The organism is Pseudomonas sp. MHK4 (assembly GCF_054600775.1).
This window is the reverse complement of record NZ_BAAIAK010000004.1, coordinates 56331-169268: the sequence shown is the minus strand read 5'-3', so window position 1 is coordinate 169268 and position 112938 is coordinate 56331. Positions and strand designations below refer to the sequence as shown.

At 59.3% G+C, this 112938-nt stretch carries 109 protein-coding genes, 2 tRNA genes and 1 pseudogene (1 of these 112 cut by a window edge); 68 read left to right on the top strand and 44 right to left on the bottom strand.

Translation table 11 applies throughout. The annotated features are described in order from the left end of the window. The first annotated feature begins 75 nt into the window (after nucleotides 1–75). Both glnL and ntrC read left to right on the top strand, forming a co-directional pair. Nucleotides 76–1161 carry a nitrogen regulation protein NR(II) gene (glnL, locus tag ACYP2Q_RS12705; protein WP_274075159.1) on the top strand — a complete coding sequence of 362 codons (1086 nt, stop codon included), beginning with the start codon at nucleotides 76–78 and terminating at the stop codon, nucleotides 1159–1161. After that, nucleotides 1158–2594: a nitrogen regulation protein NR(I) gene (gene ntrC, locus ACYP2Q_RS12700; protein ID WP_274075158.1), complete on the top strand. Its 1437-nt coding sequence runs from the start codon at nucleotides 1158–1160 to the stop codon at nucleotides 2592–2594. Before glnL ends, ntrC begins: the two co-directional genes overlap by 4 nt. 512 nt (nucleotides 2595–3106) lie before the next feature. Here ntrC and ACYP2Q_RS12695 read toward each other — a convergent pair. Next, nucleotides 3107–3547 carry a hypothetical protein gene (locus ACYP2Q_RS12695; protein WP_459730771.1) on the bottom strand — a complete coding sequence of 147 codons (441 nt, stop codon included), beginning with the start codon at nucleotides 3545–3547 and terminating at the stop codon, nucleotides 3107–3109. Between ACYP2Q_RS12695 and ACYP2Q_RS12690 the strand changes: the two genes are divergently transcribed. Further along, nucleotides 3546–4001, top strand: a complete 456-nt coding sequence (locus ACYP2Q_RS12690) for a tRNA (cytidine(34)-2'-O)-methyltransferase (RefSeq protein ID WP_459730770.1) — start codon at nucleotides 3546–3548, stop codon at nucleotides 3999–4001. The genes ACYP2Q_RS12695 and ACYP2Q_RS12690 overlap by 2 nt on opposite strands. Before the next feature lie 186 nt (nucleotides 4002–4187). Here the strand turns inward: ACYP2Q_RS12690 and secB are convergent, their stop codons facing one another. From secB to ACYP2Q_RS12675, 3 genes are read right to left on the bottom strand one after another with little or no spacing between them, the layout of a single operon-like run. After that, nucleotides 4188–4673 carry a protein-export chaperone SecB gene (secB, locus tag ACYP2Q_RS12685; RefSeq protein ID WP_459730769.1) on the bottom strand — a complete coding sequence of 162 codons (486 nt, stop codon included), beginning with the start codon at nucleotides 4671–4673 and terminating at the stop codon, nucleotides 4188–4190. A gap of 42 nt (nucleotides 4674–4715) precedes the next feature. Continuing rightward, nucleotides 4716–4970: a glutaredoxin 3 gene (gene grxC / locus ACYP2Q_RS12680; protein WP_008058538.1), complete on the bottom strand. Its 255-nt coding sequence runs from the start codon at nucleotides 4968–4970 to the stop codon at nucleotides 4716–4718. Nucleotide 4971: 1 nt separating this feature from the next. After that, entirely contained in the window at nucleotides 4972–5385 is a 414-nt protein-coding gene (locus tag ACYP2Q_RS12675) for a rhodanese-like domain-containing protein (protein ID WP_180203871.1), read from the bottom strand. 153 nt (nucleotides 5386–5538) lie between these two features. Between ACYP2Q_RS12675 and gpmI the strand changes: the two genes are divergently transcribed. From gpmI to ACYP2Q_RS12655, 4 genes are all read left to right on the top strand, one after another. After that, entirely contained in the window at nucleotides 5539–7068 is a 1530-nt protein-coding gene (gene gpmI, locus ACYP2Q_RS12670) for a 2,3-bisphosphoglycerate-independent phosphoglycerate mutase (RefSeq protein WP_459730768.1), read from the top strand. A gap of 226 nt (nucleotides 7069–7294) precedes the next feature. After that, entirely contained in the window at nucleotides 7295–8590 is a 1296-nt protein-coding gene (locus ACYP2Q_RS12665) for a murein hydrolase activator EnvC family protein (protein ID WP_459730767.1), read from the top strand. Between the two features lie 34 nt (nucleotides 8591–8624). Continuing rightward, a complete protein-coding gene (locus ACYP2Q_RS12660; RefSeq protein WP_459730766.1) occupies nucleotides 8625–9944 on the top strand; it encodes a S41 family peptidase in 1320 nt (439 codons plus the stop codon). Nucleotide 9945: 1 nt separating this feature from the next. After that, on the top strand, nucleotides 9946–10713 hold the full coding sequence (locus ACYP2Q_RS12655) for a divergent polysaccharide deacetylase family protein (protein WP_459730765.1): 768 nt from the start codon (nucleotides 9946–9948) through the stop codon (nucleotides 10711–10713). A gap of 54 nt (nucleotides 10714–10767) precedes the next feature. Here the strand turns inward: ACYP2Q_RS12655 and ACYP2Q_RS12650 are convergent, their stop codons facing one another. The 7 genes from ACYP2Q_RS12650 to ACYP2Q_RS12620 form a co-directional block, all read right to left on the bottom strand. Further along, the gene (locus ACYP2Q_RS12650) at nucleotides 10768–11523 is read right to left on the bottom strand and encodes a substrate-binding periplasmic protein (RefSeq protein ID WP_459730764.1); all 756 of its coding nucleotides are present in this window, start codon (nucleotides 11521–11523) and stop codon (nucleotides 10768–10770) included. A gap of 78 nt (nucleotides 11524–11601) precedes the next feature. Beyond that, nucleotides 11602–12372 carry an imidazole glycerol phosphate synthase subunit HisF gene (gene hisF, locus ACYP2Q_RS12645; RefSeq protein WP_007897430.1) on the bottom strand — a complete coding sequence of 257 codons (771 nt, stop codon included), beginning with the start codon at nucleotides 12370–12372 and terminating at the stop codon, nucleotides 11602–11604. A 9-nt stretch (nucleotides 12373–12381) separates the two neighbouring features. Beyond that, the gene (gene hisA, locus ACYP2Q_RS12640) at nucleotides 12382–13119 is read right to left on the bottom strand and encodes a 1-(5-phosphoribosyl)-5-[(5-phosphoribosylamino)methylideneamino]imidazole-4-carboxamide isomerase (protein WP_007972753.1); all 738 of its coding nucleotides are present in this window, start codon (nucleotides 13117–13119) and stop codon (nucleotides 12382–12384) included. A gap of 42 nt (nucleotides 13120–13161) precedes the next feature. Then, nucleotides 13162–13419: a DUF2164 domain-containing protein gene (locus ACYP2Q_RS12635; protein WP_095077943.1), complete on the bottom strand. Its 258-nt coding sequence runs from the start codon at nucleotides 13417–13419 to the stop codon at nucleotides 13162–13164. Next, nucleotides 13420–14058, bottom strand: coding sequence for an imidazole glycerol phosphate synthase subunit HisH (hisH, locus tag ACYP2Q_RS12630; protein ID WP_077186145.1), 639 nt, complete (start codon nucleotides 14056–14058; stop codon nucleotides 13420–13422). Beyond that, complete coding sequence (gene hisB, locus ACYP2Q_RS12625) at nucleotides 14058–14651, bottom strand: imidazoleglycerol-phosphate dehydratase HisB (protein WP_007939452.1); 594 nt, start codon at nucleotides 14649–14651, stop codon at nucleotides 14058–14060. Before hisB ends, hisH begins: the two co-directional genes overlap by 1 nt. A gap of 259 nt (nucleotides 14652–14910) precedes the next feature. Beyond that, nucleotides 14911–16575: an OFA family MFS transporter gene (locus tag ACYP2Q_RS12620; protein WP_459730763.1), complete on the bottom strand. Its 1665-nt coding sequence runs from the start codon at nucleotides 16573–16575 to the stop codon at nucleotides 14911–14913. Between the two features lie 399 nt (nucleotides 16576–16974). Between ACYP2Q_RS12620 and ACYP2Q_RS12615 the strand changes: the two genes are divergently transcribed. The 4 genes from ACYP2Q_RS12615 (at nucleotide 16975) to ACYP2Q_RS12600 (ending at nucleotide 20712) form a co-directional block, all read left to right on the top strand. After that, on the top strand, nucleotides 16975–19200 hold the full coding sequence (locus ACYP2Q_RS12615; RefSeq protein WP_459730762.1) for an AsmA family protein: 2226 nt from the start codon (nucleotides 16975–16977) through the stop codon (nucleotides 19198–19200). Beyond that, complete coding sequence (gene mutY / locus ACYP2Q_RS12610) at nucleotides 19197–20264, top strand: A/G-specific adenine glycosylase (RefSeq protein ID WP_459730761.1); 1068 nt, start codon at nucleotides 19197–19199, stop codon at nucleotides 20262–20264. The genes ACYP2Q_RS12615 and mutY overlap by 4 nt, the downstream gene beginning before the upstream one ends. Further along, on the top strand, nucleotides 20261–20533 hold the full coding sequence (locus ACYP2Q_RS12605) for an oxidative damage protection protein (RefSeq protein WP_083367290.1): 273 nt from the start codon (nucleotides 20261–20263) through the stop codon (nucleotides 20531–20533). The genes mutY and ACYP2Q_RS12605 overlap by 4 nt, the downstream gene beginning before the upstream one ends. Nucleotides 20534–20636: 103 nt before the next feature. Beyond that, nucleotides 20637–20712, top strand: a tRNA-Phe gene (locus tag ACYP2Q_RS12600). A gap of 139 nt (nucleotides 20713–20851) precedes the next feature. Here ACYP2Q_RS12600 and ACYP2Q_RS12595 read toward each other — a convergent pair. The 4 genes from ACYP2Q_RS12595 to ACYP2Q_RS12580 all read right to left on the bottom strand — a co-directional run bounded on the left by ACYP2Q_RS12595 (nucleotide 20852) and on the right by ACYP2Q_RS12580 (nucleotide 26412). Further along, on the bottom strand, nucleotides 20852–22231 hold the full coding sequence (locus ACYP2Q_RS12595; RefSeq protein ID WP_459730760.1) for an APC family permease: 1380 nt from the start codon (nucleotides 22229–22231) through the stop codon (nucleotides 20852–20854). Between the two features lie 184 nt (nucleotides 22232–22415). Beyond that, complete coding sequence (locus tag ACYP2Q_RS12590) at nucleotides 22416–23798, bottom strand: aspartate aminotransferase family protein (RefSeq protein WP_459730759.1); 1383 nt, start codon at nucleotides 23796–23798, stop codon at nucleotides 22416–22418. Between the two features lie 48 nt (nucleotides 23799–23846). Beyond that, nucleotides 23847–24644, bottom strand: coding sequence for a helix-turn-helix transcriptional regulator (locus ACYP2Q_RS12585; RefSeq protein WP_459730758.1), 798 nt, complete (start codon nucleotides 24642–24644; stop codon nucleotides 23847–23849). A gap of 277 nt (nucleotides 24645–24921) precedes the next feature. Beyond that, nucleotides 24922–26412 (bottom strand): aldehyde dehydrogenase, encoded by a 1491-nt coding sequence (locus ACYP2Q_RS12580; protein ID WP_459730757.1) that lies wholly within the window; start codon nucleotides 26410–26412, stop codon nucleotides 24922–24924. Nucleotides 26413–26780: 368 nt separating this feature from the next. Between ACYP2Q_RS12580 and ACYP2Q_RS12575 the strand changes: the two genes are divergently transcribed. Then, a complete protein-coding gene (locus ACYP2Q_RS12575) occupies nucleotides 26781–27206 on the top strand; it encodes a hypothetical protein (RefSeq protein WP_459731038.1) in 426 nt (141 codons plus the stop codon). A gap of 145 nt (nucleotides 27207–27351) precedes the next feature. Here ACYP2Q_RS12575 and ACYP2Q_RS12570 read toward each other — a convergent pair whose 3' ends face one another. After that, nucleotides 27352–27801, bottom strand: coding sequence for a carboxypeptidase regulatory-like domain-containing protein (locus ACYP2Q_RS12570; protein ID WP_459730756.1), 450 nt, complete (start codon nucleotides 27799–27801; stop codon nucleotides 27352–27354). A 239-nt stretch (nucleotides 27802–28040) separates the two neighbouring features. On the opposite strand from ACYP2Q_RS12570, the gene ACYP2Q_RS12565 reads away from it, so the two are divergent. The 4 genes from ACYP2Q_RS12565 to ACYP2Q_RS12550 all read left to right on the top strand — a co-directional run bounded on the left by ACYP2Q_RS12565 (nucleotide 28041) and on the right by ACYP2Q_RS12550 (nucleotide 30831). Beyond that, complete coding sequence (locus tag ACYP2Q_RS12565) at nucleotides 28041–28892, top strand: PDDEXK nuclease domain-containing protein (RefSeq protein WP_459730755.1); 852 nt, start codon at nucleotides 28041–28043, stop codon at nucleotides 28890–28892. A 62-nt stretch (nucleotides 28893–28954) separates the two neighbouring features. Continuing rightward, entirely contained in the window at nucleotides 28955–29917 is a 963-nt protein-coding gene (locus tag ACYP2Q_RS12560; protein ID WP_459730754.1) for an alpha/beta hydrolase family protein, read from the top strand. Nucleotides 29918–29955: 38 nt separating this feature from the next. Then, on the top strand, nucleotides 29956–30372 hold the full coding sequence (locus ACYP2Q_RS12555) for a hypothetical protein (RefSeq protein ID WP_459730753.1): 417 nt from the start codon (nucleotides 29956–29958) through the stop codon (nucleotides 30370–30372). Between the two features lie 6 nt (nucleotides 30373–30378). Then, nucleotides 30379–30831 (top strand): hypothetical protein, encoded by a 453-nt coding sequence (locus tag ACYP2Q_RS12550; protein WP_459730752.1) that lies wholly within the window; start codon nucleotides 30379–30381, stop codon nucleotides 30829–30831. Between the two features lie 71 nt (nucleotides 30832–30902). Here the strand turns inward: ACYP2Q_RS12550 and gabP are convergent, their stop codons facing one another. Continuing rightward, nucleotides 30903–32294 carry a GABA permease gene (gabP, locus tag ACYP2Q_RS12545; protein ID WP_459730751.1) on the bottom strand — a complete coding sequence of 464 codons (1392 nt, stop codon included), beginning with the start codon at nucleotides 32292–32294 and terminating at the stop codon, nucleotides 30903–30905. Nucleotides 32295–32857: 563 nt separating this feature from the next. Between gabP and ACYP2Q_RS12540 the strand changes: the two genes are divergently transcribed. From ACYP2Q_RS12540 to ACYP2Q_RS12490, 11 genes are all read left to right on the top strand, one after another. Then, nucleotides 32858–33631, top strand: coding sequence for an ABC transporter ATP-binding protein (locus ACYP2Q_RS12540; RefSeq protein WP_007972784.1), 774 nt, complete (start codon nucleotides 32858–32860; stop codon nucleotides 33629–33631). A gap of 13 nt (nucleotides 33632–33644) precedes the next feature. Then, nucleotides 33645–34391, top strand: coding sequence for an ABC transporter substrate-binding protein (locus tag ACYP2Q_RS12535; RefSeq protein ID WP_046815301.1), 747 nt, complete (start codon nucleotides 33645–33647; stop codon nucleotides 34389–34391). A gap of 72 nt (nucleotides 34392–34463) precedes the next feature. Further along, nucleotides 34464–35159 (top strand): ABC transporter permease, encoded by a 696-nt coding sequence (locus ACYP2Q_RS12530; RefSeq protein WP_046815302.1) that lies wholly within the window; start codon nucleotides 34464–34466, stop codon nucleotides 35157–35159. After that, nucleotides 35156–35845 (top strand): ABC transporter permease, encoded by a 690-nt coding sequence (locus ACYP2Q_RS12525; protein ID WP_459730749.1) that lies wholly within the window; start codon nucleotides 35156–35158, stop codon nucleotides 35843–35845. The genes ACYP2Q_RS12530 and ACYP2Q_RS12525 overlap by 4 nt, the downstream gene beginning before the upstream one ends. Beyond that, nucleotides 35826–37055, top strand: a complete 1230-nt coding sequence (locus ACYP2Q_RS12520; RefSeq protein ID WP_459730748.1) for a methyltransferase — start codon at nucleotides 35826–35828, stop codon at nucleotides 37053–37055. Before ACYP2Q_RS12525 ends, ACYP2Q_RS12520 begins: the two co-directional genes overlap by 20 nt. Nucleotides 37056–37450: 395 nt before the next feature. Further along, nucleotides 37451–37526: transfer RNA gene (locus ACYP2Q_RS12515), tRNA-Thr, on the top strand. A 266-nt stretch (nucleotides 37527–37792) separates the two neighbouring features. Next, nucleotides 37793–38014 (top strand): hypothetical protein, encoded by a 222-nt coding sequence (locus ACYP2Q_RS12510; RefSeq protein ID WP_459730747.1) that lies wholly within the window; start codon nucleotides 37793–37795, stop codon nucleotides 38012–38014. Beyond that, nucleotides 38011–39546: an OmpA family protein gene (locus tag ACYP2Q_RS12505; RefSeq protein ID WP_459730746.1), complete on the top strand. Its 1536-nt coding sequence runs from the start codon at nucleotides 38011–38013 to the stop codon at nucleotides 39544–39546. Before ACYP2Q_RS12510 ends, ACYP2Q_RS12505 begins: the two co-directional genes overlap by 4 nt. 18 nt (nucleotides 39547–39564) lie before the next feature. Further along, nucleotides 39565–41367 carry a hypothetical protein gene (locus tag ACYP2Q_RS12500; protein WP_459730745.1) on the top strand — a complete coding sequence of 601 codons (1803 nt, stop codon included), beginning with the start codon at nucleotides 39565–39567 and terminating at the stop codon, nucleotides 41365–41367. Beyond that, nucleotides 41367–42200: a hypothetical protein gene (locus ACYP2Q_RS12495; RefSeq protein ID WP_459730744.1), complete on the top strand. Its 834-nt coding sequence runs from the start codon at nucleotides 41367–41369 to the stop codon at nucleotides 42198–42200. The genes ACYP2Q_RS12500 and ACYP2Q_RS12495 overlap by 1 nt, the downstream gene beginning before the upstream one ends. A gap of 194 nt (nucleotides 42201–42394) precedes the next feature. Beyond that, nucleotides 42395–43300 (top strand): hypothetical protein, encoded by a 906-nt coding sequence (locus ACYP2Q_RS12490; RefSeq protein WP_459730743.1) that lies wholly within the window; start codon nucleotides 42395–42397, stop codon nucleotides 43298–43300. 79 nt (nucleotides 43301–43379) lie between these two features. Here the strand turns inward: ACYP2Q_RS12490 and ACYP2Q_RS12485 are convergent, their stop codons facing one another. The 3 genes from ACYP2Q_RS12485 to ACYP2Q_RS12475 are packed head-to-tail and all read right to left on the bottom strand — an operon-like array spanning nucleotide 43380 to nucleotide 44994. Then, on the bottom strand, nucleotides 43380–44090 hold the full coding sequence (locus ACYP2Q_RS12485) for an SDR family NAD(P)-dependent oxidoreductase (protein WP_459730742.1): 711 nt from the start codon (nucleotides 44088–44090) through the stop codon (nucleotides 43380–43382). Nucleotides 44091–44134: 44 nt separating this feature from the next. Then, nucleotides 44135–44779, bottom strand: coding sequence for a DsbA family oxidoreductase (locus tag ACYP2Q_RS12480; protein ID WP_459730741.1), 645 nt, complete (start codon nucleotides 44777–44779; stop codon nucleotides 44135–44137). Then, a complete protein-coding gene (locus tag ACYP2Q_RS12475) occupies nucleotides 44776–44994 on the bottom strand; it encodes a tautomerase family protein (RefSeq protein WP_274075115.1) in 219 nt (72 codons plus the stop codon). The genes ACYP2Q_RS12480 and ACYP2Q_RS12475 overlap by 4 nt, the downstream gene beginning before the upstream one ends. 576 nt (nucleotides 44995–45570) lie before the next feature. Between ACYP2Q_RS12475 and ACYP2Q_RS12470 the strand changes: the two genes are divergently transcribed. The 3 genes from ACYP2Q_RS12470 to ACYP2Q_RS12460 are packed head-to-tail and all read left to right on the top strand — an operon-like array spanning nucleotide 45571 to nucleotide 48163. Continuing rightward, the gene (locus ACYP2Q_RS12470; RefSeq protein ID WP_459730740.1) at nucleotides 45571–46248 is read left to right on the top strand and encodes a hypothetical protein; all 678 of its coding nucleotides are present in this window, start codon (nucleotides 45571–45573) and stop codon (nucleotides 46246–46248) included. Then, on the top strand, nucleotides 46245–47102 hold the full coding sequence (locus ACYP2Q_RS12465) for an ImmA/IrrE family metallo-endopeptidase (protein ID WP_459730739.1): 858 nt from the start codon (nucleotides 46245–46247) through the stop codon (nucleotides 47100–47102). The genes ACYP2Q_RS12470 and ACYP2Q_RS12465 overlap by 4 nt, the downstream gene beginning before the upstream one ends. Further along, entirely contained in the window at nucleotides 47099–48163 is a 1065-nt protein-coding gene (locus ACYP2Q_RS12460; protein ID WP_459730738.1) for a beta family protein, read from the top strand. The genes ACYP2Q_RS12465 and ACYP2Q_RS12460 overlap by 4 nt, the downstream gene beginning before the upstream one ends. Here ACYP2Q_RS12460 and ACYP2Q_RS12455 read toward each other — a convergent pair. Both ACYP2Q_RS12455 and ACYP2Q_RS12450 read right to left on the bottom strand, forming a co-directional pair. Continuing rightward, complete coding sequence (locus ACYP2Q_RS12455) at nucleotides 48149–48706, bottom strand: sce7726 family protein (protein WP_459730737.1); 558 nt, start codon at nucleotides 48704–48706, stop codon at nucleotides 48149–48151. The genes ACYP2Q_RS12460 and ACYP2Q_RS12455 overlap by 15 nt on opposite strands. Before the next feature lie 113 nt (nucleotides 48707–48819). Then, complete coding sequence (locus ACYP2Q_RS12450; RefSeq protein WP_459730736.1) at nucleotides 48820–49104, bottom strand: helix-turn-helix domain-containing protein; 285 nt, start codon at nucleotides 49102–49104, stop codon at nucleotides 48820–48822. Nucleotides 49105–49883: 779 nt separating this feature from the next. On the opposite strand from ACYP2Q_RS12450, the gene ACYP2Q_RS12445 reads away from it, so the two are divergent. After that, nucleotides 49884–50165: a DUF3077 domain-containing protein gene (locus tag ACYP2Q_RS12445; RefSeq protein ID WP_459730735.1), complete on the top strand. Its 282-nt coding sequence runs from the start codon at nucleotides 49884–49886 to the stop codon at nucleotides 50163–50165. Nucleotides 50166–50222: 57 nt separating this feature from the next. On the opposite strand, the gene fic is transcribed toward ACYP2Q_RS12445, so the two are convergent. Together fic and ACYP2Q_RS12435 are read right to left on the bottom strand one after the other, a co-directional pair. Beyond that, complete coding sequence (gene fic, locus ACYP2Q_RS12440) at nucleotides 50223–51347, bottom strand: protein adenylyltransferase Fic (RefSeq protein WP_459730734.1); 1125 nt, start codon at nucleotides 51345–51347, stop codon at nucleotides 50223–50225. A 271-nt stretch (nucleotides 51348–51618) separates the two neighbouring features. Further along, nucleotides 51619–52905: an OprD family porin gene (locus tag ACYP2Q_RS12435; RefSeq protein ID WP_459730733.1), complete on the bottom strand. Its 1287-nt coding sequence runs from the start codon at nucleotides 52903–52905 to the stop codon at nucleotides 51619–51621. A gap of 456 nt (nucleotides 52906–53361) precedes the next feature. On the opposite strand from ACYP2Q_RS12435, the pseudogene ACYP2Q_RS12430 reads away from it, so the two are divergent. Further along, a pseudogene (locus tag ACYP2Q_RS12430) lies at nucleotides 53362–53958 on the top strand (TonB-dependent receptor); the annotation flags it as partial. Nucleotides 53959–54155: 197 nt separating this feature from the next. Here ACYP2Q_RS12430 and ACYP2Q_RS12425 read toward each other — a convergent pair. The 4 genes from ACYP2Q_RS12425 to ACYP2Q_RS12410 form a co-directional block, all read right to left on the bottom strand. Next, nucleotides 54156–54368 carry a hypothetical protein gene (locus tag ACYP2Q_RS12425; protein ID WP_459730732.1) on the bottom strand — a complete coding sequence of 71 codons (213 nt, stop codon included), beginning with the start codon at nucleotides 54366–54368 and terminating at the stop codon, nucleotides 54156–54158. A gap of 244 nt (nucleotides 54369–54612) precedes the next feature. Further along, nucleotides 54613–55719 carry an agmatine deiminase gene (gene aguA / locus ACYP2Q_RS12420; RefSeq protein ID WP_459730731.1) on the bottom strand — a complete coding sequence of 369 codons (1107 nt, stop codon included), beginning with the start codon at nucleotides 55717–55719 and terminating at the stop codon, nucleotides 54613–54615. A 5-nt stretch (nucleotides 55720–55724) separates the two neighbouring features. Then, nucleotides 55725–56603 (bottom strand): N-carbamoylputrescine amidase, encoded by an 879-nt coding sequence (gene aguB, locus ACYP2Q_RS12415; RefSeq protein ID WP_459730730.1) that lies wholly within the window; start codon nucleotides 56601–56603, stop codon nucleotides 55725–55727. A gap of 265 nt (nucleotides 56604–56868) precedes the next feature. Further along, nucleotides 56869–59781 carry an aminotransferase gene (locus tag ACYP2Q_RS12410; RefSeq protein WP_459730729.1) on the bottom strand — a complete coding sequence of 971 codons (2913 nt, stop codon included), beginning with the start codon at nucleotides 59779–59781 and terminating at the stop codon, nucleotides 56869–56871. Nucleotides 59782–59970: 189 nt separating this feature from the next. On the opposite strand from ACYP2Q_RS12410, the gene rfbC reads away from it, so the two are divergent. From rfbC to ACYP2Q_RS12390, 4 genes are all read left to right on the top strand, one after another. Further along, entirely contained in the window at nucleotides 59971–60516 is a 546-nt protein-coding gene (gene rfbC / locus ACYP2Q_RS12405) for a dTDP-4-dehydrorhamnose 3,5-epimerase (RefSeq protein WP_459730728.1), read from the top strand. Between the two features lie 104 nt (nucleotides 60517–60620). Beyond that, nucleotides 60621–62429 carry a sensor histidine kinase gene (locus ACYP2Q_RS12400; protein ID WP_408599488.1) on the top strand — a complete coding sequence of 603 codons (1809 nt, stop codon included), beginning with the start codon at nucleotides 60621–60623 and terminating at the stop codon, nucleotides 62427–62429. Next, nucleotides 62426–63820 carry a sigma-54-dependent transcriptional regulator gene (locus tag ACYP2Q_RS12395; protein ID WP_459730727.1) on the top strand — a complete coding sequence of 465 codons (1395 nt, stop codon included), beginning with the start codon at nucleotides 62426–62428 and terminating at the stop codon, nucleotides 63818–63820. Before ACYP2Q_RS12400 ends, ACYP2Q_RS12395 begins: the two co-directional genes overlap by 4 nt. 40 nt (nucleotides 63821–63860) lie before the next feature. Continuing rightward, nucleotides 63861–64316, top strand: a complete 456-nt coding sequence (locus tag ACYP2Q_RS12390) for a YiiD C-terminal domain-containing protein (RefSeq protein ID WP_459730725.1) — start codon at nucleotides 63861–63863, stop codon at nucleotides 64314–64316. A gap of 11 nt (nucleotides 64317–64327) precedes the next feature. On the opposite strand, the gene cysQ is transcribed toward ACYP2Q_RS12390, so the two are convergent. Continuing rightward, complete coding sequence (cysQ, locus tag ACYP2Q_RS12385) at nucleotides 64328–65155, bottom strand: 3'(2'),5'-bisphosphate nucleotidase CysQ (RefSeq protein ID WP_459730724.1); 828 nt, start codon at nucleotides 65153–65155, stop codon at nucleotides 64328–64330. Then, on the bottom strand, nucleotides 65152–65718 hold the full coding sequence (nudE, locus tag ACYP2Q_RS12380) for an ADP compounds hydrolase NudE (RefSeq protein WP_459730723.1): 567 nt from the start codon (nucleotides 65716–65718) through the stop codon (nucleotides 65152–65154). The genes cysQ and nudE overlap by 4 nt, the downstream gene beginning before the upstream one ends. A gap of 88 nt (nucleotides 65719–65806) precedes the next feature. On the opposite strand from nudE, the gene yrfG reads away from it, so the two are divergent. Continuing rightward, nucleotides 65807–66469: a GMP/IMP nucleotidase gene (yrfG, locus tag ACYP2Q_RS12375; RefSeq protein ID WP_459730722.1), complete on the top strand. Its 663-nt coding sequence runs from the start codon at nucleotides 65807–65809 to the stop codon at nucleotides 66467–66469. A 120-nt stretch (nucleotides 66470–66589) separates the two neighbouring features. Here the strand turns inward: yrfG and lysM are convergent, their stop codons facing one another. Next, nucleotides 66590–67039: a peptidoglycan-binding protein LysM gene (lysM, locus tag ACYP2Q_RS12370; RefSeq protein WP_438661610.1), complete on the bottom strand. Its 450-nt coding sequence runs from the start codon at nucleotides 67037–67039 to the stop codon at nucleotides 66590–66592. Nucleotides 67040–67168: 129 nt separating this feature from the next. Between lysM and ACYP2Q_RS12365 the strand changes: the two genes are divergently transcribed. The 4 genes from ACYP2Q_RS12365 (at nucleotide 67169) to ACYP2Q_RS12350 (ending at nucleotide 72131) form a co-directional block, all read left to right on the top strand. Further along, nucleotides 67169–68056 (top strand): LysR family transcriptional regulator, encoded by an 888-nt coding sequence (locus tag ACYP2Q_RS12365; RefSeq protein ID WP_459730721.1) that lies wholly within the window; start codon nucleotides 67169–67171, stop codon nucleotides 68054–68056. 93 nt (nucleotides 68057–68149) lie between these two features. Then, nucleotides 68150–68989: a formate dehydrogenase accessory sulfurtransferase FdhD gene (gene fdhD, locus ACYP2Q_RS12360; protein ID WP_459730720.1), complete on the top strand. Its 840-nt coding sequence runs from the start codon at nucleotides 68150–68152 to the stop codon at nucleotides 68987–68989. Beyond that, nucleotides 68986–71334: an FdhF/YdeP family oxidoreductase gene (locus ACYP2Q_RS12355; RefSeq protein ID WP_459730719.1), complete on the top strand. Its 2349-nt coding sequence runs from the start codon at nucleotides 68986–68988 to the stop codon at nucleotides 71332–71334. The genes fdhD and ACYP2Q_RS12355 overlap by 4 nt, the downstream gene beginning before the upstream one ends. 302 nt (nucleotides 71335–71636) lie before the next feature. Continuing rightward, on the top strand, nucleotides 71637–72131 hold the full coding sequence (locus ACYP2Q_RS12350) for a glycine zipper domain-containing protein (RefSeq protein ID WP_459730718.1): 495 nt from the start codon (nucleotides 71637–71639) through the stop codon (nucleotides 72129–72131). A gap of 66 nt (nucleotides 72132–72197) precedes the next feature. On the opposite strand, the gene ACYP2Q_RS12345 is transcribed toward ACYP2Q_RS12350, so the two are convergent. The 3 genes from ACYP2Q_RS12345 to ACYP2Q_RS12335 form a co-directional block, all read right to left on the bottom strand. Beyond that, nucleotides 72198–72617, bottom strand: a complete 420-nt coding sequence (locus ACYP2Q_RS12345; RefSeq protein WP_459730717.1) for an acyl-CoA thioesterase — start codon at nucleotides 72615–72617, stop codon at nucleotides 72198–72200. A gap of 76 nt (nucleotides 72618–72693) precedes the next feature. Further along, complete coding sequence (locus ACYP2Q_RS12340; protein WP_459730716.1) at nucleotides 72694–73920, bottom strand: 3-hydroxyacyl-CoA dehydrogenase; 1227 nt, start codon at nucleotides 73918–73920, stop codon at nucleotides 72694–72696. A 114-nt stretch (nucleotides 73921–74034) separates the two neighbouring features. Next, the gene (locus ACYP2Q_RS12335) at nucleotides 74035–75963 is read right to left on the bottom strand and encodes a RecQ family ATP-dependent DNA helicase (protein ID WP_459730715.1); all 1929 of its coding nucleotides are present in this window, start codon (nucleotides 75961–75963) and stop codon (nucleotides 74035–74037) included. 344 nt (nucleotides 75964–76307) lie between these two features. On the opposite strand from ACYP2Q_RS12335, the gene ACYP2Q_RS12330 reads away from it, so the two are divergent. From ACYP2Q_RS12330 to ACYP2Q_RS12320, 3 genes are all read left to right on the top strand, one after another. Continuing rightward, entirely contained in the window at nucleotides 76308–76598 is a 291-nt protein-coding gene (locus ACYP2Q_RS12330; RefSeq protein ID WP_459730714.1) for a hypothetical protein, read from the top strand. A 166-nt stretch (nucleotides 76599–76764) separates the two neighbouring features. Beyond that, a complete protein-coding gene (locus tag ACYP2Q_RS12325; protein ID WP_459730713.1) occupies nucleotides 76765–77118 on the top strand; it encodes a DUF1493 family protein in 354 nt (117 codons plus the stop codon). A gap of 42 nt (nucleotides 77119–77160) precedes the next feature. After that, nucleotides 77161–78015 (top strand): EamA family transporter, encoded by an 855-nt coding sequence (locus ACYP2Q_RS12320; protein WP_459731037.1) that lies wholly within the window; start codon nucleotides 77161–77163, stop codon nucleotides 78013–78015. A 60-nt stretch (nucleotides 78016–78075) separates the two neighbouring features. Here the strand turns inward: ACYP2Q_RS12320 and ACYP2Q_RS12315 are convergent, their stop codons facing one another. The 3 genes from ACYP2Q_RS12315 to ACYP2Q_RS12305 all read right to left on the bottom strand — a co-directional run bounded on the left by ACYP2Q_RS12315 (nucleotide 78076) and on the right by ACYP2Q_RS12305 (nucleotide 81314). Beyond that, nucleotides 78076–79617, bottom strand: coding sequence for a phosphoenolpyruvate carboxykinase (locus ACYP2Q_RS12315; protein WP_459730712.1), 1542 nt, complete (start codon nucleotides 79615–79617; stop codon nucleotides 78076–78078). A 179-nt stretch (nucleotides 79618–79796) separates the two neighbouring features. Further along, a complete protein-coding gene (gene hslO / locus ACYP2Q_RS12310) occupies nucleotides 79797–80699 on the bottom strand; it encodes an Hsp33 family molecular chaperone HslO (RefSeq protein ID WP_459730711.1) in 903 nt (300 codons plus the stop codon). Nucleotides 80700–80909: 210 nt separating this feature from the next. After that, nucleotides 80910–81314, bottom strand: a complete 405-nt coding sequence (locus tag ACYP2Q_RS12305; protein WP_274075090.1) for an RNA-binding S4 domain-containing protein — start codon at nucleotides 81312–81314, stop codon at nucleotides 80910–80912. A gap of 215 nt (nucleotides 81315–81529) precedes the next feature. Between ACYP2Q_RS12305 and rimB the strand changes: the two genes are divergently transcribed. Continuing rightward, entirely contained in the window at nucleotides 81530–82009 is a 480-nt protein-coding gene (gene rimB / locus ACYP2Q_RS12300) for a retropepsin-like aspartic endopeptidase RimB (RefSeq protein WP_459730710.1), read from the top strand. After that, nucleotides 82006–82911, top strand: a complete 906-nt coding sequence (gene rimK, locus ACYP2Q_RS12295) for a 30S ribosomal protein S6--L-glutamate ligase (RefSeq protein ID WP_020795792.1) — start codon at nucleotides 82006–82008, stop codon at nucleotides 82909–82911. Before rimB ends, rimK begins: the two co-directional genes overlap by 4 nt. Before the next feature lie 153 nt (nucleotides 82912–83064). On the opposite strand, the gene ACYP2Q_RS12290 is transcribed toward rimK, so the two are convergent. Together ACYP2Q_RS12290 and ompR are read right to left on the bottom strand one after the other, a co-directional pair. After that, complete coding sequence (locus ACYP2Q_RS12290; protein WP_459730709.1) at nucleotides 83065–84378, bottom strand: ATP-binding protein; 1314 nt, start codon at nucleotides 84376–84378, stop codon at nucleotides 83065–83067. Nucleotides 84379–84494: 116 nt separating this feature from the next. Beyond that, nucleotides 84495–85235 (bottom strand): osmolarity response regulator transcription factor OmpR, encoded by a 741-nt coding sequence (gene ompR / locus ACYP2Q_RS12285; RefSeq protein ID WP_020795794.1) that lies wholly within the window; start codon nucleotides 85233–85235, stop codon nucleotides 84495–84497. A 360-nt stretch (nucleotides 85236–85595) separates the two neighbouring features. Here ompR and ACYP2Q_RS12280 point away from each other — a divergent pair, with 360 nt between their 5' ends. The 7 genes from ACYP2Q_RS12280 (at nucleotide 85596) to tauD (ending at nucleotide 93952) form a co-directional block, all read left to right on the top strand. Next, entirely contained in the window at nucleotides 85596–87920 is a 2325-nt protein-coding gene (locus ACYP2Q_RS12280) for a Tex family protein (RefSeq protein ID WP_459730708.1), read from the top strand. After that, a complete protein-coding gene (locus ACYP2Q_RS12275) occupies nucleotides 87920–88303 on the top strand; it encodes a PaaI family thioesterase (RefSeq protein ID WP_459730707.1) in 384 nt (127 codons plus the stop codon). Before ACYP2Q_RS12280 ends, ACYP2Q_RS12275 begins: the two co-directional genes overlap by 1 nt. A gap of 254 nt (nucleotides 88304–88557) precedes the next feature. Further along, complete coding sequence (gshA, locus tag ACYP2Q_RS12270; protein WP_459730706.1) at nucleotides 88558–90141, top strand: glutamate--cysteine ligase; 1584 nt, start codon at nucleotides 88558–88560, stop codon at nucleotides 90139–90141. Between the two features lie 219 nt (nucleotides 90142–90360). Next, nucleotides 90361–91338, top strand: a complete 978-nt coding sequence (gene tauA, locus ACYP2Q_RS12265; protein WP_459730705.1) for a taurine ABC transporter substrate-binding protein — start codon at nucleotides 90361–90363, stop codon at nucleotides 91336–91338. A gap of 16 nt (nucleotides 91339–91354) precedes the next feature. Next, a complete protein-coding gene (tauB, locus tag ACYP2Q_RS12260) occupies nucleotides 91355–92149 on the top strand; it encodes a taurine ABC transporter ATP-binding subunit (protein ID WP_459730704.1) in 795 nt (264 codons plus the stop codon). Then, the gene (gene tauC, locus ACYP2Q_RS12255) at nucleotides 92146–92979 is read left to right on the top strand and encodes a taurine ABC transporter permease TauC (RefSeq protein ID WP_459730702.1); all 834 of its coding nucleotides are present in this window, start codon (nucleotides 92146–92148) and stop codon (nucleotides 92977–92979) included. Before tauB ends, tauC begins: the two co-directional genes overlap by 4 nt. A gap of 130 nt (nucleotides 92980–93109) precedes the next feature. Then, complete coding sequence (gene tauD, locus ACYP2Q_RS12250) at nucleotides 93110–93952, top strand: taurine dioxygenase (protein WP_459730701.1); 843 nt, start codon at nucleotides 93110–93112, stop codon at nucleotides 93950–93952. A 126-nt stretch (nucleotides 93953–94078) separates the two neighbouring features. Here the strand turns inward: tauD and ACYP2Q_RS12245 are convergent, their stop codons facing one another. From ACYP2Q_RS12245 to ACYP2Q_RS12235, 3 genes are all read right to left on the bottom strand, one after another. Further along, on the bottom strand, nucleotides 94079–94543 hold the full coding sequence (locus ACYP2Q_RS12245) for a type II toxin-antitoxin system HicB family antitoxin (RefSeq protein ID WP_459730699.1): 465 nt from the start codon (nucleotides 94541–94543) through the stop codon (nucleotides 94079–94081). Further along, nucleotides 94540–94722: a type II toxin-antitoxin system HicA family toxin gene (locus ACYP2Q_RS12240; protein ID WP_459730698.1), complete on the bottom strand. Its 183-nt coding sequence runs from the start codon at nucleotides 94720–94722 to the stop codon at nucleotides 94540–94542. The genes ACYP2Q_RS12245 and ACYP2Q_RS12240 overlap by 4 nt, the downstream gene beginning before the upstream one ends. A 129-nt stretch (nucleotides 94723–94851) precedes the next feature. Further along, nucleotides 94852–95742 carry a LysR family transcriptional regulator gene (locus ACYP2Q_RS12235; protein WP_459730697.1) on the bottom strand — a complete coding sequence of 297 codons (891 nt, stop codon included), beginning with the start codon at nucleotides 95740–95742 and terminating at the stop codon, nucleotides 94852–94854. Nucleotides 95743–95860: 118 nt separating this feature from the next. Here ACYP2Q_RS12235 and ACYP2Q_RS12230 point away from each other — a divergent pair, with 118 nt between their 5' ends. Both ACYP2Q_RS12230 and ACYP2Q_RS12225 read left to right on the top strand, forming a co-directional pair. Further along, complete coding sequence (locus tag ACYP2Q_RS12230; RefSeq protein WP_459730695.1) at nucleotides 95861–96601, top strand: SDR family oxidoreductase; 741 nt, start codon at nucleotides 95861–95863, stop codon at nucleotides 96599–96601. Between the two features lie 107 nt (nucleotides 96602–96708). Further along, nucleotides 96709–96969, top strand: coding sequence for a hypothetical protein (locus ACYP2Q_RS12225; RefSeq protein WP_459730694.1), 261 nt, complete (start codon nucleotides 96709–96711; stop codon nucleotides 96967–96969). A 6-nt stretch (nucleotides 96970–96975) separates the two neighbouring features. On the opposite strand, the gene betT is transcribed toward ACYP2Q_RS12225, so the two are convergent. Continuing rightward, nucleotides 96976–98931, bottom strand: coding sequence for a choline transporter BetT (gene betT, locus ACYP2Q_RS12220; RefSeq protein WP_406591438.1), 1956 nt, complete (start codon nucleotides 98929–98931; stop codon nucleotides 96976–96978). Nucleotides 98932–99248: 317 nt separating this feature from the next. Next, nucleotides 99249–100175 carry a serine O-acetyltransferase EpsC gene (epsC, locus tag ACYP2Q_RS12215; protein ID WP_459730693.1) on the bottom strand — a complete coding sequence of 309 codons (927 nt, stop codon included), beginning with the start codon at nucleotides 100173–100175 and terminating at the stop codon, nucleotides 99249–99251. Between the two features lie 190 nt (nucleotides 100176–100365). On the opposite strand from epsC, the gene ACYP2Q_RS12210 reads away from it, so the two are divergent. The 13 genes from ACYP2Q_RS12210 to ACYP2Q_RS12150 form a co-directional block, all read left to right on the top strand. Then, nucleotides 100366–101358, top strand: a complete 993-nt coding sequence (locus ACYP2Q_RS12210; protein ID WP_459730692.1) for a D-cysteine desulfhydrase — start codon at nucleotides 100366–100368, stop codon at nucleotides 101356–101358. Nucleotides 101359–101626: 268 nt separating this feature from the next. Beyond that, nucleotides 101627–102427, top strand: a complete 801-nt coding sequence (gene tcyJ / locus ACYP2Q_RS12205) for a cystine ABC transporter substrate-binding protein (RefSeq protein WP_459730691.1) — start codon at nucleotides 101627–101629, stop codon at nucleotides 102425–102427. Beyond that, nucleotides 102427–103092: a cystine ABC transporter permease gene (tcyL, locus tag ACYP2Q_RS12200; protein ID WP_459730689.1), complete on the top strand. Its 666-nt coding sequence runs from the start codon at nucleotides 102427–102429 to the stop codon at nucleotides 103090–103092. The genes tcyJ and tcyL overlap by 1 nt, the downstream gene beginning before the upstream one ends. A 4-nt stretch (nucleotides 103093–103096) precedes the next feature. Further along, complete coding sequence (gene tcyN, locus ACYP2Q_RS12195; RefSeq protein WP_459730688.1) at nucleotides 103097–103852, top strand: L-cystine ABC transporter ATP-binding protein TcyN; 756 nt, start codon at nucleotides 103097–103099, stop codon at nucleotides 103850–103852. Nucleotides 103853–104305: 453 nt separating this feature from the next. Beyond that, a complete protein-coding gene (locus tag ACYP2Q_RS12190) occupies nucleotides 104306–105052 on the top strand; it encodes a hypothetical protein (protein WP_459730687.1) in 747 nt (248 codons plus the stop codon). Nucleotides 105053–105335: 283 nt separating this feature from the next. After that, on the top strand, nucleotides 105336–106577 hold the full coding sequence (locus ACYP2Q_RS12185) for an SfnB family sulfur acquisition oxidoreductase (RefSeq protein WP_459730686.1): 1242 nt from the start codon (nucleotides 105336–105338) through the stop codon (nucleotides 106575–106577). 23 nt (nucleotides 106578–106600) lie between these two features. Continuing rightward, entirely contained in the window at nucleotides 106601–107794 is a 1194-nt protein-coding gene (locus ACYP2Q_RS12180; protein ID WP_459730685.1) for an SfnB family sulfur acquisition oxidoreductase, read from the top strand. Further along, nucleotides 107794–109152: an LLM class flavin-dependent oxidoreductase gene (locus tag ACYP2Q_RS12175; RefSeq protein WP_459730684.1), complete on the top strand. Its 1359-nt coding sequence runs from the start codon at nucleotides 107794–107796 to the stop codon at nucleotides 109150–109152. The genes ACYP2Q_RS12180 and ACYP2Q_RS12175 overlap by 1 nt, the downstream gene beginning before the upstream one ends. Before the next feature lie 128 nt (nucleotides 109153–109280). Further along, nucleotides 109281–110090 (top strand): MetQ/NlpA family ABC transporter substrate-binding protein, encoded by an 810-nt coding sequence (locus tag ACYP2Q_RS12170; protein ID WP_459730683.1) that lies wholly within the window; start codon nucleotides 109281–109283, stop codon nucleotides 110088–110090. Between the two features lie 2 nt (nucleotides 110091–110092). After that, complete coding sequence (locus ACYP2Q_RS12165) at nucleotides 110093–111214, top strand: methionine ABC transporter ATP-binding protein (protein ID WP_459730682.1); 1122 nt, start codon at nucleotides 110093–110095, stop codon at nucleotides 111212–111214. Next, nucleotides 111204–111848: a methionine ABC transporter permease gene (locus ACYP2Q_RS12160; protein WP_459730680.1), complete on the top strand. Its 645-nt coding sequence runs from the start codon at nucleotides 111204–111206 to the stop codon at nucleotides 111846–111848. The genes ACYP2Q_RS12165 and ACYP2Q_RS12160 overlap by 11 nt, the downstream gene beginning before the upstream one ends. 355 nt (nucleotides 111849–112203) lie before the next feature. Next, entirely contained in the window at nucleotides 112204–112560 is a 357-nt protein-coding gene (locus tag ACYP2Q_RS12155; RefSeq protein ID WP_459730679.1) for a DUF6124 family protein, read from the top strand. A 150-nt stretch (nucleotides 112561–112710) separates the two neighbouring features. After that, on the top strand, nucleotides 112711–112938 hold the 5' portion of the coding sequence (locus ACYP2Q_RS12150; protein ID WP_459730678.1) for a class I SAM-dependent methyltransferase. 402 nt of this gene lie beyond the right edge of the window; only the first 228 of its 630 coding nucleotides appear in the window; it begins with the start codon at nucleotides 112711–112713; its stop codon lies off the right edge, out of view.

Here is a 112938-nt window from a genome sequence, read left to right as displayed (position 1 = left end):
CTTGGTTTGGTTTTTGCATTTTCCTCGCATCAGCGCTTTATTCATGCGCGCGCCCTGCTCCAAAAGAGGTCCTGAATGACCATCAGTGACGCACTGCATCGCTTGCTTCTCGACAACCTGACCACCGCCACCATCCTGCTCAACGCCGAATTGCGCCTTGAGTACATGAACCCCGCGGCGGAAATGCTCCTGGCCATCAGCGGCCAGCGCAGCCATGGGCAGTTCATCAGCGAGCTGTTCACCGAATCTACCGAGGCGCTCAATTCGTTGCGCCAGGCGGTGCAACAGGCGCATCCGTTCACCAAGCGCGAAGCCATGCTCACCGCCCTCACCGGCCAGACCCTGACGGTCGATTACGCGGTAACGCCGATCCTGAGCAATGGCGACACCCTGCTCCTGCTCGAAGTCCATCCCCGCGACCGCTTGCTGCGCATCACCAAGGAAGAGGCGCAGCTGTCGAAGCAGGAAACCAGCAAGATGCTGGTGCGTGGCCTGGCCCATGAAATCAAGAATCCCCTGGGCGGTATTCGCGGCGCGGCGCAGCTACTGGCCCGCGAGCTGCCGGAAGAAAGCCTGCGCGACTACACCAATGTCATCATTGAAGAGGCCGACCGCCTGCGCAACCTGGTCGACCGCATGCTCGGCTCGAACAAACTGCCATCGCTGGCCATGTGCAACATTCATGAAGTGCTGGAGCGCGTCTGCCATCTGGTCGAGGCCGAGAGCCAGGGCTGCATCACTCTGGTGCGCGACTACGACCCGAGCATTCCAGACGTCCTGATCGACCGTGAACAGATGATCCAGGCCGTGCTGAATATCGTGCGCAATGCGATGCAGGCCATCAGCAGCCAGAACGAGCTGCGCCTGGGCCGCATCACCCTGCGCACCCGCGCCATGCGCCAGTTCACCATTGGCCACGTGCGCCATCGCCTGGTGACCAAGATCGAAATCATCGACAACGGTCCGGGCATTCCTGCGGATCTTCAGGAAACCATCTTCTTCCCCATGGTCAGCGGCCGTCCGGACGGTACCGGGCTGGGCCTGGCCATTACCCAGAACATCATCAGCCAGCACCAGGGCCTGATCGAATGTGACAGCCACCCCGGCCACACCACCTTCTCGATCTTTCTGCCACTGGAACAAGGAGCCACATCGACATGAGCCGTAGTGAAACCGTGTGGATCGTCGATGACGACCGTTCTATCCGTTGGGTCCTCGAAAAAGCCTTGCAGCAGGAAGGCATGACCACGCAAAGCTTCGACAGCGCCGATGGCGTGATGAGCCGCCTGGCGCGCCAGCAGCCGGACGTGATCATCTCCGACATCCGCATGCCCGGTGCCAGCGGCCTGGACCTCCTGGCGCGGATTCGCGAGCAACACCCACGGCTGCCAGTGATCATCATGACCGCGCACTCCGATCTGGACAGCGCTGTCGCGTCCTATCAGGGTGGTGCATTCGAGTACCTGCCCAAGCCATTCGATGTCGACGAGGCGGTGTCCTTGGTCAAGCGTGCCAACCAGCACGCCCAGGAACAGCAAGGCCTGGAAGTCCCGGTTGCACTGACCCGAACCCCGGAAATCATCGGCGAAGCGCCGGCGATGCAGGAAGTGTTTCGCGCCATCGGGCGCTTGAGCCACTCCAACATCACTGTGCTGATCAACGGCGAATCCGGTACCGGTAAAGAGCTGGTGGCCCACGCCCTGCACCGCCACAGCCCGCGGGCCGCTTCGCCGTTCATCGCACTGAACATGGCGGCAATTCCCAAGGACTTGATGGAATCCGAGCTGTTCGGTCATGAAAAAGGCGCGTTCACCGGCGCCGCCAACCTGCGTCGCGGGCGTTTCGAGCAGGCCGATGGCGGCACGCTGTTCCTCGATGAAATCGGCGACATGCCGGCCGACACCCAGACTCGCTTGCTGCGGGTCCTGGCCGATGGCGAGTTCTACCGCGTCGGTGGTCACGTGCCGGTTAAAGTCGATGTACGGATCATTGCCGCCACGCACCAGAACCTGGAAACCCTGGTGCATGCCGGGAAATTTCGTGAGGACTTGTTCCATCGCCTCAACGTGATCCGCATCCATATCCCGCGCCTGTCGGATCGTCGCGAAGACATCCCGACCCTGGCCAAGCATTTCCTCAGCCGCGCCGCCCAGGAGCTGGCCGTCGAGCCGAAGCTGCTGAAAAGCGAAACCGAGGAATACCTGAAGAACCTGCCGTGGCCGGGCAACGTGCGCCAGCTGGAGAACACCTGTCGCTGGATCACCGTGATGGCTTCGGGTCGCGAGGTGCATATCGGCGACCTGCCACCGGAGCTGCTGAGCCTTCCGCAGGATTCGGCGCCGGTGACCAACTGGGAACAGGCGCTGCGCCAATGGGCCGACCAGGCCCTGGCTCGCGGTCAGTCCAGCCTGCTGGACAGTGCGGTGCCGACTTTCGAGCGGATCATGATCGAAACCGCCCTCAAGCACACCGCCGGTCGCCGCCGCGATGCCGCCGTGTTGCTGGGTTGGGGGCGTAATACCCTGACTCGCAAGATCAAGGAGCTGGGGATGAAGGTTGATGGTGGGGATGATGATGAGGGGGATGAGGGCTAAGGTTGGCTTAAGAACCTAGGCGTCAGCGAAAAGATCGCAGCCTGCGGCAGCTCCTACAAGAGCTGCCGAAGGCTGCGATTTTTTTTGCCTTTCAAACACCCGAGTGCACCGCACCAATGCACCGTGACCCGCAATCGCGCACCGCGACTGATCGCAAATACCGCCTGCGCTCGCAATCGAACCCCTATCGAAAAAACACGAAAGCCCCGGATTCCGGGGCTTTCGGCGTCTGCAGACGACTTTCTGTTTCAACTTGTTAAAACCTGGCACGCCCCCTGCAATAGTCTCATCAGTGATTCAGATCACTACCCAGTTTCGGGGACCTTGGTACAGGCAGGCCGGGGATTCCCCTCTTTACACCGGGCTCACACCGCACAAGCGACGAGCCCCCAGTTTTGGGGTCCTTGGTACAGGCAGGCCGGGGATTCCTTCTTTACACCGGGTTCAGACGCCATGCGCGAACCCTCCCGTTTTGGGGACCTTGGTACAGGCAGGCCGGGGATTCCCCTCTTTTATTGCTCCCGGAGATGGATCTCCAGTCGCCAGCGGTCATCGACCTCGCTACCGCCCCACTCACCCTGCAGGGGTCGGGCCGCCACCAGCGTCAGCAACAATCCCCCATCACTTTTACGCACGCGCCAGTTCACGTCCTTGTCATGGAGCTTGAGCTGGCCTTTCTGCGTCGTGCCATCAGCCTCGAACAGCAGCGCAACGCTACCATCGACGATCTCGCCGTGGGTCTTGGGTTCGTTGTTGAACCACACCACCAGCCCGTCGCCAGTCACCTCGACCTGCTGCAATTGACTGGGGTCGGGAGTGGTCAGGCGACCGATCATCAGCCCCACCATGACCCCGACAATTGCCAGTGAAGCCATCACACGCGGGAATAGTTTCGAACGAGGGTCGGCTTGCGGCGTAGAATGCCGCTCATCTTTACCTTCGGAGCCGTGCATGTTTCACGTCATCCTTTTCCAACCAGAAATTCCGCCGAACACCGGCAACGTTATCAGGCTGTGCGCCAACAGTGGCTGCCACCTGCATTTGATCGAACCGCTGGGCTTCGAGATGGACGACAAGCGCCTGCGCCGGGCCGGCCTCGATTACCACGAGTATGCCACCCTGCAACGCCACGCAGACCTGGCCAGCTGCCTGGAAAGCCTCGGTCATCCAAGGGTGTTTGCCTTTACCACCAAGGGCTCGCGACCGTTTCATGACGCCAGTTTCGAACCGGGCGACGCATTCCTGTTCGGCCCGGAAAGCCGTGGCTTGCCCGCCGAGGTGCTCGACGCCCTGCCAGGCGAACAACGCCTGCGCCTGCCGATGCGGGAAGGCTGCCGCAGCCTGAACCTGTCCAACACTGTCGCAGTCGCCGTTTACGAAGCCTGGCGCCAGAACGGCTTCAAATAGCACCGCTGTCCTTGTAGGAGCTGGCTTGTCGGGTCGCCGCATCGCAGCGAAAGCGTTGTATTAGCCAGCACAAAGACTAAACGTGATGGCCCCTTCGCTGGCAAGCCAGCTCCTACAGGTTTCGTTTGCTCCATGAAAAAAGCGCCTCTGAATAGGCGCTTTTTTCATGGAGCAAACGAAGCTCTTTTATTGCACGGTCGGAGCGTCGCCTGTCGCCTGCATGCGTTGCAGCTCTTGCGCGTACAGCGCGTCGAAGTTCACCGGAGCCAGCATCAGGGCCGGGAACGAGCCGCGGGTCACCAGGCTGTCCAGCGCTTCGCGAGCGTACGGGAACAGGATGTTCGGGCAGAATGCGCCCAGGGTGTGGCTCATCGAAGCGTCGTCCAGATTCTTGATCAGGAAGATACCGGCCTGTTGCACTTCGGCAATGAACGCCACTTCTTCACCGTTCTTCACGGTGACCGACAGGGTCAGCACGACTTCGTGGAAGTCGCCTTCCAGCGCCTTTTGACGGGTATTGAGATCCAGACCGACGCTCGGCTCCCACTGCTGGCGGAAGATCGCCGGGCTTTTCGGGGCTTCGAAGGACAAGTCACGTACGTAGATGCGCTGCAAGGAGAATTGCGGTGCGGTTACTTCTTCGCTGGCTGCAGTGTTCTGTTGGTCAGTCATCTCAGATCCTTTCTGATCTTGGGCTTTTATAGGGTATGGAATTCAGGCCTTGAGCAGCGCGTCGAGCTTGCCGGCGCGCTCCAGGGCGAACAAATCATCACAACCGCCAACGTGGGTGCTGCCGATCCAGATCTGCGGCACGGACGTACGTCCGGCTTTCTGAGCCATTGCGGCGCGCACCTGCGGCTTGCCATCGACCTTGATCTCTTCGAAGGCCACGCCTTTGTTCTCGAGCAGGTACTTGGCTCGGGAGCAATAAGGGCAGTAATCGCTGGAATAGACGACGACGTTGCTCATATCACTTCACCAGCGGCAGATTGTCGGCTTTCCAGCTGGAAACACCACCGGACAGCTTGGCGGCGGTAAAACCTGCCTTCACCAGCTCGCGAGCGTGGGTGCCGGCCGTCTGGCCCATGGCGTCGACCAGGATGATGGTCTTGGCCTTGTGCTTTTCCAGCTCGCCGACGCGTGCGGCAAGCTTGTCGTGGGGAATGTTCAACGCGCCTACAATGTGACCGGCAGCGAAGTCCTTGGTTGGACGAATATCGATCACCACGCCGGCGTCCTTGTTGACCAGGCCGGTCAGTTCGCCAGTGCTCAGGCTACGACCGCCGCCCTGCATCTGGTAGGCAATCAGCAACGCCAGCAGTACGACGAAGATACCGACGAGGATGTAGTGGTTAGTGGCAAATTCAATCAGGTGAGCAACCATCGAAGGAGGTTCCAGGGCGTTAAAATGTCGGCCAGTATACACAGCCACTATGGTGGGCCAAACCCCGTCCGGCGGTGACGTGGCCGGAACTTCGCTTTAAACTGCCACTCCCTTTTCCATCGCCCTCTTTTAATTCAGCCACGAGCGGACTCCATGACTACCACGCCTAAACCTTTGGTCCTGATTATTCTCGACGGCTTCGGTCACAGTGAGAGCCCTGAATCCAACGCCATCTTTGCGGCGAAGAAGCCTGTACTGGACCGTTTGTGGGCCACCGTGCCCAACGGCCTGATTTCGGGCAGCGGCATGGACGTCGGCCTGCCGGACGGCCAGATGGGCAACTCCGAAGTCGGCCACATGAACCTCGGCGCCGGCCGCGTGGTTTATCAGGACTTCACCCGCGTGACCAAATCGATCCGCGACGGCGAGTTCTTCGAGAACCCGACCATCTGCGCCGCCGTGGACAAAGCCGTCGCCGCCGGTAAAGCCGTGCACTTCATGGGCCTGCTGTCCGATGGCGGGGTGCACAGCCACCAGGATCACCTGGTCGCCATGGCCGAACTGGCCGCCAAGCGCGGCGCTGAAAAAATCTACCTGCACGCCTTCCTCGACGGCCGCGATACCCCGCCGAAAAGCGCACAATCGTCGATCGAACTGCTGGATGCCACCTTCCAGGCCCTGGGCAAAGGCCGGATCGCCAGCCTCATCGGCCGTTACTTCGCCATGGATCGCGACAACCGTTGGGACCGTGTGTCCCAGGCCTACAACCTGATCGCCGACGGCCATGGCGAATTCAACGCCGCCACTGCCCAGGAAGGCCTGCAAGCCGCGTACGCGCGTGGCGAGAGCGACGAGTTCGTCAAAGCCACCTCCATTGGTGAGCCGGTGAAAGTCGAAGACGGTGACGCCGTGGTGTTCATGAACTTCCGCGCCGACCGCGCCCGCGAACTGACCCGCGTATTCGTCGAAGACGATTTCAAGGAATTCGAGCGTGCCCGTCAGCCAAAACTGGCCGGTTTCGTCATGCTGACCCAATACGCCGCCAGCATTCCCGCACCTTCGGCCTTCGCCGCCGGCAGCCTGGAAAACGTACTTGGCGACTACCTGGCGAAAAACGGCAAGACCCAGCTGCGGATCGCCGAAACCGAAAAATACGCCCACGTGACTTTCTTCTTCTCTGGCGGTCGTGAAGAACCGTTCCCGGGCGAAGAGCGCATCCTGATCCCGTCGCCGAAAGTCGCCACCTACGACCTGCAGCCAGAGATGAGCGCCCCGCAAGTCACCGACCGCATCGTCGACGCCATCGAAAACCAGCGTTACGACGTGATCGTGGTCAACTATGCCAACGGCGACATGGTCGGCCACAGTGGCGTGTTTGAAGCGGCGGTCAAGGCCGTGGAATGCCTGGACCAGTGCGTCGGCCGCATCGTCGAAGCGCTGGAAAAAGTCGGCGGCGAAGCCCTGATCACCGCGGACCACGGCAACGTCGAGCAAATGTCCGACGAGACCACCGGTCAGGCGCACACCGCGCACACCACCGAGCCTGTGCCGTTCATCTATGTCGGCAAGCGCGACCTGAAGGTCCGCGAAGGCGGCGTACTGGCAGATGTGGCACCGACCATGCTGAAACTGCTGGGCCTGGAACAACCGGCTGAAATGACTGGCACCTCGATTCTGGTGTAATTCATTTTCAAACACCGAACCCTCTGTAGGAGCAAGCTTGCTCGCGATAGCAATCTGACAGCCAACATCACTGTTGAATGTTAAGAAGTCATCGCGAGCAAGCTTGCTCCTACAAGGCCTTGCGGTGTTTTTCGGGCCAGTTATCACACAGTCCCAATTGGGCATTTTTTTTGCTGCGCTTGGCGGGCATACTAGGACGTCCCTTTCCCTGGTGTCGCCCGCCTCTATGCTCCGCGTCCTGATAGCCCTTGCCCTGACTTGCCTGCTCCAACCGGCCTTCGCCGACGAGCGCGCGCAAACCCAGCAACAGTTGGACGCCACGCGTCAGGACATTGCCGAGCTGAAAAAGCTGCTGGGCAAGCTGCAGCAAGAAAAGTCCGGCGTGCAAAAAGACCTCAAGGGCACCGAGACCGAGATGGGCAAGCTCGAGAAGCAGGTCGACGCCCTGCAAAAAGAGCTGCAGAAAAGCGAATCCGAGTTGCAGCGACTCGATGCGGAGAAAAAAAAACTCCAGAGCGCGCGCACTGAACAGCAGCGACTGATCGCCATCCAGGCCCGCGCGGCCTATCAGAACGGCCGTCAGGAGTACCTGAAACTGCTGCTCAACCAGCAGAACCCCGAGAAGTTCGCCCGCACGCTCACCTATTACGACTACCTGAGCCAGGCCCGCCTGGAGCAGCTGAAGAATTTCAACGAAACCCTGCGCCAGCTGGCCAATGTCGAAAAAGACATCGGCTTGCAGCAAGCGCAATTGCTGGTGCAGCAGAGCAGCCTCGAAACCCAGCGTGGCGAACTCGAGAAGGTTCGCCAGGAGCGTCAGCAAGTCCTGGCCAAGCTCAATGACGATGTGAAGGCTCGCGACCAGAAACTGGCAGCCCGCGAGCAGGATCAGGCAGACCTGTCTAAAGTCCTTAAAACCATTGAAGAAACCCTGGCCCGCCAGGCTCGTGAGGCAGAAGAGGCGCGACAAAAAGCGCTGATTGCCCAGCAGGAAGCCGAAAAAAAGCGTTTACGTGAGGCCCAGGCGCAGGCAGATGCCAGCGATGACGCCCCACGCAAACCCGTTAAATCGACCCCCGGTGCACTGGTTTCAAGTTCAGGCGAAACTTTTGGCGGCGCATTTGCGTCTACCCGCGGCAAACTTCCGTGGCCAGTCGATGGTCGACTGTTGGCACGCTTCGGTGAAAGCCGTGGCGACGATGCCCGGACCAAGTGGGACGGCGTGATGATCGGCGCTTCCGCCGGCAGCACGGTGCACGCGGTGCATGGCGGTCGCGTGGTGTTCGCCGACTGGTTGCGCGGTGCCGGGTTGCTGGTGATTCTCGACCACGGCAACGGTTTTTTGAGTCTTTATGGTCACAACCAGACATTGCTCAAGTCTGCGGGTGACGTGGTAAAAGCCGGTGAATCCATCTCCACTGTCGGTAACAGTGGCGGGCAGGACACACCGGCGCTGTATTTTGCGATTCGTCAGCAGGGTCACCCGAGTGATCCGGCGCAATGGTGCCGCGCGCAAGGATAGGCGCTGAGTCACCTACATTAGGAGTTCGTTCGACATGCTGCATTTGTCCCGCCTTACCTCGCTGGCCCTGGCGATCGCCCTGGTGATCGGCGCGCCTCTGGCGTTTGCCGCTCAACCGGCCCCGGCAGTCGCGCCTGCGGGCACTGCCGCGACCACCAAGGCGCCATTGCCGCTGGAAGAGTTGCGCACCTTTGCCGAGGTCATGGATCGGATCAAGGCCGCGTATGTCGAACCGGTAGACGACAAGACCCTGCTGGAAAACGCGATCAAGGGCATGCTCAGCAACCTTGACCCGCACTCAGCCTACCTGGGCCCTGAAGACTTCGCTGAACTGCAGGAAAGCACCAGCGGCGAGTTCGGCGGCCTGGGCATCGAAGTCGGCGCCGAGGACGGATTCATCAAAGTGGTGTCGCCGATCGATGACACGCCGGCCTCCAAGGCTGGCATCCAGGCGGGCGACTTCATCGTCAAGATCAACGGCCAGCCCACCCGCGGCCAGACCATGACCGAAGCCGTGGACAAGATGCGCGGCAAGATCGGCCAGAAAATCACCCTGACGCTCGTACGCGACGGTGGCACGCCGTTCGATGTAACCCTGGCCCGCGCCATTATTCAGGTGAAGAGCGTGAAGAGCCAACTGCTCGAGTCCGGCTACGGCTACATCCGCATCACCCAGTTCCAGGTCAAGACCGGCGAAGAAGTGTCCAAGGCCCTGGCCAAGATGCGCAAAGACAACGGCAAGAAACTCAACGGCATCATCCTCGACTTGCGCAACAACCCGGGCGGCGTTCTGCAGGCGGCGGTGGAAGTGGTCGACCACTTCATCACCAAGGGCCTGATCGTCTACACCAAGGGCCGCATCGCCAACTCCGAGCTGCGCTTCTCCGCCACCGGCAAGGACGAAAGCGAAGCCGTGCCAATGGTCACGCTGATCAACGGGGGCAGCGCCTCGGCCTCGGAAATCGTCGCCGGCGCTCTGCAAGACCAGAAACGCGCGGTGATCATGGGTACGCCGAGTTTCGGTAAAGGCTCGGTGCAAACCGTGCTGCCACTGAACAACGAGCGCGCCCTGAAGATCACCACCGCGCTGTACTACACGCCTAACGGCCGCTCGATCCAGGCCCAGGGCATCATCCCGGACATCGAAGTGCGCAAGGCCAAGATCACCAACGAGCAAGACGGCGACTACTTCAAGGAAGCCGACCTGCAGGGCCACCTGGGCAATGGCAACGGCGGCGCCGACAAGCCGAGCAGTTCCGGCGGCAAGGCCAAGCCGATGCCGCAGGACGACGATTACCAGCTGGCCCAGGCACTGAGCCTACTCAAAGGGCTGAGCATCACGTCCGGCCGCTGAGATGCTTCTGCGGTTAGCCCTGGGGCTGGTGTGTTGCCTGGCGGGCGTTGCTCATGCAGCGCCCGCTCCTCAAAAGGCCTATATCACCCTGATCATCGATGACCTGGGGCAGAGCCTGCCCCGGGATCGCCAGGTGCTGGCCCTGCCGGGGCCCGTGACGACGGCGATCATGCCCGACACCCCCCACGCCACCGAATTCGCCCGCGAAGCCCATCGCGCCGGCAAGATCGTCATCCTGCACATGCCCATGGACCCGGCCACCGGGCCCTTTGCCTGGCACCCCGACTTGCCCATCGACGAGCTCGAGAAACGCCTGAACGCAGCCCTTAAGGTCGTGCCCTACACCGCCGGCATCAATAACCATATGGGCAGCCGCATGACCGCCCAACGACCGGCCATGGCCTGGCTGATGGCTGACTTGCAGCGTCGCCACAAGCTCTTCCTGGATAGCCGCACCAGCGCACAAACGGTGGCCGCTGCCGAGGCGCAGAAAATTGGATTGGCGAGCGTCTCGCGTGATGTGTTTCTGGATGATGAGCGCACTGAAGCGGCAATTCTCACCCAATTGCAGACAGCGATCAGCCTGGCTCACAAGCAGGGATCAGCGGTGATGATCGGGCATCCGTATCCGCAGACACTGGCGGTGCTGGAGCGCGAGCTGCCGAAGCTGAAGGCCCAGGGGATCGAGTGGATTGATATCAAGCAGATGATCAGCGTGCGCGGCAATCGCGCAATGGCCGGCCATGGCAAGGACGGAGTTTACCGCTGAAAAGATCGCAGCCTGCGGCAGCTCCTGCAACAGGTTGCGATCTTTTGATCGACCTTACAGATACTGCGCCATGATCTCGTCCACCTTGCCTTCCTTGCGCATCTGGTCCAACGCCGCCTGCAGCTTGGCCACCGTTTCGTCCGACACGTCCTTGTTCAACGCCAGATAGAGCTCGGCGCTGTTGAAGCGCAGGACCGTCTTGAGCCCGCTCACGCCTTCCAGGCGAGCCAGGTAGCGCCCGGCCGGATCGCCGGTGGCCCACAGGTCGATCTGGCCGTTGACCAGCTTTTTCGCGTTGTCCTGGTCGCGCAGTACCACAACCGGTTTCAAGCCTTGCTTGGCCAGCGTCATGGCAATGGCGTCGCCCTTGTACGCGCCAATCCTGTACTTTCGCGCGTCTTCCAATGTCTCGAGGGAGATTTTGCTGTCGGCCTTGGCCAGCATGATCCAGTCATCCGGACCGATCGGCCCGACCCACTTGAAGAGCCGTTCGCGGTCCGGCAAACGCGCCATCACGAATGCACCGTAACCGGGGTTTTCCAGTGCCAGCTTGTAGACCCGGTCCCAAGGAAAACGCAGGGTCAGGCTATAGCTGATGTCGGCGCGCTTGAAAATCTCGCGGACGATGTCCACGGCGATGCCATTGATGTTCTCGTCCTGAGCGAAGTTCTTGCCGTTCTTGGCCATGTTGTACGGCGGGAAGTTTTCCGTCAGCAAGACCAGGTCCGTGGCGGAGCTGTCGGCGGCACGCGCACCATTGATGAGCAACAAGGAAGCGCTGGCGAGGACAAGAAGAATGGTTTTAAACATGTCTGGCTACCGAAATCCATGGCGTACTCAAGAGTGCCCTGAGCCCGCCATGATGTCCACTGGCCTGCACCGGTTTGTTCAGCGCATCACAATCCCGCGGTGAGCCATATACGCCTTGGCTTCCTGCACGGTGTACTCGCCGAAGTGGAAAATGCTCGCCGCCAACACTGCACTGGCGTGGCCTTCGAGAATGCCGTCGGCCAGGTGCTGCAGGTTGCCGACTCCACCGGAAGCGATCACCGGAATGCCCAATGCATCGCTGATGGCGCGGGTGACGCCCAGGTCGAAGCCGTTTTTCATACCGTCCTGGTCCATGCTGGTCAGCAGGATCTCACCGGCCCCCAGGCCTTCCATCTTCTTCGCCCACTCAACGGCGTCGAGGCCGGTTGGCTTGCGGCCGCCGTGGGTGAAGATCTCCCAGCGCGGGGTTTCGCCAGGTCCCGAGACCTTCTTCGCATCGATCGCGACCACGATGCATTGCGAACCGAAGTGCTGCGCTGCTTCACCGACGAATTCCGGATTGAACACGGCAGCGGTGTTGATCGAGACCTTGTCCGCACCGGCATTGAGCAGGTTGCGAATGTCCTGCACGGTACGCACGCCACCGCCCACGGTCAGCGGAATGAACACCTGGCTGGCCATGCGCTCGACGGTATGCAGCGTGGTATCGCGGCCGTCGACGCTGGCGGTGATGTCGAGAAAGGTAATCTCGTCGGCACCCTGCTCGTCGTAGCGACGAGCGATCTCAACAGGATCGCCCGCATCGCGGATGTTCTCGAACTTCACACCTTTGACGACCCGGCCGTTGTCCACGTCCAGGCAAGGGATGATGCGTTTGGCCAGCGCCATGGTCAGTCCTCAGCCTTTGTACGAATCGCAGAAAGCTTGCGCTTCAGCGACGTCGAGGGTGCCTTCGTAGATCGCGCGGCCGGTAATGGCGCCGATGATGCCTGGCGCCTTGGCATCGAGCAGCGTCTTGATGTCACCCAGGTTGTGGATACCGCCGGAAGCAATCACCGGGATCTTTGTTGCAGCAGCCAGTGCCGCAGTGAACGGAACGTTGCAGCCCTGCATCATGCCGTCTTTGGCGATGTCGGTATAAACGATCGCGGACACGCCATCAGCCTCGAACTGTTTAGCCAGGTCGATAACTTGAATGGTGCTGATTTCAGCCCAGCCGTCGGTGGCGACGAAGCCGTCTTTGGCGTCGAGACCAACGATCACCTTGCCCGGAAACGCGCGGCAGGCTTCGGCAACGAAGGCCGGATCTTTCACGGCCTTGGTGCCGATGATCACGTAGCTCACACCCGCTTTCACGTAGTGCTCGATGGTTTCCAGGGAGCGGATACCGCCACCGATCTGGATCGGCAGGTTCGGGTAGCGCTTGGCAATCGCCGTAACCACTTCGCCGTTGACCGGCTGGCCTTCGAACGCACCGTTCAGGTCGACCAGATGCAGACGACGGCAACCGCCCTCCACCCACTTGGCAGCCATGCTCACCGGGTCATCGGAGAACACTGTGGAATCTTCCATGCGGCCCTGGCGCAGACGAACACAGGCACCGTCTTTAAGATCGATAGCGGGAATAATCAGCATCTGGCAAACCTTCAAATTCGAATGTTCAGCTTGGCTCGGAAATCAGTTTTTCTCGAGCGCCCACAGGTCGCTTTCGATGCTTTCGAACCTCTCCTTGAGGTGCGTCTGCACATCGAAAATCGCCCTGTTGTAATAGTGCGGAGCAATTTCACGGGTAAACAGCTCAAGAATCTCGGCCGCCTCGAATGAACCGAGGTCGAGCTCGAAGCGATCTTCCATGAAACGCTTGATCTTGCGATTGGCCTCGCTCTCCTGCTCGGGAGTGAGGGTCAGAATCGGCGGCTTCTTCTTGACGGCCATTTACCAGCGACCGTCCCACGCGGCGAAGTTCTGCAGCAACTGCAGGCCATGGGTATGGCTTTTCTCCGGGTGGAACTGCACGGCGAAACGCGAGCCTTCGGCCAGCGCTGCGGCAAAATCGACACCGTAGTGACCGCCACCGACCACCTGCCGGGCATTGCCGGCGGCAATGTAGTAGCTGTGCACAAAGTAGAAACGTGCCAGGTCCGGAATGTCATGCCACAGCGGATGACTGACCTTCTGCTTCACTTCGTTCCAGCCCATGTGCGGGACTTTCAGGTGCTCGCCATCCTCGACCAGATCCTTGCCGAAGAACTTCACCTGGCCTGGGAACAGGCCGATGCAGTCGACGCCATCGTTCTCTTCACTGCGCTCGAGCAAGGCTTGCATGCCGACGCAGATGCCGAGGAACGGACGATCCTGGCTGACTTCACGCACCAACGAATCGAATCCCAGGCGACGGATCTCCGCCATGCAATCGCGAATCGCGCCAACGCCGGGGAAAACCACCCGGTCGGCTTCGCGAATCACGTTGGCATCGCTGGTGATCAGGACCTTGCCGGCACCGACGTGCTCGAGGGCCTTGGCCACCGAGTGCAGGTTGCCCATGCCGTAATCGATAACCGCGACTGTCTGCATTACAGGACGCCCTTGGTCGAAGGCATTTGCCCGGCCATGCGGTCATCGAGCTCCACAGCCATGCGCAGGGCGCGGCCGAAAGCCTTGAACACGGTTTCGATCTGGTGGTGGGTGTTGTGACCACGCAGGTTGTCGATGTGCAAGGTGACGTTGGCGTGGTTGACGAAGCCCTGGAAGAATTCCTGGAACAGGTCAACGTCGAAGCCGCCGACGGTGGCACGGGTGTACGGAACATGCATCTGCAGGCCTGGGCGGCCGGAGAAGTCGATCACCACGCGCGACAGCGCTTCATCGAGCGGCACGTAGGCGTGGCCGTAGCGACGGATGCCTTTCTTGTCGCCGATGGCTTTGGTGAATGCCTGGCCCAGGGTGATACCGACGTCTTCCACGGTGTGGTGGTCATCGATATGCAGGTCGCCTTTGCTGACGATATCCAGGTCGATCAGCCCGTGACGGGCGATCTGGTCCAGCATGTGCTCAAGAAAAGGTACACCGATATCAAATCGGGCCTTTCCGGTGCCATCCAGGTTGATCGAGGCTTTGATCTGGGTTTCCAGAGTGTCGCGCTCGACTGACGCCATACGTTCGGCCATCACCAGCTCCGCAAAATCATTGGGCGAAAAAGGCAACCATTATAGGGGCGCGGGCGCGAAACAGAAACACGAGAGGTGATATCGCTGACGGATAGAATCCCCAGTCGTCGGGGATAGACATGTCCATACAAGCCGGCATTCATTGCGAGCGCACGACTTTCGACCCTTTGTAGGAGCGGGCTTGCCAGCGATGGCGGTGTATCTGACAGACCGCGTCGCATTGATCGCCAGCAAGCCGGTTCCTACAGAGGGTTTGGCGTTAGTGGAAGAGTACTGCCGTCTTCTGCAGCGTCACCCAGACACCCCACGCCAACGGAATACCCACCACCAGCCAGGCAGCAATCGCCAGAGGCTTGGTACCCGCGGCCGCTTTCCACTCCAGCGACGTGCTGGCGTCAGCCCCTTTGTCGTGACCCAGCGCCTGTTCGGCAGCCAGTTCCGCGTCGGTCATGAAGTACTTGTCGGCCACCGGACGAACCAGCAGGTTGCACAGGAAACCCAGCACCAGCAGGCCCGCGAGGATGTACAGGGTGATGTCATAAGCCGCGGCACGTTCAACACCGATGCTCAGCTGATACTCACGCAGGTAGTTCACCAGCACCGGCCCCAATACACCCGCAGCAGCCCAGGCCGTCAGCAGACGGCCATGAATCGCGCCGACCATTTGCGTACCGAACAGGTCCGCGAGATACGCCGGAACAGTCGCAAAACCACCGCCGTACATCGACAGGATGATGCAGAACGCCGCCACGAACAGCGCAACGTTGCCCAGATGACCGAGGTTAGGGATCAACGCATACAGCCCGAAGCCCAGGGCGAAGAACACGAAATAGGTGTTTTTACGGCCCAGGTAATCCGAGAACGATGCCCAGAAGAACCGGCCACCGATGTTGAACAGGCTCAGCAGCCCGGTGAAACCGGCGGCGATCGCCGCAATCGACGCCAGTTGCGAGGCATCCAGCTGGCCAAATGCCAAGTCGTTGCCCAGCAACTTGCCGCCGAACACCTCCTGCAACAGGGGCGAAGCCATGCCGAGGATGCCGATGCCCGCGGATACGTTCAGGCACAGCACCAGCCATACCAGGCGGAATTGTGGCGTTTTCCACGCCACATTCACGTGCACGTGACGGTGGGTGATCATCGCGTTCGAGGCTTTTTTCGCAGGCGCCGTCCAGCCTTCAGGTTTCCAGCCGGTAGGCGGTACACGATAGGACAGCGCGCCACCGATCATGAACACGAAATAGATCGCCGCCATGACCAGGAAGCTCTGCCACACGCCGACGCTGGTCGGCGAGGCAAAATGGCCCATCAACGCCGCCGCCAGTGGCGCACCAACCATCGCGCCCCCGCCAAAGCCCATGATCGCCATGCCGGTCGCCATGCCGCGCTTGTCCGGGAACCACTTGATCAGGGTCGACACCGGTGAGATGTAACCCAGGCCCAGGCCAATACCGCCAATGACCCCGGAGCCGATCCACATCAACCAGATCTGGTGGGTATAGACCCCCAGCGCGGAAATCAGCAGCCCGCCGCACCAGCACAACGCCGAGACGACACCCGCCTTGCGTGGCCCGGCGTGTTCCAGCCAGCCACCCCAGATGGCTGCCGAGCAACCCAGGAAGATGAAGAACAGGGTGTAGATCCAGCCGAGCATCGAAATCGGCCAGTCGCATTGCGAAGAAAAGACCTGGGCGATGAAGCTCATGTCCGGCGCACAAGCTACTGGCGCGGTAATGCCCAGCGCCTTGGACAGCGGCAACCAGAATACCGAGAAGCCATAGGCCATGCCGATGCACAGGTGGATGGCCAGCGCGGCCGGTGGCACCAGCCAGCGGTTGAAACCGGGCCTGGCGATGATGCGTTCCTTGGAGAGGAACGCGGGCTGGCCGGCTTGCAGGCCGTCCGCCGTGATGCTCGTGGTCATTGTGTATCCCCCAATTATTATTTAGGTTCGCCAGCCACTCTTCGCCCTCAGCCTTAATGCACGCAGACATGACCGTTTTTTGGGAAAAGCTCGTTTTCTGTGCGACATCTTGCCGCGGAGGGACGGACGAACGGGTGAAGAGTAGCATTTGCCAGCGAACGAAAAACCAAACTGACATCACGTTTTCGCTGTTGTCCGTTTTCGTACCACTGAAGGAACCTCCCTTCCGAGCATTGTCGAACGGCTAACAACTTCTTCGGTACCGCGCCGATTTTGTAGGAAAAATTACTTTTCGCCTGGATGCTCGACGCTCTGTCTCGTGATCTGCCCGGTCACTTGCGTCGGAGCGCTATACTCCCCGGCTAAATTTCGAATTCGACTAACTACAAGGACTCGCCCATGAAAGCGTTCGGCAAAATCCTGGGTCTGGTACTTCTCGGGCTGTTGCTGATCGTAGTGGCGCTGGGCTTCGCCCTGACCCACCTCTTCGATCCCAACGACTACAAAGACGAGATACGCCAGATAGCCCGCGACAAGGCCCACATCGAGCTGACGCTCAATGGCGATATCGGCTGGAGCCTGTTCCCGTGGCTGGGCCTGGAACTGCACGATGCGGCGGTGGCCACCCTGGCCAAGCCCGCCGATCCGTTCGCCGACCTGCAGATGCTCGGCCTGTCGGTCCGCGTGCTGCCGTTGCTGCGCCGTGAGGTGCAGATGAGCGATGTGCGCGTCGAAGGCTTGAACCTGCGCCTGAACCGCGACAAGGATGGCCACGGCAACTGGGAAGACATCGGCAAGGTGCCCAAGCCTGCAACCACGACCACGCCTGCCGAAAACACCGGCGAACCCGAGTCGCCAACCACCGCCCAGGCGGAGAAACCGGCCCAGCCCATTCGCCTGGACATCGACAGCCTGACCGTCAACAACGCCCGCGTTGAATACAGCGACGAAAAAACCGGCAAGCAATTCAGCGCCGAAAGCATCCAGCTCAGTACCGGCCCGGTGCACGACTCCACCAATATCCCGGTCAAGCTCACGGCATTCCTGGGCACCAACCAGCCGGTCCTGCGGGTGCGCACCGAGCTCAGCGGTGAGTTGCGCTTCGAGCGCGCACTGCAGCGCTACAAGCTCGAAGACATGAAGCTGTCCGGCGAAGTCGCCGGCGATCCGCTGCAAGGCAAGACCATGACCTTCGCCGCCCAGGGGCAGTTGCTGCTGGACAAGGCCGCCAACGTTGCCGAATGGACCGGGATCAAGGTCTCCGCCAACCAACTGCGAGCTCTGGGTGAGCTGAAGGTCAATGACCTGGACAAGACCCCACAGGTCAGCGGTGGACTGTCGATTGCCCAGTTCGACCTGGCGAAATTCGTCGACAGCATCGGCCAGAAACTCCCGGCCATGGCCGAAGGCAGCCTGAGCAAGGTCGAAGTGGCCACGCGCCTGGCCGGTTCGCCTTCCAGCCTCACACTGGATGACCTCAACCTGAAAGTCGACGACAGCACCTTCACTGGTCGCATCGCCGTCGAGGACTTTGCCAAGCAATCCCTGCGCGCAACCCTCAAGGCTGACACCTTTAACGTCGACCGTTACCTGCCGCCGAAGTCGGCCGAGGCCAACAGCGCCAAGCAAGTGCGCCAGGCCGAAGTCGCCAGCACCGAAGCCGATGCCATGGCCGGGGCCGGCAGTACGCCGCTGCCGCAATCGCCGACCAAAGAGGCATGGAGCAACGAACGCCTGCTGCCGGTGGAGCGCCTGGCCAAGCTGGATGTAGACGCCGACCTGACCTTCGGCCAATTGACCCTGGAAAAACTGCCGATCAAGAACGCCGTACTCAAGGCCAACGGCCAGGGCGGACTGTTGACGCTGACGAGCCTGCGCGGCGACCTGTACGAGGGCAACTTCGACGCCAAAGGCACCCTCGATGTGCGCCAGCAGGCACCGGTGTTGAACATGCAGACGCAGATCAGCCGGGTTCCTGCGGAAAAAATCCTCGAAAGCCAGGGCAAGGAACCACCGGTCAAGGGCCTGGTAACGCTCAACAGCACCCTTACCGGTAGCGGCAACAGCCAGAAAGCGCTGATCGAAACCCTCAACGGCAACGCCAGTTTCGTTATCAACAATGGCGTGCTGCTCAATGCCAACCTCGAACAGCAGTTGTGCAAAGGCATCGCCACGCTCAACCGCAAAACCCTCAGCGGCGAGCCGCGGGGCAAGGACACACCGTTCCAGGAACTCAAGGGCAACCTGACCTTGCGCAACGGCGTCGCGAGCAACCCGGACCTGAAAGTGCGCATCCCGGGCATGACCGTCAATGGCGACGGCGATGTCGACCTGCGGGTCCTGGGCATGGATTACCGCGTGGGCATCATCGTCGAAGGCGACAAGAGCGACATGCCGGACCCGGCTTGCCAGGTGGGCGAGAAATTTGTCGGCATCCAGTGGCCATTGCGTTGCCGCGGCCCGCTGGAGCTTGGCGCCAAGGCCTGCCGCCTGGATAACGAACGCATGGGCCAGGTCGCGAGCAAACTCGCGGGCGAGCGCATCAGCGAAAAAATCGACGAGAAACTGGGCGACAAGGTCAGCCCGGAACTCAAGGACGCACTCAAGGGGCTGTTCAAGCGATGAGAGCCGAGCAGTTTTCATCGGCGGTACTGGCCTGGTTCGACCGCCACGGCCGTCACGACTTGCCCTGGCAACAGGGCATTACCCCGTATCGGGTGTGGGTCTCGGAAATCATGTTGCAGCAAACCCAGGTCAGCACCGTGCTGAATTACTTCGACCGGTTCATGGCGTCGCTGCCGACGGTCGAAGCCCTGGCGGCGGCGCCCGAGGACGAAGTGCTGCACCTGTGGACGGGCCTTGGGTACTACACCCGCGCGCGCAATCTGCAGAAGACCGCGAAAATCGTCGTCGAGCAGTACGGCGGTGAATTTCCCCGGGACGTGGAAAAACTCACCGACCTGCCCGGCATCGGCCTGTCCACGGCCGGCGCGATCGCCAGCATCAGCATGGGCCTGCGCGCGCCCATCCTTGATGGCAACGTCAAACGCGTGCTGGCGCGCTTTACTGCACAAGAGGGCTACCCGGGCGAACCGAAGGTCGCCAAACAGCTTTGGGCGAACGCTGAGCGTTTTACGCCGCACGACCGGGTCAACGCCTACACCCAGGCAATGATGGACCTGGGCGCCACGCTCTGCACCCGCAGCAAGCCGAGCTGCCTGCTCTGCCCGCTGCAAAAGGGTTGTGAAGCGCACATGCTCGGCCTGGAAACCCGCTACCCGATCCCCAAGCCACGCAAAGCCATCCCGCAGAAACGCACGCTGATGCCGATGCTCGCCAATGCCGAAGGTGCGATCCTGCTTTACCGTCGCCCCTCCACGGGCCTGTGGGGCGGTTTATGGAGCCTGCCGGAACTCGATGACCTCGACGACCTGCAACACCTCGCCTCGCAGCACTCGCTGGCGCTGGGCAACCAGCAGGCACTGCCTAGCCTGGTGCACACCTTCAGCCATTTCCAGTTAGCCATCGAACCCTGGCTGGTCCAGGTCCAGGAGGCCGGCCATCACGTGGCCGAGGCCGACTGGCTCTGGTATAACCTCGCCACCCCGCCGCGCCTGGGCCTTGCCGCCCCGGTCAAGACCTTGCTCGAACGCGCGGCCGTCGTATTGAACGCAGGAGAGTCGTCATGACCCGCACCATCATGTGCCGCAAGTACAAAGAACAATTGCCCGCCCTGGAGCGCGCTCCATTCCCGGGCGCCAAGGGCCAGGACATTTTTGACCACGTCTCGGCCAAGGCCTGGGCCGACTGGCAAAAACACCAGACCCTGCTGATCAACGAAAAGCGCCTGAACATGATGAACGCCGAAGACCGCAAATATCTTCAGGGCGAGATGGACAAGTACTTCTCCGGCGAGGAATACGCCAAGGCCGAAGGCTACGTTCCGCCTGCGGAGTAAGCCCTTGAAATCGGGGGTCGGATCGTAAGCGACGGTAATAATTAAATATTTTTTGATAACTTGCTTGACGACCCCCTGAAAAACCAGTTTAATGCGCCCCGTTGCCCAGATAGCTCAGTCGGTAGAGCAGGGGATTGAAAATCCCCGTGTCGGCGGTTCGATTCCGTCTCTGGGCACCACCTTTCGTTTTCAGGTGATGCCACGCACACCTGAAAGCACACAAAAAACCCGCCTGGTGCGGGTTTTTTGCTTTCTGTGGTTTGCTCCGTTGCAAGCCCCTCGTGAAAGCCTGGTCGGCGATCACGAGGGGCGGTCCGATCACTGCGCCATCTGCAACTCCGGCAGCTTCATCCGGAACCCCCGCGTAACGCCCATCAAACAAAGCAGCCCCAACCCCATCCAGCACAGTCCGATCATGAACGACATGCTGGACAGGCTGGTCCACAGCCAGAGGGTGCTGAGGAACCCCAGGGCCGGCACTGCGCCGTACATCAGACAGTTGCGGGTACCGCGCAGCTTCTGGTCGACCAGGTAATGCTTGATGACCGCCAGGTTCACCGCCGAGAACGCGAACAGCGCGCCAAAGCTGATCATGTTGGCCACGGTATCCAGGGTGATGAACAGGGCAATCAGCGAGAACAGGCTGACCAGCATGATCGCGGTGGCCGGTACCCGCTTCTTCGAGACCAGCCTGCCTAATACTCGGGGCAGTGCACCATCGCGGCCCATGGCGAACAGCACCCGGGAGACGCTGGCCTGGGAAACCATCGCCGAGGCAAAACAACCGGCCACATAGGTAGCGGTAAAGGCGGTCCCCAGCAGTTCACCCCCCACGCGACGCATCACGTCCAGCGACGCCGAGTCTGGGTCGGCAAAGGTGTTCCATTCGGGATAGACCATCTGGGCGAAATACGAAACGACGAGAAACAGCAAGCCACCGATCAGGCTCACCACCATGATAGCGAGGGGGATGAGACGCCGTGGGTTGGGTGTCTCCTCGGCCATGGTCGACACGGCGTCGAAGCCGAGAAAGGACAGGCAGAGCACCGCCGCGCCGGTCATGATCAGCGGGACGCTGAAGCCCTCGTGGTGGAAGGGTGCGAGCAGTGAAACCGGCTTTGCCTGATCCGCCAGGTTGTGGATCGACAACGCAACGAACACCACGATGAAGACCAACTGGACAACCACAAGCAACAGATTGACCCGGGTGATGGACTCGATGCCGATCAGGTTGAGGAAGGTTACCAGGGCAATGGAGCCGAGCACCCACACCGCAGCGGGAACCGCGGGGAAGTATTCGGACATGTAGATGCCGATCAGCAGATAACTGAGCAGCGGCAGGAAGATATAGTCCAGCAACAAGGTCCAGCCGGCCATGAAGCCAAAGTAGCTGCCGAAAGCCTTGCGTGTATAGGAGTACACCGAACCCGAATACGGATGCGCCTGAACCATGCGTCCGTAGCTGTAAGCGGTCAGCAGCATGGCGGCGAGGGTCAGCAGGTAGGCGGTGGGCAAGTGGCCCTTGGTCATCTGGGTCACCAGGCCATAGGTGGTGAACACCGCCAGTGGGACCATGTACGCCAGGCCGAAGAGGACCAGGGCGGTAAGCCCCAGGGATTGTCGAAACCTGCCAGGCGAAGCCGATTCCGACGGTGAGTGATGGGAAGGAGTATCGGCCACGCTTGTTATTGTATTCATTGCTGACTCCTGAAAATTTGAATGCAGGACGCTGCGGTATCCGAAGAACGGATACCGTGAGTGAATGATCTGCTGAAGGGTGGGCCGCCCGATGTCGGGCAGCCTCTTGTTCAATCGATATGCACACAGGGTGATGCGACTCTATCGATCACAGTCCTGGGCATGGATTGGCTCATGGATAGCTTCAGAGCTTTCCCGCGATCCGTGCAGTGCGATCTACCGCGATGCGGGTCTTTTCAACCAGCTCGTCCAGCTCGAAGCGCGTTGCCACGAGTGCCGGCGCCATGATCATGCGGCCCAGGGTCGAGCGAATGATCACGCCCTCTTCGAAACCAAAGGTGCGGCACTGCCAGGCCAGGTCGTTTTCGTTGGCGAAGCGTTTGCGCGTAGCCTTGTCCTCGGCGAACTGCAAGGCTGCGAGGAGGCCCGTGCCCTGGATCTCGCCGATCATCGGGTGGTTGCCAAACACCTCGCGCAGAATCTGCTGCAAGTACGGCCCGGTATCCTCCTTCACCTGGCGAACGATGCCTTCATCACGCAGTGCCTTGAGGTTGGCGAGCGCCACCGCGGCCGCGACCGGGTGTCCGGAATAGGTCAGGCCGTGGGCGAAGACGCCGCCCTCTTCCACCAGCGCATCGGCAATGCGCTTGCCCAGCACCAGGCCACCCATCGGCACGTAACCGGAGGTCAGACCCTTGGCGATCGACAGGGTATCCGGCTCGAAACCGAAATACTGGTGGGCGAACCACTCGCCCGTGCGACCAAAGCCACCGATCACTTCATCGGCACACAGCAGCACATCGTATTGTCGGCAGATGCGCTGGATTTCCGGCCAGTAGCTCTCAGGCGGGAAGATCATGCCGCCAGCGCCCTGGAAGGGCTCTGCGATAAAACCCGCGACATTTTCGGCGCCCAGTTCAAGAATCTTCTCTTCCAGTTGCAAGGCACAGCGACGACCGAACTCGGCCGGAGTCAGCTCGCCGCCCTGGGCATACCAGTAAGGCTCATCGATATGCGCGATGTCCGGAATCAGGCCGCCCATCTCGTGCATGAACTTCATCCCGCCCAGCGCAGTGGCCGCCAGGGTCGAGCCGTGATAACCGTTCCAGCGCCCGATCATGATCTTCTTCTGCGGCTTGCCGACGACCTGCCAGTAACGGCGAACGGTACGGATCAGCACCTCGTTCGCTTCGGAGCCGGAGTTTGTGTAGATGACGTGGCTGTAGTGGTCCGGCAGGAGACTGAACAGCAGCTCGGACAGCTCGATCACCGCTGGGTGGGTGGTGTGGAAGAACATGTTGTAGTACGGCAACTGGTTCATCTGCGCAGCCGCCGCGGCGGTCAAGTCCTTGCGACCATAGCCGAGCTGGGTGCACCACAGGCCCGACATGCCGTCCAGGTAACGCTTGTCGTCGTTGTCCCAGAGATACAGGCCCTCGCCGCGGACCATCACTCGAGGACCTTCGGCATTCAGCGCCTTTTGATCCACAAACGCATGGATGTGGTGGGCGGCATCGGACTTCTGATAATCCTCAGTCTGGCGTTTCGGTTCGAAGGGTGCATTCATGGCTTTTTTCTCTTTTGTTGGTAGTCACGCGAGGGTTAGCAAGTCCGCTCAGCGGGTCTTGCTCATGTAGCTTTCAAGAGGGTCTTTGCTGAGCACGCCCTGGGCTTCGGCCAACGAATCGATAAACAGCGAAAACAGCTCCGATTGCGTACCGATGTCGAGCTTGCAGTAGACGTTTTTGCGGTGAGACTTGATGGTGTCCTCCGATACCCCGAGGCGCTCGGCCAGGGAGCGGGTCGAATGACCACGCAGGATCAGTTGGGCGATTCGGCATTCGCGCTCGGTCAGAATCGACGAACCGAAGTTGTTCAGTGCCGAGTGGATGCGCTGCTCCAACTGGTTTTCGAAACGGGCGCCGCGCGTGTCCAGGCCGACAAAATGCTTGCCCAGCAAGGTCAGGACCCAAGGTGCAATGCACTTGAACTGCTGCGTCGTAGCGGCGTCGAGCTTTTCCGTGAACGCCAGTGAAACCGCCAGGCTCAGCCCGGGAGCAGACTGCAGGATGTAGTTCAACTCATCCTGCAGGTGCGAGTGCCGATAGAACGACTGGTAGTACTCGCTGAGTTCGAAGTGGTCGGGAGCGACGTCAGCGAGGTCGTAGCAACCGGAGCTGACGCCTTCAACACAGGCACCGTAGAACGGATCGAGCAGATAGAACCCCGACAGGTACTGGCGCACATTGCCTTGCGGCAGCCAGGGGCCGTCCAACTCGAACAGCGCGCTGGGCATACCGCCATGCGGATACAGGTACAGCGTCGTCGCCTGAATGGGCCAGATGCATCCCAGGGTTTCGAACAGCGTCGCGGCGAATCCCGGTTGACCGATACTCTCGGTCACCTTGGCCATCTGTTCGAACCATTGCGCAGAAAAAAACCGATCGTTTTCCACTTCAAAGACTCGCCAAAAGAACGGTTGGGAGCGACACGAGGTTACGGGTGCCGGGGTTGAAATGATGTTCCCACGCCCGGAAAACTGCCGATATCACCCCTTAGGGTGAGTCGACCAAAGGGCACTGGATGACCGCCCCAGCTGCCTGGCAAGCAGAAAAAGCACGCCACCCCGGGGAGTGCGTGCAGATGGGTTTTCCCTGCCACGCCTTGCGACGTGGCCGAGGGAAGCGCTCTTAACGAAGCTGGAACCAGGTGGTTTTAAGTTGCGTGTACTTGTCGAACGAATGGAGGGAAAGATCGCGCCCGAAACCGGACTGCTTGCCGCCACCAAATGGAATGGCGACATCCAGTGCATCCATGGTGTTGACCGAGACAGTCCCGGCCTTCAAGGCCCGGGCCACACGATGAGCGCGGTTCAGGTCATCGCTCCAGACTGAAGCGGCGAGACCGTAGATGCTGTCGTTGGCCAGCTGAATCGCCTCTTCTTCAGTGTCGAAGGCACTGATGGCCAGCACTGGACCGAAAACCTCGTCACGCGCCAGGCTCATGTTTCTATCCACGCCAGCAAAAATTGTCGGCTGGATGAAGTTCGAAGAGCCATTGATCGTCAGGCTTTCACCGCCTGCCAGGAGTTTCGCGCCTTCTCCACGCGCCTGCTCGATCGCCTTCATGATGCGGGCGGCTTGCTCGCTATCGACGATCGCACCGGCCCGGCTTTCAGGGTCCAGCGGATCACCGGGCATCCAGGTCCGAGCCTTGGCGATCAGGCGATCGACGAACTCATCGTAGATAGACCGTTGCACGTAGAGCCGGGAATTGGCCGAGCAGACCTCGCCCTGGTTGAAGAAAATGCCGAACGCGGCTTTTTCCGCGGCCAGATCCAGGTCCTGGCAGTCTTCGAAGACCAGGTTCGGGCTCTTGCCGCCGCACTCCAGCCAGACCTGCTTGAGGTTGGACTGTGCCGAGTACTGCATGAAGTACTTGCCGACCTGGGTCGAGCCGGTGAACACCAGGCAGTCCACATCAGGATGCAATCCCAGGGCCTTGCCGGCGCTTTCGCCCAGCCCCGGGACAACATTCAGTACCCCTTCCGGCATGCCGGCCTCGAGCGCGAGTTGACCCAGGCGCAAGGCAGAAAATGGCGACTGCTCGGCGGGTTTGAGGACCACGCTGTTACCCGCGGCCAATGCCGGCGCGAGCTTCCAGGCCGCCATGTCCAGGGGGAAATTCCAAGGCACCACGGCGGCCACCACTCCCAGGGCCTCGCGGGTGATGGTGGCGAGCGCATTGCGCGCGGTCGGCGCGACCTGGTCGTAGAGCTTGTCCAGGGCCTCACCGTACCAGGCGAACACATGGGCCGCGCCAGGCACATCGATGTTGTAGGCATCCATGACCGGCTTGCCCATGCTCAACGAGTCGAGCAGGGCCAGCTCCTCGCGGTTGGCCAGGAGCAGTTCGGAGAGCCGGATCAGGATTTTCTTGCGTTCCACCGGGGCCATGCGGGCCCACGGCCCCTCTTCGAACGCCCGGCGAGCCGAGCGTACGGCAAGGTTCACTTCGTCCTCGCCACAGGCGGTGACACAGGCCAGCAGCTGGTTGGTCGCCGGATTGATCACCTCGAAAGTCGCACCTGAAGCGCACGCGACCTGCTGCCCTGCGATCAAGGCATTCTGAATGAATGTTTGCCGGGCAGCCCGCTGCTGCCAGTAGTTGAGATCGAGCACACGCTACTCCCATGCCGACCGCTGAAACGGTCAGTTATTATTGGTTTCGCTGGATCATGCTCGACTCCGGCGGCGAGGAAAAATAGTAAAAATATGCTCGGTTCCCAAGAAAAAGCTCGGTAGGGTCGAGGGTCTGAACCAGTAGGCAGGATTGCGCTTTTTATGACCGGGATTTAACAAATTCACCGCCACCGAAGTTTCCTACACCTATCAGGCACCTTTTCCCGCCACTTGTGCCAACTGCTCATACAGCGCTTTAGGATCCCTCTCATAGATGGCAAAAGCTTCCCCAGTGAAAATACGGCAGCAGCACATCTGCCTGCATGCATTCACGTTTAAACGTAAGGAAGCAGCTATTGAACACGCTTATGAAGTTCCTCGCCCTCTCGACAATCATTGCCACCGCCAGCGGCTGCGTCAGTTACAACAACAGCCAGCCGTCCTCGCCAATCGACAGCACCGTCAAAGCCGACCTGAAAGCGGACATCGCTGTCGGTGACGCGATCTCCGGCCAGTCTTCGGTCAACGTCCTGTTCGGTTTCCTCAAATTTGGCGGCGACTCGCAATTTGCCGACGGCGTCAGCTATGGCGGCCAGAGCGGTGGCTTGAGCGGCCTTGGCCTGGACCCGGTCAGCGCGGTCAAATCGGCGGCGGCCTACAAAGCGGTCAAATCTTCCGGCGCCGACCTGATCGTCGCCCCTCGCTATGAAGTGAACGAAGAAAACTACTTCATCTTCAAGAAAGTATCCGTCACCGTAAAAGGCAACAAAGGCAATATCCGCAGCATCCGCTAACGCATCCCCCAGGTGTTTGTTCAGCAAACCATCCATCGCACGCCGGCAAACCGAAAACTCTAGCGCGCGATGTTCCGCAAACAGCAGTGAAAGCTGTTGTTTGCGGATTTGAACGCTGACGAAATCGTCTCCCGCCTACACTCGGCTAGACATCACCATTCCAGTGAAATACCAGATTGCGCGCGGTTCCCGTGCCAACATCCGTGGTATCACGCCGCTGTTCACCAGAACGGGTCGCAACCACCGTGTACTTGCCAGGAGGCAGCTGGACGTAAACCAGCGGACCCGCTTGAGTCAGGGTCAACACGCTCTGTCCCTGCGCGTTATGAATGACTACATCGACGTCCGGAATGTATTTGTTCTCGACGCCGACAGAGAACGTCATATGCAGGTTGTAACCGGTGGTTTGCTGGATCGCTTTCGCCTCATCCTCACCGATACCGCCAGACAGGTAGGTAATTCCGTTTTGTTCCTGCCGTTGAACCTGCACGCCCGAATTGTCGATCGGCTCGAGGCTGGCGGCGTGCGGTGCAATCGGAAACATCAACACACCGATGGCGACAAAGGGCAGGAACAGTGACTTCACAGATTTCATGATGACGACTCCCGGGCTCCATGGAACCCAATCGTTACTCAATTTTGATTTCCGGCGCCGTCGTCGTGTTCTAGAACGATTTGTACTTGGAGCCACTACGAAACGTACTACGTGAATCGCTCCGTCACCCTTCACGCCTATCAGTCCGGTCCTTCGGTCTTTTCAGCTGCGCCCTGCAGCATCGACCCATGCTCTCTTGCCATTCTCTTCTGCCTGTTCAGCTTATTGCGGAAGACTCCATGAGCGCCCTCGTACCCGATGACACACAAGACCCACCAATCACCTCACTGCTTGGCAATCTTGGTGAGCTGATCCGCCAGGCACGACAGAAGGTGTTGCGCGCGGTTGATACCATTCAAGTGCAAAGCTGCTGGCAAATCGGTCGGCATATTGTCGAATTCGAGCAGGAAGGAGCCCGGCGGGCGGGGTATGGAAAACAATTGCTTTCGACCTTGGCCAAGGTACTTACAGCGGAATTCGGCAAGGGCTTCGACGCCTCCAACCTTCGGTATATGCGCCTGTTCTACCAAGCGTTCCCAATGTGTGACGCACTGCGTCACGAATTGAGCTGGACCCACTACCGCAGGCTGCTAAGAGTCGACAACGAAAACGCCCGCCTCTGGTACATGAACGAGTCTGCCACCCAAAACTGGTCAAGCCGAGCGCTGGAGCGCCAGATCAATACCCTGTACTACGAACGTCTTTTGGCGAGCCGCGATCGCTGCCCCGTCATTCAGGAAGCAACCACCAATATTCAGCAAATGAAGGCCAGCCCTCGGGACTTCATCCGCGATCCGGTTGTGCTGGAATTCCTTGGCCTGCCCAGTGCCGGCAGGCTTCAGGAAAGCGAGATCGAACAGGCTCTGATCGAACAGTTGCAGGATTTCCTGGGAGAAGAAGACGGCCCCACTGTCGGCATCATTCTCTGCGCGCAAAAGGATGAGTCCGTAGTGCGCTACTCAGTGCTGGAGGGCAACGAACAATTATTTGCCAGCAAATACCAACTGGTACTGCCGAGCGAGGAAGAGTTACGCGCGGAACTGGATCGAGAGCGGGCAGTGCTTGAAGAGCGACTTCATCAGGAACCGTGATGGATTGTTCATACGCGGCGTGAAGACTATTGTTGTCAGCTACCCGCAAAGGTCCGACGCCAATGAATGTGCAGGACATGGCATCCCTCGCCCCCACTCAAATCGAGCTGCCGTTAACGACTGGCGCTTCGGGCGAACCGTTCAAGCAACCCGCCGCCGACGGTTTCGTCCTTGGCGGCTTCACCTGGCGGCATGCGGAGCCGGACGCTTCCCGAGCAGTCGTCATCATCAACGCCGCCACATCGGTGCGCTGCCGACACTACTCGCGCTTCGCCGATTACCTGTTTGCCAACGGCTTTGATGTCATCACCTACGACTACCGCGGCATCGGCGAATCACGGCCCGCATCGATGAAAGGACTGAAGGCGTCCTGGTCCGACTGGGGGGCCCTGGACTTCGAGGCGATGCTCAAGCGCGCACAGCGTGAGTTTCCAGGTCAGCCGATCGATGTGGTCGGTCACAGCTTTGGTGGCTGTGCAGCGGGGCTGGGAGCGTCCGGACAGCTAATACGTCGCCTGGTGACGGTCGGCGCGCAATTCGCTTACTGGCGCGACTATGAACCCGCTCATCGCTGGCGGATGTTTGGCAAGTGGCATGTGGTGATGCCGCTGGTGACGATGCTCTGCGGCTACTTTCCCGGCAAACGCCTCGGCTGGCTGGAAGACACGCCAGCCGGTGTAGTGCGCGACTGGAGCACGCCCACCGCGCGTTACGAGAAGCGTCCCAGCGGCCAGGACATCCATGTCAGGCACTTCGCCGCCGTCAGCGCGAAAACCCTGGCGATCAGCCTCAGCGACGATCCCTACGGCACAATCCCGGCCATCGAACGCCTGCTCGGCTACTTCACCGCCAGCACCAACACTCACTTGCGCATTACCCCCGAAGACATCGGCGAACAGGAAGTTGGACATTTCGCCTTTTTTCGCAGCGCATACCAAGCCACACTATGGCCCATTGCACTGTCATGGCTGCAAAACGGCGAGCTGGCCCCCGACACACCCGGGCGGACAGTGCCTCGCAGCTAAGTCACCTGCCCTTTTCAACGAATTACGGAACGACGCCCATGGCTTCCGCCAACAAGCAACACAAACGCGCCTCCCGCGCCAAGGCCAAGGCCAAGCAGAACCGCACCCAGCGGGCTGCTGCGCCGGTGGAGCTGGACCCGAACGACGATCGCATCGACTTCGAGTCGGTGGACCTGACCGAACTGTTCAAGAAAATGATCGACGCCGAGAAGCTCAGCCAGCAAGCCATGTGCGCGGCCTTCCTCGAAGACCCGTTGCTGGAACTGGTGTACGAGCAGGAAGGCGAAGAAGGCGCGATGGACTTCATCCTCGCCGCCCTGATCGAATATCGCCAATGGTCCACCGAAACCGACGAAGCCGGCGCCTTGGCGTGGATCGAATCCCCAGCTTTCCAGGCTGACTATGTGGCGGCATCCGACGCTATTGCTGCGCAAACCCAACAGAAACCGAACTGAGTTCCCATGGCCTCCCTGAACAAGCAACAGAAACGCGCCAAGCGCGCAAAAGCCAAAGCCAAGCAGATCAACATCCACGGTCGCAAACCCGCTGCACTGGACGATGACCTTGGCCACCTCGCCGAGCCGATCCCGGAATACACCCTGGCGATGTTCAGCAAAATGCGCGACGCGGAAGCCGTCAGCCGCAGCGAAATGCTCTCGGTGCTGCTGACGAACCTGGCCTTTATCATCATCGACCATCCAGAACTGCTGGACATGGAAAACGCCGACGACGAAGGCATGGCCGCCACCCACCTGGCCGCCGACATGCTGATCGACTACCGCATGTGGGCCGACGGCATGGACCGCGAGGCCGCCCAGGCATGGCTGAGCGAGCCACAGTTCATCGCCGATTTCAGCGCTGCACTGGATGTCTACCGCGAGTCGCTGGAAGCGCCGGAAGAAAAAGCCGAGTAAAGGTTACGACTCAAACAAAAACGGCCGCTCGTCATCACTGACAGCGGCCGTTTTACATTACGCGGTACGAATCAGCTCAGCACTACCGCGCCACGCTTCTCCAGTTTGCGACGACGTGCCACCAGCAAGCCGGCAGCGACGACCATGACGGCCAGCAGGCCGGTCGCGAGGATCTCAACGCGGTGAGCTTCCTGGAACAGCATGATGGTCAAGGCGGCGACGATGAACACGATCACCGCGTAGGTCAGGCCCGGGAACAGCCACATGCTGAACACGATTTTCTCACCGCGAGCCATACGCTGCTTGCGCATGCGCAGTTGCGAGATCGCAATCACCAGGTACACCAGCAGCGCAATGGCGCCGGAGCTTGCCAGCAGGAATTCGAACACTGCAGCAGGAGCGACGTAGTTGGCGAATGTGGCCAGGAACGCTGCGCCAGTGGACAGCATGACTGCCCAGTATGGCGTACCACTTTTGTTGGTGCGGGTGGACATGGCCGGTGCATCACCGCGCTTGCCCAGGGAGAACAGCATGCGCGACGAGGTGTAGAGCGCCGAGTTCAGGCAGCTGGTCACGGCGACCAGTACCACGATGTCGACGATCATCTTGGCGTTCGGGATGCCCATGCGGTCCAGCACGGTCTGGTAGGAACCGACGCTGGCCAGGATCGGATCGTTCCAAGGCACCAGGGCCACGACGATGAAGATCGATACAAGGTAGAACAAGCCGATCCGCCAGATCACCGAGTTGGTGGCCTTGGAGATTTGCTTGCCTGGGTCTTTCGATTCCGCGGCCGCGATGGTCACGATCTCGGTGCCCATGAAGGAGAACATGGTGGTCAGAATTGCACCCAGCACCGCGCCCATGCCGTTTGGCAGGAAGCCTTGGGTGTCGAACAGATGCGAAACGCCGCTGACCTGACTGTTCGGCAGGAAGCCGAAGATTGCCGCCAAGCCGAGAATAATAAATCCGATGATCGCTAATACTTTGATCAGCGCGAACCAGAACTCGAACTCGCCGTAGTTCTTCACACTGAACAGGTTGGTCACGGTCAGCAGCATCGTGATCACCAGGGCGAAGGCCCAGATGTCTACCCCAGGGAACCAGGCATGCAGGATGGTTGCGGCGGCGTTGGCTTCCAACGGGATGACGAGCACCCAGAACCACCAGTACAGCCAGCCGATGGTGAAACCGGCCCAGTGACCGATCGCGCGATCGGCGTATGTCGAGAAGGAGCCCGTGTCCGGCGAGGCAACAGCCATTTCACCAAGCATGCGCATCACCAACACCACCAACATGCCGGCGGCCGCGTAAGCCAGGAGCACGGCCGGGCCTGCTGCAGCGATGGCGTGGCCCGAGCCAACGAACAGGCCGGCGCCGATTACCCCGGCGATCGACAGCATGGTGACATGCCGCGGTTTGAGCCCCTGTTCGAGGCCGTTAGAGCTTTGGGTACTGCTCATTGAAACTACCTTTGTAAGGAAAAGCGAATGCGTGCATCCCGCTTGTGTTCCTTCTTGTAAAAAGAAACAAACGGAGCGTTCCGGAATCTGCACGCAATATTTGCGCCAAAATGTTTCAAAACCCTCTAGCACGGGAATTTCGCCCCGACCGGACAGATATCGCAAGCCATTGATATTAATGGCACTTTGCCAGAGCGTTACCCTGCGACTCACTTAATGGACGAACCAGCGCACCGGAAACACACGCAAAAATCCCTCGACGCACGATAAAAGGGCAGATCCGCCACCTTTGGCCGGTTAGCGCTTCCAACCCCCCGCCAAAGCTGGCAACATCGCGCCCTTTTTTACGCGACAGCCACCGCGCTTTTATCTGAAAGCAGGGTTCAAACGGCTGTTCGGTTGTTGATGGGGCGACAGTCTGCTGTGCCGATGCGACAACCTGCCACATGCCACCCGTTTACTGCCCGTAGCGCTGTTGGCTGCCTTTGAAACGCTATGCTAGCTTGGCCGCCTCGCCAGGAAGGCCACCAACAGCAGGAGCGAATACACAATGAGGAACGCACATGGCTGAGGCCACGCCCGCGCTTGAAATCCGCAACTTGCACAAACGCTACGGCTCGCTGGAAGTGCTCAAGGGCATCTCGCTGACCGCCCGCGACGGCGACGTGATCTCGATCCTCGGCTCCTCCGGCTCCGGCAAGTCCACATTCCTGCGGTGCATCAACCTGCTGGAAAACCCGCACCAGGGCCAGATCCTGGTGGCCGGCGAAGAACTCAAGCTCAAGGCCGCGAAGAACGGCGAACTGGTCGCTGCCGACGGCAAGCAGATCAACCGCCTGCGCAGCGAAATCGGTTTTGTGTTTCAAAACTTTAACCTGTGGCCGCACATGAGCGTGCTCGACAACATCATCGAGGCCCCGCGCCGCGTGCTCGGCCAGAGCAAGGCCGAAGCCATCGAAGTCGCCGAAGCCCTGCTGGCCAAGGTCGGCATCGCCGACAAGCGCCACGCCTACCCGGCGCAATTGTCCGGCGGCCAGCAACAACGCGCGGCCATCGCCCGCACCCTGGCCATGCAGCCCAAGGTCATCCTGTTCGACGAGCCCACCTCCGCGCTTGACCCGGAAATGGTCCAGGAAGTACTTAATGTCATCCGCGCACTGGCTGAAGAAGGCCGCACCATGCTGCTGGTCACCCATGAGATGGGCTTTGCCCGTCAGGTCTCCAGCGAAGTGGTGTTCCTCCACCAGGGCCTGGTAGAAGAACAAGGATCGCCACAGCAGGTATTTGAAAACCCGCTTTCGGCGCGCTGCAAACAATTCATGTCCAGCAACCGCTAACGGAGCTAAACGCATGCAGAATTTCAAGAAGGTCTTCCTGGCCGCCGCCGTTACCCTGGCGTTCAGCGCCGGTGCCATGGCTGAAACCCTGAAGATGGGCATCGAAGCGGCCTACCCGCCGTTCAACAACAAAGATGCCAGCGGCAATGTCGTCGGCTTCGACAAGGAAATCGGCGACGCCCTGTGCGCCAAGATGAAAGTCGAGTGCACCGTCGTGACCTCCGACTGGGACGGCATCATCCCGGCCCTGAACGCCAAGAAGTTCGACTTCCTGATCTCCTCGATGTCGATCACCGACGAGCGCAAGCAGGCGGTGGACTTCACCGACCCGTACTACTCCAACAAACTGCAATTCATCGCGCCGAAAAGCGTCGACTTCAAGACCGACAAGGACTCGCTGAAAGGCAAAGTGATCGGCGCACAGCGCGCGACGCTGGCGGGTACCTGGCTGGAAGACAACATGGAAGGCGTTGAGGTCAAACTCTACGACACTCAGGAAAACGCCTACCTGGACCTGACTTCCGGTCGACTGGACGGCATCCTGGCCGACAAGTACGTCAACTACGAGTGGCTCAAGAGCGACGCAGGCAAATCCTACGAGTTCAAAGGCGACCCGGTGGAAGAAAGCGACAAGATCGGTATCGCTGTACGCAAGAACGACCCGATCCGCGAAAAGCTGAACCTCGCGCTGAAAGAAATCGTTGCTGACGGCACCTACAAGAAGATCAACGACAAGTACTTCCCGTTCAGCATCTATTGATTCTGACCTGCCTGGCCGGCGCCTGATGGCGCCGGTTCACGGTTTTGCCTGCCGCGATTTGAAAAGAAATCCATGATTATCGACCTCTACGGATTCGGCCCGGCGCTCGCCGCTGGCGCGCTGATGACTGTGAAACTGGCACTCTCGGCCCTGTGCCTGGGGCTGGTGCTCGGTCTGCTCGGCGCCTTGGCCAAGACTTCCCCATACAAGCCGTTGCAATGGCTTGGCGGCACCTATTCGACACTGGTGCGCGGCATCCCGGAATTGCTCTGGGTGCTATTGATCTACTTCGGCACGGTCAACCTGATGCGCGCCCTGGGCGAGTTTTTCGGCAATCCGGACCTTGAGCTCAATGCCTTCGCCGCCGGCGTGATTGCCCTGGGCCTGTGCTTTGGCGCCTACGCCACCGAAGTGTTTCGCGGCGCGATCCTCGCCATCCCTAAAGGCCACCGTGAAGCCGGAGTGGCCCTGGGCCTGTCGAAATTCCGCATCTTCACCAAGTTGATCATGCCGCAGATGTGGCGCATCGCCCTGCCCGGCCTGGGCAACCTGTTCATGATCCTGATGAAAGACACCGCGCTGGTGTCGGTGATCGGCCTGGAAGAAATCATGCGCCACGCGCAGATCGGCGTGACCGTGTCCAAGCAACCGTTCACCTTCTATATGGTCGCTGCGTTCATGTACCTGAGCCTGACCATCCTGGCCATGACCGGCATGCACTTCCTGGAAAAACGCGCCGCCCGCGGCTTCGCGAGGAGCACCCAATGAACTGGGAAGTCATCATCAAGTGGCTGCCGAAACTGGCCCAGGGTGCAACCCTGACCCTGGAACTGGTGGCCATTGCCGTCATAGCCGGCCTGCTGCTGGCGATTCCGCTGGGTATCGCGCGTTCGTCGCGCCTGTGGTGGGTGCGGGCGTTTCCCTACGGCTACATCTTCTTTTTCCGTGGTACGCCGCTGCTGGTTCAGCTGTTCCTGGTCTATTACGGGCTGGCGCAGTTCGACGCGATCCGTAACAGCTCCATGTGGCCTTACCTGCGCGATCCGTTCTGGTGTGCCACGGCGACCATGACCCTGCACACCGCGGCCTACATCGCCGAGATCCTGCGCGGCGCCATCCAGGCCATTCCACCGGGTGAGATCGAAGCGGCGCGAGCCCTGGGCATGTCTAAAACCAAGGCGCTGATCTTCATCATGCTGCCCCGTGCCGCGCGCATCGGCCTGCCAGCCTACAGCAACGAAGTGATCCTGATGCTCAAGGCCAGCGCCCTGGCCAGCACCGTGACCCTGCTGGAACTGACCGGCATGGCCCGCACCATCATCGCCCGGACCTACCTGCCGGTGGAGATCTTCTTCGCCGCTGGCATGTTCTATCTGTTGATGGCCTACGTGCTGGTACGCGGCTTCAAGCTGCTGGAGCGCTGGTTGCGCGTCGATGCCTGCCAAGGGCGTTGATCCCCAGGTGCTGACGGGCGAGGAACTACTCGCCCGTTTCACCGCGCTGGACACTTTTCTGACAGCGCATCGGGCGCTGTGGAAACCACGACCGTTCACTCATCTGCAGTTGCCTTGGGAAACCACTCACCCCGAACTGGCCGCCTGGCTACGCGGGCGGTCGCTGGAAGAGGCGGAAAGCGCACACAACCACCCTGCCCTTATGGATGCCCCGCAGCCTTTTGCGTCGTTGGCGGCCATGTCACTGGCGCTGAGTGCGGTGGATGAATTGCCTCCTCATGCGCTCCAAGCGCCAGTTCATCGATTGAACGTGGATGTGCCGGGCCGCAAGTGGCTGCAAATTGAGGCCTTCGCCAGCCGACTGCAATTTGCCAATACCGCCGAACATTGGCTGGACTGGTGCTCGGGCAAGGGACATCTGGGCCGACGCCTGCTGCAAACCGGACAGCAACTGACCTGCCTGGAATACGATCCAGCGCTGGTTGCCAGCGGCCAGGCGCTCAGCCAGCGCCATCGACTGCACGCGCTGCATGTCGAACAGGATGTACTGGCTATCGATGCGGCTTCGCTATTGAAAGCTCAGCACACACCCGTTGCACTGCATGCCTGTGGCGATTTGCATGTGCGACTGATCCGGCTCGCCAGCGCAGCCGGCTGCAAACAACTCGCCATCGCCCCTTGCTGCTACAACCGGACCAGCCTGGCCGGTTACTCGCCAATGTCCTCAGCCGCCCAACGCTCTAACCTGCAGCTGTCCCTGGATGATCTGGGCCTGCCGATGAGTGAAACCGTCACCGCCGGCGCTCGCGTACGACGCCAACGCGACACCTCGATGGCCCGACGCCTGGGCTTCGACTTGCTGCAAAGGCAACTACGCGGCGTCGACGAATACCTTTCGACGCCATCCCTGCCGAGCGCTTGGCTGGAAAAACCCTTTGCCGAATACTGCCAACACCTGGCCGATCTCAAGGAGTTATCCACAATCGGCGCCAAAAATTGGCCCGCACTTGAGGCCGCCGGTTGGCAGCGTCTTGCCCAAGTCCGCAATCTGGAGCTACTGCGCGGGCTTTTCCGCCGCCCGCTGGAGCTATGGCTGTTGTTGGATCGGGCTCTTTTCCTACAAGAACAGGGATACTCGGTTCGCCTCGGCACCTTCTGCGAAGCCTCGCTCACACCACGCAACATCCTGCTGCTGGCGGAACGCTGTTAACGCCGCACACCCTGTGGATAACTCTGTTGATGAAATATTCGTGGATCCAATCTTTACAGCTGTTTCAGCGCTGATACGCCACTGCTCACATTTCGTACACAGAATAAAAAACCAGAAAAACAGGCATTTGCGAGCTAATGAGAACGGATCTACAAAAGTACTGTTAACCGGGTGATTCAAAAATCCTGTTGTGCATAAGCATGCGATCAAAAGACATAACCGGGCAACAGATGGGCAACAGCAAAGGCATGAAACAGCGGCTCTACCACCTCGTTTTGCCCCACGTGATCACGATCAGCGAGCGCTGGAAACACTCGATCAAGCTCCGCGCAAAAATAGTCTGAATTCAGGGGTTTACAGAACCTTCCCAATCGCTATAATCGTCGCCCTAACACGCCGGTATAGCTCAGATGGTAGAGCAACTGACTTGTAATCAGTAGGTCCCGGGTTCGATTCCTGGTGCCGGCACCATACAAAACAAAGCCCTCGTAGAAATACGAGGGCTTTGTTGTTTCTGCGCCCCTCAATCCCCGCCCTCTACTCCCAGCTTTTAGCCATTTCCCTCGCCACTGCCCACAATCTCGTTGCCCTTTTCTGCATATCACAGTGCCATCATCTGGCAAAACAGCAGTATCATAGCCGCGGTTGTACCCGCTGCACTCCTCCTCGCGGGTACAGCGGCATACGGACATGGATGTGCAGGCTCTCAGTGCTTGCACTTATAGGATATTTTTCCCATGGGCTTCTGCCTCAATCCTGGCATCACTCTTTTTCTTGAAGCCGCGACGCATGCGCGCGGCTTTGGCGCTGTTCGTCCGCAAAAAAACCAACCAACACACAACCCGGTCGTGACGTTCTTGATCACCCTCGGAGCTTGGAGCATTCAGCCATTGGCTGAAAAAAATTCCCGTCAGTTTGACGGGCTATGGAATGGGGAGATGGCATTCGGATGTTTTTGAATCGTATTTTGAGACCGACAGCGCTCGCCGTCGCGATCGCCGTCGGCCTTAGTGGTTGCGCCCACGTCGATCAGTACATGGGGCAGTCTTCCGGGACCAGTGCCTGTGTTGCTGGTGGCGCGGTGGGTGCGGTGTTGGGGGTTGCCGTCGTCGCGTTAACAAAAGGCGACGCCAATGCCTACAAGAAAGGTGCATTGATCGGTGCAGGCGCAGGGTGTGGCGTCGCACTGTTGTACCGCGAGCGGGTGCAGAGGCTGCAGGCTGTCGCCAAAGAGGAAGGCCTGGTGATGCAGGTCAACGAGCTGAATGCCAACGTTGCCAAGCCTGCGGCCACACCAAACGTGCAGTCCGTGGGTGTTGAAGCGCAACTGCAGTCGTCCGAAATGTTTACTGTCGGTTCGGCGGAACTGACCGCTGATGGCAGGCGCAAGCTCACGCGCCTGGCCGCAGCATTGGCCGAAAAGCCACCGGCAGTCCAGCAAGCCCCCCAGACACTGAAGAAGATTCTGGTGGTTGGCCACACCGATGCTACCGGTGCGGCTGAATTCAACCAGAAACTGTCCGAGCAACGGGCTCGTGCCGTGGGCCAGATCCTGGCGGATGCGGGTATCGCTCGCCAGGACATTTACTACCAGGGCGCCGGGGCGTCCCGACCTGTCGCCAGCAACGACACAGAGCAAGGTCGCACCGAGAACCGTCGCGTCGAGTTTGTCGAGGTCGACAACGAGCAATTGCTGGTTGAACGCGTCCGTAGCGAACGCAGCAACGCCAAGTACCTGGCACATGGCACCGCGCCCGTGGTCAAGGCCAAGCCGTCAGAGGCTAAATCGACCACTGCCAAACCCATCGTGACGGCGAGCAAAAAGCCTAGCGCGCAAGTGCAGCAACCGGTTGCCCAGGCACCGACCCCCCTGCCGGCCTCACCTGCCAAATCGCCAACCGTTCCACTGGACGGTAAAGGGGGAGTCGACTTCGGTGGCAATGTTGTCACCGACACCCGCTCGATCCTGGCCATGGGCATCACGCCAAAAAGCTCGCCCTTCTCCGTGATCGGCACCGCCAACGCGACTGCACCCTTGAGTTCATGTGTTGCCGACCTTCCGCGTATCGAAGGCCAGGTCAAGAGCCTGGCCGATGACAAGCCGCTGAATGAGTTCGCAACCAACGAATTCTTCCCCGGCCTGACCGGCAAGCCCTGGGCAACGGCGGTCAACGGTCACTCCGTCACCGTTGGCCCGATTGCAGTTCTGCGTGATGACGCCAAGGTCGCTCAGGCGCCAAAAATGCAATTCATCACGGACTACGCAACCGCGCAAAAGCATCAGAGCCAGCCGTACCTCTCCGTCGCCAATACCTATGAAGGGGAGAACAAGATTCTCTATCGGGTATTTGCCGTCGACCAGTCCAAGTCTCCCGTGACTTGCATGGACATCGTTTTCGACAAGCGTGCCGGCAGCGCCATCGCTGGCGAAATCTATTACCCGAAACAGGGTGACGCTTACGTCGCTCAGTTCACACCAAAGCGCCGTTAAGTCTAAAGGGACAATGCAATGCTAGAAATTTTCCGCTCGTTTTTTACCGCGTACTGGTATGTGATCATCCCGGTCGTCTTTACGGTCCTGCTTTCGATCCCGGTAATTGTCTACTGGTCGTCCTTCAAGTACTGGCTGATGAAAGTCCGTATTCGCCTGCCTGGATTTGGCCGGATCAGTCACTGGGTCAAACATCCCGGCGAAAAAGAAAAGCCAAGCGAGACCAACACCAAACCTATCGGCTTTCTTTCCTCGGAACTGGAGCTGTGCTCGTTCTACGACAAGTACTACCGGGAACATCAGCCCTCGGAAGCCAACTTCCGTCGCAGCCAGGATTACCTCGGCAAGATCCAGGAAGATGGCCGGCGGGAGAAAGGCCTTGGCCTCTGGACGCTGATCATCGTCCTGATGCTGATCGAGGCCACGGCCTTCGGTTTCGCACTGGCGCCTTTTGCCCTGACACTGGCCACACCGAACACCGCACTGGCCGGCGCTTTCGCCATCGGCCTGGTGATCTCGATCATCGGCTTGTTCCTTTCCGAGTTTGCCGGGCGCGCGCTCTACAAGAACCGCGTCGTCGACAACATCATGTCCTATGAAAACCTGCGTCGCACCGGCGCGGGCGGCGACATGATCAGCACTCACATCATCACTATCGACAACACCCACGACGACGATGGCGGCGCGCCGTATCAGCAAATGCTGAACCGCGTGAAAGTGGATAAAGATGGCGACATGCCGGCCAAGCGCTACACCATGCTGATCGGCTATGGCGTGTTCATCATTGGTCTGGCAGTGGCCGCGTTCTGGGTGCGTACCGAAACCCTCAACGCTCAGGAATCCGACCTGATCGCCAATCCGCCCGCCATGGTGCAGTCCGCTGACGACTTCCCATCTGCAGACAGCGTGCCGATTCCAGATGACATGCAAGCGCTGTCCGACAATGCCACCCACAAATCAGCCCAGGACCAGATCGATTCGCTGCACCGTGCATCGCTGGTGACCTTCGCCGTACTGAGCGGTCTGTTTATCTTCATCCAGGCGAGCTCGACGTACCTGGCCTTCATCTTCGGTTTTGCCGGCACACACTCGCGCAAGGCCTGGGAACGCACGCACAAGTTCTCCAGTGCCGATGACTTCATGCGCTACCACGCCAACAAAGCCCGAGGGGTTGCCAACGATGCCCAGGCATCGCTGGGCACGTTGCAAGGTTTGCAGATGAAAGTGTTCCGCGTCGGCGGCAAAGAACTGGAAGCCCTGCGTTCGGACCTGTTGAACCGTACGTTCGAGTCCTATATCGCCCAGGAAGACGAAAAAAATGCAGCCAAGGCGCGCAAACATGTAACCGACAACCTCGGCAAAGAAAGTCGCAAGGTCATCGAAAACTACTTCAAGAAGGTCGTGGCAGACCTGACCGCTGCGATTGAAGCGAGCGACAACGCAAGGATCAACGACCTGATCTCGGTAGCGGGCCCTCGTTTCGAGCAAATCGACGATAACGATCCGACCCTGGCAGATTTCAAAAAGCAGTTTGCCGCTCTGAGTATATTCACCGCCAAGCCAACGGCTGCACCGGCACCCGCCCCAGTCGTGGCGGGGGTCGAGGCCTCCGTGGTCGAAGTCGCCGTCCCCGTTGAAGCAGCCCCGACGCCGGCTCCGATGGCCGCACCTGCGCAGTCCACCTTTGACCACAACGCCTTCGGCGACCTGACCGGGTACGAAGACGACGACATCGACTACGTGGCCAACAAAAAAGGCGTGGATGCCGCAATCATCCGCCGCGCCCGCAAACTCCAGCTGCTCGACAAGTCGGAGGTTTGATGAAGTTCAAGAGCCTGATCCTGGCTCTGGCATTTGCCCCCGCTGCCCTCGTGGCGGCGGAGCGCAACGATGTCCCGAGCTGCTACGCCCAAGCGAAGATCGAAAGCTTTCGCAGCGCACCTTCCGGCCGCCTGCTGACAGTCGTCGTCGACCAGACAACGCCATTGACGCCGGACTTGCAAAAGACCGCCTGGGGCCACATCAAGCGCTTCATCCAGCCCGGTGACAAGCTGCGTCTTTACTCGTTCAGCGCTTACCTGGAAGGCCACTACACGCGCTTGCAATTCGCCGGAGAACTTGAAAAACCCATCGATCCGGCCGTCCTCGGCGATGTACCGATGATGGCCAGCCGTAAGTTCGATGCCTGCCTGAAGGGCCAGTCCGCTGCGTTGTACCAGCGGTTCGGCAAGGCGTTTGCCAACGCGATGGGCAAATCCAGCTCGGACATTCCGCGCAGCGAAATCCTGTTCAGTCTCAAGTCCATCGGCGATGACATCAAGAACGCCGAAGGCGTGAACGAGCAGGTCATCCTGCTGATGTCCGACATGCTCGAATACAGCGATTTCGGCAGTTTCTATACCAACAATGGTATTCGCGAGATCAACCCTGCCGTGGAATTGGCGAAGGTCGAAAAACAGAACTTGCTGGCGGATTTCTCCGGGGCCCGGGTCTACGTTCACGGCGCCGCATTCGTGCCTACGCAGATCAAGAACGGCTATCGCAGCGGCAAGATGATCCAGAACCTCGAAGGGTTCTGGCGCCTCTACTTCGAGAAATCGAATGCTGAACTCAAAGGCTTCGGCAACCCGGAATTGACGACAGCGGTTGAGTGATTGAATGGCCGCCTGCGGGCGGCTGATCCACTGTAGGAGCGAGCTTGCTCGCGAAGGACACAAGAGCGCTACGTTTAGCCAGTGAACACGCGTCATCGTTAACGACCTTCGCGAGCAAGCTCGCTCCTACATTAGTGGTTGGGCATTACGTCTGCGGGCGGCCTTTTCATGCAAGAGTCAAAAAGGAGCGACACATGAGTCTCTGGGGCGACTTGAAACAAAAAGCCATCGATGCCAACCCTGAAATGGCCGCCAAGGCTGCACAGGCCTTGCACAAAGCCAAGGACCTGGTGGTGGAAGCCGGTCAGAAAGCAGCACCAGTCCTGAAGGAGGCCAGCGAAAAAGCCGCCGCCTATGCCCAGGAAAAGACACCAATCGTCAAGGCGCAAGCCCTGAAGGCGATTGAAGATGCGAAGACCCGTCGGGCCGAGCTCCAGGAGCAAGCGAAAAACGACAAGGCTGCACGCGATGAAATGATCCGCACGATGTATGACATCAGCCTGTGCCCTCAGGACGAACTATTCATCAATGAACCGTTCAACCATTACGGGCGCCAGTTCAACTTTTTCGTCATAACCGGCGAAGTCCTCGACACCCAGAAACGTAACCAATTGCACCTGCATGCCGGGCATTCCCATCATTCTGGCGGTGGGTACATCAGCAACGGCAGCGGCTATGTCGGCGGTGGCTCATCGTCGTCCTATGTCAGTAGCAGGAACGTCCAGGAACATGAATTCTGGGTCAAACTAAGGGATGGTAAAGAGGCGTGCTTCCAGTTCGCCGACAAAAATGTCCGAATACGCGAAGGCCAGAGCATCTCGATGCTCTTTATGCACCAGGCCGATAGCACGAGCGGTGAAATGATATCGCTCTACAACCACCACGCTGACAACTATCACGTTATTTGTTCCCCCGCGCAGATAAACCGTACGTTCAATCTCTACACGGTTGAACCCGGTTTCTTCAACAAACATGAAGTGATGACTACCCGTAACCGCCTCTTGCTGGAGCTTGACCTGCGGCTTGAACAACTTCGGCAATACGTCGCCTTACATGAAAAACCCGGCGTTTTGATCCAGATGGATGAAAGCCAAGGGTAGATTCGCAGCGCAGGCTCCACGACAAAGCCCTCGTAGCAATACGAGGGCTTTGTTGTTTCTGCCGTCTGGGAACCAGGTCTCAGTGACCCGCGCTCTGCCCACCATCAACATGCAGTATCTCGCCGGTGACAAACTTGGCGCCATCCAGATACACCACTGCCTGAGCAATATCGTCGATTTCGCCCATGTGCCCGAGCGGGTGCAGTGCGCCCAATGCGGCGTGGGTTTCTTCGCCGTGCATCGGGGTCTTGATGATGCCAGGCGAGACCGCGTTCACCCGAATGCCGCGCTTGGCGTATTCGATGGCCAGGGAACGGGTTGCCGCGTTCAGGCCGCCTTTGGTCAGCGAGGCCAGTACCGAAGGCACACCGTCGATGGCGTGGTCGACCAGGCTGGTGGTGATGTTGACCACGTGGCCGCTGCCCTGTTTTTCCATCTCGGCGATGGCCAGTTGGGTGATGTAGAAGAAGCCGTTGACGTTCACCGACAACACATTGGCGTAGTCCTCAGCGGTGTACGCAGTGAACGGCTTGGCGATGAAGATCCCGGCGTTGTTGACCAGGGTATCGACACGGCCGAAACGGGCGATCGCTTCACGAATCACGCGCTGCGCGGTCTCTGGTTCGCCGATGTCGCCAGCCACGGTGAGGATGTCCGGATCGGTGGATGGCTTGATCGAGCGCGAAGTCGCGACGACCTGGTAACCGAGTTCGCGGAAGGCCTTGACCATGCCGTCGCCGAGACCTTGGGATGCGCCAGTGATGACAACGACTTTTTTCGAATTGCTCATGATGAACCTCTACTGATAAATGATGATTTGAAAAAACCGGGTAATCAGGCTTGTGCCATTTGTCTCAACATCTGTTCGTAGTACTCGACCGACTGCGAGCCGGACACCAGGTGACGACCGTTGAGTACCAGGGCCGGGACCGAATTGATGCCGTGCTGTCGGTAAAACTCTTCCAGTTCACGCACCTCTTCGGCAAAGGCGCCGGACGCCAGCACCTTGCGCGCACGGGCTTCGTCCAACCCGGCTTCACCCGCCAGCCGCACCAGCGTCTGCTGATCACTCGGGTTCTGCCCTTCACTGAAGTAAGCGCGCAGCAGGATCTTCTTCAACGCCACCTGGCGTCCTTCTTCCAGCGCCCAGAGCAACAAACGGTGAGCGTCGAAGGTGTTGTAGAAGTGCGTGCGTTTTTCCAGATCGAACGTGAAACCGATAGCCTCGCCGCGAGCGATCTGCATCGCTTTGCCAGAGGCGACGTCCTCGGCAGTGCGCCCGTATTTGCGCATCAGGTGCTCGACGGCTTTTTCGCCTTCGGCCGGCATGTCCGGGTTCAGCTCGAACGGCTTGTAGGTCAGCTCGACCGCCACCTCACCCGCCACGTTCTCAATCGCCTGCTCCAGCGCCGTCGCCCCGAGTGCGCACCATGGGCACACCACATCGGAGACGAAATCGATAGTCACCGACCCCGTCATGACTTCCCCTCTTCCGCCAGTTGCTTGCGGTACTGGGTGGTGGTGATGCCGGCGTAACCCCAGTTATCGGTGTCGACTTCCTCGATCACGATGTGGGTCAGCTCAGGACGTTTGTTGAGAACCCGTTCCAGTGTTTCAGTGATCTCCGCAATCACCTGAGCTTTCTGCTCAGTGGTAACGCCATCGCGGGTGATGCGTACGCTTACAAAAGGCATGAGGGAAACTCCAGTGACCTTCCCGTCGGAATGATGGGAGAGGCGTTGGAGATCAATGTAGGGAGTTAGCTGGAGGGGATAAAGGTGGGAGCGGGAACATCATTAGTTACGTGGTGTAATGATTAGATTAATTTAATTATCAAAACAAGAACTATTTCGAACGTCCTAGCACTTATCGATTCTGGCCTGATGCCTAAGACACCGCAGCGATTTTTCTCATTTTTTATGCACAACCTAAATATTCTCCGCTTCGTCAGATTTTGATGGCGAAACCATGGCACACGACCGAAATCTGGAGTAGTCTCATCCACAGACATTGCACAGAATACACCGTCAAATTTTTCATATGTTCCGCCACGGACAGGCCGAAAATGCTAAATACAATAAAACTACAAAAGATCTGCATATATAATTTAAAAATTGCTCAGCCTCAACGGATAGAACCTAGTCGCACACGATTAAAAACGTTAGCAACGACATTTGCGCCAGTGACCAAGTCGAACAATAAGCGTCAACCCAACTTTAAAACTCTCACACTTAGTTACAGGCACACTCGTTCTCCACAGGATGAATCTCATGACTCTCGATGAAATCAAAAAATTAGTGGACACAATGTCTCCCTGTGAAGATGAAATTATACAGAACGGGTTTTTAAACGATGCCAACAACAATAGAATCGAATATAAAATACATCACGGATGGGATATAGCTCACGGAAATTTATGTGACAAGTTATGGGGAGAGTTCAATATAAAGCTTCTCAGACACGTGAGAGATAATTGTAAAGATGACGCCATACTAGAAGCAGAAATAGCAAAACTGAGCCTTGAGGATAGTCATTGGGAATGGTTAAAAAAATCACTTGTTCATCGGTCAGATGACTACCACTGGTTTTTTCTATCCGCGGATTCAAAACCCCAAGGGGCGTGCTTAATCTATCATCCAAAACAAAGTATATTCGACCAAGGCAATATCTTTTATATCGAGTATCTTGCAGTAGCTCCTTGGAATCGTCAAAACCCCATGTCTCCTAAAAGCTTCAGCGGGATAGGCAGCATTTTAATCAAGGCAGCATTAACCTACTCCTGCAGGGTGTTATGTCTTAGACCTGGTTTCAGCCTACACTCTCTTCCAAAAGCAAAAACCTATTATGAGCGAATTGGGATGCAACACTTCCCTAAGCTTGATAAAGATCAGCTGAATTATTTCGAAATGGAAGAGGCCAAAGCCGCCCAATATGCGGGGGCAGTATGAACCATAAAGACGACGAACAAGAAGCTTTTGTAGTTATCCAAGAAAACATTGTGTCTCCGCGAGAGCTAATAAACGCCCTAAAAGCACATGACGAAATTATAGGCCTTGTTAAGGCTTCCACAACAAAACAAAAATCCCCAAATAGCGAAAACATCGGATTATTCCGCGACATGTTAACTAGCGATGGCAATTCGACCTTTTTTAGGCAGGCAGCTAACGCAAATACCGCAAACACCGCATATTGGCTTTCTCGTATAAAAAACTCAGCTCAACTATTACTTAATTTACGAACTACACCAGATTACCAACCAATTTCCGTCGAACAAATTCATCAAATCACACGATTGAGTCCAAACCCGAATAATATTCAGACAATCTCGAACGAGCTTTTCAAACTTGGGATCATTCTTATATTTGATGAACAGTTGAAAGGAATGAAATTAGACGGTGCAGTTTTCAAGATTAAATCTGGCCACCCTGTTATTGGAATGACACTGAGACATAGTAGATTAGACAATTTTTGGTTTACTTTAACACACGAGCTTTGCCATATACATTTGCATCTCGACCAATTAGACACCCCTATACTCGACGACCTTGAGGCTCCTCCAACCGAGGATATCGAGCTAGAGGCTGACAGATTAACAAAATCTATATTCGTTAGCAGAAATGAATGGCGGAACTGCGAACCAAAGTATGATTTAAGAAAAAATACCGTAATAAAATACGCTAATGAAAAAGGACTACACCCAGCAATTATTGCGGGAATGCTCCGTCATGAGCTGGGGCGATATGAAATATTTTCGGATATCGTATCTGAATATAATACAAGGGACTTGATATTTAAATCATGAACAATTACACGCCATTCCTAAAAACCAAAACTAACGAGATCGGAGCTTTAAAGGTTCTCGATTCAGCGCTCAAGCCTTTTATATCACCGTTTTTTGATTTTCCAATGAAAAAAGGACTCAATGAAGACTCTTTAAAAAAGTCCATTGATGGGACATACAAAAAAATCAAGACTCATTTAAAAGAATACAGTGATTTTTATCTTGATAACTTTGACATTCCTGACGCAATAACCATTGCCGGAAAAGACAACTACATCTACGCTATCAATAAATTTACCGACACGCAATTTATTCCGGTTGTGGCTATAGAAAGAACTTCACAGCGAAATGATGCTGTATTCCATTCGAAGTCTACAAACGACATAAAATCTGATGTGGTAGCATTAAGAGTTCAGCCCGAAGACTTCCAACAATACTCCGTTACTAAATCTGAAATACAAGCACTAGTTTCAAAATGCCTAGCTAACTTTACGTCAGTGATACTTATACTTGACAATCGTATCTGTCGCACTTGCGATACAGTTAAAAGGGCAGCCGAAATCACCAATTTTATCCTAGCGATAAAACGAGACTTCTCTTTCTCAAAAATCATCGTAACTGGTTCATCCATACCCGCCTCAATTAAAGAAATCCTTGATGTTGGTCAAGAGATTTCAATGCTAAGAAGCGAGTTAGAGATATACAAAAATGTTATTGCTCATCACGAATTACAAGAAGTTGGGCTTGGCGATTATACCATTGTGAGCCCCAACTTTTCTGAAATCGACATTCCTGCTGAAAGCATGCGAAATGTCACCGCCCCAAAAATCTTGTATGCATTTGACGACTATCAATATGTCATTAGAGGCAACGGCCTAAAAAACCATCCACGGGGCAACCACCAATATAATGATATGGCTAAAATTTTAGTTGCAAAATCCTTTTACCGCACTCCACCATACTCTTGGGGAGACAAATATTTAGATGAAAAAGCTAATTCACTTGGGAGTCTTGTAACGCCAAGTAGCATTCTGAATCCAACGATAAATGCCCATATAACTTTCATGCTACAAAAAACATAACTTTCTCTCTGCGAGCTTGGCGCTTATCGTAAGGCTAAGCTCTTCTCTCCCCATAACATCTGCAATAGAGGTAGATATAATATCTCTATTTGATTTTGAGGTTACCTTTATATTCAATTTCTCGGCAACATCTGAAAGCTCCACCCTCCAAAGTGTCATTAAAGCTTTTTTCTTATCAAAAAAAGGATTGCTCTTTGAGGACCTAACCCCCCTTAGAACAACCTCACCACTTACTTCCTTTGCTATAATTAACCCCCAATGTGGAGGGATCGTTTTAACTGCTTTGTCAACATGGCGCTCTGTAGTTACTAAGGTTATTTTTCTAAATGCCAAATCATAGTATGCTGCCTGAATCACTGCTCTCTCGACTTTATCAGCATCACCCTTTATTTCATAACAATGGGCCTCTTTATATATCGCCACAACATCAGCTATCGCACTTCCATTATGCACTCGCAACTCTTCTATCAACGCACTGGGCCTATGCGCCATTCGGTTCAGCCTGGCCAAAAGGGCTGATCTAATTTTTATGTCTCCCAGCACAAACACCTCAACTCATATTTAAAAAATCACACCTGCCCAGGACAAAGCAGATCAAGTTGATTCTTTTTTGGGCTACGTATCACCCGTCAATAACTATCAACCTCTCCCTTAACTCAAATCGCGTGCAGATCACGCAAAGCCTCAGGATGCTGACTCGCAACACGTAGCAGCGTCTGCGCTGCTCCCGTCGGCTGCCTCCGCCCTTGCTCCCAGTCTTGCAACGTCCGCAAGCTGACTCCAATCAATTTGGCAAATGCACTTTGAGAAACACCCACTTTTGCCCGTGCTTCAGCAGCCGCTGACAATGGAACCTCGGTCACATGAGCCGCTTTGCCGGCTTTCATTTGACGCACAGAGTCCAGCAAGTCTTTCTGGAAATGCTCCAGTTCATTGACCATTGCTGATTTCCTCCTTCAGTTACTTGAGGAAGGCTGCAGGTAAATTGTTGAGTATCGCCTTGGTATAGGCGATCAGCTACCAGATAGAGCCCTTCTGCAAGCGCATTGTAATAAATGACGCGGGTACCACCTCATTTGCCCCTCCCGCTACGGGACCAAGGAACCTTGCGCAGATCATCGCTGGCGGGAACCACATCACCAGCCACCGGATTTGCCGCTGGCCAGGTATTTAATTCATGACGTTCGCCATCCTCCCAGATGGATTAAGCATAACGTTTGAAAATTTCGGTTTCGATGATTATGAACATGGCCTTAACTATACGGCTTTGCCGTATAGGCAAGCAACACGCGTTTATCTGAGTGGAGTCGACATCGGGAGCAAATCTCCGCAATCAGCGAACATCAACGAAATCAGCCAAGGCCACCACCTAGCCACGATTGCGCATCTGTCATCCTCAAGCTACCTTCGATCGTCGCTGCCAATTCAGCGACCGGGCCTGATAACCCGAGTAAGATACGGGCGCACAAGCGCCACCAATCACGATTGCCGGCGCTTTTTTGTGTCTGCGCAATCGTGCAATGGCGGCTGTGCGTGGGAGACCTTCGGGTCTGCCGGGTTCCTGTATCTCCGGTTTATCAGCCCGCGCATAGCTGCCACCCATTCGCCTGATAACGAACGTGGTAGCTCTCAATTTGATATGGGAGTTTTACACATGATCGCTACTGGCCCGTCTTCTTTACAATTCATCTACCACCTCCCAAAAAGGAGGCGTGTCTAAATGACAAACCCCCAAGACATGAAAACCGTCGGCCTCACCCCCTTCTCCTACCACGCTAACGAACCGCTCTTCCGCGTCAACGCCGGGGTTCCAGTGATCCACGCCCTTTACCACGCGTCCGATTTGCTCCACGTAGCTAAGCTTTTAGCGTCAGACGCAGCCATGGTTCGTGATACCGACCGGCATGCCTGGGCATCTCACTTTTTGCAGGAGATGAGTAAAGCGATCATCGATGATGTGGTGAAGGTTTTAGATGCGCCGATAAACAATCGCAGTCAGTGACTGCATGAGCAAAAAAAGCCCCGAATCATTCGGGGCTGTTTCTTTTCGATTCGCGCGTTAACCGGCGTAACGTTTGAATTCATTACTGTCACGGCTGAGCAACTGCATCAGTTTCGGATGGATAAACAGCTTCTCCTTGCCCACCTGAACCTCCTCCAACACACCAATCGTGACCAGATCTTTCAGGTGACGTGAAGCAGCCTGTCGTTGAGCAACCTTCTTGTCGACCACGTTGCTGATACGGCAGTAGGGCTGTTCGAAGATGACGTCCACCAACTCACGCGAGTAGGTTTTGGGTAGTCGGTCACGCACAAATTGAGTGGTGTGTTCGGACAATGTGCGGATTGCGGCAATTTTGGCTGTCGTCCAACGAGCGGTTTCCTCCACAGCACTGAGCATGAATAACAACCATGGCTCCCACGCCTGTTGGGTCGTCACCTCCAGCAAGAGTCGATAGTAGTCAGCACGTTGGGCAATGATGTAGCGACTGAGGTACAGAATCGGCAGGTTCAGCAAGCCTTCCTGAATCAGAAACAGAGTATTGATAACCCGCCCGGTTCGACCATTGCCGTCGACAAAAGGATGGATGGCTTCAAATTGATAATGCCCGACCGCCATGCGAACAAGTGGATCGAGATCGGTTTCGTAGTGCAGAAAACGCTCCCAGTTGGCGAGAAGGTTGCGCAAGTGTTCTTCTCCTTCGGGCGGGGTATAGATGACCTCACCCGTCCGGTCATTCGCGAGCTGTGTGCCGGGTGTACGGCGAATATCCAGCTGCACCCCCTTCAACGTGCGGCAAATTTCCACGGCGGTGTTGGTGGATAGCGGTCGTTCAGCCAGGGACTGGAAGCCTTGGCTCAGCGCCGTTCGATAGCGCAGCGCTTCTTTGGTGGCCGGGTCTGCGTGGTTTTCCGTGTCTTGGGCATGCTGGAACAGCAAATCCGTGGTGGTGACGATGCTTTCTATTTCCGAGCTAGCCTTGGCTTCCAGCAACGGAATGGTATTGATCAGAACTGTCTGGTTAGGAATCAACTCGGCTGCCTGTTTCAACTCGGCCAGTGCAGTCCGTGCCTCAATGCATTTCTTGAGGACTGCACGTGTTTCCAGCTCGATACCCGGAGGTAATAGCGGCAGTTGGTTGAATGGCCTGTCAGCCTGCCATGGCAGCAGCGGTTCGGTCATGGACGGGATCCTGATAGTTTTGTTTGTTTTTTGAGCAGAAAGAGGGTTCGCTCATGTCGCCAGTGTAGACATGACGCCTTAACGTGTCGCAATTTTCCACTTTTTGCGACACGTATTCGGAATATGTCGCCGCGGACGACACGTTCCCAACACATGTTCCCGAAATCGACTTTTGACGACATGAGCCACTGAGCACGCGAAAAAAAGCCCCGAACGAGTCGAGGCTTCTTCTTTTCGGCCTTGAATCAGGCCTCGATACCGCAACCCATCATCAGAAAATATTGATCGGGTAATCCACGAACACACGCACTTCGTTACCGCTGACGTTGTACTCGCTCGACTTCTGCGACACGCGCAGGATCGAGCTGCGCAGTTTCACGCTCAGGTCTTTGGCCGGACCGCTTTGTACAACGTATTTGAACTGGTTGAAAATTTCGCGCTCGGTGCCGCCTTCGCTGGTGGAGGTGGTGATGTTGTCACCGCGTACGTAGGCGAAGTTGTAGCTCAGGCCCGGGACACCGAAGGTGCTGAAGTCCAGGCCGTAGCCCAGTTGCCAGCTGCGTTCGTCTTCGGCGTTGAAGTCGGACCAGTAGGAGTTGGCCAGATAGATGGTGTTGCCACCGTCGCCGACCCGGTTCTGGTCTTTCTGGTAGCCACCGTAGGCGTAGCCCAGGTTGCTATCGCCGGTGCTGCGCTGGTGCGCCAGGGTGAACGAGTGCGGGCCGGTGGCGAAGGTGGCTGCCAGGCTCCAGATCTTGTTGTCGTCGCCGGTAATGCCGTTATCACGGACGTAGGAGTCGTCCAGTTTGGTCCGGTAGCCGTTGAAGTCCAGGGTCAGGGACTGATCCTTGTCGAACGGGAACACGTAGTTGGCGTTCACGTATTGCTTCTTCAGCACGTCTTCAACGTCCGACGCGTATAGCCCGGCCTTGAATTGTTCGGTGAACTGGTAGCTACCGCCCAACACGTTGATCGACTTCAGGCCACCACTGTCACGGCCTTCGGCGCTTTTGCGCGATTCGGCGGTGAAGCGACCGGCGTTCAGTTCCAGGCCCTTGATCTCCTTGGAGGTGATCAGGGTACCGGTGTAGCTTTCCGGCAGCAGACGACCATTGTCGTAGCTCAGTACCGGCAGGACCGGCATTTGATCGCCGTAGGTCAGCGTTGTGCTGGACAGGCGGAATTTGACGGCTGCACCACCTTTGGCCAGGTCGTCAGCCGGCTCGCCGCTGGCGCCCTGCTTGAAAAAATCGATGCCTTGGGCGCCGCTGCGGTCTTCATTGCGCTCCAGGTTAAGCGCGTACAGACCAAAGGCATCCACACCCACGCCGATGGGGCCTTGGGTAAAGCCGGACGAGAAGGTACCGATGGCCGCTTGGCCCCACTCGGATTTGTCCGGGTTGCCGTCTTTGTAGTCACGGTTCATGTAGGCATTGCGCAGCAACACTTTGAGGCTGCTGTCTTCAACAAATCCCTTGGATTCGGCCTGGTCGTTAGCCATGGCCTGTGTAGCGCTCAAAATCCCCAGAGCGATCAGGCTGATTCGCTTGTTCAACATGTTGTTTTCCTTATTACGGGTTGAAACGCGCTGTGTCGAACGGCCGAAACGGCGCTATTGCGCTCTTTTTTCATTCCGCAAACAAAAAGGCCCGCCCACGATCACTCGCGGCGGGCCTTTTAATTATTTTTCGGTCATGGCGGTCTGCCACAGGCGTTGGCCGGATCCTAGCCGCGGCCTTAATGATATGTCAATTTCATGAATCGTCTATAACCAGGCGAAATTCGTCTAAGAAACGAGTTTACTTGGCAGAAAACTTCAACTGGAGCGCAGTCCCATCGCCGTCGAATGAAGTTGAACAGCCAAAAGTAACAATTGCGACACAATTGGAAACAATCAAACAGAAGAGCTTCTCAGGAATAATTAACGCAAGTAAATAGCAAGCATTATCATTCGCGCCGTTCTTGTTGCACCCCTAAAAATCCTACGGATGCGTTCTTCAATGCCTGCCCCTTTTCGCCTTACGACCTGAGCCCGGAGCTGACCAGACAGAAAGAGATCGGCGTGAAAAGCGACTGGCTCGACGACCGCCTGAGCACCACGCTGGCGATCTATGAGCTGGAACTCTACAACCGCCGCACCAGCGACCCGAACAACCCGACCATAACCTTGCTGACCGGTAAACAACGTTCGCGCGGGATCGAGCTGACCGCCACCGGCAAGATCACCGGCAACTGGTATGTGCGCGGTGGCGTGGGTCTTCAGGACGCCACCATCGAGGAAGACAACAATGGCTTCGAAGGCAATCGCATCAGCAAGGTGGCCAAGCGTAACGGCAGCCTGTTCGTGACCTGGAAACCGGAAATGGGCTGGTACGCCGAAACCGGTTTGACCCTGGTTGGCGATCGTTATGCCGACAATCTCAACACCACCGTGCTGCCGGGTCATGGGCGCTGGGATGCCTTGGCTGGCTTCAGGCAGAAGGATTGGGATTTGCGCGCGGCGCTGAACAACATCAGCGACAAGACGTATTACACGTCGGCCACCAGTGCGGCGCAGATTCAGCCGGGTGAGCCGCGGAGTGTGGTAGTGACTGGAACCTACAGTTTCTAAACACCGCCAACCTGTAGGAGCTGGCTTGCCAGCGATGGCGGTTTTTCATCCGACATCAATGTTGAATGTGATGGCCTCATCGCTGGCAAGCCAGCTCCTACAGTGGTTTGGCGTAGTTCGTTACAAATCCATCACCCATAAAAAAAGCGCTGCCATCCCGGCAGCGCTTTTCTTTTTTCAATCCGTTGTTGTTCTTCTTATCCTTCCATCACATCCCACAACGCATCCAGTTCCGCTTCGCTGAACAAGCCAGCGGGGTAGCGCTCGATCATCGTCCGGCGCGGATCACTATCTGCGATCTGACGCGTTCCATTGGACTTGAACCAGTGCGCCAGGATCTGCAGCGATTCGCTATTTACCGCCAGGGGATGCAACGCCCGCTCGCTTGCCACATTCACATCGGCGTTCATTTCAACGCTCTCTCCCGGTTTCTGAGCGGCTAACTTATCCAAGGTTTATGACAGAACATCGAAGCTCTCCCCCTCCCCGTTTACTCCAGGCCTGATACAAGAGCTATGCCAATGTTTTTCATTCGCCGACCGGCGGATACAAAAAAGCCCGCAATCCTCAAGGACTGCGGGCTTGCTGTGACACGGCGAGTGGACGCCTTGGCCTGAATTATTTTGCTGTTAACTCAAGCTGTTACAACTGCACTCACTCTTTGTGCGGCGCTGGCTGTTGTTGGGTAAGGCAGTGAATATTGCCGCCTCCCAGTAACAGTTCCCGGCCAGGCACCATGACCACTTCGTGTTGCGGGAACAGTGTCTGCAAAATCTCTTTTGCCGGACCATCCAGCGGGTCGTCGAAACTCGGGGCAATGATGCCGCCGTTGACGATCAGGAAATTCACGTAGGAGCCGGCCAGGCGAACGGTCGGGTTACGCTCCTGGGTACCGTCAACCGGATCAACACCGGCGCATTCTTCCTCCGTCGCAAAAAGCGGCCCCGGAATCGGCATCTTGTGCACCGTGAACGGGCGTCCCTTGGCGTCGGTGCTGCCTTGCAGCACTTTCATGGCCGCCTGGCAGCGCGGGTAGTTCGGGTCCTGCGGGTCGTCGGTCCAGGCCAACAGCACTTCACCCGGACGCACGTAGCAGCAGAAGTTATCCACATGGCCGTCGGTTTCGTCGTTGAACAGGCCGTCCGGCAACCAGATGATCTTATCCACAGACAGGTGCGCGGTGAGCACCGCTTCGATTTCCGCACGGTTCATGTGCGGGTTGCGATTGCGGTTGAGCAGGCATTCTTCGGTGGTGATCAGCGTGCCTTCGCCATCGACATGGATCGAACCGCCTTCAAGCACGAAGCCCTCAGTGCGGTAGCGTTGGCTGCGCTCGATCTCGAGGATCTTGCCGCCCACCTGCGAGTCGCGGTTCCACGGCGAGTACAAGCCACCGTCAAAACCACCCCACGAGTTGAAGTCCCAGTTCACGCCCCGGACTTCGCCGTTGTTGTTGATCACGAACGTCGGGCCGGTGTCCCGGACCCAGGCGTCGTCGCTGGACATCTCGACAACGCGGATATTCGGTACGTCCAGGCGAGCACGGGCGTTTTCGTATTGGCCGGCGGACACCGCCACGGTGACCGGTTCGAAACGGGCGATGGCCTTGGCCACCGCTACGTGCGCGGCTTGCGCCGGCTTGCCGCCCAGGCGCCAGTTGTCCGGACGCTCGGGCCAGATCATCCAGGTCTGGGTTTGTGGTGCCCACTCGGCCGGCATGTAGAAGCCGTCTGCGCGAGGGGTACTGCTCAAAGTGGTCATGTCGATCAGGACTCCAGGGTACCGTCGAGGGTTTTCAGCGCGCTGTACAGGTTCGGACGACGGTCGCGGAACGAGCCCCACGCGCTACGGATGTGTTCCAGTTGGTCGAGGTCGAAAGTGTGAACCAGGATGCCTTCTTCGGTTTCGTTGAGTTCCTGCACCTTCTCGCCGAACTGGTTGGCGATGAACGACGAACCATAGAAGGTAATGTCGTAGCCGTCTTGTTCTTCGTTGCCGATGCGGTTACTGGCGATCAGCGGCATCAGGTTAGCGCCGGCGTGGCCCTGTTGCACGCGTTGCCAGTGATCACGGGACGAAATGGTCTTGTCGTGCGGCTCGCTGCCGATGGCAGTCGGGTAGAACAGGATCTCCGCGCCTTGCAACGCCATGCTGCGCGCAGCCTCGGGGAACCACTGGTCCCAGCAGATGCCCACGCCGATTTTCGCGTAGCGGGTGTTCCATACCTTGAAGCCGGTGTCGCCCGGGTTGAAGTAGTACTTCTCGTGGTAGCCAGGGCCGTCCGGGATGTGGCTTTTACGATAAATCCCGAGGTTGCTGCCGTCGGCATCGATGATCGCGATGCTGTTGAAACGCGCGCGGCCTGCCAGTTCGTAGAAGCTGATCGGCAGCACTACTTGCAGTTCCCTGGCGACTTTCTGGAAGTGCTTGATGGCGACGTTGTCTTCCACCGTCGTTGCCAGCTGCAGGTAATCCGGATTCGGCTTCTGGCAGAAGTACGGCGCTTCGAACAATTCCTGGATCAGGATGATCTGCGCGCCTTTCGCGGCGGCTTCACGGACCAGCCGTTCAGCGACTTCGATATTGCCTTCAAGGTCCCAGGAACAGGCCATCTGGGTGGCGGCGACGGTAACATTACGGCTCATGAATCATCTCCGGGCAAGTGCGTGACGGTCAGGCATGGCTCATCCACGCCCTGGCATTGGCGACTTTATAGCCGATAAATATCGGCTTTAGAAGCTAAAAAAATGCACTCCGTCTAAATCAGCAACAAAAAACCCGATAACAATCGAATTAATACCACCAGCCTTTGTAGGAGCGAGCTTGCTCGCGAAAGCGGTCTATCAGACAGGAATTCATGTCTGACACGGCCTCATCGCGAGCAAGCCCGCTCCTACAGGGGTCGAGTGTTCAGAGACCCTCCGCGAGCACCTTCGAGAGCATGTCGACGAAGAAATCCACGCTCTGGCGCGACGTGACCATCGGCGGCTTGATCTTCAGCACGTTCAGGTAATCACCGGTCGGTTGCATGAAGATCCCCAATTCGCGCAATCGATCGCACAACGCGGTGGTTTCCTCGGTGGCCGGCTCCAGGGTTTCACGGTTGCGGATCAACTCCACCCCCAGATAAAACCCGGAACCGTGCACCGCGCCGACCAACGGATGAATATCGATCAGCGCTTCAAGACGCTCCTTGAAGTACCCGCCGACAACCTGGGCGTTTTCCCAGAGTTTTTCCTCTTCCATCACATCCAGCACCGCCATGCCGATCTGGCAACTGACCGGGCTGCCTCCGGCGGACGAAAAGAAATACCCCTCGGCCTCCAGCGCTTCGGCGATTTCCCGACGGGTGATCACTGCACCCAACGGCTGTCCGTTGCCCATGCCCTTGGCCATGGTGATGATGTCCGGTACCACGCCCTGCTCTTCGAAGCCCCAGAAGAAATGGCCCATGCGCCCGTAACCCACTTGCACTTCGTCGGCGATGCACACACCGCCCTGGGCGCGGACCATTGCGTAAACCTGCTGCAAGTAACCCGGCGGCAGCGAAATACCGCCGGCATTGCCGTATACCGGCTCGCAAATGAAACCGGCCAGTTGGCGTTTTTGCTCGGCGATTTTCGCCAGGTTGTGTTCCACACTGCGCACATAATCCGGTGCACTGTCCGGGCCACGGAATTCACCGCGATAAGTGTTCGGCGCAATCACCGGATGTACCCAGTCCGGGCGGCTGCTCAAGGCCTTGGGGTTGTCGGCGATCGACGTCGATACCGCATCCGCGCCTACCGTCCAGCCGTGATAGGCCTCCAGTACGCTGAGCATGTCGCGCCCGCCGCTGTAGGCCCACGCCAGGCGAATGGCCAGGTCGTTGGCTTCGCTGCCGCTGTTGACGAGGAACACCCGATCCATGCCGTCTGGCGACAGTTTCAGCAAGCGCTCTGAGAACTCGGCCACGGCCGCATAGTTGAACCGTGAGTTGGTGTTGAGCAACGACCACTGGCGGCTGGCGACCGCCGCCATGCGCGGATGGCCGTGGCCGAGTACCGCGACGTTGTTGAGCATGTCGAGGTAAGAGCGGCCCTGCATGTCGATCAAGTGGTTGCGCCAGCCGCGCTCGATGCGCGGCGGGTCGACGTAGTAGTGTTTTTGCGTGCGGGCGAAACTGGCGTCGCGCCGGGCCAGCAAGGTCTGTGAGTCAAGTTCCGCTTCAGCATCGCAAGCCAGCCCCAGCAGCGCCGCAGGCGACGGGCACAACGCTTGCCAGGCGGCGGCGCGCGATGGTGTACAGAACAGCGGTGCACTGATCGACGAGCTTCGGCACAACTGTACGATCAACGGCCCGCTGACCGAGCCCAGCACCTGGCCTTTGACCAGCGCCGCACCGCTGTGCAGCGATGGCGTGACACCCCACAACCGCACACTCAGTTGCGGGCCGTCCAGTTGCAACACCCCGGTCATCGGCTCGTGCACCACCCCGGCAAAAGGCGCTTCGACTGCCGTGCCGTGGGGCACGCGCAACTCGACATGCAGGGGAAAGGTGTCCGGTTCACCGGCAGTGTCCGGGCGCGTGCGCGACAACCGGTATTGCCCATAACGACTGGCCGCCAGGCCGTGGATGGCGGCGGCTTCATCCAACAGGCGCTGATCGACGCCTTCCTGCTCCCAGTTACCGGCCTCGAAATGCGGGCTGAGCACGCCCAGGTCGATCAATGCGAATTCACGCCCCACCAGGCTCGGCAGCAGCGGTGCGAAGCCTTCGCCGCCAATGTCCGGCAGGCGCTGCCCGACGGCCGACAGGATGGCCGCTTCCATCAGCGCCAACGGCACCGACGTGGCCACACGGAAGATCTCCCACTCGTGGACCAGGTTGTCGCGGCTATAGGTGTTGCCCGGATCGATACTCACCTGCTGTTCGCCACTGAGTACCAGTACCGCCGCGCGGGCGACGATCAGCGGCCACAGCGCCAGCAGTTCTTCGTGTTGCAACGGGTTGACCGCGTGATAGGCCTGCACCGCTGGCAAAATGCACAATGGATCGCCTTCGCCATGATGCAGCAACGCTGCACAGGTCACCGACAGATCGGTAATGCGCCAGGTGCGGATCAAGTCGCCGAAATCGATCACACCTTGCAGTTGCCAATGGCGCTGTGCATCTCGCTGCCACACCACGTTGTCATCGGTGATGTCCATGTGAATGGCTTGCACCGGCAACTTGTCTTGCAGTGGCAACAAATGGCGCTCGGCCAGTTCGGACGCTTCAACGATCAGGCGGCGCTGGGTTTCATCCTTGATCACCGGCAGCAGATGCGCGATCAGCGCATGGGCGTGGCGCGCGTCCCACTGCAGGGTTCGCACCAGCCCCGGATGGTCAAAATCCGCCAGTGCCAGGTCCATTTCACCGCACAACCGCCCGAAACCGGCTACCACCGTGCGATTGAAGTGTTCGAGGTGCGTCAGCGACTGACCCTCGATGTAATCCAGCAGACGCACATGCACCGCTTCGCCTGCGACCTCGAGGGACAACAGGTCCGCACCGTTTTTCGCCGCCATCACCCGCGGCACATGGACGTCAGGATGCGCAGCCAGGTGCTTGAGCCCGGCATGCTGGGCTTGCAGCTCGAGCGCTGAATAGTCGCCCCGACAGATTTTCAGGACAAATCGCCCCTGATCACTTTCGACACGAAAGTTAAGATCCTGCTGGCTGCCGAGGGGCTGTAACATTGCGCTCAGCCCGTAATGCGTCTGCAGCAGCTCAAGCGCTTGCTCCGCTGACACTTGCGGGCTGGGCAAACTGGCGCGATGAATCAACGTGGCGAGCGGCATACAACGACCCCTGAAATTTTATTAGGCGCCTATATCGCCACTGCTCGGGGCGATACGCAACCCCCCTCCTCCCGGCTGGCAAGCGGCTTGACCGCTCTAGATGAAGAAAAATTAATGTCCTGTACGCTCGCCCTTACCGAGACTGTAAGCAAGAATGACAACCACATACGCCCTCCGCTGGAGAAAGCCATGAATGTTGTAACTACCGACCTGCCCGGTGTTTTGATCATCGAGCCCAGGGTTTTCGGTGATGAACGTGGTTTTTTCTACGAAAGTTTCAACGCGAAGGCTTTCAAGGAAGCCACCGACCTCGATCCGCATTTCGTTCAGGACAACCATTCGCGCTCCCAAAAGGGTGTGCTGCGCGGGTTGCATTACCAACTGGAAAATACCCAGGACAAACTGGTTCGGGTCTGCACCGGGGAAATCCTTGATGTAGCCGTCGACGTGCGGCGCAGCTCGCCGCATTTCGGCCAATGGATAGCCGTGCGCCTTTCTGCGCAGAATAATCACCAGCTCTGGGTCCCCAAGGGCTTCGCCCACGGTTTCGTAGTGCTGAGTGATTTCGCCGAGGTTCTTTACAAAACCACCGATTACTACACCCCGTCGGCCGAACGCAGCATTCGTTGGGACGACCCCGACCTTGCCATCGACTGGCAGCTGGACATAACGCCGCAACTGTCGGCCAAGGATCAGGCCGGCGTATTTTTCAAAGACGCCGACGTCTTCGCCTGAAACGGGACCTGGGATTCACCGCGAGCAGCACCCGGCCCAAGGTGCGCAGACTGCATCGGCAAGCCTAGGCATAATGCACCTGTACCCACAGGCGCTAGATGCTCATGACTCCGACCCTTCCCCGCAGACCCCGCTGGCGCAGCCTCGCCCTGCTCGCGCTGTGCCTGGCGCCCTTGCTGTGGCCACTGGAGCATCTGGCCGAGCGCTATTACCGCAGCGAACTGGCCGGACAGAATCGCCAGACCCTCGATCTCTACGTCGCCAACCTGCTGGGCACCCTGCATCGCTATGAAGTACTGCCGCAGATCCTCGGCGACCTGCCGGCCCTGCGCGCCGTGCTGGGCGCGCCGGACGATGGCGTCACCCAGGGCAACGCCAACCGACTGCTGAAAAACATCAGTAGCCAGACCGGCGCCGAAGTCATGTACCTGATGGACACCACGGGCAAGACGTTGGCCGCCTCCAACTGGGACAAGCACGACAGCTTCGTCGGCCGTAACTTCGCTTTCCGGCCGTACTTCAGCGAAGCCATGGCCGGGCGGCTCGGACGGTTTTTCGGGCTGGGCACTACATCCGCCAAACGTGGCTATTTCTTCGCCGCTGCCGTGCGCGAGGGCGAGAAAATCACCGGCGTGCTGGTGGTCAAGGTCGACCTCGACCACACCGAAAGCCTGTGGGGAAAAACCCCGGAGCAACTGCTGCTGACCGATCACAACGGCGTGGTCATCCTCACCTCGCGACCGGAATGGCGCTTTCGTTCGACCCGGGAATTGAGCGAAGAAGAACGCAAGGCCATCACCGCGATCCAGCCCTACCCCACCCGCGAGCCCAAGCCGCTGAAGCTCAACCCCAACGCCTGGTTGACCCAGACCCAAGCGATCGCGGAAACCGGCTGGAACGTCAGCATCCTCGCCCCGCGCACCCTGATCGATCGCCCGGTGCGCACAGTGCTCGCCATCGGGGGCGCGACGCTGCTGGTGTTGATGCTGTTGCTCGGCCTGATGATGCAACGCCGCCGTCATTACCTGGAACGGATCGCCTTCGAAGCCAAGGCCCGACGCGAACTGGAAGGTCGGGTGGCGGAGCGCACCAGTGATCTTGAGGGCCTCAACCGTCGACTCAAACAGGAAGTGCTGGAACGCGAACAGGCCCAGCAAGAGCTGGTTCGCGCCCAGGATGACCTGGTGCAGGCCGGCAAGCTGTCGGCCCTGGGAACGATGTCGGCAAGCATCAGCCACGAACTCAACCAACCGCTGGCAGCCATCCGCAGCTACGCGGAAAACGCCGAAGTGTTGCTTGACCACCAGCGCACCGACGATGCCCGCGGCAACCTCAAGCTGATCAGCGAATTGACCGGCCGCATGGCGTCGATCATTGCTCACCTGCGCGCCTTTGCCCGGCGCGATCGCCACGCCCCGGAAAGTGTCGCCCTGCAGCCGGCGCTGGACGATGCCCTGGCCTTGCTGGCCAAGCGTCGGCGCAGCATGGAAGTCGAGCTGATCCGCGACTTGCCCGCCGCCACGTTGTGGGTCGAGGCCGGAGAAACCCGCCTGCGCCAGGTGCTGGGTAACCTGCTTGCCAATGCCCTGGATGCCCTGACGGAAAAAGGCCCGCCACGTAAACTCTGGTTGAGTGCCCAATCCACCGCCGAAGGCGTCAACCTGTACATTCGCGACAACGGCCCCGGGTTCTGCCTGGAGGCCCTCGGTCGCGCCAGCGAGCCCTTCTACACCACCAAGACCCGCACCCAGGGCCTTGGCTTGGGGCTGGCGATCTGCGAGACCCTGATGCGCGCCTTCGGCGGCGAATTGTCATTCGCCAACCACAAGGAAGGCGGCGCCCTGATTACCCTGAAACTGCGCGCAGGCGCACCGGGTGTGAGCCTGCAACCGTCCGAGGACCGAAGTGCATGACCATCGACAACCGCATCCAGGTCGTGTTGATCGACGACGATCCCCACCTGCGTCAGGCCTTGAGCCAGACCCTTGACCTGGCCGGCCTGAAGATTCTGCCGCTGGCCGAGGCCAAAGGCCTGGCCGCGCAACTGGAGCGCGACTGGCCGGGCGTGGTCGTCAGTGATATCCGCATGCCCGGCATGGACGGCATCGAACTGCTGACCGAACTCCACGCCCAGGACCCGGAACTGCCGGTGCTGCTGATCACCGGCCACGGTGATGTGCCGCTGGCGGTGCAAGCCATGCGCGCCGGGGCCTATGACTTTCTGGAAAAACCCTTCGCCAGCGACGCGCTGCTCGACAGTGTGAGGCGCGCCCTGGCATTGCGCCGACTGGTGCTGGACAACCGCAGCCTGCGCCTGGCCTTGAGCGATCGCAATGAATTGAGCACACGCCTGGTCGGGCAGTCGCCCTCGATGCTGCGCCTGCGTGAGCAGATCGGCGCCTTGGCGGCGACCCGGGCGGACGTGCTGATACTCGGTGAGACCGGGGCCGGTAAAGAAGTGGTGGCCCGCGCCCTGCATGACCTGTCGAGTCGTCGCAATGGTCCGTTCGTGGCGATCAACGCCGGGGCGCTGGCCGAGTCGGTGGTCGAAAGCGAGCTGTTCGGCCACGAGCCAGGCGCTTTCACCGGCGCGCAGAAACGGCGCATCGGCAAGTTCGAGTTTGCCAACGGCGGCACGCTGTTTCTCGATGAGATCGAAAGCATGAGCCTGGACGTCCAGGTGAAATTGCTGCGTTTGTTGCAAGAGCGTGTGGTCGAACGCCTGGGTGGCAATCAACTGATCCCGCTGGACATCCGCATCATCGCCGCCACCAAGGAAGACCTGCGCCAGGCCGCCGATCACGGCCGCTTCCGCGCCGACTTGTACTATCGCCTGAACGTCGCGCCATTGCGCATTCCTCCCCTGCGCGAACGCGGTGAAGATGCGCTGATGCTGTTCCAGCATTTCGCCGATGAAGCCAGCGGCCGCCACGGCTTGCCGCCCCATGAACTGCAACCCGGACAACGCGCCCTGCTGTTGCGCCACACCTGGCCCGGCAACGTGCGCGAGCTGCAAAATGCGGCCGAACGCTTCGCCCTGGGCCTTGAATTGGCGCTGGACAACAATGAGGTGCAAGGCTCGAGTGGCACGACGGTAGACATGGTCAGCGGCGGGTTGAGCGAGCAGGTGGAAAACTTCGAAAAAACCCTGATTGCCGCCGAACTGGCACGCTCGCACAGCTCGGTGCGCAGCGTCGCCGAGGCGCTTGGCATTCCGCGCAAGACCTTGCACGACAAATTGCGCAAGCACGGCCTGAGCTTTGCCGACAGCGGCACCTCCACCCACGGCGACGACCTCGATTGAGCCGCCGCCCATTCATCCACTGCAAACAAGAGGCCCCTGAATGAGCCGCGACAGTCGTCAACTGGAATCCGTCCTCCACCACGACATTCCCCTCACCCGGGACATGGGCCTGAAGGTGCTCGACTGGCACGATCAGCAACTGCGCCTGTATTTGCCGCTGGATGCCAACGTCAACCACAAGAGCACCATGTTCGGCGGCAGCCTGTATTGCGGTGCGGTACTGGCCGGTTGGGGCTGGCTGCATTTACGTCTGAAAGAAGAAGGGATAACCGACGGGCACATCGTCATCCAGGAAGGGCAGATCAACTACCCGCTGCCGGTGACAGGCGATGCACACGCCATTTGCCAGGCGCCGAGTGCGCAGGTGTGGAAGAAATTCCTGGCGATGTATCAACGGTACGGGCGGGCGCGGTTGGCTCTGCACACGCAGGTTGTGAACGCGGGTAGCGATGAGGCTGCGGTGAAGTTTGTCGGGCAGTACGTGTTGCACCAATAAATCAAAAGATTTTAACCCCGAGCCAGCGCCAACAACTGCTCCCGCCACGCTGCCTTGGCCGGCAATGCCAGGAAAAATTCGTTCAGCAGCGATTCCCGCGCCGGATAGCAGAACGGCGCTCCCTTCAAATCCAGCACCTCGCCACCCGCCCCTTCGAGCACGCCTTGAGCCGCCGCCGTGTCCCACTGCGAAGTCGGCGCCAGGCGTGGATAACAATCCGCTGCCCCCTCCGCCAACAGGCAGAACTTCAGGGAGCTGCCGATATTGGCCAGCTCCAGTTCACCCAGGCTGGCGCTCAAGCCGGCCAACAGGCGTTCCTGCTCTGGACTGGAATGGCGACGACTGGCAACCACGGTGAACGATTGGCCGGGGGCCGGCACATCACGCACCTGAATCGCCAGGGGCGTGCCACCTTGATCGCCACGCCACGCGCCGAGCCCGGCACCACCGACATAGAAGCGCCCGTTGGTCGGCATCGACACCACGCCAAACACCACGCGGCCCTGCTCGATCAGCGCGATGTTGACCGTGAACTCTTCGCTGCCGGAGATGAATTCCTTGGTGCCGTCCAGCGGGTCCACCAGCCACCAACGCTGCCATCCGGCACGCACACTCTGGGGAATGTTGGCGTCTTCCTCGGACAGCACCGGGATGCTCGGATCGAGCGCGGTCAGCCCGGCGAGAATCAGATGATGTGCGGCCAGGTCGGCGGCCGTCACGGGAGAATCATCCGCCTTGGCGGTCACCGCCGTGCCGGTGCGCCAGAACGGCAGGATCGCCTCGCCGGCCTGCAACGCCAGTTCAACCACCGGCGCCATCAATGGATGGGGAAAATTCATGGCTGGAACACCCCGCGCTGGGTCAGCAGGTCACGGGCCAGGTACAGCGCCGCCAAGGCACGGCCTTCGGTGAATTTCGGGTTCTGCGCCAGCGCCGACAACTCGCGCAGGTTGACCTTGTCCATGCCCATCGGCTCAGGTTCGTCACCTTCCAGGCGTTCTTCGTACAGGTCAGTGGCCAATACCACCTGGATTTTCTGGCTCATGTAGCCGGGGGACAACGACAGCTCGGTCAGATGTTCAAGCTGTCGCGCGCCAAAACCGGCCTCTTCCTTGAGCTCGCGCTCGGCTGCGGCCAACACGTCCTCACCTGGCTCGATCAAGCCCTTGGGCAGCGAGAATTCATATTCATCGGTACCGCCGCAGTATTCCTCGACCAGTACGGCATGGTCCGCATCGAGCATCGCCACGATCATTACGGCGCCATAACCTGCGCCCTTGCCGACCAGCCGCTCATAGGTGCGCTCCACGCCATTGGAAAAACGCAGCTTCAGCTCCTCGACGCAGAACAAACGGCTGGTGGCGACAATCTCGCGGGCGAGGATGGTGGGTTTCTGGCGCATGAGCGGCTCCTGGGCGATAGCGGGTTACTATACCCGGCCTATCCTGATTGTTGTTCCCGGATACCTTTTTTACCGCTGGAGAAGTTTTATGTCCCTGCTGCCCTGGCGCGACATCGATACCGTTCTGCTCGACATGGACGGCACGCTGCTGGACCTGCACTTCGACAACCATTTCTGGCTGGAGCACCTGCCAAAGCGCTATGCGCAATGGCACGGGGTGAGCCGGGCCATGGCCGATATGGAATTGCAGCCCCTGTTTGAACGCAATGCCGGTCAGCTGCAGTGGTACTGCCTGGATTTCTGGAGTGCGGAACTGAAGCTGCCGGTGCGCGAGCTGAAACTGGAAACCGCTCATCTGATCGCCCTGCGCCCGGATGCGGATACCTTCCTGGCCGCGATCAAGCGCGCAGGCAAGCGCGTGGTGCTGATCACCAACGCGCACCGCGATTCGCTGTCATTGAAGCTGGAAAGAATCGAACTGGCGCCCTATTTCGAGCGCCTGATCAGCTCCCATGACTACGGTTTCCCCAAGGAAAACCCGCAATTCTGGGACGCCTTGCAGGCCGACATCGACTTTGACCCGGCGCGCAGCCTGTTCATCGACGATACCTTGCCGATCCTGCGCAGTGCGCGGGATTTTGGCGTGGGACATTTGCTGGCGGTGAAAGAACCGGACAGCCGCAAGGGGCCCAAGGACACGGCCGAGTTTGCGGCGGTCGGGGATTATCGGGATTTGATTGCCGGGCTTTGAGACCGAGGCGTCTGCTTCGCGAGCAAGCCCGCACACAATGGATCTCCACTTAGCATTAAATTCATGCGCAACCATTGTGGAGCGGGCTTGCTCGCGAAGGCCATCACACGGATTCAAGTCTTACTCAGGAATTCTTAGCGACTGACCTGGATAGATCTTGTTCGGGTCCTTGAGCATCGGCTTGTTGGCTTCGAAGATCTTCTGATACTTGTTGGGGTCACCATACACACGCTTGGAGATTGCGCTGAGCGTGTCACCTTTTTCGACGGTGACAAACTTCGCCGGTGTAGCAACCGGTCCGGTCACTGTGATCTGGTCATCAACGCCACTGATACCGGCCACGTTACCCAGCGCCAGGAGAATTTTTTCTTTCTCTTCCTGGCTGGCGGCTTCGCCGGTAGCAATGATTTTTTCACCCTCGACCTTCACCTGAATCTTGGAAGTATCGATTCCCGTGAGCGCATCCTTCACATGCTTGGTCAACGCCTCGCTGTTGGCTTCGGCCTTGTCCGGCGTCAACGCATCGAGGATTTTTTCACCAGCTTCTTTTAGAAAACTGAACAGGCTCATCGTTTCGCTCTCCTTGGGTTTCGGGTTCCAGACGCAAAAGCCTAGACCACGGCAGGCATTTGCCAATCCAAACCGACCAATGACGCCGCTTGCGATAGAATCGGCCCCTTCCCGCCTCCAGGAACGAAGATGGACATCAAGCAGCTGAAATTCCTCATCGCTCTGGACGAAACCCGCCATTTCGGCCAGGCCGCCGCACGCTGCCACATTACCCAGCCGACCCTGTCCATGCGCCTGCGCAGCCTCGAAGAAGAACTCGATCTACCGCTGGTCAATCGCGGCCAGCGTTTCGAAGGCTTCACGGCACCTGGCGAGAGGGTGTTGGCCTGGGCGCGCACCGTGCTGGCAGCCTACGATGGCTTGTATGCGGAGGCAGCCGCCTGTCGCGGCAATCTGGTCGGCACCTTGCGCCTGGGCGTGGTGCCACTGTCGAGCTTCGACCCCTTGCCGCTCTTGCAACGCCTGCACGCGGAACACCCGAACCTGCGATTCGAACTCTCGGCGCTGAGTTCCGAGCAGATCCTCGAACAGCTGGCAAACAATCGCCTGGACCTCGGCGTGTCCTACCTCGAACGCCTGGATGCCGAGCGCTTCGATTCCCTGAGCTTCAGTGAAACCCGCATGGGCCTGCTCTACGACCAGCGATTCTTCACCTTCGGCGAAGCGCCGCTGAGCTGGGAGTCGCTGATCGAATTACCGCTGGGCATGCTCACCAGCGGCATGCATTTTCGCCAGTCCATCGACCACAACTTCCATAGCCGCGGCCTCAACCCGCAGCCTTTGTTGCAAACCGATGCCGTCCATCAACTGTTACAAGCTGTGCACGGCGGCCTGTGCTGCGCGGTAATGCCGTTGGACGGAGGCCTGGAAGGACTGACCGATCATTTGCGCCTGCAACCGATCGAAAACGCCCAGACCCTCGGCCGGCTGGGGCTGATCATGCGTCGCAGCGCACCACGCTCTGCCTTGGCGGAGGCCTGTTTTGCGCTTTATCAGCAATCGCTGATCGGCGCTTGATCGACGGCATCTATCGGTAGATCAGTAATAGCGATTAGACGTGACAAGTTGCCGCGCCTAGTCTTAAAGCTGATCAAACCCCTCGGTGATGCCATGAACGCCAAGCGCCCAGCCTGCGCGGCGCCTACCCTCGAAACGCCCGCGCCCGCCGCCAGCCAAACGTACAGCTACAGCAACCTGGAACACTCGGAGTCGGCCAGCACCGCGCTGGCGGAAGAAGTCGCGCTGGCGATTGCCTATAACGGTATCAGCCAGGCGGTGATGCTGGTAACGCCCTCGGACCTGGAAGACTTCATCGTCGGGTTCAGCCTGGGCAGCGGGATCATTCAGGCCGCCACTGATATTTATGACCTGCAACTTAGCGGCTCAGGGTCAGCGCAATACGCGCAAGTGACCATCGCCAATCGCGCGTTCTGGAACCTCAAGCAACAGCGCCGGCAACTGGCCGGTACCAGCGGTTGCGGGCTGTGCGGCGTGGAAGCGGTCGAGCAGGCATTGCCAGACCTTCAGGTATTGCCCGGCGCCCCTCTGCCACCCATCGAATGGCTCGATGGCTTGCGCCAGCGCATCGGTGCCTTCCAGCCTTTGGGCCAGCATTGCGGTGCCGTGCACGCAGCGGTGTTCATGAACGACCGGGGTGAGTTGCTGATGGGCCGCGAAGACATCGGCCGACACAACGCCCTCGACAAGCTGATCGGTGGCCTTGTCCGCCAAAACATCCAGACCGCTGGCGGGCTGGCGATCGTCACCAGTCGCTGCAGCCTCGAACTGATCCAGAAAGTCTTGCGCGCCGGCATCCAGACCCTGGTCAGCCTGTCATCGCCCACGGGGCTCGCCGTGCAATGGGCCCGCCGCCACAACCTCAACCTCATCCATCTGCCCCAAAAGAATGCGCCGCGGGTCTACAGCCCAGCGTTGGAGAACCAAGCGTGAGTCAACACCGTCAAGCCGACCAGAAACCTGTCCCTCGCTACAAACCCTACACAGGCCCGGCCGGAGGTTGGGGCGCCCTGATCAGCGTCGCCCAGGCCTGGTTGACCAGCGACAACGCGCTGAAAAACCTGCGCATGATGCTCAAGACCAACAAGAACGGCGGCTTCGACTGCCCTGGCTGCGCCTGGGGCGATTCCAACGAAGCCGGCATGGTGATGTTCTGCGAGAACGGCGCCAAGGCGGTGAACTGGGAAGCGACCAAACGCCGCGTCGACGCCAGTTTTTTCGCCAAACACAGCGTTACTTCGCTGCTGGAGCAAAGCGACTATTGGCTCGAATATCAGGGCCGGCTGACCGAGCCGATGAGCTATGACGCCGAGACCGATCGCTACAAGCCGATCAGTTGGGACGCGGCCTTTGCGCTGATCGCCAAGCACCTGAATGGCTTGTCGAGCCCGGATCAGGCCGAGTTCTACACTTCGGGTCGGGCCAGTAACGAAGCGGCTTTTTTGTACCAGCTGTTTGTGCGCGCCTACGGCACCAACAACTTCCCCGACTGCTCGAACATGTGCCACGAAGCCAGCGGCGTGGCGTTGTCACAAAGTGTCGGCGTCGGCAAAGGCACCGTGACCTTCGACGACTTCGAACACGCCGATGCGATTTTCGTCTGGGGCCAGAACCCGGGCACCAACCATCCACGGATGCTCGAACCTTTGCGTGAAGCGGTGAAACGCGGCGCACAAGTGGTGTGCATCAACCCGCTGAAAGAGCGCGGCCTGGAACGCTTCCAGCACCCGCAACACCCGATCGAAATGCTCACCAACGGCGACAAACCAACCAACACCGCGTACTTCCGTCCGGCACTGGGCGGCGACATGGCAATCATGCGCGGCATGGCCAAGTTCCTGCTGCAATGGGAGCGCGACGCACAGAAAGCGGGCGCAACTGCGGTGTTCGATCACGCCTTCCTCAATGAACACAGCGTCAATGTACTGGACTACCTGGCCGCCATCGACGAAACCCCATGGGAGCAGATCGTCGAGCAGTCCGGCCTGCCTCTGGTGGAAATCGAGCGTGCGGCGCGCATGTACGCCAAGGGCAAGAACGTCATCATGTGCTGGGCCATGGGCATCACCCAGCATCGCCATTCGGTGGCGACCATCCAGGAAATCGCCAACCTGATGTTGCTGCGCGGCAACATCGGTCGGCCAGGCGCCGGCCTGTGCCCGGTGCGTGGCCACAGCAACGTGCAGGGCGACCGGACCATGGGTATCAACGAACGGCCACCCGTGGCGTTCCTCGATGCCCTGGAGCGTCGCTTCCAATTCAAGGTACCGCGCGAAAACGGCCATAACGTGGTCGAGGCGATTCATGCCATGGCCCAAGGTCGGGCCAAAGTCTTTATCGGCCTGGGCGGCAACTTCGCCCAAGCCACTCCGGACAGCCCGCGCACCTTCCAGGCCCTGCGCAACTGTGACCTGACCGTGCAGATCAGCACCAAGCTCAACCGCAGCCATCTGACTCACGGCAAAGACGCCCTGATCCTGCCGTGCCTGGGCCGTACCGACATCGATATCCAGACTGAAGGCGCGCAAGCGGTGACCGTCGAAGATTCGTTCAGCATGGTCCACGCCTCCAACGGACAGTTGCAGCCACTGTCGAACCAGATGCGCTCGGAACCGGCGATCCTGGCCGGCATTGCCGCCGCGACCCTGGGCAGCCATCCGGTGGACTGGAACTGGCTGGTGGCCGACTACAGGCGCATCCGCGACCTGATTGCCGAGACCATTGCAGGCTTCAAAGACTTCAACGAAAGGATCAAGAATCCAGGCGGCTTCTACCTGGGCAACAGCGCCGGCGCGCGCAAATGGAACACCGCATCCGGCCGCGCCAACTTCCGCCCGAACGCGCTGCCCAGGGATCTGGTTCACGAACGTACCCGCGCCACCGGTGTGTTGCCGGACCTGATCATGCAATCGATGCGCTCCCACGATCAGTACAACACCACGATCTATGGCCTCAATGACCGTTATCGCGGGGTGAAAGGCCAACGTGATGTGTTGTTCGTCAACGAAGCCGACATCATTCGCCTGGGCTTCAAGCCGGGGCAGAAGGCTGACATCGTGTCGATCTGGGATGATGGCCTGGAGCGTCGGGTGAAGGGCTTCACGCTGCTGGCGTTCGATATCCCGGCGGGTCAGGCGGCGGCGTATTATCCGGAAGTGAACCCGCTGGTGCCGCTGGAAAGCACCGGGGATGGCAGCCATACGCCAACGTCGAAGTTCGTGGCGATCCGGTTGGAAGCGGCGAGTGAAACCGGGCTGATCATGGCCAGGTCAGCCTGAAGCAAAATCAAAAGATCGCAGCCTTCGGCAGCTCCTACACTGCTCCCTGTAGGTGCTGCCGAAGGCTGCGATCTTTTAGCTCTGCCATGGCAGATCCAATTTCCAAACGCCCACAAAAAAGGCCGTTTTCTCATGAAAACGGCCTATCCGAAGTAATAAAAGACCGGTGAAAAATCATTAAGTTCCGCCCAAAAAACAGCAACTTATAGAAATGTGCTGAAGTCGTGTTACTCGTCGGATTTCGATTGTCACACCCATGACACAGCCTCAGGATCGCGTCGTCATCCCCTTGAGGTTCCTTTATGAAGTTCTCCTCGATTCTCTTGTTGTCCCTTGGCCTGGTCAGTGGCATCGCTTCTGCTGGCGGCAACACCGAAGCAGGTGTGGGCGGCGCATTGGGCGGGGTTTTGGGCTCGGTCGTCGGTCAGTCCATTGGCGGCAATACAGGTTCCACCATTGGCGCAGCCCTGGGCGGCGCGGGTGGTAGCGCAGTCGGCGCAGACAAACACAGCCGTGGCGAAGCCGCCATCGGTGGTGCGCTGGGCGCAGCAGGCGGTAACGTGGTTGGCCGCAGCGTGGGCGGCACCACCGGCAGCCTGATCGGCTCCGCAGCAGGCGGCGGTGCCGGTGGCGCGCTGGGTAACTACATGGGCAACAAGGCCGATGATGATGACGACGATGACGGTCGTCGTTATCGCGGCCATGATGATCGTCGTTACTACCGTGACGGCCACCCGGGCCGCGGTCATGCCTATGGCCATCGCAAGCATCACAAGTACTATCGCCATCGCCGCTGAGACCGGAACGGTTTCGCTGGCAGGAAAAAAATCGCAGCCCAAGGGCTGCGATTTTTTTTGTCTGCTTTAAACCTCCAGACGCTCCAGGGCGTTGCGCAACCCCAGCGGAATCGCCACCGGCTGATTCGATGCCCGGTCGACGAACACATGCACGAAGCGCCCCGCTGCGCAGGCCTCATCTTCCCCTTGCTTGAACACCGCCAACTCGTACTGCACCGAGCTGGTGCCCAGCTTACCGACTCGAAGGCCGATCTCGATCCGGTCCGGGAAGGCAATGGAAGCGAAGTAATCACAGGCTGAACTCACCACGAAGCCCACCACCTCGCCATCGTGGATATCCAGGCCACCGACTTCGATCAGGTAAGTGTTCACCGCCGTGTCGAAGAAACTGTAATAGGTGACGTTGTTGACGTGACCGTAAGCATCGTTGTCGTGCCAGCGTGTGGTGATGGGTTGCAAATGTGGGTATTCGGAGCGTTGGGGCATCGTGGTCGAGTCCTGAGGTTGGGTATTACCAGTCCATGTCGAAACCGTGTCGCATTCTTCGCTGGCAAGCCAGCTCCTACAAATCGGCAAACCCTTTCCCAAACGGTGCCAACTCACCAATCAACCGCGCCGGACTCCAGTGATCACCTTGGCGAGTCTCCAGCGCCAACAGCCGCTGATGAATATCCGCTAGTCCCTGCTGATCGGCCCAGGCCATCGGTCCGCCCTTGTCCGCCGGGAATCCGTATCCGTTGAGGTAGACCAGATCAATGTCGTGGGCCGATCCGGCGATCCCTTCCTGAAGGATCTTCGCGCCCTCATTGACTAGCGCCAGCAGGCAGCGCTCGAGGATTTCTTCCTGGCTTATCTCGCGACGATGGAACCCCAGCCCTTCGCTGACTTCCAGCACCAGTGCATCGACCTGCGGATCGTGCTCCGCCTGACGGCTACCGGGTTCATAGTGGTAGAAACCGTTACCGCTCTTCTGGCCAAAACGGCCCAATTCACATAGACGGTTATCTACCTGCACCTCAGGCGCATCCTGCCCCACGCCCGATAGTTGCCGAGCACGCCATTGCAGGTCCACACCGACTACGTCGAACATACGGAACGGCCCCATGGCGAATCCGAAGCCTTGCAGCGCCGCATCCACCTGATAGGGATAAGCGCCCTCCAGCAGCATTTTGCGAGCCTCCAGCACATAGGTGTTGAGCATGCGATTGCCGATGAAACCGTCGCAATTGCCCGAGACCACGCTGACCTTGCCCATGCGCTTGCCCAACGCCAGTGCGGCCTCTAGCACAGACGGGGCAGTCTGGGCTCCGCGGACGATTTCCAGCAGCTTCATAATGTGTGCAGGGCTGAAAAAGTGCAGGCCCAGGACTTGTTCCGGACGGTTTGTGACGGCAGCGATGGCATCGATGTCCAGCGCTGAAGTGTTGCTCGCCAGAATGGCTTCAGGTTTGAGGAGGCCATCCAGTTCGCGGAAGATTGACTGCTTGAGCTCGAGGTTTTCGTAGACGGCTTCGATCACCAGGTCGACATCGCGGATGGCCGCATAATTGGCCGCTGCCGTGACCCGGGCGATGCGGGCGTCGGCCTCAGCCTGATTGATCCGCTCCTGTCGCACGCTGTGGGCGTAGGTGTCGGCGACGGCAACCAATGCTTGTTCAAGCATCTGCGGATTGTTATCGACCCATTGCACCGTCACCCCGGCGTTGGCCAGGCACATGACAATGCCGCGGCCCATGGTGCCTGCGCCGATGACGGCTGCGCGCTGAATATCGAACGGTGTCTGGCTCATGTTTGTTCTCTTGTTGGCGATCCAAAGACAGCCCTCACCATAGTCAGCCGCCGCGTTTTTTTGAAATTTATTCCTGTGATGAGCAACATTCAGCGGATGGATGCACCTTACAGGTTAGAGGTGTGCTTCGGCCCACCCACGAACCTCGGCATACGGATAATCCTCCAACACCGCAAACCCGGAAATCGTCCGCACCTTGAGCTTGGTAAACAGCGGCACATTAATCCCGCACAGAAACCGCGTCACCCGCTCGGCCGACGGCAAACTCCCAGTGTGGTGCTCATGCCTGTGGATAAAATCGCCACAGAGCGTCTCGAAACTCTTATCCACAAGCGCTGGCAACTCCGGAGGTGCAGGCAGCCGCGCCACTTGCCCGTGGCAAACCGAACAATGCCCGCACTGGCGGGGCGCATTGTCGTCGCCGAAATACTCGGCCAGGCGATATCCCAGGCAGCGATCCGTGGCGAACAGGTCCAGCATGGCGTGAATCCGCGCAATCTCGGTCTGTTCATGCCGAGTGAAGCCAGCGTGCAACTCTTGACTCAACGCGGCACTGTCGAAACCGGTTTGCAGCAAACTGTAGACCTCGGTCATCAGCTTGCTTTCAAGCTCGACCCAGCCCTTTTCCTGGAAATAATCCAGCGCCTTGACCACCCGACTGCGCTCGGCCTGATGCTGCTCATACAGCGCATCGAAATTCACCGTGGCCCAGGTACGTGCGCGGCTGGACGTCTGGATGATCGCCGCGACGAAATCCCTGCGCTCACCCTCGAAGCGAGCCAGCAATTGCTCGGGCTCCTGCAGATACTTGAACCGGTATTCGGCGTAGTAGGCGTAACGCGGAGCGATCAGGCCACGAAGCTCCAGCTGAACCAGCAAGGTCTTGAGCGGTAGCTGGCGGATGTTGCTCTGGTCCGCCAATGGCCCCAGCAGAAACTCCCATTGTCCCTCGGGCGCGGCGGCCTGCATCTCGTCCAGCACGCAGCGGATACCGTCCAGTTCAGGCGTGTCGCCGTAGACGAAGTTTTCCAGAACGTTGAGGCTGTCGCGGTTGGCCAGCACCAGGCAGTCCGACGGCTGCCCGTCACGCCCGGCACGGCCGATTTCCTGGCTGTAGTTTTCGATGGACTTGGGCAGGTCGAAATGCACCACATTACGGATATCGCTCTTGTCGATACCCATGCCGAAGGCGATGGTGGCGACGATGCAGTTGGACTGCCCGCCCATGAAACGCTTCTGGATGCCTTCGCGCTGCTCGTGAGGCAGACCGGCGTGATAGGCCTCGGCCTGAATGCCATGGCGCTGCAGATGTTCGGCAATGTGCTCGGCAGTTTTCTGCAGGGTGACGTAGACAATGCTCGGCTGGCCGGGTCGTTGGCTCATCCATTCCACCAGGCGTCGGCGTTTGTCGTGGCCGCGCACCGGCTCCACCCACAGGTTGAGGTTCGGCCGATAGAAGCCGGTGGTCACCACGTCGTCAGGTTCGATGGCGAATTTCGCCTGCATGTCGGCGATCACTTTCGGGGTCGCGGTGGCGGTCAGCAACAACACCTGGGGGATGTTGAACTGGCGCTGGTAGTCCGGAAGCTTGAGGTAATCCGGGCGAAAGTTATGCCCCCATTCGGAGATGCAGTGCGCTTCGTCCACTACCAGCAGCGAGATCGGCACCTGCTGCAGGAAATTACGAAAGCGCTCGTTTTTCAGGCGTTCGACAGAGATCATCAGGATTTTCAGTTCGCCCGACTTGGCGCGGGCCATGACTTCGCTGGCATCATCGCGGCTCTGGGCCGAATCGATGCTGCCCGCCGCAATGCCGTGGCGTTGCAGGAACGCTAACTGGTCCTGCATCAACGCCAGCAATGGCGAGACCACCAGCGTCAGGTGTGGCAACAATACGGCCGACAGCTGATAGCAAAGGGACTTGCCGGAGCCAGTCGGGAAAATAGCCGCCGCCGAGCGCCCCGCCAGCACCGCACTGACCGCTGCCTCCTGGCCGGGCCGAAACTGTGGATAACCAAAAACCTGTTCCAGGGTGTTGTGCATAAGCTGTCACTCCGTTGACTGCTGCGATGAGCAAAGCCTAGCCGGCGATCGCAGCGAGTCGAGAAAAGGTCGGGGGCAAAAACGATACGGGATGATACAGCGGATGGCTTGAGGAATGCGGCGCCTGGCAAATCGCCTTCGCGGGCAGCAAAATTCGAAATGACCTACACCATCCGAGGCGCCTGTAGTCCCTTTCCTCAATAACCGCGCAAAACCCTACAAAACCTGTCGATCTCAGCCGTCTTGTCGCACAACACCACGCCCTTCTATAGTTTCCGGCAAGGCTGAAAGCAGTGTCTGGGCCGACCGGGCGCATTTGCCGATTTCCCACAGGACCCACCTCGATGAACCGCCCCGAGCCACTGACCGACCGCTATCGTCCGCTCAAATCCAGCAACAGCGAAACCCCGGTACTGGTGATCGACACCGAGGCCGATCCCCTGGAAATCCTCGACTCTGCCCGCCAACGCATCCGCGCCGCCAGCGACCTGCTGGAAACCTTGTACGGCCTGTGCTTCAAACAGGCCGACGCCCGCGATATCCCCAACATCGTCAATGCCCTGTACCTGCTGACCCAGGACGGCAACGACCTGCTCGACATCGCCCGGCAACGCCTGCCCAAACTCGCCGGCTGAAGAACCACAATCCCCTGTAGGAGCTGGCTTGCCAGCGATGAACGATAACGCGGTCCACTGCCATCGCCAAGTACATGCAAAATGCTTCGCCGCAATCTGCTCCCACCCTTCCCATCCTCTTTAACGAACAATAAGATTTGCCCGAGTCCCAGTCAGACATTTTTCCATGAACCTCTCCCCCAACCTCCCCGAAGACCCCACCCTCCACCAGCTCATCCAGCTGCTGCACGAAGAACTCGGCCTGCCCGAACGCAAATCCATCAGCCTCGATACCTCGATCAATTTCGACCTGAACTGCAACGGCGCCGATGCACAGCATTTGATCCAAACTCTGGAAGACCACTTCGCCATCGATTTCGTGGACTACGACAGTTATCGCTATTTCCAGCCTGACGGCTACGATGTATTTCTTAAGCGCAAAGCCAAGGGCCGCGGCGACAAGGTACCGCTGACCATCGGCATGCTCTACCGGGCGATCAAAGCCCAACGCTGGGACACCGATGAACTTGAAGGGCAGTAACGTCCCGGCGAATAACGATAAGGACCTTGCGTGGACGTTCTGATGGGCTTGTTGGCCGCCTTGCTGTGGGGCGGTACGGATTTTCTGGTGGGCATGAATGCCCGCGCGGTTGGCGTCAAACGTGCCGTGTATTTTGGTCAGGCGCTGGGCTTTACCATCATGAGCCTGCTGTTGGTCGTCTTCCCCGTATTCATACTTCGCTCGATGGCCGCGCCGCTCGAAACCTGGTTGATCGGCGTCGCCGCTGCCGTGCTGACCGTATCTGGCGCGCTGGCCTTGTCCAAGGCCTTTGCCCTCGGCAAGGCCTCCATCGTCGCGCCGCTGGTGACGTCCTACGGTGTGGTGACCACGCTGCTGTCCTGGGCCGGCGGTGAGCAGATCAGTCTGCTGCAATTGCTGTGCATCGCGCTGTGCGTCCTTGGCGTCGTACTCTCCAGCATTCATTCCGACCCGAAGTTGCCCCACACCACGCAGGCAAGCAGCTCGATTGCCTATGCGCTGGTGGCGGCGCTGTTCTACGGCACAAGTTTCTGGCTGCAAGGTCGCTTCGTCCTGCCGTCACTCGGGCCGGTCACCATGCTCTGGCTCGCGTATCTGGTGGGCCTGATGGTTCTGGTGGTGATCGTACTGAGGATCGACGACGGCTTGAAAATCCCGCCGCTGAAAAACTGCCTGACGCTGACCGGCGCCAGCCTGATGAACCTCGGCGGGTTTTCGTCATTCGCCTGGGGGGCGGTGGCTGGCTCGGTTTCGGTGGTGACGGTGATCAGCACCTTGTCAGGCGGGATCGCGGCGATCCTGGGGTATGTGTTTTTCAAGGAACGGCTGGGGAAGGTGCAGGTGCTGGGCGTCGTGCTGGTGTTGGTCGGCGCATTCGTTCTACATCTGAAAACCTGAACCGTCGCCCACAAAAAAGCCGCCCCGATGGGCGGCTTTTTCATTGCATCAAACAAACACTTACAACTGAGGACCTGCAGCCTTGATCGCGTCGCTCACTTCGAACTTCTTGAAGTTCTCGATGAACAGGCCGGCCAGTGCTTTGGCGGCTTCGTCGTAGGCGGCTTTGTCGGCCCAGGTGTTGCGTGGGTTCAGCAGGCCAGTCTCAACGCCCGGTACGGCCAGTGGCACGTCGAGGTTGATGGTGTCCAGGTGCTCGGTTTCGGTACCGATCAGCGCGCCGCTCTGGATCGCTGCGATCACCGCGCGGGTGGTCGGGATGTTGAAGCGCTTGCCGACGCCGTAGCCACCGCCGGTCCAGCCGGTGTTGACCAGGTAGACCTTGGAACCGAAGCCGCGGATGCGTTTGATCAGCAGTTCTGCGTATTCGCCAGCCGGACGCGGGAAGAACGGTGCGCCGAAGCAGGTGGAGAAGGTCGACTTGATGCCGGTTCCCGAACCCATTTCAGTCGAGCCCACCAGAGCGGTGTAGCCGGACAGGAAGTGGTAGGCCGCTTGTTCTTCGTTGAGTATCGACACTGGCGGCAGTACGCCGGTCAGGTCGCAGGTCAGGAAGATCACAGCGTTCGGCTCGCCACCAAGGTTCTTCTCGGAGCGCTTGGCAACGTGCTCCAGCGGGTAGGCGGCACGGCTGTTCTGGGTCAGGCTGACATCGGCGTAGTCGGCGTGCTTGGCATCGTCGATAACGACGTTTTCCAGGACTGCGCCGTGCTTGATGGCTTTCCAGATGACTGGCTCGTTCTTCTCGGACAGGTCGATGCACTTGGCATAGCAACCGCCTTCGATGTTGAACACAACACCCTCGCCCCAGCCGTGCTCGTCGTCACCGATCAGGTAACGGCTTTCGTCGGCGGACAGGGTGGTTTTACCAGTGCCGGACAGACCGAAGAACAGGGTTACATCGCCTTCTTCGCCGATGTTGGCGGCGCAGTGCATTGGCAGCACGTCGGAGGCCGGCAGCAGGAAGTTCTGCACCGAGAACATGGCTTTCTTCATTTCACCGGCGTAACGCATGCCAGCGATCAGCACTTTCTTTTGCGCGAAGTTGAGGATCACACAACCGTCGGAGTTGGTGCCGTCACGCTCAGGTACGCACTCGAAGTTGGCAACGTTGAGCACTTGCCACTCTTCACGGCCAGCCGGGTTGTACTGGGCCGGGTTGATGAACAGGCAACGGCCAAACAGGTTCTGCCAGGCAGTCTGGGTGGTCATCTTCACGGCCAGGTAGTGATCTTCGGCCGCGCCTACATGCACGTGGGAAACGAAGTGCTCTTGCGCGTTGTTGAATGCCTCGACGCGAGCCCACAGGGCATCGAACTTGTCGGCCGGAAATTTGCGGTTGATCGGGCCCCAGGCGATGGCGGCCGAAGTGGACGGCTCTTCAACGATGAAACGATCGACTGGCGAACGGCCGGTACGGTGACCGGTACGAACAACCAGTGCGCCGGTATCGGCAAGCTCGCCTTCACCGCGGTTGAGGGCTTCTTTAACCAGATCATCAACACTCAGATCGGTGTACACGGCGTTATTGGCTTGCGTCATGAGGTTCCCCGTCGGCCAGTGGCCGAGTGCTCCAAACGTTTTGTAGTAGAAAGTCGTGCACTACTACCGCGAAAAAAGTGGGCCGGATTATGCCAGAAAAGCCCAAAAAGAGTAGGGCCCTCCCGTCGTAACGGCGCTATTACGCCACTTTCCAGTGAATTTACCTGCGCTGAACCGTTTTAGTGCCGGGTAACTGACGGCGTCTCGACGCCCGCTCCGGCGAACAATTGAGTGACATCGGCGGCGTCGAACAGGTACTGCTGGTTGCAGAACTGGCAATCGATCTCGATTTTTCCACCGTGTTCGACCACCAGGTTTTGCGCGTCTTCCATACCCAGACTGACCAGCGCATTGGCCGAACGTTCGCGCGAGCAGCTGCAACGGAAGCGCAGTTTCTGCACATCGAACAGACGAACCTGCTCTTCGTGATAGAGACGATGGAGCACGGTTTCGTTGTCCAGGCCCAACAGCTCATCGGCCGTCAGGGTGGTGGCCAGCGCGGTGAGGTGTTGCCAGCTCGCGGCGCGTTCTTCTTCGTCTTTCAGGCGATCGGCGGGCAACTGCTGCAGCAACAGGCCACGGGCCCGACGGCCATCGGCGCAGAGCTTGATGCGAGTACCGATCTGCTGAGACATGACGAAGTAGTTGGTGAAGCAGTCGGACAAGGTTTCACCGTCGAGATCGACGACGCCCTGATAGCGCTGGCCCTGCTTCGGGTCGATGGTCAACGTCAGCGAGCCATCCGGCATCAGGTCTGCCAGGGTGGCGTCGGGGGCGATCCGGTCGGCTTCGTAACGGGCCAGGCCACGGATGTCACGCTCGCTGGAGCACTCGATCATCAGCAGTGGGATCGGGCCTTCGGAGCGAGCCTGAAGGATCAGCAGGCCGTCGAACTTCAAGGTGCCGACCAGCAACGCCGCAGCCGCCATCAGTTCGCCGAGCAGTTGCGCAACCGGCTCCGGATAGGCGTGTTTGGCCAGGACTTCAGCGTAGCTGAGTTCCAGCGAAACCATCTCGCCACGGGTGTCGCTGTCATCGAAGATGAAGCGTTGGGTGAAGTCGTTATCCGGTAAGTCGGTCATAAGTCTGGTATCTGAATAGGTGACAAAAGTGTTTACAGAACGAGGTTACGCCTTGGCTATAGCGTATGGCTGCCTGGTGGCTTAGAGGCCGGTGGCTGTGCGCGCTTTACGACGAATGGCACAAACACGGCAGACTAATTACCTCATATGGCTACGCACAGGCGCAATTACAAGTCCCGGCCTGATTGGCGTGATCGATGGTCCGGTCAATCACTCGTTGCTGCTGCCACGAAACTTGAACAGATCGCGCCGCTGTTTCTTGCTCGGCTTGCCATCGGTACTCACGCCCAAGGCACCGGCCTTGCGCTCGGCCGCGGCATTTTCGCGCTTGGCGATACTGGCTTCAGTCTCGGCATACAGCGTCTGTGCTTCGGGAGCACCGCGGCGCACGATCGACAGCGCCTGGACCACCACCGTGCGCTCTTCAAAGCCGGTGCGGATCACGAATTCGTCGCCAATACGCGGCTCCTTGCCCGGTTTGCAGCGCTCGCCCCGGCAGTGCACCTTGCCGCTTTCGATCGCCGCCTTGGCCAAGGCACGGGTTTTGTAGAACCGCGCTGCCCACAACCATTTATCGAGGCGGACTTTGTCGTCCTCTTCGTTTTTTTGTGCCATGGGATTTCCTCATCCTGAAATATTGATGAACTGTACTACCGTTTCCTCGTACCAAGAATTACGCCGTCTCGGATTACAATGCAGACATTCCAGAACCGCCTCGCGGGGCTGGAAATCCGGGCCGTAGATATCTGTCGCCTTTTAACCATTATTCTGCGTGAATACCGCGAATTCTGCCGCTTGCGGCCAGAGCGGTTTCTACCGGTTGAGCACATTTGAAGACATTTGACCATTTGACCGTTGTCGGTCTGCGCGAGTGGGTGGCGCTCCCGGATTTGGGAGTCGCGGGCCTTCGGGCAAAAATCGACACCGGCGCCAGCACCTCCAGCCTGCATGCCACCGACATCGAGACTTTCGACCGCGACGGCGAGCCGTGGGTGCGTTTTACCGCGCATCTGGGCACGGTGGTGCAGTTGCGCCACCGCCGCTGCGAAGCACCGCTGGTGACGAGAAAAACCATTAAAAGCTCCAACGGTCATGCGCAGGTGCGATACGTGATCAGCACCACCCTGGCCCTCGGCGACCGGGTCTGGCGGGTCGAGTTCACGCTAGCCTGCCGTAAATCCATGCGTTATCGCCTGTTGCTCGGTTCCAAAGCCCTGATTGATGGCCAGTTGGTCGTCAATCCGGGCATCAAATATGTACAAGACAAGCCGGTGTTCCCGGTATCTACCTCCTCCACAGGTGTTGCATGAAGATCGCTGTGCTGTCGCGGAACCCGCGTCTGTATTCCACCCGCCGCCTGGTCGAAGCCGGTACCGAACGCGGCCATGAAATGGTGGTGGTCGATACCCTGCGCGCCTACATGAACATTGCCAGCCACAAGCCGCAGATCCACTACCGCGGCAAGCCGCTGGAAGGCTTCGACGCGGTGATCCCACGGATCGGTGCGTCGGTCACGTTTTATGGTTGCGCGGTGTTGCGCCAGTTCGAAATGATGGGGGTTTTTCCGCTCAATGAGTCGGTGGCCATTGCTCGCTCGCGGGACAAACTGCGTTCGCTGCAATTGCTGTCACGCCGGGGCATCGGTTTGCCCGTCACCGGGTTTGCCCACTCACCGGACGATATTCCCGACCTGATCGAAATGGTCAACGGCGCACCCCTGGTGATCAAGGTGCTGGAAGGCACCCAGGGTATCGGCGTGGTGCTGTGCGAAACCGCCACGGCGGCGGAATCGGTGATCGAGGCATTCATGGGCCTCAAGCAGAACATCATGGTTCAGGAGTACATCAAGGAGGCCGGCGGCGCCGACATTCGCTGCTTTGTGGTGGGCGACAAGGTCATTGCAGCCATGAAGCGCCAGGCCAAACCCGGGGAGTTTCGCTCCAACCTGCATCGCGGTGGCAGCGCCAGCCTGATCAAGATCACCCCGGAAGAACGCATGACGGCTTTGCGCGCGGCGAAGGTCATGGGTCTGGCCGTGGCAGGGGTGGATATCCTGCGTTCCAATCACGGGCCGCTGGTGATGGAGGTGAACTCATCACCGGGGCTTGAGGGGATCGAGACCACCACCAGCAAGAACGTGGCGGGGATCATCATCGAGCATCTTGAGAAGAATGGTGGGCCGAATATGACGCGGACCAAAGGGAAAGGTTAAACCCAGTTTGTGGCGGCGGCAGGTATGCCGCCTTCGCGGGCAAGCCCGCTCCCACAGTGAGCTTCAGTGGACATAAAATTTGTGTTCAACACAATCATTGTGGGAGCGGGCTTTCCCGCGAAGGGGCCATCAGACCCACTGAAAAATCGGGTATTAAACGGCATCCCGCGGCAACATCAGCCCCAACGGCAAGCGCACCCGCGCTTCCAGACCGCCCCCCGATCGGTTGCGCAACTCAACATTGCCGCCATGCATCGAAGCAATCCGCTTCACGATCGCCAATCCCAAACCAGTGCCCTTGCCGCCCCGGGCGCGGTCGCCCCGGGTGAACGGGTTGAAAATCGCTTCCAGCTCCGAGGGATCTATCCCGGCGCCACGGTCCATGACACTCAAGACGACATAAGGCGCGCTGGTATCACCGGACACATACGCCGCCACCTCCACACCGCTGCCGGCATGATGCAAGGCGTTGCCGATCAGGTTGTTCAACAGCCGTTTCATCGACACCCGCCGCAACGGAAACGGCTGGATCGGTTCCAGGCGCAGTTGTACTTTCTCTTCGTTCTGGTTGTACGGCGCGGCGACTTCGCGGACCAGGTCGCTCAGGTCCACCTCCTCCACCGACTCGTCACGACCATCGCGAATGAATGCCAGGAACTGGTCGAGAATGGCATCCATGTCCTCGATATCGCGCACCATGGCGTCCGTCAGGTCGTTATGGTCGCCCATCAGTTCCAGCGACAGGCGCAACCGGGTCAACGGCGTGCGCAGGTCATGGGAAACCCCGGCCAGCATCAGTTCGCGCTCTCGACCGGCCTGCTCGACGTCTTCGGCCATCTGGTTAAAGGCGCGATAGACCTCGGTCATTTCACTGGGGGTATCACTGATCGGCAGGCGAACGCTGCGCCCCTGGCCGAGTTGCCGCGCGGCATACACCAGGCGTTTGAGGGGCTGGTTGAGCTGGCTGACAAAGATCCACGCCGAGGCCGTGGACAGCAGGCCGATGGCGAGGAACCAGCCGAGCACGTTCCAGATCTTCTGGCCACGCAGCGGGTGCGGATACAGCGGCACTTTCAGCCAGCCATCACCCAGGCTGGGCGCCCGGACCCAGAGTGCCGGTGGAGAGTGCATGCGCAAGCGCACCTCGGTATCGGCCCCCAGTTCGGCTTGCATCTGCCGCTGGTAGATCTCGCTGTAGGGCCAGTGTTGTTCGCCCTCCGGCACACCGGCGCCCACCACCCGGATCAGGGTCGCGGCATCGGCGATCTTTTCGCGATTGTTTTCATCGGCCGCCCAGTAGGCGCGTAGCGTCAGGGCGACGCCATGGCTGTACTGGCGGTCCACCAGCACGTCTTCGTTCATCAGCAGATAAACCAGGGTCAGCGCCTTGGAAAACAGCACGACGATCAGCACCAGCCAAAGGGTGCGGGAGAAGAAACTCTGGGGGAACCAAACCGGGGTTTTCATGGATAACCGTTAAGCACGTGCAGGAGCGAGCGATGCTCGCACATTGCCGGCCGCGAGTCTGCGGGCAAGGCCATCTTGCCCGTTGCCCGCACAAACCCGCGCCTGCAAATCGTCGATCACTTGGTGGCGGCGCCATCCGGAACGAACACGTAACCCACACCCCAGACGGTCTGGATGTAGCGCGGCTTGGACGGATCGGGTTCGATCATCCGGCGCAGGCGGGAGATCTGCACGTCGATGGAGCGCTCCAGGGCATCCCACTCACGACCACGGGCCAGGTTCATCAGCTTATCGCGGGTCAATGGCTGACGGGCGTTCATCACCAACGCCTTGAGCACCGCGAACTCGCCGGTGGTGAGCATGTGCACTTCTTCGCCACGCTTGAGTTCGCGGGTGGCCAGGGACAGCTCGTAGTCACCGAAAGTCACGCTTTCGTCTTCGCTGCCCGGCGCGCCCGGCACCGGAGCCGACTGACGGCGCAGGACGGCTTTTACGCGCGCCATCAGCTCGTCCGGGTTGAACGGCTTGGCCAGGTAATCGTCGGCGCCCAGTTCCAGGCCCTTGATCCGGCTCAGCTCATCGCCCTTGGCGGTCAGCATGATGATCGGGATTTGATTGTTCGCGCCGCGCAGTCGGCGGCAGGCGGTCAGGCCGTCTTCGCCGGGCAGCATCAGGTCGAGGACGACCAGGTTGAACACTTCACGCGCCAGCAGGCGATCCATTTGTTCGGTGTTCGGTACGGCGCGGGCACGGTAGCCCTTGCTGACAAAAAAACGCTCCAGCAGGCTGCTTAGCCCAGGATCGTCGTCAACAATCAGAATTTTCTCGCCTTCAGCAATGTTTGCAGTGCTGCTCATTGGATGCTCCTTTGATCTCGGCGCGCATTATGGCGTAGCTGCCGTTATACGCACCGTGTGCATTGTTAGCAGATTTTTCCTTTATCGCCAGGAAACCGGCCCTTGCACCGTTGCCAGGCGATGCCCCCGAATGGCAGAACGCTGGTTATAATGCGCGGCCTTTTGTGTCAGGCAACGTCTGATCGTTACGCCGGCCAGCTGCTTTTTATTTTCATGGCCCCGGCAGTAATTGTTCGATTTCACGGGTCAACGGGATACCTTTGATCCAGGTAGCGGCGCAGGCCAGGCCGCTCAACCAGACTCGCCGGGCCTTTATCTGCGCGCCTGCGAGCCTGCTTTCACAATTTGTCAGGTGGTTTTATGGACAGCATCAACAGCCGCATCGCCGAGGAACTCGGCGTACGCCCACAACAGGTCGAAGCGGCCGTCGCGCTACTCGATGAAGGCTCCACGGTGCCCTTCATTGCCCGTTACCGGAAAGAAGTGACCGGCAGCCTCGATGACACCCAGCTGCGTCATCTGGAAGAGCGTCTGCGCTACCTGCGAGAACTCGACGAACGGCGCATCAGTATCCTTGCCAGCATCCAGGAGCAAGGCAAGCTGACCCCGCAACTCGAGCGCGACATCAAGCTCGCCGACACCAAGACCCGTCTCGAAGACCTGTACCTGCCGTACAAGCAGAAGCGCCGCACCAAGGGCCAGATCGCCCTGGAAGCCGGCCTCGGCGAGTTGGCTGACGGTCTGTTCAACGACCCGACCCTGAGCCCGGAAACCGAAGCCACGCGCTTCATCGACACCGAGAAAGGCGTGGCCGACGTGAAGGCCGCCCTCGAGGGCGCCAAGTACATCCTCATGGAGCGCTTCGCCGAAGACGCCGGCCTGCTGGACAAATTGCGCAGCTACCTGAAGCAGGAAGCCACCCTCAGTGCCCGCGTGATCGCCGGCAAGGAAGAGGAAGGCGCCAAGTTCCGCGACTACTTCGAACACGACGAACCGCTCAAAAGCATGCCGTCGCACCGCGCCCTGGCGATTTTCCGTGGCCGTAACGAAGGCATCCTCAGCTCCGCGCTGAGAGTCGGCGATGAACTGCCAGGCACCATGCACCCTTGCGAAGGCATGATCGGCCAGCAGTTCGGCATCCAGAACCAGAACCGCGCCGCCGATAAATGGCTGGGCGAAGTGGTGCGCTGGACCTGGAAGGTCAAGCTCTACACCCACCTGGAAACCGACCTGCTGGGCGAGCTGCGCGATGGCGCGGAAACCGAGGCGATCAACGTGTTCGCCCACAACCTGCACGACTTGCTGCTGTCGGCCCCGGCCGGCCCGCGCGCGACCCTGGGTCTTGACCCGGGCCTGCGTACCGGTTGCAAGGTGGCGGTGGTCGATTCCACCGGCAAGCTGCTCGATCACGCCACAGTCTACCCGCACGTGCCGCACAACAAGTGGGACCAGACCATCGCGATTCTGGCCGCCCTGTGCGCCAAGCACTCCGTGGACCTGATCGCCATCGGCAACGGCACCGCCAGCCGTGAAACCGACAAGCTGGCCGCCGAGCTGATCAAAAAATACCCAGCCATGAAGATGACCAAGGTCATGGTCTCCGAGGCCGGCGCTTCGGTGTACTCGGCGTCGGAACTGGCTTCCAAGGAATTCCCGGATCTGGACGTGTCGATCCGTGGCGCGGTGTCGATTGCCCGTCGCCTGCAAGATCCGCTGGCTGAGCTGGTGAAGATCGATCCGAAATCCATCGGGGTCGGCCAGTACCAGCACGATGTGTCGCAGCTGAAACTGGCCCGTGGCCTGGATGCGGTGGTCGAAGACTGCGTGAACGCCGTGGGCGTCGACGTCAACACCGCCTCCGTGGCGCTGCTGGCGCGGATCTCCGGCCTCAACGCGACCCTGGCGCAGAACATCGTCAGCCACCGCGACGAGCACGGCGCCTTCAAGACTCGCGCCGCGCTGAAGAAAGTCGCGCGCCTGGGCGAAAAAACCTTCGAACAGGCCGCAGGTTTCCTGCGCGTCATGAACGGCGAGAACCCGCTGGATTCCTCCGCCGTGCACCCGGAAGCCTATCCGCTGGTACAGCGCATCGCCGCCGAGACCGATCGCGACATCCGCTCGCTGATCGGCGATGCCGCGTTCCTCAAGCGCCTCGACCCGAAGAAATACACCGATGAAACCTTTGGTCTGCCGACCGTGACCGACATCCTCCAGGAACTGGAAAAACCGGGCCGCGACCCGCGTCCCGAGTTCAAGACCGCCGAGTTCCAGGAAGGCGTCGAAGACCTCAAGGACCTGCAGCTGGGCATGATTCTCGAGGGCGTCGTGACCAACGTGACCAACTTCGGTGCATTCGTCGATATCGGCGTGCATCAGGACGGTTTAGTGCACATCTCTGCACTTTCGGAGAAGTTCATCAAGGATCCACGGGAAGCGGTCAAGGCCGGCGACGTGGTGAAGGTGAAGGTCATGGAAGTCGACATCCCGCGTAAGCGCGTGGGCCTGTCGATGCGCATGAGTGACACGCCGGGCGAGAAAATCGACGGCGCTCGTGGCGCGCGTCCGGGTTCGGCGCCACGCCAATCCCAGAACACTGCACCGCGCAAGGAAACCACGGCCGCAGCGCCGAGCAACAACGCCATGGCGTCGCTGTTCGCCAACGCCAAACAGCTGAAGAAGCGCTGATGGACGTCCCTGCCGGGTACACCGAAAGCGCATTTTTCAAGCTGCTGGGCTGCCGCTTGCACAGCCTGGAAACCGGGGTGGCGCAAGTCGCCCTGACGCTTGAGCCAGAACTGCGCAATCGTGCCAACAAGCTGCACGGCGGGGCCTTGTTCAGCCTGGTGGACATTGCCATGGGGCTGGCCTGTTCCAGCACTCACGGCTTTGACCAGCAGAGCGCAACCATCGAGTGCAAGATCAACTACATCCGCGCCGTCGAAGGCGGCGAGGTGATGTGCACGGCCCGGGTGATCCACCCGGGCCGGCGCACGCTGGTGGTCGAAGCCGATGTGATGCAAGGCGACAAACTGGTCGCTAAAGCACAAGGCACGTTCGCTGTCCTGTAGCTAGATGCCATCGATTTGAGTTAATTTCGCGCTAAGAAACCTGTAGGAGCGAGCTTGCTCGCGATGGAGGTTAACGATGACGCGGGCCGCCAGGTTGAACACGGCGCCCTTACGTCCTTCGCGAGCAAGCTCGCTCCTACAGAGATTGCGCTGCGGCGCGAAAAACCAGGCGAAAACGCCAGTTTTAACTTCACCCTTGTAGACCGTCTTGCCCACCCCCATATTGGGGCGACTGACGCGTGAAGGAATCCAACTTGAGCGAACTTCTCAACCGCCGCCTGGCTCTGCTCGGCGAGCGCGCTAACCTCTCTCTGCTCGAACAGTGCCTTCACGGCATCGAACGTGAATGCCTGCGCGTGACCGATGAAGGTCGCCTGGCGCAAACGCCGCACCCGGAAGAATTGGGTTCCGCGCTGACCAACGAACAGATCACCACCGACTATTCCGAGTCGCTGCTGGAGTTCATCACCCCGGCCCTGCCCGACCCGGCCGATACGCTGGCGAGCCTGGACAGCATTCACCGCTTTGCCTACAGCAAGCTCGGCAACGAGTACCTGTGGAGCCCCTCGATGCCGTGCCCGCTGCCGGCCGAGGAAGATATCCCGATTGCCTACTACGGCACATCCAACATCGGTCAGCTCAAGTACGTCTACCGCAAGGGCCTGGCCCTGCGCTATGGCAAGACCATGCAGTGCATCGCCGGCATTCACTACAATTTTTCCCTGCCGGAAAAACTCTGGCCGCTGCTCAAGCAGGCCGAAGGTTTTGTCGGCACCGATCGCGACTTTCAGTCGTCGTCCTACATCGCCCTGATCCGTAACTTCCGCCGCTACAGCTGGCTGCTGATGTACCTGTTCGGCGCCTCGCCTGCGCTGGACGCCGGGTTCCTGCGCGGTCGTTCGCACCAATTGGAACAGCTGGACCCGGACACCCTGTACCTGCCGTACGCCACCAGCCTGCGCATGAGCGACCTGGGTTACCAGAGCAACGCCCAGGCTGGCCTGACGCCGTGCTACAACGACCTGAACAGCTACACCGACAGCCTGCGCAAAGCGGTGGCCACACCTTATGCGCCCTATGTCGAAGTCGGCACTCATCAGGACGGTGAGTGGGTCCAGCTCAACACCAACATCCTGCAGATCGAAAACGAGTACTACTCCAACATCCGCCCGAAACGCGTGACCTACACCGGCGAGCGGCCGATCCAGGCGTTGGTGGCCCGCGGCATCCAGTACGTCGAAGTGCGCTGCCTGGACATCAACCCGTTCCTGCCGATGGGCATCGACCTCACCGAGTCGCGCTTCCTCGACGCGTTCCTGCTGTACTGCGCACTGAACGACAGCCCATTGCTGACCAACACCAGCTGCGGCAATGCGACCTCCAACTTCCTCAGCGTGGTCAAGGAAGGTCGTCGTCCAGGCCTGCAACTGCAACGCGACGGGCAACCGGTCGACCTGAAAGAGTGGGCTGGCCAATTGTTGGAGCGCATTGCCCCGCTGGCCGCGTTGCTTGACCAGAGCCATGGCAGCGATGCCCACAGCAAAGCGCTGGACGCGCAGATGGCCAAGGTCCAGAACCCTGCCCTCACGCCATCGGCCCAGGTGCTGGCGGCCATGGCCGAGCACAAGGAAAGCTTTGCTCAGTTCTCCCTGCGCCAGAGCCGGGCCCACGCGGAGTTTTTCCGCAGCGAGCCGTTGCCGGCAGAGGAACAGGCGAAGTTTGAAGAACGGGCGCGTTCGTCGCTCGCTCAGCAAGCGGAGCTGGAGCAAAACGAAGTCGGTGACTTCGATGTGTTTGTCGGTTCGTACCAGGCAAGTATTCTGGCGATCAGCAACTAATTGAAGATCACGCAAACCCTGTAGGAGCTGGCTTGCCAGCGAAGGCGGTGCAACTGTCACACCGCGCCGCCTGGTTCGCCAGCAAGCCGGCTCCTACAAAGATGCTCTTAGAATGTTCCGCTCATAAGCTCATTCGAAAAAGTTATTTATTTTCGGATTCTTATATCATTTAGTCTCCTTTTCACGCCGACTCTCGGTCGCCTGACAAGGAGCTTCCCGATGAAACTGAATTTCCCACTACGCTTGCTGGCGGCCGCCTCCCTGGCAGCGGCGAGTCTGTTTGCCCAGGCGGCTGACGTGACGGTCGCTTACCAGACCACCGTAGACCCGGCGAAAGTCGCCCAGGCCGACGGTGCCTACGAAAAAGCCACCAAGGCCGACATCAACTGGCGCAAATTCGATAACGGTGCCGACATCATCGCCGCCATCGCCTCGGGTGACGTGCAGATCGGCTACCTCGGTTCCAGCCCGCTGACAGCCGCCATCACCCGCAAGGTGCCGGTGGAAACCTTCCTGATCGCAACCCAGATCGGCGCTGCCGAAGCCCTGGTGGCCCGCGACGGTTCAGGGATCAAGACCCCGCAAGACCTGATCGGCAAGAAAATCGCCGTGCCGTTCGTTTCCACCGGCCACTACAGTCTGCTGGCTGCGCTCAAGCACTGGAACATCGACCCGTCGAAAGTCACCGTGCTCAACCTCGCTCCACCAGCGATCATTGCCGCGTGGAAACGCGGTGACATCGACGCCACCTACGTGTGGGACCCGGCCCTGGGCGTGGCCAAGGAAAACGGCAAAGTACTGATCACCTCTGGCGAACTGGCCAAGTTCGGTGCGCCGACCTTCGATGCCTGGATCGTGCGCAAGGACTTCGCCCAGAAGCACCCGGAAATCGTCACCGCGTTCGCCAAAGTCACCCTGGATGCCTACGCCGACTACCGCAAGGACCCCCAAGCCTGGCTGGCCAATCAAGGCAACGTCGACAAGCTGGTAAAACTGTCCGGCGCCAAGGCCAGCGACATTCCGCTGCTGCTGCAAGGCAACGTCTACCCGCTGGCGGCTGACCAAGTGATCACCCTCGGCGCGCCGACCACCAAGGCCATCACCGACACTGCCGTGTTCCTCAAGGAACAAGGCAAGGTCGATGCCGTGCTGCCGGACTACGCGCCGTACGTCAGCGCCAAGTTCATCACGGATTGATCGGGAGTTAATGACGATGGCTTTGCTACAGCTGGAGCGCATCAGCGCACAGTACCCCGGCAGCCCGACACCGGTGCTGGCGGATATTTCCCTGACCCTCGGCCCCCAGCAGTTGCTGGTGGCCCTCGGCCCGTCCGGCAGTGGCAAGACTTCGCTGTTGAACCTGATTGCCGGTTTCGTCGAACCCAGCGCCGGGCGCATCACCCTTGACGGCGTGCCGGTCAAAGGCCCGAGCGCCGAACGCGGCGTGGTGTTCCAGGACGACGCCCTGCTGCCCTGGCAGGACGTGTTGGCCAACGTAGGCTTCGGCCTGGAATTGGCCGGCGTTACCCGAGAACAACGGGAAATCCGCGCCAGGGAAATGCTGGCGCTGGTAGACCTTTCAGGTTTTGAAAGCCGCCGGATCTGGCAACTCTCCGGCGGCCAGAAGCAACGTGTCGGCCTGGCCCGCGCGCTTGCTGCCGACCCGCGGGTGTTGCTGATGGACGAACCCTTCGGTGCCCTCGACGCCTTCACCCGTGAACAGATGCAAGAGCTGCTGCTGCAAGTCTGGCGGCGCACCGCCAAACCGGTGTTCCTGATTACCCACGACATTGAAGAAGCGGTGTTCCTTGCCACGGATCTGATTTTGCTGGCGCCGAATCCTGGGCAGATCGTCGAGCGTCTGCAGCTGGATTTCGGGCAGCGCTACGCCGCGGGTGAGTCGGCGCGGTCGATCAAGTCCGATCCGCGCTTTATCGAAACCCGCGAACACGTGCTCGCCAAAGTGTTCTCCCAACGCAGCGCCGCCCAGCGGCAGGAGCGCGCATGAGCAGCTACGAAATTCCCGTTGCAGCGGTCAAACCTGGTTCCACGGTCGCGCCCCTGCGCCGCAGCTTGAGTACTCGCTGGATCAGCCTGCTGACCCTGGTCGCGCTCGTTGTCATCTGGTGGGCGGTCACCGCCACTGGAATGATAGAACCGCTGTTTCTGCCTCCGCCGTCCGCCGTGTTGCAAAAAGGCTGGTTGCTGGTCACCAGCGGCTACATGGATTCGACCTTGTGGCAGCACCTGGGCGCGAGCCTCAGTCGCATCGGCCTGGGCCTCGGCTTCGCGGTGCTGACCGCCGTGCCGGTGGGCATCGCCATCGGCGCCAACCGTATTGCCCGAGGCGTGCTGGATCCGCTGATCGAGTTCTACCGCCCTATTCCACCGCTGGCTTACCTGCCGCTGATCGTGATCTGGTGCGGCATCGGTGAGTTGTCGAAAGTGCTGCTGATCTACCTGGCGATTTTCGCTCCGATCGCCATCGCTACAGCGACCGGCGTGCGCACGGTAGACCCGGCGAAATTGCGCGCTGCGCAGTCCTTGGGCGCGACCCGCGCGCAGTTGATTCGCCATGTGATCCTGCCAAGTGCCTTGCCGGATATCTTGACTGGCGTGCGCATTGGCCTCGGTGTCGGTTGGTCGACACTGGTGGCCGCCGAATTGATCGCCGCCACCAGCGGCCTGGGTTTCATGGTGCAGTCGGCTGCGCAGTTCCTGGTCACCGATGTGGTGGTGCTGGGGATTCTGGTGATCGCCCTGATTGCCTTCGCCATGGAGATGGGCCTGCGCGCCTTGCAACGCAAACTGGTGCCATGGCACGGCCAGGCTCACTGATGAGTGAATAAACCTGTGGGAGCCTGCTCGCGATAGCGGTACATCAGTCAAAGTTGTATTGCCTGGCACACTGCAATCGCGAGCAGGCTCGCTCCCACAAAAAAGCACACCTGGACTAAAGAAAATCACCATGAGCCACCTGACCATCGTCCCTCTAAGCTCGGCCCTCGGCGCACAGATCAGCGGCGTCGACGTCAGCCAGCCGCTGAACCTGGAACAACGCGACACCATCGAGCAGGCGCTGCTCAAGCATCAGGTGCTGTTCTTCCGTGAGCAGCCGATCACGCCGCAGCAGCAAGCGCGATTCGCCGCCAATTTCGGCGACCTGCACATTCACCCGATCTACCCGAACGTGCCGGAACAACCGGAGGTACTGATCCTCGACACCGCCGTGACTGACGTGCGTGACAACGCAATCTGGCACACCGACGTGACCTTCCTGCCGACCCCGGCCATGGGCGCGGTGCTCAGTGCCAAGCTGCTGCCGGAGTTTGGCGGCGATACCCTGTGGGCCAGCGGCATCGCGGCGTATGAAGCCTTGTCGGCGCCGATGAAGACGCTGCTCGAAGGGCTGACCGCCACCCACGACTTCACCCGTTCGTTTCCGCTGGAGCGCTATGGCAGCACGCCTGAAGCGCTGACCCAATGGGAAGAGACCCGGCGCAAGAACCCGCCGCTGTCGCATCCGGTGATCCGCACGCATCCGGTGAGCGGGCGTCGCTCACTGTTCGTCAACGAGGGCTTCACCTCGAAAATCAACGAACTGTCGGACACCGAGAGCGAGGCGATCCTGAAGTTCCTGTTCGCCCACGCGACCCGGCCGGAATTCACCATTCGCTGGCGCTGGCAGAAAGACGACATCGCGTTCTGGGACAACCGCGTGACCCAGCATTACGCGGTGGATGACTACCGTCCGGCGCGGCGGGTGATGCAGCGGGCGACGGTGTTGGGGGATGTGCCGTTCTTCAGATAAACGACTGCTGCGCAGTCGATCGCTGGCAAGCCAGCTCCTACAAGGTTATGTACATTCTGCAGGAGGTAATGCGGTCGCGAAGGACCGCCCAATGCCGAGGTCACCCTGATCTGCCCTGCTCCTGTGTCAGGCCGATAACTCACGCAGCGCTGCAGCTGCCAAAAAGCCGGACCTTGAGCTGTAGCGCCGGTCCCGCCTGACAGTCTGGTCGATGCGTTCAAGCAATTGCTCAGGCAGCGTGGCATTGAAGCGCACCGACTTACCGAAGTAAGGTGTTATGTCGAACTCCACGATTCCCCACACACCGCCAGCGTAATCGGGGTTTTCGATATGGGCGTCAATCTCGCGAACTTGAGGCAGTGGATCGCCATCGGCAACCAGACCCTCATAGTGCAGGGACAATGCCTCTTTCACATTTTCAAATGCCTCTGCAACTGTGCTGCCTGCGGAGAAGCAGCCCGGTACGTCCGGGACGATCACTCCGTAGTCTGAGTCGGCATCCTTGTGCAGAACGACCGGAAATTTCATTTGGATGAATCCTTCCTGTGACAAGTCCGCATCGGGACTTTCGTATCCGATGACAGGCCTCATTTCAGGCCCGCCTGTTTCAATATGCTGTTGATCGTTCCCTTTGGAAGATCAGCGTGAGGGTGCTTGATCGTTACCCTGCCTGGCTTATGTAGATGCTTGTATTGATGGTGGCTGCCTTTCACGGCCACCAGATACCAACCATCCTCTTCGATCATCCTGATCATCTCCCGACTCCGCATGCCCTTCGCCCTTTTCGACAGCAACTGCCGTGCAAGGTAGGCGAAGAAGCAACACGCGAATACACACCATACACACTATGCAAAATATTAGTCGATCGTTGTCGCGCAGTTTTTCGAATGGACCAGCGGCTACTCGGCCCCCGCAAACACCTCCCCCAACCAATCCACAAACACCCGAACCCGTGGCGACATGTGTCGGTTGTGCGGGTACAGCACCGAAACCGGCAGGGGCGGTGGCGGTGTGTCGGTGAGGACTTCCTTGATCAGGCCCTGGGCGATCTGCGTTTCCATGCGGTAGTGCGGGCACTGGATCAGGCCCAATCCGGCAATTGCCGAGGCGGCATAGATTTGCGCGCCAAACACTGAGACAGCACCGTCGATGGCGACTTCCCTGAGCTCACCCTCGACCATGAATTCGAACGGGAACAACTTGGCGGAGGTGCGCGAGACGTAGTTCACCGCACGGTGGTTTTTCAGGTCGTCGAGGCTTTTCGGCTCACCGTGTTTGCGCAGGTAGGCCGGGCTGGCGCAGGTGATCTGGCGCAGATTGGCGACGCGTTTGCCGATCAGCGTGGAATCGCCAAGGGTGCCGGCGCGCAGCACGCAATCGACGCCTTCGCTGATGAGATCAACGTGGCGATCGGCCTCGCTGATGGACAGTTCGATGTCCGGGTAGCGCGCCATGAATTGCGGCAGGGCCGGGATCACGAAATGTTTGCCCAAGGTGCCATGCAAGTCGACGCGCAGCCGGCCTTTGGGCGCCACGCTGCGAAACGCCAGTTCGGCTTCTTCCAGCTCTGCGAGCAATTGCACACATCGCTGGTAGTACGCCTCGCCATCCAGCGTAGGACGCACCTTGCGTGTGCTGCGCTCGAGCAATCGCGTACCGAGCCAGGCCTCGAACTGGTTCAGCGTGTGGGTCAAGGTCGCGCGCGGCAGGTTCAGGTCGTCCGCCGCCAGGGTGAAGCTGCTGCGCTCGTAGATGCGCACGAACACCTTCATCGCTTTGACTTGATCCACGCTGAACTCCTTCGCTCGATTGTTGGCGATTATTGAACAGTCAAGGCAACTCTCGTGCATTTATCGGCCTGAGTAAACATGTGAAATTGGACCCACACCCACTCATCAGGAACATGCCATGACCACTCAAACGTCCAGGGTTGCCCTCGTGACCGGCGCCTCCCGCGGCATCGGTGCCGTTATTGCCAGGCAACTGGCCAGCGAAGGTTTCGCTGTCGCCATCAACTACGCCAACAGTGCCAGCGAAGCCTCAAGACTGGTTGTGGAGCTGCGCCAGGCTGGCCACCAAGCCATAGCGATCAAGGCAGACGTGGCCAGGGCCGACGATGTGCGCCGCATGTTCGATGAGACCGAAGCACAACTGGGCAAGGTCGACGTGCTGGTGAACAACGCCGGTATCCTCAAGGTCATGCCGCTGGCGCTACACAGCGACGAATTGTTCGAGCAGAACTTCAACATCCATGCCCGCGGCACCTTCAACACCCTGCGCGAAGCCGCCACGCGCCTGAACAGCGGCGGGCGGATCATCAACTTCTCCAGCAGTACCGTGGGCCTGAACCTGCCGGGCTATGCGGTGTACATTGCCAGCAAGGCCGCGGTGGAATCCTTGACCCAGGTATTTGCCAAGGAAATGCGCGGACGCGATATCACGGTCAACGCCGTGGCGCCTGGCCCCGTGGCGACCGATTTGTTCCTGCAGGGCAAGAGCGAAGAGCAGATCCAGAATTTCGCCAGGATGGCGCCGCTGGAGCGTCTCGGGCAACCAGAGGATATTGCCCGGGTGGTGTCGTTTCTGGTCGGGCCGGATTCGGCTTGGGTCAATGGGCAGATTTTGCGGGTCAATGGTGGGTTGGTTTAACTATGCTCACTCTGAAATCGCGGCCACGCCAATCGCGAGCAAGCTTGCTCCTACAGGGATCGCGGTGAACTTTGCGCGAGCAAACATCCGAAGGGAGGCGCAACACCATGCACACCACCATCATCATCGCTTTCGGCCTGATCCTGCTCGCCCTGATGCTGTACATCGGCGAGAAGATCGGCTTTCCCCGCCAGGTCCTCGCCTACAGCTTCATCGTGCTGTGGCTGGCCCTGACGCTGATCAATGGCGCGGTGGGCATGGTGCATGCGGGCCAGCCGTTGGGCACGGAACTGGTGGTTGGCAGCGCCGTGTTCGGTATTCCGGTGGCGGCGCTGGTGTTGTTCATGGTGATGACCTCCGAGGCCTAGAACCGCTCAACGCACCAGGTGCAAGAACTGCATGTGCCGTTCGTACTGGTCAAGGATGTCGTTGATGATCTGTTCCTTGGTGTAGCCCACCAGATCGTAGTTCTGACTGCCCTCGCTCAAATGCACTTCGGCCCGGTAATAGCGCCGGTTATTGAGCTCCTTGGAGCCCATGCCACCGCGGGCGAATGACGGCGTGAAGTAGCCGCGCATCTGTACCTGGTAGATGAACGGGTGCTCGTCGCCGTGACCGATTTCCAGGCTGACGCTGTCATTGACCGGTTCCGGGTGAGTCACGACCTTCAGGCCCTTTTCGATAAACACCGCTGACACCTCTTCGATGGCGGGGCGCACTGTCGAATCGAGGAAGCGATAGACCTCATCCCGCGACGGGAAATGCACTGCCTGGCTCAAGCGCTGGCGCCAACCACCGCGCCGCGAACCGGACACCGGCGCCAGGGAATGCATCTGCGCAATCTGCTTCTGCGACTCCAGATAAAACGCTTTATGCAGGCCCCACATCATCAACAGCAAAATCAGCGAGAACGGCAGCGAAGTCAGGACCACAGCCGACTTCAACGCATCGATGCTGCCGGAAAACAGCAGCGCGCTGGTCACCAGCGCGGTCATCGCGCCCCAGAACACCCGCAGCCATTTCGGCCCGTCTTCATCCGGGTTGCCACCCTTGGCGGACAGCGTCGACAACACCACGGTGCCGGAGTCGGCAGAGGTGACAAAAAACACGAAGCTGATGAACACCGTGACCGCGATCACGGTCTTGCTCCACGGGTAGGTTTCCAGCAGCAGGTAGAGGGTCATCGACGGGTTGTCGATGGCCGACATGCCCAGCGCCGACATGCCGTGGTTGAGCACCTGGTCGATGGCGCTGTTGCCGAAGATCGACATCCACGCCAGGGTGAAGCCCAGCGGAATCAGGAGCACGCCGAAGACGAACTCGCGGATGGTCCGGCCACGGGAAATCCGCGCAATGAACAGGCCCACGAACGGCGACCACGCGATCCACCAGGCCCAGTAGAACACCGTCCAGCCACCCAACCAGTCGCTGGGCTTGTCGTAGGCGTAGAGGTCGAAACTCTTCATCGGCAAGGCGCCGAGGTAGTCACCAACGTTCTGGATCAGGGTATTGAGCAGGTGCTGGGTAGGCCCGGCGAACAACACGAACAGCAGCAGCGCACAGGCCAGCAGCATGTTGATGTCGGACATCACCCGCACACCCTTGTCGACGCCGGACACCGCGACGATGATCGCCGCGCCCATCATCAGCGTGATCAGGCCAACCTGTATCCACTGGGTGTGGGCGATGCCAAACAGGTAGTCCAGGCCCGAGTTGAGGTGCAACACGCCAAAGCCCATGTCCGCACCCAGGCCGAACACCGTGGCGATGATGCCGAAGCCGTCCACCGCGTAACCGATGGGGCCGTTGATGCGCTTGCCGATCAGCGGGTACAGCGCCGAGCGCAAGGCCAGCGGCAGGTTATGCCGGTAGGCGAAATAGGCCAGCGCCATGCCGACAAAGGCGAACACGCCCCAGCCATGCAGGCCCCAGTGCAGGAACAGGATCTGCATCGCCTGGCGCGCCGCATCCGCCGTGCCCGCCTCGCCCTGGGGCGGTTGCAGCATATGGGTCAGGGGCTCGGACACGCAGAAGAAGAACAGCGTGATGCTGATCCCGGCGGCAAACAGCATGCCGGCCCAGGACAGATAACTGAATTCGGGCTCGTCGTGGTCGGCACCGAGTTTGATCTTGCCGTAGCCCGATAACGCGGTGACCACCACGAAGACCAGATACAGGGTCATCGCCAGCATGTAGTACCAGCCAACCGTGTTGGCCGCCCAGTTTTGCGCCGCCAGCAACCAGGCGCCGGCCTGTTCGGGCATGGCAATGACCACGACGCCGAACAGCAGAATGAAGGTCGCCGCGAAGTAGAACACCGGCGGATTCATGCGGACCAGGCCGCTTGGGGGAATGGACGATGCACTCATTGCAGGTGCACCTCGAGGGGGTCAATCGTGGCTGTAGAAATCGGACTCAGCAAAGGCAAGCCTCCTGTTGTGAGCGGGCAGCGAACCACCGGTTTAACTTGAATGAACGTTCAAGTTAAACATGAATAGGGTGCTAAGGACTAATTCCAGGGCTCGGCGGTCGTGCTTTTGCAGGAGCTGCCGCAGGCTGCGATCTTTTGATTTTGCGTTTGCGGTGCTCTTGAAAAGATCGCAGCCTCGTTGCACTCGACAGCTCCTACAGGGATTGATGACGGCTCCTACTTTTGCGCCCCATCATCGAGCTGAAGATTGGCCTGGGTCAGATTACTGCCCGCCGGCACGCTGCGGGTCAGCCAGACATTACCGCCAATGGTCGAGCCCTTGCCGATGGTGATCCGCCCCAGGATCGTCGCCCCGGCATAAATCACCACGTCATCCTCGACGATCGGGTGCCTTGCCTGGCCTTTCTGCAACTGGCCGTCTTCATCGGCCGGAAAACGCTTGGCACCCAAGGTCACCGCCTGATAAATCCGCACCCGCTCGCCGATGATCGCGGTTTCGCCGATCACCACACCGGTCCCGTGGTCGATGAAGAAACTGCGGCCGATCTGCGCGCCCGGGTGAATGTCGATGCCGGTGGCCGAATGGGCGATTTCCGCGCTGATCCGCGCCAGTAATGGCAAGCCGGCGCGATATAGATGATGGGCCAGGCGATGGTGAATCACCGCCAGGATGCCGGGATAGCACAGCAGCACTTCATCGACGCTGCGTGCCGCCGGATCGCCGTGATAGGCCGCCAGAACGTCAGTGTCCAACAGGCTGCGCAACCCCGGCAACGCGAGGGCGAAGTCCTGGATGATCTGGATGGTTCTCGCCTCGACCTCGGTGTCGGCCTGGGCGCTGTGGCGAGCGGCGTAGCGCAATTCAAGGCGTGCCTGGGCCAGCAACGCGTTCAACGCCACATCAAGGGTGTGGCCAACGTAGAAATCTTCACTCTCTTCGCGCAAGTCCACCGGCCCCAATCGCATCGGGAACAATGCACCGCAGAGCGCTTCGAGAATCTCCGCCATGGCCGCCCGTGATGGCAGCTCGCGACCACCCTGCTCACCGCTGGCGCGGCCGTTTTGTGCACGCCACTGCTCACGTGCCGTACGCAGCTGGCTGACGATGGTTTGCAACTGCCAATGGCTGGAACGCTCACTCACGGTAAAAACTCCTCACGGGCGGCCGGACTGTCTGGCCGCACTGACGGCGATTACTTTACGGCAAGGCCGGCAAGCCAAATTAAGAACCAATTGTGCTGTCGTAATTACAATCGGCTATAAGCGATTGGCGGTTGCCCCGACAAAGTGGCGTGCCTATAGTCCAGAGACCTTTCACCGCCAGTACGGACCCATGATCAAACAACAGCTTGCCCGCTTTAACCGTCTCGACCTGCTCGGTCAGCCCACCGCCCTGGAAAAACTAGAACGCCTGTCGGCCTGGCTGGGGCGCGACGTCTACGTCAAACGCGATGACCTGACCCCACTGGCGATGGGCGGCAACAAGCTGCGCAAACTCGAATACCTGGCGGCCGATGCCCTGGCCCAGGGCGCTGATACCTTGATCACAGCGGGGGCGCTGCAGTCCAACCATGTACGCCAGACCGCGGCCATTGCCGCCAAGCTGGGTCTTGGCTGCGTGGCCCTGCTGGAAAACCCGCTGGGCACCGACGACGCCAACTACGTCGGCAATGGCAATCGGTTGTTGCTGGACCTCTTCGATGCCAAGGTTGAACTGGTCGAGAACCTGGATAACGCCGACGAGCAATTGCACGCCCTGGCCGCCCGCCTGCGCAGCAACGGCAAGAAGCCTTACTTGGTGCCGATCGGTGGTTCGAATGCACTGGGCGCCCTGGGTTATGTGCGAGCCGGGCTGGAACTGGCCGAGCAGATCAAGGATACCGGGCTGAATTTTGCCGCCGTCGTCCTCGCCTCGGGCAGCGCCGGAACACACAGCGGCCTGGCATTGGCGTTGAGCGAAGCGTTGCCGGATTTGCCAGTTATCGGCGTCACGGTTTCACGCAGCGATGAAGATCAGCGGCCAAAGGTCCAGGGCCTGGCCGAGCGTACCGCCGAGCTGCTGGGGGTGACGTTGCCAGCGAGCTTCAAGGTCGAATTGTGGGACGAGTATTTCGCGCCACGTTATGGCGAACCCAATGCCGGGACCCTGGCAGCGGTGAAACTGGTGGCCGGTCAGGAAGGCCTGTTGCTGGACCCGGTCTACACTGGCAAGGCCATGGCGGGGTTGCTGGACGGGATCGGGCGTTCGCGTTTCGATGAGGGTCCGATCATCTTCCTGCACACCGGCGGGGCGCCGGCGTTGTTTGCCTATACGAGCTTTTTGTAAGGGTTGAAGATCAAATCGCCGCCTTCGCCAGCTCCTGTAGGAGCTGGCTTGCCAGCGAAATCGGTTTGCCCAATACATATATAATTAAAGAATAACAAAAATAGAATTTATTATTTTCTAATCTAAAAGCGCCATCATATAGTCACGCCGCAGGCGAATTTGCAGCGAGACGCATACGCTGCTTTAGGGCAGGATATCGCAGTCGTCCAAATCCCGAATTTGCCAACTTTCCTTAAGCGTCTTCCATAAGAAAACACAGGGGCTTGTCATGAATTTTTCCGCACTACGTCGAAATCTGCTGGTGGGTTCGCTGGGCCTGGTTCTCAGTGCCGGCCTGATTGGCCAGGCCGTGGCCGGTGAGCAGCTGCAACAAATCAAGGACAAAGGCGTGATCAACGTCGGCCTGGAAGGCACCTACCCACCGTTCAGCTTCGTCGACGCCGACGGCAAACTGACCGGCTTCGAAGTTGAATTCTCCGAAGCCCTGGCCAAAGAGCTGGGTGTGAAGGTCAAGCTGCAACCGACCAAATGGGACGGCATCCTCGCAGCACTGGAATCCAAGCGTCTGGACGCAGTGATCAACCAGGTGACCATCTCCGAAGAGCGCAAGAAGAAGTATGACTTCTCCGAGCCGTACACCGTTTCCGGGATTCAGGCGCTGGTACTGACCAAGAAAGCCGCCGAGTTGAACATCAAGTCCGCTGCCGACCTGGGTGGCAAGAAAGTCGGCGTGGGCCTGGGCACCAACTACGAGCAGTGGGTCAAGGCCAATGTGCCGACCGCTGACGTGCGCACCTACGAAGACGATCCGACCAAGTTCCAGGACCTGCGTGTCGGCCGTATCGACGCCATCCTGATCGACCGCCTGGCCGCCTTGGAATACGCCAAGAAAGCCAAGGACACCACCGCCGCCGGCGAAGCGTTCTCCCGCCAGGAAGCCGGCATTGCCCTGCGCAAAGGTGAGCCTGAACTGCTGGCAGCCGTGAACAAGGCCATCGACAAGCTGCGCGCCGACGGTACGCTGAAAAAGCTTTCGGAAAAATACTTCAGCGCTGACGTCACTCAATAATGGAAGAAGCTTTTCAACTCGCAATAGAGTCCGCGCCCTTTCTGCTCAAGGGCGCGTACTACACGGTCATCTTGAGCCTCGGCGGGATGTTCTTCGGGTTCGTGCTGGGCTTTGGCCTGGCACTGATGCGCCTGTCGCGCTTCAAGCTGGTGAGCTGGATCGCCCGCATCTACGTGTCGTTCTTTCGCGGCACGCCGTTGCTGGTGCAACTGTTCGTGATCTATTACGGCTTGCCGCAATTGGGCATGGAGCTCGATCCAATTCCGGCGGCGATGATCGGCTTCTCGCTGAACATGGCCGCTTACGCCTGTGAAATCCTGCGCGCCGCGATCAGCTCCATCGAACGCGGCCAGTGGGAAGCTGCCGCCAGTATTGGCATGACCCGCGCGCAGACACTGCGCCGGGCCATCCTGCCGCAAGCCATGCGCACGGCATTGCCACCGCTGGGCAACAGCTTCATTTCGCTGGTCAAGGACACCGCGCTGGCGGCGACCATCCAGGTGCCGGAACTGTTCCGCCAGGCGCAGCTGATTACCGCCCGAACCTTCGAAGTGTTCACCATGTACCTTGCCGCCGCGCTGATCTACTGGGTCCTGGCCACGGTGCTGTCGCACCTGCAGAACCAGCTCGAAGCACGGGTCAACCGGCACGACCAGGAGTCCTGACCCCATGATTGTCGTGGAAAAACTGACAAAGCAGTTCAAGGGTCAAGTCGTGCTCAACGGCATCGATCTGCAAGTGAAGGAAGGCGAGGTGGTGGCGATCATCGGGCCAAGCGGCTCGGGCAAGACCACCTTCCTGCGCTGCCTGAACTTCCTCGAAGAACCCACCAGCGGCCGGATCAAGGTCGGCGACATCGAGATCGATACCAGCCGCCCGCTGAACCAGCAACAGAGCCTGGTGCGCCGTTTGCGCCAGCACGTGGGCTTCGTGTTCCAGAACTTCAACCTGTTCCCCCACCGCACCGCCCTGGAAAACGTTATCGAAGGCCCGATCATCGTCAAGAAGATCGCGCACGCCGATGCCGTTGCCCTGGGTAAAAAGTTGTTGGCCAGGGTCGGTCTGGCAGGCAAGGAAGACGCTTACCCGCGCCGCCTTTCCGGTGGTCAGCAACAGCGCGTGGCGATTGCCCGCGCGCTGGCGATGGAGCCGGAAGTGATCCTGTTCGATGAACCGACCTCGGCGCTCGACCCGGAGCTGGTGGGCGAAGTGCTGGCGACCATCCGCAGCCTGGCCGAAGAGAATCGCACCATGGTCATCGTCACCCACGAAATGGGTTTTGCCCGCGACGTGGCTAATCGTGTGGTGTTTTTCGACAAGGGCGTGATCGTCGAACAGGGCGAAGCCAAGGCGTTGTTTGCCAACCCCAAGGAAGAACGCACGAAACAGTTTCTCAGTAAATTCCTGAATAACGCCCACAACTAAAACCCTCGCGACATCGGTCAACTTCCATGGATGGAAGTGCCACTCTTCCTGAACAACTTCTAACTTTTACATAATTAAATATATGCCCACGACAAGCACATCTTGTCAGCGCGCTCGATACATATATGTATTGCGCAACAGTTTTGCCGACTGGACATCCAAGCGCATCGCGGCCCCATAAATTGCGCCAGCCCCTCAAAAAACGGCGCCTTGAGCAGGTAAAGTCGACTCATCGGAACGGCTTATTAACTTCAATGCGTAGGAGTTTTCTGAATTACATCCATTCTTCAACTTAACTAATCCACTCTATTGACACCGACTCCAGCACACTCTTATCTAGTCTCCTGCCAGCGGCACTGATCACGCCAAATCATTATTTCAATTCAAAGTAATGAACAGTTTTGCTGTTGTTTTCCGAAACGGATTTCATTGCAAAATTTCTAGGAGACTTCCATGACAAGCACTTCAAACAAAATAGAACTAGCCGCCCCGAGACTGGCGCAGTCTCACAAGGCCGGGATCAACCTCGCCTCGGCGTCGCACTTGCTGATCGAGGTGCCGCCCTACCCCGGGATGGATGAAGGCGACCTGATCGAACTGTTCTGGGACAACTGCTACGTCGCCTCCAGGGTCCTGAAGGCCAAGGAGATCGGCCAACCCGTTCAGCTGCGGGTACCCGAGAGCTTTATCGCCAGCGGCTCTTCTCGTGTTCACTATCGAATCATGCAAATAGGACAAGCCCCGATCGTATCGCCCGCCCGGCGCGTGCAGTCCAAACTCGAGTGCCCCGGTGGCCAGCCGTCTGCGCACAGTGGCGACGAGAACCAGAGCCTGGCACCGGTAAAACTTCCCGGAACGATTTGCCGGCAGGGGGTGAACCCCAACCAGATCAAGCGCGGCGTGCCCGTGACCATCGAGCCGTACTTGAACATGGCCGGCGATGACGAAATCACCCTGCGCTGGGGCGATGCCCGCATGGACTTGCCGCCACTCAAAGAGAGTGATGTGGGCCAGCCGATCCAGGTCTGGGTACCACCGGCAATCATTCTCGAAGCCGGCGAAGACCTGCGCCTGGAGGTGACTTACTGCATCCTCGACCGCGTAGGCAACAACTCGCGCTGGGCGCCAGCGCGGGCGTTGAAGATTGGTTGCGCCAATCCTTACCTGAAAATACCGAAGAAAGAACAACCCCTGCTTTGAAATCAAAAGATCGCAGCCTGCGGCAGCTCCTACAGGCGTACGCCACCCCCCTGTTGGAGTTGCCGCAGGCTGCGATCTTTTGACCTTCTATACATATTCCTAAAAGTTAGTTCAAAAAATATTTATACACGTTTAGGGTATATGGACCGGACCACCGGACATTCTTGTTTTCGTTCGCCGCACCCCGCGGCGTTTCCATGAGATGTGAGGTAGGTATGGTCCGGAACACAATCACCCCAGTGCAGATCGCCAGGGCATTGCGTGTAGCCAAGGAGCGGCACTGATGTCCAGTCTGGCTGATGCAATCGTCCAGAGTGACCTGGACATCGCCCCCTTGTTGTTGCCCGCGCAAGTGCTGCGCAGCGACGCCCAAGCCATCAAGGCCGCCCATGAGCTGGCGCAAGTCGCTCGCCTGCAAGCAGCCCGGCGCGACCAGCAGCGCAAGCTGCCATGGTCGGAAATTGAACAATTCACCCGAAGTGGCCTGGGCAGCATCGCCATTCCCCGCGAGTACGGCGGCCCACAGGTTTCATTCGTCACTCTGGCCGAGGTGTTCGCGATCATTTCCGCGGCGGACCCGGCCCTGGGGCAGATTCCGCAAAACCAGTTCGGCATTCTCAACCTGGTGCTCGGCAGCGCCACCGAGGCGCAGAAAAAACAGCTGTTCAAAAGCGTGCTGGAAGGCTGGCGAATCGGTAATGCCGGCCCGGAGCGCGGAGCTAAAAACACCCTGGAACTCAAGGCGCGCATCACCGCCGACGGCGATGGTTTTGTCCTCAACGGGCAGAAATTTTATTCCACCGGCGCACTGTTCGCGCACTGGGTCGCGGTCAAGGCACTCAACGACGACGACAAGCAAGTGCTGGCCTTCGTCCGTCGCGGTACGCCGGGGTTGCGAATCGTCGATGACTGGTCCGGTTTCGGCCAGCGCACTACCGCGAGCGGCACCATTTTGCTCAACAACGTGCGGGTCGACGCCGAGCTGGTGGTGGATAACTGGAAGATCAACGAAACACCCAATACCCAGGGTGCGGTTTCGCAACTGATCCAGGCCGCCATCGACGCCGGCATCGCCCGTGGCGCTATCGATGACGCCATCGAGTTCGTGAAAACCCGCGCCCGGCCATGGGTCGACGCCAACGTCGAACGGGCCGGCGATGACCTGTACGTGATCGCCGACATCGGCAAGCTGAAAATCGAACTGCACGCCGCCGAAGCACTGCTGCGCAAGGCCGGGCAGGTGCTCGACCAGGTAAGCGCCGCGCCGCTCACCGCCGAGTCTGCGGCCCGCGCTTCGATTGCCGTGGCCGAAGCCAAAGTACTGACCACCGAGATCTCTTTGCAGGCCAGCGAAAAGCTCTTCGAGCTGGTCGGCAGCCGCGCCACCCTCGCCGAATTCAACCTCGACCGCCACTGGCGCAACGCCCGGGTGCACACCCTGCACGACCCGGTGCGCTGGAAGTACCACGCGGTTGGCGCCTATTACCTGAACGGCACTTTGCCCGCTCGCCATTCCTGGATCTGACGACCAGACATCTGGAGAAACACATGACCCTTTCTCAACACGTCGCGGTCATTACCAGCGATGAGCAAGCCCTGATCGTCGCCAGCGACCTGGCCGAAGACTTCAAACGCGACAGCGCCCTGCGCGACCGCGAACGCCGTTTGCCACACCCGGAATTGGAAGTGTTTTCCCGCTCGGGCCTGTGGGGCATCAGCGTGCCCAAGGAATACGGCGGCGCTGGCGTCTCCAACGTCACCCTGGCCAAAGTCATCGCCCTGATCGCCCAGGCGGATGGCTCCCTCGGGCAAATCCCGCAGAATCATTTCTACGCGCTGGAAGTACTGCGTGTGAACGGCAGCGAAGAGCAGAAAATACGTCTGTACGCCGAAGTATTGGCCGGTCAGCGATTCGGCAATGCGCTCGCCGAACTCGGTACCAAAACCGCCCACGACCGCGTCACCCGCCTGACTCGCGATGGTGACGGCTATCGCATCAACGGTCGCAAGTTCTACGCCACCGGCGCGATCTACGCGCAGCGCATCCCGACCTCGGTGATCGATGAAAACGGCGTGCAGCAACTGGCGTTCGTCCCGCGCGACAGCAAAGGCCTGACCGTGATCGACGACTGGAGCAGTTTCGGCCAGCGCACCACCGGCAGCGGTTCGGTGGTGTTCGAAGATGTCTACGTTGCCGCCGAAGACGTGATCCCATTCCAAAGCGCTTTTGAGCGCCCGACCCCGGTCGGCCCGTTGGCGCAGATTCTCCATGCCGCCATCGACACCGGCATCGCCCGCGCGGCCTATGAAGATGCGCTGCACTTCGTGCGCACCAAGACCCGGCCGTGGATCGACGCCACCCATGAAAAAGCCATAGACGATCCACTGACCATCAAGAGCTTCGGCCATTTGAGCATTCGCCTGCACGCCACCGAAGCCTTGCTGGAACGCGCCGGTGAATTCCTCGACAAGGCCCAGGTCGACACCAACGCCGAGAACGTCGCGGCCGCGTCGATTGCCGTCGCCGAAGCCCGGGCCATCAGCACCGAAATCTCCCTCGCCGCTGGCACCACGTTGTTCGAACTGGCCGGCAGCCAGGCCACCCTGATCGAGCACGGCCTGGATCGCCACTGGCGCAACGCCCGGGTGCACACGCTGCACGACCCGGTGCGCTGGAAATACCACGCGGTCGGCAACTACTACCTCAACGATGAAAACCCGCCGCTGCGGGGGACCATCTGATGGCCGACGCGAAAAAGAAGATCCTGCTCAACGCGTTCAACATGAACTGCATCGGGCACATCAACCATGGCCTGTGGACGCATCCGCGGGACACCTCGACCCAGTACAAGACCATCGAGTACTGGACCGAGCTGGCGCAACTGCTCGAGCGCGGGCTGTTCGACGGATTGTTCATCGCCGACATCGTAGGTGTTTACGACGTCTACCAGAACTCGGTTGACGTGCCGCTCAAAGAATCGATCCAGCTGCCGGTCAACGACCCGCTGCTGCTGGTCTCGGCCATGGCCGCCGTGACCAAAAACCTCGGTTTCGGCCTCACCGCCAACCTCACCTACGAACCGCCGTATCTGTTCGCCCGGCGCATGTCGACGCTGGATCACCTGAGTCGCGGTCGGGTGGGCTGGAACATCGTCACCGGCTACCTCGACAGCGCCGCCAAGGCCATGGGCCTGAGCGAGCAGGTCGAGCACGACCGCCGTTACGACCAGGCCGATGAATACCTGGAGGTGCTGTACAAACTCTGGGAAGGCAGCTGGGAAAACGGCGCGGTGCTCAACGATCCACAGCAACGGATCTACGCACAACCGGAAAAAGTGCACAAGGTCGAGCACAAGGGCGAGTTCTATCAGGTCGAGGGCTATCACCTGTGCGAACCCTCGCCGCAGCGCACGCCGGTGCTGTTCCAGGCCGGCAGTTCCGATCGTGGTGTGCTGTTTGCCGGGCGGCATGCCGAGTGCGTCTTCATCAGCGGGCAGACCAAGGCGTCGACCAGGGTGCAGGTGGACAAGGTACGCGCCAGTGCCGTCGAGGCCGGGCGCAATCCCGAGGACATCAAGGTGTTCATGGGCCTGAACGTGATCGTCGGCGCCACTGAGGAGCTGGCGTGGACCAAGCATGCCGAATACCTGAGCTACGCCAGCGCCGAGGCCGGGGTGGCGCATTTTTCGGCGTCCACCGGGATCGATTTTTCCGAGTACGCCATCGACGAACCGATCCAGTACGTCAAGAGCAACGCGATCCAGTCCGCCACCAAAAACCTGCAGAACAACGACTGGACCCGCCGCAAATTGCTTGAGCAACACGCCCTCGGCGGACGCTACATCACCGTGGTCGGCTCGCCCGGGCGAGTCGCTGACGAACTGGAGTCGTGGATCGCCGAAACCGGCCTGGACGGCTTCAACCTGACGCGGATCGTCACTCCGGAAAGCTATGTGGATTTCATTGAGCTGGTGATTCCGGAGCTGCAACGTCGTGGCTCGTACAAGACCGCTTATGACGACGGGTCATTGCGCGAAAAGCTGTTTCACGGCGAGGCGCATTTGCCTGAGCAACACACGGGTTCGGCGTTTCGACGCTAAAAGCTTCGCTGGCAAGCCAGCTCCTACAGGGGATCTGTGGCGTTCACAAAACCCTGTAGGAGCTGGCTTGCCAGCGATGAGGCCCTGACAAACACCATAAATCTTATGCCCTGACTGGAAAAACCATCATGACCAAGCACCACCTCTCTAACCCAGTCAAAGCACTGGCCCTGGCCCTCGGCCTGTTCAGCTCTGCGCTGTTCGCCGCCGACGCGCCACTGAAAATCGGCACCACCGCCGCCTTCGCCATTCCCCTGGAAGCGGCAGTAGAAGAAGCCAACAAACAAGGCCTGAAAGTCGAGCTCGTAGAGTTCACCGACTGGATCGCCCCCAACGTCAGCCTCGCCGCCGGCGACATCGACGTGAACTACTTCCAGCACATCCCGTTCCTGGAAAACGCCAGGAACGCCTCCGGCTTTGACCTGGTGCCCTTCGCCCCGGGGATCATCAACAACGTCGGCCTCTATTCGAAGAAATACAAAAGCTTCGACGAGCTGCCACAAGGCGCCAGCGTGGCCATCGCCAACGACCCGATCAACAGCGGCCGTGGCTTGCAGCTGCTGGCCAAGGCCGGGTTGATCACGCTCAAACCGGGGGTCGGCTACAAGGCCACCGAAGAAGACATCATCGCCAACCCGAAGAAAATCAAAATCCTCCAAGTCGAAGCCGTGCAACTGGTGCGCGCCTATGACGACGCCGACCTGGTCCAGGGCTACCCGGCCTATATCCGCCTGGCGAAAACCTTCGATGCCGGCTCTGCCCTGCTGTTCGACGGCCTCGACCACAAGGAATACGTGATCCAGTTCGTGATCCAGCCGAAAAGCAAAACCGACCCGCGCCTGATCAAGTTCGTCGACATCTACCAACACTCGCCAGCCGTTCGCGCAGCCCTGGATAAAGCCCACGGCAAGCTCTACCAAGCCGGTTGGGAGAGCTGAACATGACAGCTGCCACGCAACTGCGACTGGACATTGCGCAGCTCAAGAATGCTGAGCAGACCGAACTGCACCCAGCACTCAATCGTGCCCACGTGCGCTTCGTCGGCCTGGGCAAAACCTATGACGGCAAGCAAGGCCCGGTGGCGGCGCTGCAAGGCATCGACCTGGCGATCCAGCGCGGTGAAGTGTTCGGCATCATCGGCCGCAGCGGCGCCGGCAAATCGTCGCTGATCCGCACAATCAACCGCCTCGAACAACCGACCTCGGGTCGCGTGCTGATCGATCAAGTGGACATTGGCGAGTTCGACGAAGACCGTTTGGTGGCGTTGCGTCGGCGCATCGGCATGATCTTCCAGCACTTCAACCTGATGTCGGCCAAGACCGTTTGGCAGAACGTCGAGTTGCCGCTGAGAGTCGCCGGTGTACCGAAGGAAAAGCGCGAGCAGAAGGTTCGTGAGCTGCTGGAACTGGTGGGCCTGCAAGGCAAACACAAGGCTTACCCGGCGCAACTGTCCGGCGGGCAGAAGCAGCGCGTCGGCATCGCCCGCGCGCTGGTGCATGACCCGGCGATTCTGCTGTGCGACGAAGCCACGTCGGCACTGGACCCTGAGACCACGCAATCGATCCTCGGCCTGCTGCGCGAGATCAACCAGCGCCTGGGCCTGACCATCATTTTGATCACCCACGAGATGGCGGTGATCCGCGAGATCTGTGACCGCGTCGTGGTCCTTGAGCATGGGCAAATCGTTGAACAGGGGCCCGTCTGGGAAGTCTTCGGCAACCCGCAGCATGAGGTCAGCAAGACCTTGCTCGCGCCCTTGCAGCACGCCCTGCCGCCAGAACTGCAAAGCCGCTTGCAGCAACAAGCGCAGTCCCCGGAAGACGCGGTGGTACTGCGCCTGCAATTCACCGGAACGGCCCACGCCGAACCGGACCTTGCCGCGCTGTTCGCTGCACTCGGTGGCCACGTGCGCCTGTTGCAGGGCGGCGTGGAACGGATTCAGGGGCACGCGCTGGGGCAACTGCTGCTGGCCGTGACGGGTTCATCCTTCGCAGCAGAAGAATTGCGCCATCGCGCCGGCCAATGGGCGCAACAGGTAGAGGTATTGGGTTATGTGGTTTGATCGCTTGCTGCAAGGCTTCATCGACACCTTCCTGATGGTTGGCGTGTCGTCGTTGATCGCACTGCTGGCGGGGATTCCGCTGGCAGTGATCCTGGTCACCAGTTCCAAGGGTGGCATCTACGAAGCCCCGGCGCTGAACCGTGCACTGGGCGCCTTCGTGAACCTGTTCCGTTCGATTCCGTTCCTGATCCTGATGGTGGCGCTGATTCCGTTCACCCGGTTGATCGTCGGCACCACCTACGGCGTCTGGGCGGCGGTGGTGCCGCTGACCATCGCTGCCACGCCATTTTTTGCACGCATCGCCGAGGTCAGCCTGCGCGAGGTCGATCACGGTTTGATCGAAGCGGCGCAGGCCATGGGCTGCCGACGTGGGCATATCGTCTGGCATGTGCTGTTGCCTGAGGCGCTGCCGGGGATTGTCGGGGGCTTCACCATCACGCTGGTGACGATGATCAACTCATCGGCCATGGCCGGGGCGATTGGCGCGGGTGGTTTGGGGGACATTGCGTACCGGTATGGGTATCAGCGCTTTGACAGCCAGGTCATGCTGACGGTGATTGTGTTGCTGGTGGCGTTGGTGGCGGTGATTCAGTTGGGTGGGGATCGGTTGGCTCGGGGGTTGAACAAACGCTAGATGGGCGATATTTCGTACAAGAAATTCGGCAATTCCGAAGGGTAAATCCCTTTCCTTTGCAGGACGTTTCCTAGATTATTCCGCTCGCTTGCGCCTGCCAAATTCCGTGGTTAGTCTCGGTCCGTCACTGCTCATCAGTGATCGGGTTTAGTCGCCTGGATACCGTCAGGCGCGCAGCGTCACCTTTTCTCAGGCGTTTTTTATTGCCTGAAATTTATGGTGGCTGTGCGCAGGGCACCCTCGGGTGCGCCGGTATTGCCTGGCGACCGGTCGACTAACCTGTGTGCAGCCGCCACCCCCTATTCGTTTAGTCGCGATATCGGTTGGCTCCAACTAATTGTCAGGAGTTTTACCAATGGAAAGATCCGTCCCCGATCCACCCCCCGAAACCCCCACTAACGAAACCATCACTGAAGACCTGCTCAGAGACCGTTCCGCCCTCTACCGCGCCATTGATTTCTACCTCACCGGCGACCAACCCTCCCCGCCCGATGAACTGCGCTTCTACAACGTCAGCAAAGACGTGAGCTTTGAAGACACGCAGCTCTATGTCGCCGACCTGCTGCGTTGCGCTTCGGTCACGGCGTATCAATGTGGCGACCAACTCAAGGGTGCCGACCGGGCGATGGTGTTTTCGGTTTGGCATTTGCTGGAGATCGCCAAGGCGATGATTGATCGGTCCATTGAATGTTTGGGGATGAAAAAGGGTTGAGTCAGTGAGACTGCCATCGCTGGCAAGCCAGCGCCTACAGATGACCGACGCGATCCATTGTAGGAGCTGGCTTGCCAGCGAATGGCTGCGCAGCAGCCCCAGGCTTGATGGCGTATATTCGACAAATCCCAATTGCCTGCGCAGCCCACCATGAAACAAACGCCCGCCGACCTCGAACAGATCACGTCCACCACCCTGGGCCATTACAACTCGGTGGCCGAAGGTTTCCGCGAAGGCACCCGTGATCACGATGTCAGCCAGAACATCGATGCGCTGTTGCGGCATATCCAGGGTAACGCGCCGTTCGACATACTCGATTTTGGCTGCGGTCCCGGTCGCGACTTGCAGACCTTTACGCGCATGGGCCACACGGCGGTC

Coding starts and splice junctions, on each gene's coding strand:
- glnL (WP_274075159.1), top strand. CDS start 76: ATGACCATCAGTGACGCACTGCATCGCTTGCTTCTCGACAACCTGACC.
- ntrC (WP_274075158.1), top strand. CDS start 1,158: ATGAGCCGTAGTGAAACCGTGTGGATCGTCGATGACGACCGTTCTATC.
- ACYP2Q_RS12690 (WP_459730770.1), top strand. CDS start 3,546: ATGTTTCACGTCATCCTTTTCCAACCAGAAATTCCGCCGAACACCGGC.
- ACYP2Q_RS12695 (WP_459730771.1), bottom strand. CDS start 3,547: ATGCACGGCTCCGAAGGTAAAGATGAGCGGCATTCTACGCCGCAAGCC.
- secB (WP_459730769.1), bottom strand. CDS start 4,673: ATGACTGACCAACAGAACACTGCAGCCAGCGAAGAAGTAACCGCACCG.
- grxC (WP_008058538.1), bottom strand. CDS start 4,970: ATGAGCAACGTCGTCGTCTATTCCAGCGATTACTGCCCTTATTGCTCC.
- ACYP2Q_RS12675 (WP_180203871.1), bottom strand. CDS start 5,385: ATGGTTGCTCACCTGATTGAATTTGCCACTAACCACTACATCCTCGTC.
- gpmI (WP_459730768.1), top strand. CDS start 5,539: ATGACTACCACGCCTAAACCTTTGGTCCTGATTATTCTCGACGGCTTC.
- ACYP2Q_RS12665 (WP_459730767.1), top strand. CDS start 7,295: ATGCTCCGCGTCCTGATAGCCCTTGCCCTGACTTGCCTGCTCCAACCG.
- ACYP2Q_RS12660 (WP_459730766.1), top strand. CDS start 8,625: ATGCTGCATTTGTCCCGCCTTACCTCGCTGGCCCTGGCGATCGCCCTG.
- ACYP2Q_RS12655 (WP_459730765.1), top strand. CDS start 9,946: ATGCTTCTGCGGTTAGCCCTGGGGCTGGTGTGTTGCCTGGCGGGCGTT.
- ACYP2Q_RS12650 (WP_459730764.1), bottom strand. CDS start 11,523: ATGTTTAAAACCATTCTTCTTGTCCTCGCCAGCGCTTCCTTGTTGCTC.
- hisF (WP_007897430.1), bottom strand. CDS start 12,372: ATGGCGCTGGCCAAACGCATCATCCCTTGCCTGGACGTGGACAACGGC.
- hisA (WP_007972753.1), bottom strand. CDS start 13,119: ATGCTGATTATTCCCGCTATCGATCTTAAAGACGGTGCCTGTGTTCGT.
- ACYP2Q_RS12635 (WP_095077943.1), bottom strand. CDS start 13,419: ATGGCCGTCAAGAAGAAGCCGCCGATTCTGACCCTCACTCCCGAGCAG.
- hisH (WP_077186145.1), bottom strand. CDS start 14,058: ATGCAGACAGTCGCGGTTATCGATTACGGCATGGGCAACCTGCACTCG.
- hisB (WP_007939452.1), bottom strand. CDS start 14,651: ATGGCCGAACGTATGGCGTCAGTCGAGCGCGACACTCTGGAAACCCAG.
- ACYP2Q_RS12620 (WP_459730763.1), bottom strand. CDS start 16,575: ATGACCACGAGCATCACGGCGGACGGCCTGCAAGCCGGCCAGCCCGCG.
- ACYP2Q_RS12615 (WP_459730762.1), top strand. CDS start 16,975: ATGAAAGCGTTCGGCAAAATCCTGGGTCTGGTACTTCTCGGGCTGTTG.
- mutY (WP_459730761.1), top strand. CDS start 19,197: ATGAGAGCCGAGCAGTTTTCATCGGCGGTACTGGCCTGGTTCGACCGC.
- ACYP2Q_RS12605 (WP_083367290.1), top strand. CDS start 20,261: ATGACCCGCACCATCATGTGCCGCAAGTACAAAGAACAATTGCCCGCC.
- ACYP2Q_RS12595 (WP_459730760.1), bottom strand. CDS start 22,231: ATGAATACAATAACAAGCGTGGCCGATACTCCTTCCCATCACTCACCG.
- ACYP2Q_RS12590 (WP_459730759.1), bottom strand. CDS start 23,798: ATGAATGCACCCTTCGAACCGAAACGCCAGACTGAGGATTATCAGAAG.
- ACYP2Q_RS12585 (WP_459730758.1), bottom strand. CDS start 24,644: ATGGCCAAGGTGACCGAGAGTATCGGTCAACCGGGATTCGCCGCGACG.
- ACYP2Q_RS12575 (WP_459731038.1), top strand. CDS start 26,781: ATGAAGTTCCTCGCCCTCTCGACAATCATTGCCACCGCCAGCGGCTGC.
- ACYP2Q_RS12570 (WP_459730756.1), bottom strand. CDS start 27,801: ATGAAATCTGTGAAGTCACTGTTCCTGCCCTTTGTCGCCATCGGTGTG.
- ACYP2Q_RS12565 (WP_459730755.1), top strand. CDS start 28,041: ATGAGCGCCCTCGTACCCGATGACACACAAGACCCACCAATCACCTCA.
- ACYP2Q_RS12560 (WP_459730754.1), top strand. CDS start 28,955: ATGAATGTGCAGGACATGGCATCCCTCGCCCCCACTCAAATCGAGCTG.
- ACYP2Q_RS12555 (WP_459730753.1), top strand. CDS start 29,956: ATGGCTTCCGCCAACAAGCAACACAAACGCGCCTCCCGCGCCAAGGCC.
- ACYP2Q_RS12550 (WP_459730752.1), top strand. CDS start 30,379: ATGGCCTCCCTGAACAAGCAACAGAAACGCGCCAAGCGCGCAAAAGCC.
- gabP (WP_459730751.1), bottom strand. CDS start 32,294: ATGAGCAGTACCCAAAGCTCTAACGGCCTCGAACAGGGGCTCAAACCG.
- ACYP2Q_RS12540 (WP_007972784.1), top strand. CDS start 32,858: ATGGCTGAGGCCACGCCCGCGCTTGAAATCCGCAACTTGCACAAACGC.
- ACYP2Q_RS12535 (WP_046815301.1), top strand. CDS start 33,645: ATGCAGAATTTCAAGAAGGTCTTCCTGGCCGCCGCCGTTACCCTGGCG.
- ACYP2Q_RS12530 (WP_046815302.1), top strand. CDS start 34,464: ATGATTATCGACCTCTACGGATTCGGCCCGGCGCTCGCCGCTGGCGCG.
- ACYP2Q_RS12525 (WP_459730749.1), top strand. CDS start 35,156: ATGAACTGGGAAGTCATCATCAAGTGGCTGCCGAAACTGGCCCAGGGT.
- ACYP2Q_RS12520 (WP_459730748.1), top strand. CDS start 35,826: ATGCCTGCCAAGGGCGTTGATCCCCAGGTGCTGACGGGCGAGGAACTA.
- ACYP2Q_RS12510 (WP_459730747.1), top strand. CDS start 37,793: ATGGGCTTCTGCCTCAATCCTGGCATCACTCTTTTTCTTGAAGCCGCG.
- ACYP2Q_RS12500 (WP_459730745.1), top strand. CDS start 39,565: ATGCTAGAAATTTTCCGCTCGTTTTTTACCGCGTACTGGTATGTGATC.
- ACYP2Q_RS12495 (WP_459730744.1), top strand. CDS start 41,367: ATGAAGTTCAAGAGCCTGATCCTGGCTCTGGCATTTGCCCCCGCTGCC.
- ACYP2Q_RS12490 (WP_459730743.1), top strand. CDS start 42,395: ATGAGTCTCTGGGGCGACTTGAAACAAAAAGCCATCGATGCCAACCCT.
- ACYP2Q_RS12485 (WP_459730742.1), bottom strand. CDS start 44,090: ATGAGCAATTCGAAAAAAGTCGTTGTCATCACTGGCGCATCCCAAGGT.
- ACYP2Q_RS12480 (WP_459730741.1), bottom strand. CDS start 44,779: ATGACGGGGTCGGTGACTATCGATTTCGTCTCCGATGTGGTGTGCCCA.
- ACYP2Q_RS12475 (WP_274075115.1), bottom strand. CDS start 44,994: ATGCCTTTTGTAAGCGTACGCATCACCCGCGATGGCGTTACCACTGAG.
- ACYP2Q_RS12470 (WP_459730740.1), top strand. CDS start 45,571: ATGACTCTCGATGAAATCAAAAAATTAGTGGACACAATGTCTCCCTGT.
- ACYP2Q_RS12465 (WP_459730739.1), top strand. CDS start 46,245: ATGAACCATAAAGACGACGAACAAGAAGCTTTTGTAGTTATCCAAGAA.
- ACYP2Q_RS12460 (WP_459730738.1), top strand. CDS start 47,099: ATGAACAATTACACGCCATTCCTAAAAACCAAAACTAACGAGATCGGA.
- ACYP2Q_RS12450 (WP_459730736.1), bottom strand. CDS start 49,104: ATGGTCAATGAACTGGAGCATTTCCAGAAAGACTTGCTGGACTCTGTG.
- ACYP2Q_RS12445 (WP_459730735.1), top strand. CDS start 49,884: ATGACAAACCCCCAAGACATGAAAACCGTCGGCCTCACCCCCTTCTCC.
- fic (WP_459730734.1), bottom strand. CDS start 51,347: ATGACCGAACCGCTGCTGCCATGGCAGGCTGACAGGCCATTCAACCAA.
- ACYP2Q_RS12435 (WP_459730733.1), bottom strand. CDS start 52,905: ATGTTGAACAAGCGAATCAGCCTGATCGCTCTGGGGATTTTGAGCGCT.
- ACYP2Q_RS12425 (WP_459730732.1), bottom strand. CDS start 54,368: ATGAACGCCGATGTGAATGTGGCAAGCGAGCGGGCGTTGCATCCCCTG.
- aguA (WP_459730731.1), bottom strand. CDS start 55,719: ATGACCACTTTGAGCAGTACCCCTCGCGCAGACGGCTTCTACATGCCG.
- aguB (WP_459730730.1), bottom strand. CDS start 56,603: ATGAGCCGTAATGTTACCGTCGCCGCCACCCAGATGGCCTGTTCCTGG.
- ACYP2Q_RS12410 (WP_459730729.1), bottom strand. CDS start 59,781: ATGCCGCTCGCCACGTTGATTCATCGCGCCAGTTTGCCCAGCCCGCAA.
- rfbC (WP_459730728.1), top strand. CDS start 59,971: ATGAATGTTGTAACTACCGACCTGCCCGGTGTTTTGATCATCGAGCCC.
- ACYP2Q_RS12400 (WP_408599488.1), top strand. CDS start 60,621: ATGACTCCGACCCTTCCCCGCAGACCCCGCTGGCGCAGCCTCGCCCTG.
- ACYP2Q_RS12395 (WP_459730727.1), top strand. CDS start 62,426: ATGACCATCGACAACCGCATCCAGGTCGTGTTGATCGACGACGATCCC.
- ACYP2Q_RS12390 (WP_459730725.1), top strand. CDS start 63,861: ATGAGCCGCGACAGTCGTCAACTGGAATCCGTCCTCCACCACGACATT.
- cysQ (WP_459730724.1), bottom strand. CDS start 65,155: ATGAATTTTCCCCATCCATTGATGGCGCCGGTGGTTGAACTGGCGTTG.
- nudE (WP_459730723.1), bottom strand. CDS start 65,718: ATGCGCCAGAAACCCACCATCCTCGCCCGCGAGATTGTCGCCACCAGC.
- yrfG (WP_459730722.1), top strand. CDS start 65,807: ATGTCCCTGCTGCCCTGGCGCGACATCGATACCGTTCTGCTCGACATG.
- lysM (WP_438661610.1), bottom strand. CDS start 67,039: ATGAGCCTGTTCAGTTTTCTAAAAGAAGCTGGTGAAAAAATCCTCGAT.
- ACYP2Q_RS12365 (WP_459730721.1), top strand. CDS start 67,169: ATGGACATCAAGCAGCTGAAATTCCTCATCGCTCTGGACGAAACCCGC.
- fdhD (WP_459730720.1), top strand. CDS start 68,150: ATGAACGCCAAGCGCCCAGCCTGCGCGGCGCCTACCCTCGAAACGCCC.
- ACYP2Q_RS12350 (WP_459730718.1), top strand. CDS start 71,637: ATGAAGTTCTCCTCGATTCTCTTGTTGTCCCTTGGCCTGGTCAGTGGC.
- ACYP2Q_RS12345 (WP_459730717.1), bottom strand. CDS start 72,617: ATGCCCCAACGCTCCGAATACCCACATTTGCAACCCATCACCACACGC.
- ACYP2Q_RS12340 (WP_459730716.1), bottom strand. CDS start 73,920: ATGAGCCAGACACCGTTCGATATTCAGCGCGCAGCCGTCATCGGCGCA.
- ACYP2Q_RS12335 (WP_459730715.1), bottom strand. CDS start 75,963: ATGCACAACACCCTGGAACAGGTTTTTGGTTATCCACAGTTTCGGCCC.
- ACYP2Q_RS12330 (WP_459730714.1), top strand. CDS start 76,308: ATGAACCGCCCCGAGCCACTGACCGACCGCTATCGTCCGCTCAAATCC.
- ACYP2Q_RS12325 (WP_459730713.1), top strand. CDS start 76,765: ATGAACCTCTCCCCCAACCTCCCCGAAGACCCCACCCTCCACCAGCTC.
- ACYP2Q_RS12320 (WP_459731037.1), top strand. CDS start 77,161: ATGGGCTTGTTGGCCGCCTTGCTGTGGGGCGGTACGGATTTTCTGGTG.
- ACYP2Q_RS12315 (WP_459730712.1), bottom strand. CDS start 79,617: ATGACGCAAGCCAATAACGCCGTGTACACCGATCTGAGTGTTGATGAT.
- hslO (WP_459730711.1), bottom strand. CDS start 80,699: ATGACCGACTTACCGGATAACGACTTCACCCAACGCTTCATCTTCGAT.
- ACYP2Q_RS12305 (WP_274075090.1), bottom strand. CDS start 81,314: ATGGCACAAAAAAACGAAGAGGACGACAAAGTCCGCCTCGATAAATGG.
- rimK (WP_020795792.1), top strand. CDS start 82,006: ATGAAGATCGCTGTGCTGTCGCGGAACCCGCGTCTGTATTCCACCCGC.
- ACYP2Q_RS12290 (WP_459730709.1), bottom strand. CDS start 84,378: ATGAAAACCCCGGTTTGGTTCCCCCAGAGTTTCTTCTCCCGCACCCTT.
- ompR (WP_020795794.1), bottom strand. CDS start 85,235: ATGAGCAGCACTGCAAACATTGCTGAAGGCGAGAAAATTCTGATTGTT.
- ACYP2Q_RS12280 (WP_459730708.1), top strand. CDS start 85,596: ATGGACAGCATCAACAGCCGCATCGCCGAGGAACTCGGCGTACGCCCA.
- ACYP2Q_RS12275 (WP_459730707.1), top strand. CDS start 87,920: ATGGACGTCCCTGCCGGGTACACCGAAAGCGCATTTTTCAAGCTGCTG.
- tauA (WP_459730705.1), top strand. CDS start 90,361: ATGAAACTGAATTTCCCACTACGCTTGCTGGCGGCCGCCTCCCTGGCA.
- tauB (WP_459730704.1), top strand. CDS start 91,355: ATGGCTTTGCTACAGCTGGAGCGCATCAGCGCACAGTACCCCGGCAGC.
- tauC (WP_459730702.1), top strand. CDS start 92,146: ATGAGCAGCTACGAAATTCCCGTTGCAGCGGTCAAACCTGGTTCCACG.
- tauD (WP_459730701.1), top strand. CDS start 93,110: ATGAGCCACCTGACCATCGTCCCTCTAAGCTCGGCCCTCGGCGCACAG.
- ACYP2Q_RS12245 (WP_459730699.1), bottom strand. CDS start 94,543: ATGAGGCCTGTCATCGGATACGAAAGTCCCGATGCGGACTTGTCACAG.
- ACYP2Q_RS12240 (WP_459730698.1), bottom strand. CDS start 94,722: ATGCGGAGTCGGGAGATGATCAGGATGATCGAAGAGGATGGTTGGTAT.
- ACYP2Q_RS12230 (WP_459730695.1), top strand. CDS start 95,861: ATGACCACTCAAACGTCCAGGGTTGCCCTCGTGACCGGCGCCTCCCGC.
- ACYP2Q_RS12225 (WP_459730694.1), top strand. CDS start 96,709: ATGCACACCACCATCATCATCGCTTTCGGCCTGATCCTGCTCGCCCTG.
- betT (WP_406591438.1), bottom strand. CDS start 98,931: ATGAATCCGCCGGTGTTCTACTTCGCGGCGACCTTCATTCTGCTGTTC.
- ACYP2Q_RS12210 (WP_459730692.1), top strand. CDS start 100,366: ATGATCAAACAACAGCTTGCCCGCTTTAACCGTCTCGACCTGCTCGGT.
- tcyJ (WP_459730691.1), top strand. CDS start 101,627: ATGAATTTTTCCGCACTACGTCGAAATCTGCTGGTGGGTTCGCTGGGC.
- tcyL (WP_459730689.1), top strand. CDS start 102,427: ATGGAAGAAGCTTTTCAACTCGCAATAGAGTCCGCGCCCTTTCTGCTC.
- tcyN (WP_459730688.1), top strand. CDS start 103,097: ATGATTGTCGTGGAAAAACTGACAAAGCAGTTCAAGGGTCAAGTCGTG.
- ACYP2Q_RS12190 (WP_459730687.1), top strand. CDS start 104,306: ATGACAAGCACTTCAAACAAAATAGAACTAGCCGCCCCGAGACTGGCG.
- ACYP2Q_RS12185 (WP_459730686.1), top strand. CDS start 105,336: ATGTCCAGTCTGGCTGATGCAATCGTCCAGAGTGACCTGGACATCGCC.
- ACYP2Q_RS12180 (WP_459730685.1), top strand. CDS start 106,601: ATGACCCTTTCTCAACACGTCGCGGTCATTACCAGCGATGAGCAAGCC.
- ACYP2Q_RS12175 (WP_459730684.1), top strand. CDS start 107,794: ATGGCCGACGCGAAAAAGAAGATCCTGCTCAACGCGTTCAACATGAAC.
- ACYP2Q_RS12170 (WP_459730683.1), top strand. CDS start 109,281: ATGACCAAGCACCACCTCTCTAACCCAGTCAAAGCACTGGCCCTGGCC.
- ACYP2Q_RS12165 (WP_459730682.1), top strand. CDS start 110,093: ATGACAGCTGCCACGCAACTGCGACTGGACATTGCGCAGCTCAAGAAT.
- ACYP2Q_RS12160 (WP_459730680.1), top strand. CDS start 111,204: ATGTGGTTTGATCGCTTGCTGCAAGGCTTCATCGACACCTTCCTGATG.
- ACYP2Q_RS12155 (WP_459730679.1), top strand. CDS start 112,204: ATGGAAAGATCCGTCCCCGATCCACCCCCCGAAACCCCCACTAACGAA.